The organism is Jeotgalibacillus terrae, assembly GCF_016908195.1.
Classification (GTDB): Bacteria; Bacillota; Bacilli; order Bacillales; family Jeotgalibacillaceae; genus Jeotgalibacillus; species Jeotgalibacillus terrae.
This window is the reverse complement of the sequence record NZ_JAFBDK010000013.1, coordinates 1-96,764: the sequence shown is the minus strand read 5'-3', so window position 1 is coordinate 96,764 and position 96,764 is coordinate 1. Positions and strand designations below refer to the sequence as shown.

At 42.8% G+C, this 96,764-nt stretch carries 128 protein-coding genes, 1 tRNA gene, 1 other RNA gene and 1 pseudogene; 114 read left to right on the top strand and 17 right to left on the bottom strand.

Translation table 11 applies throughout. From position 1 onward, the window contains the following. Positions 1 to 127: 127 nt before the first annotated feature. Complete coding sequence (locus tag JOD21_RS13585) at positions 128 to 781, bottom strand: N-acetylmuramoyl-L-alanine amidase (protein ID WP_204730133.1); 654 nt, start codon at positions 779 to 781, stop codon at positions 128 to 130. A 348-nt stretch (positions 782 to 1,129) separates the two neighbouring features. Between JOD21_RS13585 and hprK the strand changes: the two genes are divergently transcribed. Genes hprK through JOD21_RS13560 form a run of 5 tightly spaced genes read left to right on the top strand, consistent with a single transcriptional unit; the run spans position 1,130 to position 5,008 of the window. Next, positions 1,130 to 2,065 carry an HPr(Ser) kinase/phosphatase gene (hprK, locus tag JOD21_RS13580; protein ID WP_204730132.1) on the top strand — a complete coding sequence of 312 codons (936 nt, stop codon included), beginning with the start codon at positions 1,130 to 1,132 and terminating at the stop codon, positions 2,063 to 2,065. A gap of 18 nt (positions 2,066 to 2,083) precedes the next feature. Then, entirely contained in the window at positions 2,084 to 2,914 is an 831-nt protein-coding gene (lgt, locus tag JOD21_RS13575; protein WP_239581595.1) for a prolipoprotein diacylglyceryl transferase, read from the top strand. Between the two features lie 9 nt (positions 2,915 to 2,923). Next, positions 2,924 to 3,868, top strand: a complete 945-nt coding sequence (locus tag JOD21_RS13570; protein WP_204730130.1) for a nucleoside recognition domain-containing protein — start codon at positions 2,924 to 2,926, stop codon at positions 3,866 to 3,868. After that, positions 3,852 to 4,505, top strand: a complete 654-nt coding sequence (gene ppaX, locus JOD21_RS13565; RefSeq protein ID WP_204730129.1) for a pyrophosphatase PpaX — start codon at positions 3,852 to 3,854, stop codon at positions 4,503 to 4,505. Before JOD21_RS13570 ends, ppaX begins: the two co-directional genes overlap by 17 nt. Next, positions 4,502 to 5,008 (top strand): acyltransferase, encoded by a 507-nt coding sequence (locus tag JOD21_RS13560; RefSeq protein ID WP_204730128.1) that lies wholly within the window; start codon positions 4,502 to 4,504, stop codon positions 5,006 to 5,008. Before ppaX ends, JOD21_RS13560 begins: the two co-directional genes overlap by 4 nt. Before the next feature lie 20 nt (positions 5,009 to 5,028). On the opposite strand, the gene JOD21_RS13555 is transcribed toward JOD21_RS13560, so the two are convergent. Then, positions 5,029 to 5,619, bottom strand: a complete 591-nt coding sequence (locus JOD21_RS13555) for a biotin transporter BioY (RefSeq protein WP_239581590.1) — start codon at positions 5,617 to 5,619, stop codon at positions 5,029 to 5,031. A gap of 256 nt (positions 5,620 to 5,875) precedes the next feature. Here JOD21_RS13555 and JOD21_RS13550 point away from each other — a divergent pair, with 256 nt between their 5' ends. The 16 genes from JOD21_RS13550 to JOD21_RS13475 all read left to right on the top strand — a co-directional run bounded on the left by JOD21_RS13550 (position 5,876) and on the right by JOD21_RS13475 (position 21,480). Beyond that, positions 5,876 to 6,655 carry a SurA N-terminal domain-containing protein gene (locus JOD21_RS13550; RefSeq protein ID WP_204730126.1) on the top strand — a complete coding sequence of 260 codons (780 nt, stop codon included), beginning with the start codon at positions 5,876 to 5,878 and terminating at the stop codon, positions 6,653 to 6,655. 699 nt (positions 6,656 to 7,354) lie between these two features. Next, a complete protein-coding gene (locus JOD21_RS13545) occupies positions 7,355 to 8,533 on the top strand; it encodes an ATP phosphoribosyltransferase regulatory subunit (RefSeq protein WP_204730125.1) in 1,179 nt (392 codons plus the stop codon). After that, complete coding sequence (hisG, locus tag JOD21_RS13540; protein WP_204730124.1) at positions 8,530 to 9,156, top strand: ATP phosphoribosyltransferase; 627 nt, start codon at positions 8,530 to 8,532, stop codon at positions 9,154 to 9,156. Before JOD21_RS13545 ends, hisG begins: the two co-directional genes overlap by 4 nt. A gap of 215 nt (positions 9,157 to 9,371) precedes the next feature. Continuing rightward, the gene (gene hisD / locus JOD21_RS13535) at positions 9,372 to 10,640 is read left to right on the top strand and encodes a histidinol dehydrogenase (RefSeq protein ID WP_204730135.1); all 1,269 of its coding nucleotides are present in this window, start codon (positions 9,372 to 9,374) and stop codon (positions 10,638 to 10,640) included. Positions 10,641 to 11,123: 483 nt separating this feature from the next. Further along, entirely contained in the window at positions 11,124 to 11,714 is a 591-nt protein-coding gene (hisB, locus tag JOD21_RS13530) for an imidazoleglycerol-phosphate dehydratase HisB (RefSeq protein WP_041123182.1), read from the top strand. Next, positions 11,715 to 12,350, top strand: a complete 636-nt coding sequence (gene hisH / locus JOD21_RS13525; protein ID WP_204730123.1) for an imidazole glycerol phosphate synthase subunit HisH — start codon at positions 11,715 to 11,717, stop codon at positions 12,348 to 12,350. Further along, positions 12,347 to 13,075: a 1-(5-phosphoribosyl)-5-[(5-phosphoribosylamino)methylideneamino]imidazole-4-carboxamide isomerase gene (hisA, locus tag JOD21_RS13520; protein ID WP_204730122.1), complete on the top strand. Its 729-nt coding sequence runs from the start codon at positions 12,347 to 12,349 to the stop codon at positions 13,073 to 13,075. The genes hisH and hisA overlap by 4 nt, the downstream gene beginning before the upstream one ends. After that, entirely contained in the window at positions 13,075 to 13,833 is a 759-nt protein-coding gene (gene hisF, locus JOD21_RS13515) for an imidazole glycerol phosphate synthase subunit HisF (RefSeq protein ID WP_041123179.1), read from the top strand. Before hisA ends, hisF begins: the two co-directional genes overlap by 1 nt. Then, on the top strand, positions 13,830 to 14,456 hold the full coding sequence (hisIE, locus tag JOD21_RS13510; RefSeq protein ID WP_204730121.1) for a bifunctional phosphoribosyl-AMP cyclohydrolase/phosphoribosyl-ATP diphosphatase HisIE: 627 nt from the start codon (positions 13,830 to 13,832) through the stop codon (positions 14,454 to 14,456). The genes hisF and hisIE overlap by 4 nt, the downstream gene beginning before the upstream one ends. A gap of 421 nt (positions 14,457 to 14,877) precedes the next feature. Then, positions 14,878 to 16,326 carry a tetratricopeptide repeat protein gene (locus JOD21_RS13505; RefSeq protein ID WP_204730120.1) on the top strand — a complete coding sequence of 483 codons (1,449 nt, stop codon included), beginning with the start codon at positions 14,878 to 14,880 and terminating at the stop codon, positions 16,324 to 16,326. 85 nt (positions 16,327 to 16,411) lie between these two features. Next, on the top strand, positions 16,412 to 17,362 hold the full coding sequence (gene trxB, locus JOD21_RS13500) for a thioredoxin-disulfide reductase (RefSeq protein WP_204730119.1): 951 nt from the start codon (positions 16,412 to 16,414) through the stop codon (positions 17,360 to 17,362). 536 nt (positions 17,363 to 17,898) lie between these two features. After that, positions 17,899 to 18,357, top strand: a complete 459-nt coding sequence (locus JOD21_RS13495) for an NUDIX hydrolase (RefSeq protein WP_204730118.1) — start codon at positions 17,899 to 17,901, stop codon at positions 18,355 to 18,357. Positions 18,358 to 18,371: 14 nt separating this feature from the next. Next, on the top strand, positions 18,372 to 19,256 hold the full coding sequence (gene rapZ / locus JOD21_RS13490; RefSeq protein WP_204730117.1) for an RNase adapter RapZ: 885 nt from the start codon (positions 18,372 to 18,374) through the stop codon (positions 19,254 to 19,256). Continuing rightward, positions 19,253 to 20,224: a gluconeogenesis factor YvcK family protein gene (locus tag JOD21_RS13485; protein WP_204730116.1), complete on the top strand. Its 972-nt coding sequence runs from the start codon at positions 19,253 to 19,255 to the stop codon at positions 20,222 to 20,224. The genes rapZ and JOD21_RS13485 overlap by 4 nt, the downstream gene beginning before the upstream one ends. 29 nt (positions 20,225 to 20,253) lie before the next feature. Next, positions 20,254 to 21,201 (top strand): DNA-binding protein WhiA, encoded by a 948-nt coding sequence (whiA, locus tag JOD21_RS13480; protein ID WP_204730115.1) that lies wholly within the window; start codon positions 20,254 to 20,256, stop codon positions 21,199 to 21,201. Positions 21,202 to 21,222: 21 nt separating this feature from the next. Continuing rightward, positions 21,223 to 21,480 carry an HPr family phosphocarrier protein gene (locus JOD21_RS13475; RefSeq protein WP_204730114.1) on the top strand — a complete coding sequence of 86 codons (258 nt, stop codon included), beginning with the start codon at positions 21,223 to 21,225 and terminating at the stop codon, positions 21,478 to 21,480. 390 nt (positions 21,481 to 21,870) lie between these two features. On the opposite strand, the gene JOD21_RS13470 is transcribed toward JOD21_RS13475, so the two are convergent. The 3 genes from JOD21_RS13470 to JOD21_RS13460 are packed head-to-tail and all read right to left on the bottom strand — an operon-like array spanning position 21,871 to position 23,912. Beyond that, positions 21,871 to 22,983, bottom strand: coding sequence for a site-specific integrase (locus tag JOD21_RS13470; protein WP_204730113.1), 1,113 nt, complete (start codon positions 22,981 to 22,983; stop codon positions 21,871 to 21,873). Between the two features lie 46 nt (positions 22,984 to 23,029). After that, positions 23,030 to 23,458: an ImmA/IrrE family metallo-endopeptidase gene (locus JOD21_RS13465; RefSeq protein ID WP_204730112.1), complete on the bottom strand. Its 429-nt coding sequence runs from the start codon at positions 23,456 to 23,458 to the stop codon at positions 23,030 to 23,032. A gap of 4 nt (positions 23,459 to 23,462) precedes the next feature. Further along, positions 23,463 to 23,912 carry a helix-turn-helix domain-containing protein gene (locus JOD21_RS13460; RefSeq protein WP_204730111.1) on the bottom strand — a complete coding sequence of 150 codons (450 nt, stop codon included), beginning with the start codon at positions 23,910 to 23,912 and terminating at the stop codon, positions 23,463 to 23,465. Positions 23,913 to 24,095: 183 nt separating this feature from the next. Between JOD21_RS13460 and JOD21_RS13455 the strand changes: the two genes are divergently transcribed. The 4 genes from JOD21_RS13455 (at position 24,096) to JOD21_RS13440 (ending at position 25,362) form a co-directional block, all read left to right on the top strand. After that, positions 24,096 to 24,323, top strand: a complete 228-nt coding sequence (locus tag JOD21_RS13455) for a helix-turn-helix transcriptional regulator (protein ID WP_204730110.1) — start codon at positions 24,096 to 24,098, stop codon at positions 24,321 to 24,323. Between the two features lie 32 nt (positions 24,324 to 24,355). After that, on the top strand, positions 24,356 to 24,679 hold the full coding sequence (locus tag JOD21_RS13450; protein WP_204730109.1) for a DUF771 domain-containing protein: 324 nt from the start codon (positions 24,356 to 24,358) through the stop codon (positions 24,677 to 24,679). Positions 24,680 to 24,781: 102 nt separating this feature from the next. Further along, the gene (locus tag JOD21_RS13445) at positions 24,782 to 25,120 is read left to right on the top strand and encodes a DUF771 domain-containing protein (RefSeq protein WP_204730108.1); all 339 of its coding nucleotides are present in this window, start codon (positions 24,782 to 24,784) and stop codon (positions 25,118 to 25,120) included. Positions 25,121 to 25,137: 17 nt separating this feature from the next. Next, the gene (locus JOD21_RS13440) at positions 25,138 to 25,362 is read left to right on the top strand and encodes a hypothetical protein (protein ID WP_204730107.1); all 225 of its coding nucleotides are present in this window, start codon (positions 25,138 to 25,140) and stop codon (positions 25,360 to 25,362) included. Positions 25,363 to 25,397: 35 nt separating this feature from the next. On the opposite strand, the gene JOD21_RS13435 is transcribed toward JOD21_RS13440, so the two are convergent. After that, positions 25,398 to 25,598 (bottom strand): hypothetical protein, encoded by a 201-nt coding sequence (locus JOD21_RS13435; protein ID WP_204730106.1) that lies wholly within the window; start codon positions 25,596 to 25,598, stop codon positions 25,398 to 25,400. Between the two features lie 77 nt (positions 25,599 to 25,675). On the opposite strand from JOD21_RS13435, the gene JOD21_RS19500 reads away from it, so the two are divergent. From JOD21_RS19500 to JOD21_RS13135, 61 genes and pseudogenes are all read left to right on the top strand, one after another. Then, complete coding sequence (locus tag JOD21_RS19500) at positions 25,676 to 25,798, top strand: hypothetical protein (protein WP_275579600.1); 123 nt, start codon at positions 25,676 to 25,678, stop codon at positions 25,796 to 25,798. Continuing rightward, entirely contained in the window at positions 25,798 to 25,992 is a 195-nt protein-coding gene (locus tag JOD21_RS13430; protein ID WP_204730105.1) for a DUF3797 domain-containing protein, read from the top strand. The genes JOD21_RS19500 and JOD21_RS13430 overlap by 1 nt, the downstream gene beginning before the upstream one ends. Continuing rightward, entirely contained in the window at positions 25,973 to 26,176 is a 204-nt protein-coding gene (locus JOD21_RS13425; protein ID WP_204730104.1) for a hypothetical protein, read from the top strand. Before JOD21_RS13430 ends, JOD21_RS13425 begins: the two co-directional genes overlap by 20 nt. Positions 26,177 to 26,309: 133 nt before the next feature. Continuing rightward, positions 26,310 to 26,459: a hypothetical protein gene (locus JOD21_RS13420; protein ID WP_204730103.1), complete on the top strand. Its 150-nt coding sequence runs from the start codon at positions 26,310 to 26,312 to the stop codon at positions 26,457 to 26,459. Positions 26,460 to 26,574: 115 nt separating this feature from the next. Beyond that, positions 26,575 to 27,252 carry a Rha family transcriptional regulator gene (locus JOD21_RS13415; RefSeq protein ID WP_204730102.1) on the top strand — a complete coding sequence of 226 codons (678 nt, stop codon included), beginning with the start codon at positions 26,575 to 26,577 and terminating at the stop codon, positions 27,250 to 27,252. A gap of 18 nt (positions 27,253 to 27,270) precedes the next feature. Next, a pseudogene (locus JOD21_RS13410) lies at positions 27,271 to 28,084 on the top strand (phage replisome organizer N-terminal domain-containing protein). Further along, positions 27,993 to 28,886, top strand: coding sequence for an ATP-binding protein (locus JOD21_RS13405; RefSeq protein WP_204730101.1), 894 nt, complete (start codon positions 27,993 to 27,995; stop codon positions 28,884 to 28,886). The pseudogene JOD21_RS13410 and the gene JOD21_RS13405 overlap by 92 nt, the downstream one beginning before the upstream one ends. Positions 28,887 to 28,908: 22 nt before the next feature. After that, on the top strand, positions 28,909 to 29,178 hold the full coding sequence (locus tag JOD21_RS13400; protein WP_204730100.1) for a hypothetical protein: 270 nt from the start codon (positions 28,909 to 28,911) through the stop codon (positions 29,176 to 29,178). Beyond that, positions 29,156 to 29,443 carry a hypothetical protein gene (locus tag JOD21_RS13395; protein WP_204730099.1) on the top strand — a complete coding sequence of 96 codons (288 nt, stop codon included), beginning with the start codon at positions 29,156 to 29,158 and terminating at the stop codon, positions 29,441 to 29,443. The genes JOD21_RS13400 and JOD21_RS13395 overlap by 23 nt, the downstream gene beginning before the upstream one ends. Then, complete coding sequence (locus JOD21_RS13390) at positions 29,403 to 29,924, top strand: Holliday junction resolvase RecU (protein WP_204730098.1); 522 nt, start codon at positions 29,403 to 29,405, stop codon at positions 29,922 to 29,924. The genes JOD21_RS13395 and JOD21_RS13390 overlap by 41 nt, the downstream gene beginning before the upstream one ends. Next, positions 29,921 to 30,316 carry a YopX family protein gene (locus JOD21_RS13385; protein WP_204730097.1) on the top strand — a complete coding sequence of 132 codons (396 nt, stop codon included), beginning with the start codon at positions 29,921 to 29,923 and terminating at the stop codon, positions 30,314 to 30,316. The genes JOD21_RS13390 and JOD21_RS13385 overlap by 4 nt, the downstream gene beginning before the upstream one ends. After that, the gene (locus tag JOD21_RS13380) at positions 30,316 to 30,729 is read left to right on the top strand and encodes a replication terminator protein (RefSeq protein ID WP_204730096.1); all 414 of its coding nucleotides are present in this window, start codon (positions 30,316 to 30,318) and stop codon (positions 30,727 to 30,729) included. The genes JOD21_RS13385 and JOD21_RS13380 overlap by 1 nt, the downstream gene beginning before the upstream one ends. A gap of 27 nt (positions 30,730 to 30,756) precedes the next feature. Next, complete coding sequence (locus tag JOD21_RS13375) at positions 30,757 to 31,464, top strand: hypothetical protein (RefSeq protein ID WP_204730095.1); 708 nt, start codon at positions 30,757 to 30,759, stop codon at positions 31,462 to 31,464. A gap of 91 nt (positions 31,465 to 31,555) precedes the next feature. After that, positions 31,556 to 31,927: a hypothetical protein gene (locus tag JOD21_RS13370; protein ID WP_204730094.1), complete on the top strand. Its 372-nt coding sequence runs from the start codon at positions 31,556 to 31,558 to the stop codon at positions 31,925 to 31,927. An 11-nt stretch (positions 31,928 to 31,938) separates the two neighbouring features. Next, positions 31,939 to 32,112 (top strand): hypothetical protein, encoded by a 174-nt coding sequence (locus tag JOD21_RS13365; RefSeq protein ID WP_204730093.1) that lies wholly within the window; start codon positions 31,939 to 31,941, stop codon positions 32,110 to 32,112. A gap of 226 nt (positions 32,113 to 32,338) precedes the next feature. Next, entirely contained in the window at positions 32,339 to 32,635 is a 297-nt protein-coding gene (locus tag JOD21_RS13360; protein ID WP_204730092.1) for a hypothetical protein, read from the top strand. A 12-nt stretch (positions 32,636 to 32,647) separates the two neighbouring features. Then, positions 32,648 to 32,935 carry a hypothetical protein gene (locus JOD21_RS13355; RefSeq protein WP_204730091.1) on the top strand — a complete coding sequence of 96 codons (288 nt, stop codon included), beginning with the start codon at positions 32,648 to 32,650 and terminating at the stop codon, positions 32,933 to 32,935. Positions 32,936 to 33,210: 275 nt separating this feature from the next. Further along, complete coding sequence (locus JOD21_RS13350) at positions 33,211 to 33,402, top strand: hypothetical protein (RefSeq protein ID WP_204730090.1); 192 nt, start codon at positions 33,211 to 33,213, stop codon at positions 33,400 to 33,402. Between the two features lies 1 nt (position 33,403). After that, the gene (locus JOD21_RS13345) at positions 33,404 to 33,649 is read left to right on the top strand and encodes an IDEAL domain-containing protein (RefSeq protein WP_204730089.1); all 246 of its coding nucleotides are present in this window, start codon (positions 33,404 to 33,406) and stop codon (positions 33,647 to 33,649) included. Between the two features lie 9 nt (positions 33,650 to 33,658). Continuing rightward, a complete protein-coding gene (locus tag JOD21_RS13340) occupies positions 33,659 to 33,874 on the top strand; it encodes a hypothetical protein (protein WP_204730088.1) in 216 nt (71 codons plus the stop codon). Positions 33,875 to 33,919: 45 nt separating this feature from the next. Next, on the top strand, positions 33,920 to 34,126 hold the full coding sequence (locus JOD21_RS13335) for a hypothetical protein (RefSeq protein ID WP_204730087.1): 207 nt from the start codon (positions 33,920 to 33,922) through the stop codon (positions 34,124 to 34,126). Beyond that, entirely contained in the window at positions 34,098 to 34,481 is a 384-nt protein-coding gene (locus JOD21_RS13330; RefSeq protein WP_204730086.1) for a hypothetical protein, read from the top strand. The genes JOD21_RS13335 and JOD21_RS13330 overlap by 29 nt, the downstream gene beginning before the upstream one ends. 43 nt (positions 34,482 to 34,524) lie before the next feature. Beyond that, a complete protein-coding gene (locus JOD21_RS13325; RefSeq protein ID WP_204730085.1) occupies positions 34,525 to 34,848 on the top strand; it encodes a hypothetical protein in 324 nt (107 codons plus the stop codon). Positions 34,849 to 34,853: 5 nt separating this feature from the next. Further along, positions 34,854 to 35,255 carry a beta-sandwich lipoprotein gene (locus JOD21_RS13320; RefSeq protein WP_204730084.1) on the top strand — a complete coding sequence of 134 codons (402 nt, stop codon included), beginning with the start codon at positions 34,854 to 34,856 and terminating at the stop codon, positions 35,253 to 35,255. Between the two features lie 189 nt (positions 35,256 to 35,444). Further along, positions 35,445 to 36,164: a hypothetical protein gene (locus JOD21_RS13315; protein WP_204730083.1), complete on the top strand. Its 720-nt coding sequence runs from the start codon at positions 35,445 to 35,447 to the stop codon at positions 36,162 to 36,164. Between the two features lie 18 nt (positions 36,165 to 36,182). Next, the gene (locus tag JOD21_RS13310) at positions 36,183 to 36,431 is read left to right on the top strand and encodes a hypothetical protein (protein WP_204730082.1); all 249 of its coding nucleotides are present in this window, start codon (positions 36,183 to 36,185) and stop codon (positions 36,429 to 36,431) included. A 2-nt stretch (positions 36,432 to 36,433) separates the two neighbouring features. Beyond that, positions 36,434 to 36,724, top strand: a complete 291-nt coding sequence (locus tag JOD21_RS13305; protein ID WP_204730081.1) for a hypothetical protein — start codon at positions 36,434 to 36,436, stop codon at positions 36,722 to 36,724. A 3-nt stretch (positions 36,725 to 36,727) separates the two neighbouring features. Further along, the gene (locus JOD21_RS13300; RefSeq protein WP_204730080.1) at positions 36,728 to 37,153 is read left to right on the top strand and encodes a type IV toxin-antitoxin system AbiEi family antitoxin domain-containing protein; all 426 of its coding nucleotides are present in this window, start codon (positions 36,728 to 36,730) and stop codon (positions 37,151 to 37,153) included. A 192-nt stretch (positions 37,154 to 37,345) separates the two neighbouring features. Further along, on the top strand, positions 37,346 to 37,651 hold the full coding sequence (locus JOD21_RS13295; RefSeq protein WP_204730079.1) for a hypothetical protein: 306 nt from the start codon (positions 37,346 to 37,348) through the stop codon (positions 37,649 to 37,651). Beyond that, positions 37,645 to 37,827, top strand: coding sequence for a hypothetical protein (locus JOD21_RS13290; protein ID WP_204730078.1), 183 nt, complete (start codon positions 37,645 to 37,647; stop codon positions 37,825 to 37,827). The genes JOD21_RS13295 and JOD21_RS13290 overlap by 7 nt, the downstream gene beginning before the upstream one ends. Then, positions 37,808 to 37,993 (top strand): DUF3954 domain-containing protein, encoded by a 186-nt coding sequence (locus JOD21_RS13285; protein ID WP_204730077.1) that lies wholly within the window; start codon positions 37,808 to 37,810, stop codon positions 37,991 to 37,993. The genes JOD21_RS13290 and JOD21_RS13285 overlap by 20 nt, the downstream gene beginning before the upstream one ends. Before the next feature lie 100 nt (positions 37,994 to 38,093). Beyond that, entirely contained in the window at positions 38,094 to 38,282 is a 189-nt protein-coding gene (locus JOD21_RS13280; RefSeq protein ID WP_204730076.1) for a hypothetical protein, read from the top strand. A gap of 13 nt (positions 38,283 to 38,295) precedes the next feature. Beyond that, positions 38,296 to 38,811: a sigma factor-like helix-turn-helix DNA-binding protein gene (locus tag JOD21_RS13275; RefSeq protein ID WP_204730075.1), complete on the top strand. Its 516-nt coding sequence runs from the start codon at positions 38,296 to 38,298 to the stop codon at positions 38,809 to 38,811. 240 nt (positions 38,812 to 39,051) lie between these two features. Continuing rightward, complete coding sequence (locus tag JOD21_RS13270; protein WP_204730074.1) at positions 39,052 to 39,663, top strand: type IV toxin-antitoxin system AbiEi family antitoxin domain-containing protein; 612 nt, start codon at positions 39,052 to 39,054, stop codon at positions 39,661 to 39,663. Then, positions 39,635 to 41,461 (top strand): phage terminase large subunit family protein, encoded by a 1,827-nt coding sequence (locus JOD21_RS13265; protein WP_204730073.1) that lies wholly within the window; start codon positions 39,635 to 39,637, stop codon positions 41,459 to 41,461. The genes JOD21_RS13270 and JOD21_RS13265 overlap by 29 nt, the downstream gene beginning before the upstream one ends. A 50-nt stretch (positions 41,462 to 41,511) precedes the next feature. Beyond that, positions 41,512 to 41,739, top strand: coding sequence for a DUF6148 family protein (locus JOD21_RS13260; protein WP_204730072.1), 228 nt, complete (start codon positions 41,512 to 41,514; stop codon positions 41,737 to 41,739). A 15-nt stretch (positions 41,740 to 41,754) separates the two neighbouring features. Continuing rightward, entirely contained in the window at positions 41,755 to 43,338 is a 1,584-nt protein-coding gene (locus JOD21_RS13255) for a phage portal protein (RefSeq protein WP_239581588.1), read from the top strand. Next, positions 43,286 to 44,431, top strand: a complete 1,146-nt coding sequence (locus JOD21_RS13250) for a head maturation protease, ClpP-related (protein ID WP_204730071.1) — start codon at positions 43,286 to 43,288, stop codon at positions 44,429 to 44,431. Before JOD21_RS13255 ends, JOD21_RS13250 begins: the two co-directional genes overlap by 53 nt. A 2-nt stretch (positions 44,432 to 44,433) precedes the next feature. After that, on the top strand, positions 44,434 to 44,808 hold the full coding sequence (locus tag JOD21_RS13245) for a head decoration protein (RefSeq protein ID WP_204730070.1): 375 nt from the start codon (positions 44,434 to 44,436) through the stop codon (positions 44,806 to 44,808). Positions 44,809 to 44,822: 14 nt separating this feature from the next. Then, the gene (locus tag JOD21_RS13240; protein WP_204730069.1) at positions 44,823 to 45,860 is read left to right on the top strand and encodes a major capsid protein; all 1,038 of its coding nucleotides are present in this window, start codon (positions 44,823 to 44,825) and stop codon (positions 45,858 to 45,860) included. A 20-nt stretch (positions 45,861 to 45,880) separates the two neighbouring features. Next, entirely contained in the window at positions 45,881 to 46,237 is a 357-nt protein-coding gene (locus JOD21_RS13235; RefSeq protein WP_204730068.1) for a DUF7210 family protein, read from the top strand. Continuing rightward, positions 46,230 to 46,553, top strand: coding sequence for a hypothetical protein (locus JOD21_RS13230; RefSeq protein ID WP_204730067.1), 324 nt, complete (start codon positions 46,230 to 46,232; stop codon positions 46,551 to 46,553). The genes JOD21_RS13235 and JOD21_RS13230 overlap by 8 nt, the downstream gene beginning before the upstream one ends. Further along, complete coding sequence (locus JOD21_RS13225) at positions 46,550 to 47,116, top strand: phage tail protein (RefSeq protein WP_204730066.1); 567 nt, start codon at positions 46,550 to 46,552, stop codon at positions 47,114 to 47,116. The genes JOD21_RS13230 and JOD21_RS13225 overlap by 4 nt, the downstream gene beginning before the upstream one ends. Beyond that, complete coding sequence (locus JOD21_RS13220) at positions 47,113 to 47,580, top strand: hypothetical protein (RefSeq protein WP_204730065.1); 468 nt, start codon at positions 47,113 to 47,115, stop codon at positions 47,578 to 47,580. Before JOD21_RS13225 ends, JOD21_RS13220 begins: the two co-directional genes overlap by 4 nt. Further along, on the top strand, positions 47,577 to 47,948 hold the full coding sequence (locus JOD21_RS13215; RefSeq protein WP_204730064.1) for a hypothetical protein: 372 nt from the start codon (positions 47,577 to 47,579) through the stop codon (positions 47,946 to 47,948). Before JOD21_RS13220 ends, JOD21_RS13215 begins: the two co-directional genes overlap by 4 nt. Then, positions 47,945 to 49,402 (top strand): phage tail sheath family protein, encoded by a 1,458-nt coding sequence (locus JOD21_RS13210; RefSeq protein ID WP_204730063.1) that lies wholly within the window; start codon positions 47,945 to 47,947, stop codon positions 49,400 to 49,402. The genes JOD21_RS13215 and JOD21_RS13210 overlap by 4 nt, the downstream gene beginning before the upstream one ends. Before the next feature lies 1 nt (position 49,403). Further along, positions 49,404 to 49,919 (top strand): phage major tail tube protein, encoded by a 516-nt coding sequence (locus tag JOD21_RS13205; RefSeq protein WP_204730062.1) that lies wholly within the window; start codon positions 49,404 to 49,406, stop codon positions 49,917 to 49,919. 21 nt (positions 49,920 to 49,940) lie between these two features. After that, positions 49,941 to 50,258 (top strand): phage tail assembly protein, encoded by a 318-nt coding sequence (locus JOD21_RS13200; RefSeq protein WP_204730061.1) that lies wholly within the window; start codon positions 49,941 to 49,943, stop codon positions 50,256 to 50,258. Positions 50,259 to 50,281: 23 nt separating this feature from the next. After that, entirely contained in the window at positions 50,282 to 50,440 is a 159-nt protein-coding gene (locus tag JOD21_RS13195; RefSeq protein ID WP_204730060.1) for a hypothetical protein, read from the top strand. Beyond that, entirely contained in the window at positions 50,437 to 53,952 is a 3,516-nt protein-coding gene (locus JOD21_RS13190) for a phage tail tape measure protein (protein ID WP_204730059.1), read from the top strand. Before JOD21_RS13195 ends, JOD21_RS13190 begins: the two co-directional genes overlap by 4 nt. A 15-nt stretch (positions 53,953 to 53,967) precedes the next feature. Continuing rightward, positions 53,968 to 54,228: a LysM peptidoglycan-binding domain-containing protein gene (locus tag JOD21_RS13185; RefSeq protein ID WP_204730058.1), complete on the top strand. Its 261-nt coding sequence runs from the start codon at positions 53,968 to 53,970 to the stop codon at positions 54,226 to 54,228. Further along, on the top strand, positions 54,228 to 55,250 hold the full coding sequence (locus tag JOD21_RS13180) for a phage late control D family protein (protein WP_204730057.1): 1,023 nt from the start codon (positions 54,228 to 54,230) through the stop codon (positions 55,248 to 55,250). The genes JOD21_RS13185 and JOD21_RS13180 overlap by 1 nt, the downstream gene beginning before the upstream one ends. Further along, positions 55,251 to 55,715, top strand: a complete 465-nt coding sequence (locus JOD21_RS13175; RefSeq protein ID WP_204730056.1) for a phage baseplate assembly protein V — start codon at positions 55,251 to 55,253, stop codon at positions 55,713 to 55,715. Between the two features lie 13 nt (positions 55,716 to 55,728). Then, positions 55,729 to 56,403, top strand: a complete 675-nt coding sequence (locus JOD21_RS13170; RefSeq protein WP_204730055.1) for a phage tail protein — start codon at positions 55,729 to 55,731, stop codon at positions 56,401 to 56,403. A gap of 11 nt (positions 56,404 to 56,414) precedes the next feature. Beyond that, positions 56,415 to 56,729 (top strand): hypothetical protein, encoded by a 315-nt coding sequence (locus JOD21_RS13165; RefSeq protein ID WP_204730054.1) that lies wholly within the window; start codon positions 56,415 to 56,417, stop codon positions 56,727 to 56,729. Continuing rightward, positions 56,722 to 57,828, top strand: a complete 1,107-nt coding sequence (locus JOD21_RS13160) for a baseplate assembly protein (RefSeq protein ID WP_204730053.1) — start codon at positions 56,722 to 56,724, stop codon at positions 57,826 to 57,828. Before JOD21_RS13165 ends, JOD21_RS13160 begins: the two co-directional genes overlap by 8 nt. After that, positions 57,821 to 58,372 carry a phage tail protein I gene (locus JOD21_RS13155; protein ID WP_204730052.1) on the top strand — a complete coding sequence of 184 codons (552 nt, stop codon included), beginning with the start codon at positions 57,821 to 57,823 and terminating at the stop codon, positions 58,370 to 58,372. The genes JOD21_RS13160 and JOD21_RS13155 overlap by 8 nt, the downstream gene beginning before the upstream one ends. After that, positions 58,373 to 59,140, top strand: a complete 768-nt coding sequence (locus JOD21_RS13150) for a phage tail-collar fiber domain-containing protein (protein WP_204730051.1) — start codon at positions 58,373 to 58,375, stop codon at positions 59,138 to 59,140. It begins immediately after the preceding gene. Positions 59,141 to 59,148: 8 nt separating this feature from the next. After that, positions 59,149 to 59,733 carry a hypothetical protein gene (locus JOD21_RS13145; RefSeq protein WP_204730050.1) on the top strand — a complete coding sequence of 195 codons (585 nt, stop codon included), beginning with the start codon at positions 59,149 to 59,151 and terminating at the stop codon, positions 59,731 to 59,733. A gap of 11 nt (positions 59,734 to 59,744) precedes the next feature. Beyond that, entirely contained in the window at positions 59,745 to 60,062 is a 318-nt protein-coding gene (locus JOD21_RS13140; RefSeq protein ID WP_204730049.1) for a hypothetical protein, read from the top strand. Then, positions 60,062 to 60,214 carry a hypothetical protein gene (locus JOD21_RS13135; RefSeq protein WP_204730136.1) on the top strand — a complete coding sequence of 51 codons (153 nt, stop codon included), beginning with the start codon at positions 60,062 to 60,064 and terminating at the stop codon, positions 60,212 to 60,214. The genes JOD21_RS13140 and JOD21_RS13135 overlap by 1 nt, the downstream gene beginning before the upstream one ends. Positions 60,215 to 60,311: 97 nt before the next feature. Here JOD21_RS13135 and JOD21_RS13130 read toward each other — a convergent pair whose 3' ends face one another. Beyond that, on the bottom strand, positions 60,312 to 61,106 hold the full coding sequence (locus tag JOD21_RS13130) for a DUF4393 domain-containing protein (protein WP_204730048.1): 795 nt from the start codon (positions 61,104 to 61,106) through the stop codon (positions 60,312 to 60,314). A 230-nt stretch (positions 61,107 to 61,336) separates the two neighbouring features. Next, on the bottom strand, positions 61,337 to 61,552 hold the full coding sequence (locus JOD21_RS13125; RefSeq protein ID WP_204730047.1) for a helix-turn-helix domain-containing protein: 216 nt from the start codon (positions 61,550 to 61,552) through the stop codon (positions 61,337 to 61,339). A gap of 106 nt (positions 61,553 to 61,658) precedes the next feature. Here JOD21_RS13125 and xerA point away from each other — a divergent pair, with 106 nt between their 5' ends. The 6 genes from xerA (at position 61,659) to JOD21_RS13095 (ending at position 65,147) form a co-directional block, all read left to right on the top strand. Next, entirely contained in the window at positions 61,659 to 62,648 is a 990-nt protein-coding gene (xerA, locus tag JOD21_RS13120; protein WP_204730046.1) for a site-specific tyrosine recombinase/integron integrase, read from the top strand. A 72-nt stretch (positions 62,649 to 62,720) separates the two neighbouring features. Next, the gene (locus tag JOD21_RS13115; RefSeq protein WP_204730045.1) at positions 62,721 to 63,098 is read left to right on the top strand and encodes a hypothetical protein; all 378 of its coding nucleotides are present in this window, start codon (positions 62,721 to 62,723) and stop codon (positions 63,096 to 63,098) included. A 10-nt stretch (positions 63,099 to 63,108) separates the two neighbouring features. Beyond that, positions 63,109 to 63,393: a phage holin gene (locus JOD21_RS13110; protein WP_052474159.1), complete on the top strand. Its 285-nt coding sequence runs from the start codon at positions 63,109 to 63,111 to the stop codon at positions 63,391 to 63,393. Next, a complete protein-coding gene (locus JOD21_RS13105; RefSeq protein ID WP_204730044.1) occupies positions 63,390 to 64,490 on the top strand; it encodes a M15 family metallopeptidase in 1,101 nt (366 codons plus the stop codon). Before JOD21_RS13110 ends, JOD21_RS13105 begins: the two co-directional genes overlap by 4 nt. A 96-nt stretch (positions 64,491 to 64,586) precedes the next feature. Then, positions 64,587 to 64,808: a transcriptional regulator gene (locus tag JOD21_RS13100; protein ID WP_239581587.1), complete on the top strand. Its 222-nt coding sequence runs from the start codon at positions 64,587 to 64,589 to the stop codon at positions 64,806 to 64,808. Further along, on the top strand, positions 64,809 to 65,147 hold the full coding sequence (locus JOD21_RS13095) for a YolD-like family protein (RefSeq protein WP_204730042.1): 339 nt from the start codon (positions 64,809 to 64,811) through the stop codon (positions 65,145 to 65,147). A gap of 119 nt (positions 65,148 to 65,266) precedes the next feature. Here JOD21_RS13095 and JOD21_RS13090 read toward each other — a convergent pair whose 3' ends face one another. Both JOD21_RS13090 and JOD21_RS13085 read right to left on the bottom strand, forming a co-directional pair. After that, positions 65,267 to 65,884 (bottom strand): hypothetical protein, encoded by a 618-nt coding sequence (locus tag JOD21_RS13090; protein ID WP_204730041.1) that lies wholly within the window; start codon positions 65,882 to 65,884, stop codon positions 65,267 to 65,269. A 348-nt stretch (positions 65,885 to 66,232) separates the two neighbouring features. Beyond that, positions 66,233 to 66,304: transfer RNA gene (locus JOD21_RS13085), tRNA-Arg, on the bottom strand. Between the two features lie 223 nt (positions 66,305 to 66,527). Between JOD21_RS13085 and clpP the strand changes: the two genes are divergently transcribed. The 10 genes from clpP (at position 66,528) to JOD21_RS13035 (ending at position 76,107) form a co-directional block, all read left to right on the top strand. Then, positions 66,528 to 67,130 carry an ATP-dependent Clp endopeptidase proteolytic subunit ClpP gene (gene clpP / locus JOD21_RS13080; protein ID WP_041123170.1) on the top strand — a complete coding sequence of 201 codons (603 nt, stop codon included), beginning with the start codon at positions 66,528 to 66,530 and terminating at the stop codon, positions 67,128 to 67,130. 89 nt (positions 67,131 to 67,219) lie between these two features. After that, positions 67,220 to 67,459 carry a glutaredoxin family protein gene (locus JOD21_RS13075; RefSeq protein ID WP_204730040.1) on the top strand — a complete coding sequence of 80 codons (240 nt, stop codon included), beginning with the start codon at positions 67,220 to 67,222 and terminating at the stop codon, positions 67,457 to 67,459. A 177-nt stretch (positions 67,460 to 67,636) separates the two neighbouring features. Then, positions 67,637 to 68,662: a sugar-binding transcriptional regulator gene (locus JOD21_RS13070; protein ID WP_204730039.1), complete on the top strand. Its 1,026-nt coding sequence runs from the start codon at positions 67,637 to 67,639 to the stop codon at positions 68,660 to 68,662. 133 nt (positions 68,663 to 68,795) lie between these two features. Continuing rightward, positions 68,796 to 69,806, top strand: a complete 1,011-nt coding sequence (gap, locus tag JOD21_RS13065) for a type I glyceraldehyde-3-phosphate dehydrogenase (protein ID WP_041123167.1) — start codon at positions 68,796 to 68,798, stop codon at positions 69,804 to 69,806. Positions 69,807 to 69,945: 139 nt separating this feature from the next. Further along, positions 69,946 to 71,130, top strand: a complete 1,185-nt coding sequence (locus JOD21_RS13060; protein ID WP_204730038.1) for a phosphoglycerate kinase — start codon at positions 69,946 to 69,948, stop codon at positions 71,128 to 71,130. A gap of 21 nt (positions 71,131 to 71,151) precedes the next feature. Next, positions 71,152 to 71,913 carry a triose-phosphate isomerase gene (gene tpiA / locus JOD21_RS13055; protein ID WP_204730037.1) on the top strand — a complete coding sequence of 254 codons (762 nt, stop codon included), beginning with the start codon at positions 71,152 to 71,154 and terminating at the stop codon, positions 71,911 to 71,913. Next, a complete protein-coding gene (gene gpmI / locus JOD21_RS13050; RefSeq protein ID WP_204730036.1) occupies positions 71,906 to 73,438 on the top strand; it encodes a 2,3-bisphosphoglycerate-independent phosphoglycerate mutase in 1,533 nt (510 codons plus the stop codon). Before tpiA ends, gpmI begins: the two co-directional genes overlap by 8 nt. Before the next feature lie 468 nt (positions 73,439 to 73,906). Then, positions 73,907 to 75,199, top strand: coding sequence for a phosphopyruvate hydratase (gene eno / locus JOD21_RS13045; RefSeq protein ID WP_204730035.1), 1,293 nt, complete (start codon positions 73,907 to 73,909; stop codon positions 75,197 to 75,199). Positions 75,200 to 75,304: 105 nt separating this feature from the next. Beyond that, positions 75,305 to 75,742: a cell wall hydrolase gene (locus JOD21_RS13040; protein ID WP_204730034.1), complete on the top strand. Its 438-nt coding sequence runs from the start codon at positions 75,305 to 75,307 to the stop codon at positions 75,740 to 75,742. Positions 75,743 to 75,957: 215 nt separating this feature from the next. Continuing rightward, positions 75,958 to 76,107, top strand: coding sequence for a DUF1540 domain-containing protein (locus JOD21_RS13035; protein WP_204730033.1), 150 nt, complete (start codon positions 75,958 to 75,960; stop codon positions 76,105 to 76,107). A 41-nt stretch (positions 76,108 to 76,148) separates the two neighbouring features. Here the strand turns inward: JOD21_RS13035 and JOD21_RS13030 are convergent, their stop codons facing one another. Both JOD21_RS13030 and JOD21_RS13025 read right to left on the bottom strand, forming a co-directional pair. Continuing rightward, complete coding sequence (locus JOD21_RS13030) at positions 76,149 to 76,940, bottom strand: ABC transporter permease (protein WP_204730032.1); 792 nt, start codon at positions 76,938 to 76,940, stop codon at positions 76,149 to 76,151. Next, positions 76,933 to 77,886 (bottom strand): ATP-binding cassette domain-containing protein, encoded by a 954-nt coding sequence (locus tag JOD21_RS13025; RefSeq protein ID WP_204730031.1) that lies wholly within the window; start codon positions 77,884 to 77,886, stop codon positions 76,933 to 76,935. The genes JOD21_RS13030 and JOD21_RS13025 overlap by 8 nt, the downstream gene beginning before the upstream one ends. A 167-nt stretch (positions 77,887 to 78,053) precedes the next feature. Between JOD21_RS13025 and secG the strand changes: the two genes are divergently transcribed. The 8 genes from secG to JOD21_RS12985 all read left to right on the top strand — a co-directional run bounded on the left by secG (position 78,054) and on the right by JOD21_RS12985 (position 86,009). Then, on the top strand, positions 78,054 to 78,287 hold the full coding sequence (gene secG, locus JOD21_RS13020; protein WP_041123159.1) for a preprotein translocase subunit SecG: 234 nt from the start codon (positions 78,054 to 78,056) through the stop codon (positions 78,285 to 78,287). Between the two features lie 615 nt (positions 78,288 to 78,902). Next, a complete protein-coding gene (locus JOD21_RS13015; protein WP_204730030.1) occupies positions 78,903 to 79,655 on the top strand; it encodes an alpha/beta hydrolase in 753 nt (250 codons plus the stop codon). Between the two features lie 24 nt (positions 79,656 to 79,679). Beyond that, on the top strand, positions 79,680 to 81,998 hold the full coding sequence (rnr, locus tag JOD21_RS13010; protein ID WP_204730029.1) for a ribonuclease R: 2,319 nt from the start codon (positions 79,680 to 79,682) through the stop codon (positions 81,996 to 81,998). Between the two features lie 52 nt (positions 81,999 to 82,050). Further along, complete coding sequence (gene smpB, locus JOD21_RS13005; protein ID WP_041123156.1) at positions 82,051 to 82,515, top strand: SsrA-binding protein SmpB; 465 nt, start codon at positions 82,051 to 82,053, stop codon at positions 82,513 to 82,515. Between the two features lie 129 nt (positions 82,516 to 82,644). After that, positions 82,645 to 83,002: a transfer-messenger RNA gene (gene ssrA, locus JOD21_RS13000) on the top strand. Between the two features lie 472 nt (positions 83,003 to 83,474). Then, complete coding sequence (locus JOD21_RS12995) at positions 83,475 to 83,612, top strand: hypothetical protein (protein WP_204730028.1); 138 nt, start codon at positions 83,475 to 83,477, stop codon at positions 83,610 to 83,612. Further along, a complete protein-coding gene (locus tag JOD21_RS12990; protein ID WP_204730027.1) occupies positions 83,606 to 85,000 on the top strand; it encodes a hemolysin family protein in 1,395 nt (464 codons plus the stop codon). The genes JOD21_RS12995 and JOD21_RS12990 overlap by 7 nt, the downstream gene beginning before the upstream one ends. Next, positions 84,993 to 86,009, top strand: a complete 1,017-nt coding sequence (locus JOD21_RS12985; protein WP_204730026.1) for a CNNM domain-containing protein — start codon at positions 84,993 to 84,995, stop codon at positions 86,007 to 86,009. Before JOD21_RS12990 ends, JOD21_RS12985 begins: the two co-directional genes overlap by 8 nt. Positions 86,010 to 86,197: 188 nt before the next feature. Here JOD21_RS12985 and JOD21_RS12980 read toward each other — a convergent pair whose 3' ends face one another. From JOD21_RS12980 to JOD21_RS12970, 3 genes are read right to left on the bottom strand one after another with little or no spacing between them, the layout of a single operon-like run. After that, positions 86,198 to 87,013, bottom strand: a complete 816-nt coding sequence (locus tag JOD21_RS12980; protein ID WP_204730025.1) for an undecaprenyl-diphosphate phosphatase — start codon at positions 87,011 to 87,013, stop codon at positions 86,198 to 86,200. Between the two features lie 55 nt (positions 87,014 to 87,068). Then, complete coding sequence (locus JOD21_RS12975) at positions 87,069 to 87,560, bottom strand: DUF2975 domain-containing protein (protein ID WP_204730024.1); 492 nt, start codon at positions 87,558 to 87,560, stop codon at positions 87,069 to 87,071. Positions 87,561 to 87,579: 19 nt separating this feature from the next. Further along, positions 87,580 to 88,290: a DUF817 domain-containing protein gene (locus JOD21_RS12970; RefSeq protein WP_204730023.1), complete on the bottom strand. Its 711-nt coding sequence runs from the start codon at positions 88,288 to 88,290 to the stop codon at positions 87,580 to 87,582. A gap of 590 nt (positions 88,291 to 88,880) precedes the next feature. Here JOD21_RS12970 and JOD21_RS12965 point away from each other — a divergent pair. The 3 genes from JOD21_RS12965 (at position 88,881) to JOD21_RS12955 (ending at position 93,278) form a co-directional block, all read left to right on the top strand. Beyond that, entirely contained in the window at positions 88,881 to 90,176 is a 1,296-nt protein-coding gene (locus tag JOD21_RS12965; RefSeq protein ID WP_204730022.1) for a diguanylate cyclase domain-containing protein, read from the top strand. A gap of 57 nt (positions 90,177 to 90,233) precedes the next feature. After that, positions 90,234 to 92,666, top strand: coding sequence for a sensor domain-containing protein (locus JOD21_RS12960; protein ID WP_204730021.1), 2,433 nt, complete (start codon positions 90,234 to 90,236; stop codon positions 92,664 to 92,666). A 249-nt stretch (positions 92,667 to 92,915) separates the two neighbouring features. Continuing rightward, a complete protein-coding gene (locus JOD21_RS12955) occupies positions 92,916 to 93,278 on the top strand; it encodes a PilZ domain-containing protein (RefSeq protein ID WP_204730020.1) in 363 nt (120 codons plus the stop codon). Positions 93,279 to 93,303: 25 nt separating this feature from the next. Here JOD21_RS12955 and JOD21_RS12950 read toward each other — a convergent pair whose 3' ends face one another. Together JOD21_RS12950 and JOD21_RS12945 are read right to left on the bottom strand one after the other, a co-directional pair. Then, complete coding sequence (locus tag JOD21_RS12950; RefSeq protein WP_204730019.1) at positions 93,304 to 94,197, bottom strand: DMT family transporter; 894 nt, start codon at positions 94,195 to 94,197, stop codon at positions 93,304 to 93,306. A 9-nt stretch (positions 94,198 to 94,206) separates the two neighbouring features. After that, positions 94,207 to 94,608 carry a secondary thiamine-phosphate synthase enzyme YjbQ gene (locus tag JOD21_RS12945; protein WP_204730018.1) on the bottom strand — a complete coding sequence of 134 codons (402 nt, stop codon included), beginning with the start codon at positions 94,606 to 94,608 and terminating at the stop codon, positions 94,207 to 94,209. Between the two features lie 231 nt (positions 94,609 to 94,839). On the opposite strand from JOD21_RS12945, the gene ilvD reads away from it, so the two are divergent. Next, entirely contained in the window at positions 94,840 to 96,537 is a 1,698-nt protein-coding gene (gene ilvD, locus JOD21_RS12940) for a dihydroxy-acid dehydratase (protein ID WP_204730017.1), read from the top strand. Positions 96,538 to 96,764 lie beyond the last annotated feature (227 nt).

Here is a 96,764-nt window from a genome sequence, read left to right as displayed (position 1 = left end):
AACGATTAAACGGCCTCAGCCCTATAGAATATAGAGCGAAAGCCGCTTAAATCACTTTTATTATTTCCACTGTCTACTTGACGGGGGGCAGTTCACATTGTGAACTGCATACCCGGCTTCTTTTTGTTTATTTAATAATCGCCTCAAAACCTGCTTTTTCTAAAGCCGCCACCTGTTTCTGAGCGAGTTCTTTTTGAGAGAAAGCTCCTGTTTGTACAAAATAAATTTTTCTCGATCTCCCCAGATAATCAAGAATGCCCTCAGCTATCGCTTCACCGCATTTGATTCGGTAATCCTCACTTGCAAGCAGCTGCTTGTCTTCCCGGTTCGTCATAAACCCGCATTCAATAAGCAATGCTGGCATTTTGCTTTCACGTAACACGTGAAAGTCAGCTGTTTTAATTCCTCTGTCCGGTCTGTTAACTGCTTTAATCAGCTTGCTATGTACAGTTTGAGCAAGCTTCTTTTCTTCATGCGAGTGAAGAGGATGAATATAAGTCTCGATCCCTTTTACACCTTTCCACACGTTACCGCCAAATGCATTCGCATGAATAGATACAAACAGATCAGCCCTACTGTCATTTGCCAGGTTTGTTCTTGCTGATAAAGGTACATCGTGATCATCCCGGTGCGGTGTCAGTACAGTAATCCCTTCCTTCAGCAGCATTTTCTTAGCAGCTAAAGCAGCTGCTCTGTTAAATGCATACTCATTCATCCCATCCGGACTTCTTTTACCCGGTGTGTCATAGCTGTGCCCTGCATCAATACACACAATTGTCATATGATCCCTCCTGAATTTGTAGTGGAGTGTTAACTTCGTCCCCAGAGCTCTCCGTCTCGGCGCAAGTCTGTCCCCTGTGAGTGGAGTGTTAACTCCGTCCCCAAAGCCTTCCGCTTCGGGCGAAGTCTGTCCCCGGGAATGGAGTGCGAACTCCGTCCCCAAAGCCCACTGCCCTCGCGCAAAGTCTGTCCCCAGAAATGGAGTGCCAACTCCGTCCCCCATAAAACAGATCGTTCCCCACCAGCCATTCAGACACCTTTTGTCAAAACATTTCGGCTTTCTAATGTAGTCCTTCATTTTTCAAAGTGCTACAATAGACTGTATGTGAGATGAGCAGGGAGGATCGATATGGCTAAGGTAACGACGAATGAGATTATTGAGAAGTTTAAGATGGAGCTTGTGAGCGGTGAGGAAGGGATTCACCGTCCGATTACGACGAGTGATATTTCAAGACCAGGTCTTGAGATGGCTGGTTACTTCAGCTATTATCCTGCTGAGCGGATTCAGCTGCTCGGCCGGACAGAGATGTCATTTTATGAGCTGCTGTCAACGGATGAGAAGAAGGACCGGATGAGGCAGTTATGCACGGATAATACGCCTGGCATTATTTTGTCACGCGATATTGAAGTGCCAAAGGAATTAATTGAAGCTTCTGAGCTGAGCCAGGTACCGGTGATGAGGACGCCTGTGAAAACAACGCGTTTTTCAAGCCGGCTGACAAATTTTCTGGAAAGTAAGCTTGCACCGACAACAGCGCTTCACGGAGTGCTTGTGGACATTTACGGTGTTGGTGTGCTGATTACAGGTAAAAGCGGTGTTGGTAAAAGTGAAACGGCGCTTGAATTAGTAAAGCGTGGACACCGTCTGGTTGCTGATGACAGCGTGGAGATTCGCCAGGAGGATACGGATACACTGATTGGATCATCTCCTGAACTGATTGAGCATCTGCTGGAGATCAGGGGACTTGGCATTATTAATGTCATGACGCTGTTCGGGGCTGGGGCAGTGCGCAGTCATAAGCGCGTAACACTGGTGATTGACCTTGAGATTTGGGATAAGACGAAGCAGTATGACCGTCTTGGTCTGGATGAAGAAACAATGCGGATTATTGATACAGATATTACGAAGATCACGCTGCCTGTCAGACCCGGACGAAACCTTGCAGTTATTATTGAAGTAGCCGCAATGAACTTCCGTCTGAAAAGAATGGGGATGAATGCAGCGGAGCAATTTTCAAACCGTCTGAACGATATTATTGTTGACGGCGACCATGACGATATTTAATCAGGAGGAACAGAGATGATGTTATTAACAGCCCAGCCGATCGATCCGGTTGCATTCAGCGTCGGGCCGCTCAGTGTGGCATGGTATGGACTGATTATCGGAACTGGCATTGTACTCGGTTATTTACTTGCAAACCGTGAAGCTGACAGACTTGGCATGCCAAAGGATATGTTTGCTGACCTTTTGATCTGGGCAGTGCCGATCGCGATCATCAGTGCGAGAATTTATTATGTGATTTTTCAATGGGACTATTATTCTCAGAATCCGGGTGAGATCGTGGCTATCTGGAATGGCGGGATTGCCATTCACGGGGCACTGATCGGTTCAGTAGCCACGGGTGTTGTATTTGCAAAAATAAAGAATCTTTCATTCTGGAAGATTGTCGATATCGCAGCGCCAAGTATTATTTTAGGACAGATGCTTGGGCGCTGGGGGAACTTTATTAATCAGGAAGCGCACGGCGGTGAAGTGTCACGCAGTTTCCTTGAAGGACTTTTTATTCCAGACTGGATTATCAATCAGATGTATATTGAGGTAAATGGCAGCTTCGCTTATTATCACCCGACATTTTTATATGAATCTGTCTGGAACTTTGCAGGACTGATCCTGCTTCTGCTTCTTCGAAAAGTGAATCCAATCCGCGGGGAGATTTTCCTCAGCTATGTGATCTGGTATTCAGTTGGACGGGCATTTGTAGAAGGACTGCGGACTGACAGCCTGATGCTCACTGAGACAATCCGTGTGGCACAGGCGATTTCCATTCTGCTTGTGATCGTTGCAGTCGCGCTTATTCTGTACCGCAGATTTGGCAAGGGCATCACAACACGCTACGCTGATAAACGAAATTAGGTGAAGGACATGAATCAACAGACGATAAAAGACGGCTTGAAAGCAGGACTGAATACGACGTGGACATTGGGGAAGATTATTTTTCCAATCACATTTCTGATCACGATTCTTCAATTCACACCTGTGCTCGGCTTCATCACTGACCTGATTGCCCCTTTTATGGGACTGTTCGGTCTGAGCGGTGAAGCAGCCGTACCGCTCGTTTTAGGAAATCTGTTAAATTTATATGCCGGAATTGCCGGTATTCTATCGCTTGAAATGACGGTAAAAGAAGTATTTATCATTGCAGTCATGCTATCTTTTTCACATAACCTGTTAATAGAAACAGGCGTTGCGTTAAAGGTAGGCGTCAAACTTTGGGTGATCCTGCTTGTGAGACTCGGACTTGCATTTGGGTCAGCGATTGTCATTAACCTTGTCTGGAGCGGCGGCGGTGAGATCGCCCAGTACGGCATGGTACCTGTAAGTGAGCCGGATATAAGCGGCTGGGGATCGATTCTGTTGCTGGGACTTGAGAAGGCAGCGTTTGGCGTTCTGCAGCTTGCGATGATCGTCATTCCGTTAATGGTTGTCATTCAGATCATGCGTGACCTGAAATGGCTGGATGTATTTTCACGCTGGATGGCCCCTGTTACAAGAGGGCTTGGCATGAAAGAAAATACGTCTATGACCCTGGTAGCAGGGCTGACAATCGGCCTTGCGTACGGCGCAGGTGTCATGATTAAAGCGGTTCAGGAAGACGGTGTCAGCAAAAAGGATGCAACACTTGCGTTTATTTTCCTCGTTGCCTGTCACGCAGTCGTTGAGGATACACTGATCTTTATTCCACTGGGCATCCCGATCCTGCCGCTTTTACTGATCCGTCTGACAACAGCAGTCATACTGACCATTACTGTCGCTGCAATCTGGAACAGGGCTGAGAGGAGAGAACCAAGCTATGAGCAACCGCATTGATACTGTGCTGTTTGACCTTGACGGCACATTAATTAATACAAACGAATTAATCATTTCTTCATTTTTACACGTGATGGATCATTATTATCCAGGTGAGTACGGACGCGATGATGTACTTCAATTCATGGGGCCGCCGCTCGTTGATTCATTTCAGTCACTGAACCCTGAAAAAACGCAGGAAATGGTGGACTACTACAGAGCCTTTAATATGAAGATGCACGACGAGCTCGTCACCCCTTTTGAAGGAGTGGACGAGACCGTTAAAGCACTACATGAACGTGGTATCAAGCTCGCCATCGTATCCACAAAGCGTCATGACATGGTGCGAAAAGGGTTGAAGCTGATGAACCTGGATCAGTATTTCGACGTGGTGATTGGACTCGATGACGTCGAGCGCGCAAAACCGGACCCGGAACCGCTCAACAAGGCTCTTGATGCACTTGGATCGACAGCGGACTCCGCCATCATGGTTGGTGATAACCACCACGACATAGAAGGCGGCAAAAACGCGGGGACGTTAACAGCAGGAGTTGCCTGGACCTCAAAGGGAAGGGGCTACCTCGAAACGTATCATCCTGATTATATGCTTGAGCATATGAGTGAATTATTGAAGGTGATTGAGGAAAGCGGCTCATGAGAAGAACGAAGCGTTATCCTGTAGAAGGATCAAACTCGCTTTGGCAGCTCTATAAAACCGTTTCGTTTTTTAAAGTGGCACGCAACTTTGTTGTATTGCAAACGGCTAGGTATACACCGTTTTTCAGTGTGAAAAACTGGCTGTATCGGAACCTGCTTGGCATGAAAGTCGGCGAAAAGACAGCTTTTGCGCTCATGGTGATGCCGGATACACTTTATCCTGAAATGATTAAAGTAGGCCGGAATACGATTATTGGCTATAACTCTACAATTCTGGCGCATGAATATCTCGTTGAGGAATACAGGCTTGGTGAAGTGATCATAGGCGATAATGTCATGATTGGCGCCAACTCAACTGTCCTGCCCGGCGTTGTAATCGGAGACGGCGCAGTGATTTCAGCTGCCACACTCGTTCATCGTGACGTGCCGGCTGGTGCATTTGCAGGGGGCAACCCGATGCAGATTATTAAAATGCCTGAACAGAAAAAAGAGCAGCAGGATTAACTCCTCTGCTCTTTTTGTATTTAAGCTGGAATACTTGATTTTGCCACGCGCGTTTGCGGGAATACCTGAAGCATCTTTGCCCCGACAACCGCTGCCACGAACGAAAGAATAATATCCTTGGGAATCGTCGGCAGCATCCATACCCATGCCATCGTATACGTGAACCCTTCCGGAGCGTTAAACCAGAGTTTATATGCCATATACATCCAGTTGGTTCCAAGCACGTAATTGATCACAGAACCGATCAGCGCTGCTGCCACCAGTACTGCAAACGACTTATGCTTTTCAGTCATCCAACCGACAAACCAGGCAACGACAATATAAGAAAGAATAAATCCGAATGTAGGACTGATCAGCGTACCAAGACCGCCTCCCCAACCTGCAAATACAGGCATACCAGCAAGACCAATCATTAAGTAAACAGTCATTGCAATCGGACCCCACTTCTTACCAAGCAGGATACCTGCAATCAGACAGACAACAGTCTGCAGCGTGACCGGCACATTGCCAATCACAAGGATCGGCACAATTGAAGTAATATTAGCGCCAATTGCCATCAGTGCAGCAAAAAGTGATGCCAGCACCATTCCGTGAACGGGTGATTTAACCATGTTCATTCCTCTTTTCATTTAATATGTATTGTATGATGTACAAACCAAATTATATTGGACAGTGATTTTTAAGTCAACCTAATTTTTATAAAGGTTAACTTAAAGTGAGGCTGGGACAGACCCCAACTTCGTTACACCGATGTTTCAATTTAGTGAAAATAAGTGTTAAAGGTTTGCTTTTTCTCTAATATTCGTTACAATGCAATCTAGGCTTAGAAATTAGAGATTTTGGAAATTCGAAAGGGGTTTTACCGAAATGAACTTTAAAAAAATCTTTCTTCCTTTCGCTGCAGGTGCACTGGCACTAGGGCTAGCGGCATGCAGTGATGATGAAGAAGCGGCAAATACAGAAGCTGAAGGAACAGAAGAACCAACTGCTGAAGAGCAGCAGGCGACTGAAGAACAACAGCAGGCTATGGAAGACATGCAGGCTGCACTTGAAGAACAGCAGGTTGCTGAAGATGAAGTCGTTATGACAATTAACGGTGAAGAAATTCTGGGTGCAGAATACAATCAAGCACTTGGATCTGCACAAAACAACTTCCAGCGTATGGGTCAGGATCCTACGACTGAAGAAGCAGCAGAACAGATTAAAACACAGACAATTGAACTGCTGACGAATCAGACACTGATTCTTCAAAAAGCAGAAGAAGCTGGACTTGAAGCAAGTGAAGAAGAGATCAACGAGGAATACGCAACATTTGCTGAGCAAAACGGCGGTGAAGAAGCCCTGAACGAAATTATGACAGCACAGGGTATGGAAGAAGCTGAACTCCGTGAGCGTATGGCTGATTCAATTAAATTCGATAAGTATATCGAACAGGTAGCTCCAGTGGAAGAGCCGACTGACGAAGAAATCCAGACATACTATGACGAGGCAGCTGCCCAGGGTGAAGAAGCTGGACAGGAAGTACCTCCGCTTGAAGAAACACGTGACCAAATCGTAACAATCCTGACTGATCAGCAACAGCAGGAACTACTGATGGCTCACCTTGAAGAGCTGAAAGCAGAAGCAGAAATTGAAACTATGATCTAAATGATCGAGAGACATCTCCTTAGGGAGGTGTCTTTTTTTAGTATGGCTGAGCTTTTGCAGCGAGGATCGTGGCGGTGGCTCACTGCAGCTGCGGGCTGTCTCATTACAACTATGGCACGTCTCACTACAGCAAACCCTGGTGTATCCTACAGCTGGAGGCAAAAACGTGACAGCTACAAGCCAAAACACTACAACTGAAGCCTGTGAAAAGCGAAGCCGCTCTTCACGCACTTAGGAAACAAACCTTAGTTTCTTAAAGCATTACGTGTGTCCCGCGCTAAACGACCATTTCATATTCAAATACGCTGATGCATCACCGCATACACGTCGAAACACACCCCTTGACTAACCACCCCATCCCTAGTAAACTACACAATATCTTTATTTTGTTATCGTATTAGCGAACTAAAGGATTCAGTCAATTATTCGAGTATTACGAGCTTGATAGGGTATAATGATTAGATACGCTTAATGACAATATTTAATGCAACAAACTTTGTTTTTTACGATCAATTTACTATTACTTATACTGAGCTGACCCTTGGAGTGGAGGGCGGAGACTCCCGCCCCAGAAAGGGACAGGTGAGACCCCGCAGAGCGCAGCTCGAGGAGGCTCACCGCCCGGGGGCAGGAAAGCGCAGCCCTCACCGGAAAGGGTCAGCGTTTCAGATAACCAATTCATGAAAGGTTGTGGAGACGGTGTCAAAGCTGTTTATGTTTGAAAAACCGATCGGAATGAGAGATACGTTTCCTCATTTATATAGCTTGAAAAAAGAAATCCGCATGAACATTGAAAACGAAATGATGAACTGGGGCTATGAATTCATGGAAACACCGGCCCTTGAATACGACGAAACAGTCGGCGAAGCATCAGCCATTTTAGATCAGCAGCTATTCAAACTGCTTGATCAGCAGGGCAGAACATTAGTGTTACGCCCTGATATGACAACACCGATTGCACGTGTTGCAGCATCAAAGCTGTTAAAAGACCGCAATCCACTGAGACTTGCGTATGCAGCAAATCTGTTCCGTGCACAACAGCGTGAAGGTGGGAGACCTGCTGAATTTGAACAGATTGGCGTAGAGCTGATCGGTGATTCAACTGTCAGTGCGGACGCTGAAACAATTGCACTTATGGCTTCAGTTCTGAAAGCCTCTGGTCTGAAAGACTTCACAATTGCAGTCGGTCATGTCGGCTTTCTACAGGAGCTGTTTCTGCAGATTGTCGGTACAGAAGAACGTGCTGAAAAGTTAAGGAAACACCTTTATGAAAAGAATTATGTAGGCTACAGAAAGCATGTTGACTCATTGCCGCTTTCTTCTATTGATAAAAAGAGACTGATTGATGTTCTTCATATTCAGGGTAATGGCGGATCGATTGAGAAAGCGGAAGCCCTTTTAGAAGGAGAAGGCGGGCGCGGTGCACTGCGGGAGCTTGAGGAATTATTGTCAGTGTTAAAGGATTATGGCGTTGAGGATTATGTGAAAATGGATGTGTCACTCGTTAGTCATATGTCGTATTATACGGGCGTTCTGTTTGAAGTATACGCAGATAACGTAGGATTCGTACTCGGTAACGGTGGGCGTTATGATAACCTGCTGAAGAAATTTGGTGCGGAAGTGGGCGCAACAGGGTTTGGCATCAGAATGGATTACCTGATGGAAGCGCTCGGCAAAAGTGTGGTACAGGCTCAGCCGGCACTCATCTTATTTTCAGCTGAACGGAGAAAAGAAGCTGCGGCAAAAGCGGCCGAATTCAGAGAGAATCAACAGCCTGTGATCGTACAGGATGTAAAAGGTGTCACAGACCTGGACAGTTTTACTGCAGGATTTAAAGAAGTGTATTCGTTTATTGGAAAGGCAGGGGATCAGGCATGAAGGAATTAACGATTGCCATGCCTAAAGGGCGTATATTTGAAGAAGCGGTCGTCATGCTGAAGGAGGCTGGCTACAACCTGCCGCCTGAATTTGATGATTCGAGAAAGCTGATCATTGAAGTGCCGGAAGAGAATCTGCGCTTTATTTTAGCAAAACCGATGGACGTTCCGACTTATGTGGAGCATGGAGTAGCGGATATCGGCATTGCCGGTAAAGACGTGATGCTTGAAGAAGAGCGGCACGTATATGAACTGCTGGACTTGAAAATCAGCCACTGCTATTTAGCGGTAGCAGGGCTTCCTGATACGGAAATGAATGAAGTGGCCCCACGGATCGCAACAAAGTATCCGAATGTCGCATCGTCTTATTTCAGAGAACAGGGCGAGCAGGTTGAGATCATTAAGCTGAACGGTTCGATTGAGATTGCACCGATTATCGGACTGACGGACCGGATTGTGGATATCGTGTCGACTGGCCGTACGTTAAAGGAAAACGGCCTGGTAGAGTACGAGCATATTGTGGATATTACGTCACGGCTGATTGCCAATCCGGTGAGTTACCGCCTGATGCATGACCGGATCAGTGAAATGACGGACAGGCTTGAGAAGGTTGTGAACGGATAATCAGTATGATTTTAACAAGCTGGCGCCTGATCTACGTTCCAGGCGGACGCTTTCCGGACGGTGGACCGTTACGTGGTCCAATCTTGATCCCTCGCCTTCGGCTGTGGGGTCTCAGCTTCCCTCTAATCGTCCCGGAGTCGCCGCCTTCCACTGCGATCAGCGCTGCGGATCATACCTATTCATCCCATTTTGTAATGAGAAAGGAAATGCTTGATATGAAGATTCGTTTTCTAAATGAAGACAAGATTCCGCGCCAGTCGCTTGATCAGGGGACTGAGGCGCAGCGGAAGAGTGTGCAGGAGATTATTGATCAGGTGAAGAAGAAAGGTGACGAAGCCGTCCGCTTTTACACGGAGCAGTTTGACGGTGTAAAGCTTGAGTCATTAAGAGTGACGGATGATGAAGTGGATGCAGCATTACTGGAGCTCGATGAAGAACTGCTTGCGATTTTGCAGGAAGCTTCAAATAATATCCGTTCTTTTCATGAAAAGCAGGTCCAGCAGTCATGGATGACGACTGAGGAAAACGGTACACTGCTTGGACAAAAAGTAACGGCACTTGATGCGGCCGGTATCTATGTACCCGGTGGAACAGCTGCCTATCCTTCATCCGTTCTGATGAATGCCATTCCGGCCCAGGTTGCAGGTGTGAAGCGGATCGTAATGGTCACACCTCCAGGGAGAGATGGTAAAGTACCGGCAGGCGTTCTTGCAGCAGCCCGGCTTGCCGGTGTAAGAGAAATCTATAAAATCGGCGGCGCCCAGGCAGTCGCGGCGCTTGCTTACGGCACAGAAACGATTGACCCTGTAGATAAAATTACGGGTCCCGGAAATATCTTTGTTGCCTTAGCAAAAAGGGAAGTATTCGGGATTGTTGATATTGATATGATCGCAGGTCCGAGTGACGTGACGGTACTTGCAGACGACACAGCTGTTGCACATGAGGTCGCAGCGGATCTATTATCCCAGGCAGAACATGGTGAATTGTCCCAGGCCAATCTTGTGACGACTTCACGATCGCTTGCTGAGGCTGTTCAGAAAGAAGTTAAATTACAGTTAAACGAACTGCCAAGGCATGAAATGGCGCGCGTGGCAATCGAAGAACACAGTGCAATCTATGTAGCGGAATCGATTGATGAGGCAGTAGAAGCAGTCAATCAGATCGCGCCTGAGCACCTTGAAGTGCAGACGGAAAATGCGATGGAGCTCATCGGTAAAATCCGCCATGCAGGCGCGATCTTCGTCGGGCGCTACAGCTCTGAGCCGATCGGAGACTACTTTGCGGGACCTAACCATACCCTGCCTACAAGCGGCACTGCCCGATTCTCGAGCCCGCTGTCAGTTGATGACTTCGTCAAAAAGTCGAGCATCATCTCCTACAGCAAAGCAGCCTTTGACGAGCACGGCAGCAAAGTAGCAAAATTCGCCCGTCTTGAAGGCCTCGAGGCACATGCGAGAGCGATTGAGGCGAGATATAGAAGCTGATCTACGTATAAGAACCGCTGAGCCTTCGGAGGACTGCGCTTTCCTGCCCCCGGGCGGTGAGCCTCCTCGAGCTTCGCTCTGCGGGGTCTCACCTGTCCCTTCCTGGGGCGGGAGTCTCCGTCCTCCGAATGCTCAGCTGAATAAGGTATATTTGAAGTATTTTTGTATACTAAAGAATTGGTATAAGTAACAAACTTAAATACTTAGAGTGGTTGGTATTAAAGGATGGGTAGACTCCTTATAAGATTTTAGATTCTAGTTAATAGGTGTTTTCTTATCGAGTACCATTAGTATATCTGCACAGCTGATGATTGGAGCGGAAGGGGGCGACTCCGGGACGATTAGTGGGAAGCTGAGACCCCGCAGGCGCAGCCAAGGAGGCTCAGCAACCACCGTCCGGAAAGCGTCCCCCTGGAGCTCCAATCTTCAGCCAGGTTATTAAAGCATAAATATAACTGCCATACATACAAAGGAGTGGCCAACATGACCGAACGAAAAGCATCATTAAAAAGAAAAACCAACGAAACAAACATCGCCCTCGCGCTTAACATCGACGGGGAAGGGAAAAGTGATATCAAGACAGACGTCCCATTCATGACCCATATGCTAGACCTCTTCACAAAGCACGGCCACTTCGACCTCACAGTTGAAGGCCGCGGCGACGTGGATATTGACGGACACCATACCACAGAAGATATCGGCATTGTACTCGGACAGGCATTGCTTGAAGCCCTCGGAGATAAAAAAGGGATCAAGCGTTACGGTAACGCATTTGTTCCAATGGATGAGGCGCTTGCGCAGGTAACAGTCGACTTGAGTAACCGTCCGCATTTAGTGATGAATGCTGAATTTCCGGCTGAACGGGTCGGCAATTTTGATGTGGAATTAGTCCATGAGTTTCTCTGGAAGCTTGCGATTGAAGCCCGCATGAATCTTCATGTCAATGTACATTACGGGTTCAATACGCATCATATGATTGAGGCTGTTTTTAAAGCGCTTGGACGTGCGCTTGATGAGGCGACTCAGATTGATCCGCGTGTTAAAGGTGTGCCATCAACGAAAGGGATGTTGTAAATGATCGGAATTGTCGATTATGGAATGGGAAATCTGTTCAGCGTGAGTAAAGCGCTGGAGCGGATTGGCGTTCCGTATATCATCAGTGATAAAAAAGAGCAGCTTGAAAAAACAGACGGACTGATTTTACCGGGTGTTGGTGCGTTTCGTGACGCAATGAAGCTGCTGGATGAAACAAATCTGTCTGGTTTTATCAAAGAACAGGCGCATGCTGGCAAGCCGATTCTGGGCATCTGCCTTGGGATGCAGCTGTTATTTGATGAAAGTGAAGAAAATGGCGTATTCAGCGGCCTCGGTCTTTTAAAAGGAAAGGCAGTGAAGTTTTCCGGCGAGTCAAATGGTGAGCGCTATAAGGTTCCACATATGGGCTGGAATAAGTTGATGTTTCATCAGGACTCGCCACTGACGGCTGATGTGGAAGCGGATCATGTCTATTTCGTGCACTCGTACTATGTGACTAATGAAGACCGCGACGCACTGATCGCATCCTGTGATTATTTCGGGGAAGTTCCTGCAGTTGTTGGTAAGGGAAATGTATTCGGCATGCAGTTTCACCCGGAAAAAAGCGGTGATCTTGGCATGGCATTATTGAAAAACTATACGCAGTATGTACAAAATACGGAGGTGGAAGTATGAGTTTCACAGTTTATCCGGCGATTGATATGAGAGGCGGAAAGTGTGTGCGCCTGACACAGGGCGATTATGCGCAGGAAACCATTTACGGTGATTCACCGTTTGATATGGCAAAGCAGTTTGTTGATGAAGGTGCAGAATGGATTCATATGGTTGACCTTGACGGTGCGAAAGACGGCAAGCGCGTGAATGATGTATTTGTTGAGCGCGTGGTAAAAGAACTGCCGGCACGCGTACAGGTTGGCGGTGGTATTCGTACAGAAGAAGACGTTGTGCACTATCTTGATCAGGGTGTGGACCGCGTGATTATTGGAAGTCTTGCAGTAACGAATCCTGCTTTAGTCAAAGAGTGGCTGAAGAAATACGGCGACCGCATTGCGATCGGTCTTGATGCGAAAAACGGCTACGTGGCAACACACGGCTGGATTGAGACATCTGAACTGAAAGCAGTGGACCTCGGAAAAGAGCTGGCTGAAGCTGGGGCTGAAACGTTTATCTTCACAGATATCGCAACGGATGGCATGTTAAGCGGACCGAATGTGGATGCTGTTGTTGAGCTTGCCGAGTGCACGGGTGCTGAAGTGATTGCTTCAGGTGGCGTCAGCTCACTTGAAGATCTGCGCACGCTGCAGGCTGTATCAGGAATCGGTGTTGCCGGTGCGATTGTCGGTAAAGCAATCTATACAAATAAATTCACTGTCAAACAGGCCATTGAGGAGACGTCTTGATGCTGACAAAAAGGATTATCCCATGTCTTGATGTAAAAGAAGGTCGTGTGGTGAAAGGGATTCAGTTTGTTGAACTGAGAGATGCAGGAGATCCTGTTGAGCTTGCCCGCGCCTATGATCAGCAGGGGGCGGATGAGCTTGTGTTTCTTGATATTTCAGCGTCACATGAAGGTCGCAAAACAATGGTCGATGTCGTGCAGGGTGTCGCAGCAGAGCTTGCGATTCCATTTACAGTGGGCGGCGGTATCAACGCGCTTGAAGATATGAAACGAATCCTCCGTGCAGGAGCTGATAAAGTGTCACTTAACACGGCTGCAGTGCTGCGCCCGGAATTGATCCGTGAAGGTGCAGAATACTTCGGCACCCAGTGCATCGTTGTTGCGATTGATGCGAAATGGGACGAAGAAGCCGGCACGTGGCGCGTCTATACGCACGGCGGGAGAAAGCCGACAGAGAGACTGGTACTCGACTGGGTGAAAGAAGCTGAGTCACTCGGAGCGGGAGAAATCCTGCTTACATCAATGGACCGTGATGGCGAGAAATCAGGTTTTAATGTAGAGCTGACAAAAGCAGTCAGCGAAGCAGTGAATATTCCGGTCATTGCTTCAGGCGGTGCAGGCGGCAGTGAAGACTTCACAGAAATTTTTACAGATGGAAAAGCAGATGCTGCCCTTGCCGCATCCATTTTTCACTATGAAGAAACAAGTGTAAAAGAAGTAAAAGCACATTTAAGAAATGAAGGAGTGAATGTCAGATGAGTATTGAAACAGGGAACATTCGCTTTGATGAAAAGGGATTAATTCCTGCAGTCGTGCAGGATGCGTCAACCGGTGAAGTGCTGACGGTTGCGTATATGAACGAAGCGTCTTATCAAAAATCAGTTGAAACAGGTGAAACATGGTTTTACAGCCGCTCACGCCAGGAGCTCTGGCATAAAGGGGCAACGAGCGGTAATACGCAGAAGATTGTGGAAATGAAGCTTGACTGTGACGGCGATTCACTCGTTGTGCGCGTTCAGCCTGCGGGTCCAGCCTGCCATACAGGTGAGCGGTCATGCTTTAATGAGACAGTCTATGAAGCGGATGAAAAAACTGCAGGCACACAGATTTTATCAGTGCTTGAAAAGCTGATTGCCGAGCGTCACGAGGAACGTCCGGAAGGGGCTTATACAACGTATCTGTTTGAGGAAGGCGTTGATAAGATCCTGAAAAAGGTCGGAGAAGAGTCCGCTGAAGTGATTATCGCTGCGAAAAACCGTGATAAGGAAGAACTGAAGTGGGAAACAGCTGATCTGCTGTATCATACACTTGTGCTGCTTCGCGAGCAGGGACTGCCGCTTGCAGATGTGATGAATGTTTTAGAAGAGCGTCATAATAAATAATGTATGGACACCCGTTTTCCTTTTGGAGCGGGTGTTTTTTGTGTGATGGTGCTGTTCGAGCGAGCGGACAGGGAAGGGGATTGAAGGTCACATAATCGCTGGTGAAGGTCGTATATCGCGCCGCGAAGGTCGGATACACCCGGGGTGAAGGTCGTATCTGGCCCCGCGAACGTTGTATCAGCCCAACCGAACGTCGTGCGCACGGTAATTGGTTGCAGCGGTCCACCTTCTTGATGACCTTAAGAAACTAAAGGCCTGTGTCCCAAGTGCATGAAGGGCGGCTTCGCTGTGTGCGGGCTTTGTCGTAGTAGCGGGTCTGACCCGCCTCTACCCTCTGCACCACCCGACAAAACCACCCCCTTTCCACACTCCGCAATCCGTGCTAAAATTGATTAGTTAATACACAGTACGGAGGCTATACATGAAAAAAGGATCGGATCATCAAAAAGGAAAGCTTGTGCCATTTACCCAGACAGGTGAGAGTATGTATAAAAGGGGAATGGCCATTTATCAGAAGGGTCAGCTCGAGAAAGCTGTGAAATACCTTGGGAAAGCCGCTGAACTTGAGCCGGAAGAGCCGATGATTGCGCTGCAGATTGCGATGATTGAAACGGAACTGGGACATTTCCAGGAGTCGAATGAGCGTTTGAAACGCATATTTGAATCAACCGATCCGTCAATGACAGAGGTTCACTATTTTATGGCGAATAACTATGCGCATCTTGGTTTATTCCAGGAGGCTTACCGCCATGTTAATAAATATTTAGACGATCAGCCTGAAGGTGAATTTTCAGAGGATGCTGAGGATTTGCTTGATTTACTGGAGTTTGAGGATGAAGATGGTTTTGACGAAGAGTTTGAGCAGGATGAGCTGATTGTTCATCAGGAGAAAGCGGGAAAACTGCTTGCTGATGGAAAGTTCAATGAAGCGATTGAAGTACTTGAGGGCGTTGTTGAACGTTTTCCGGATTACTGGTCCGCTTATAATAATTTGGCGCTTGCCTACTTTTATCAGGGTGATACAGAACAGGCTTCAGCGATCTTGACTGAAGTGCTGAACCGGAATCCGGGGAACCTGCATGCGCTATGCAACCTGGCCGTGTACTACCATTATGAAGGACGCGATCAGGAGTTGAAAGCTCTGACGAAAGCACTTGAAACAGTGCGGCCGTTTCTGATTGAACACCGCTTTAAGCTCGGTGCGACATTTGCTTTGCTGGGTCAGTATGAGCAGGCGTATGCGTGGCTGAGAAGCCTTTTGAAAAGAGGGTTTGAAGGAGACGGCGGTTTTTACTACTGGCTGTCGCATTCTGCATGGCAGACTGGTCATAAGAAAGCGGCAGAAGATGCGTGGAAGCGTGTCATTGAAGAGCAGCCTGACAAAGCCGGCCAGGAGCCCTGGAACCGTGCGACCACCCGAAATGATGAAAAACTGAAGACATTTTATCCGGAAGAGCGGATGTTTATCCTGTTTAAGGATATTCAGGAGTCGGACCGGTTTTTAAAAGAACCGCCGCCTGACTATTTTACGCAGATTGAAACGGATTATTATATGATGCTGCAGACTGATGAGCACCACGATACACCAATCAGCAGGGCTCACAGCGTAGCGGGTGAACTGCTGAAGCATTTTGAATTGAATGAGGCATCTCATCAGGGGCTGTTTTATATGTGGTTCCATATTGTTTATCACGGCTCTGTAAATGGGTATCCTTTTACTAATATAGAAGGACTCGCAGCTGCTGTGGAGTACTTGTGGAGAAAAGTGAGAGGGTCAAAGCTGACGCAGAAAGAGATCGCTGCTAAATATGGCGTAGCACCCGGAACGCTTGCGAGATATAAGCGTGAAATCGAGTGTTACCTTCCGTAAGCAGATGATTGGACGATTATTCACACTTGGATTACGATAAATGATGATATAAACCTATGAACTCATCTAAAAGGAGTGTCATTTCATGACTGAAGAAAAAATTTATGATGTAATTATTATTGGCGCAGGTCCTGCAGGGATGACAGCTGCTGTATATACTTCAAGAGCAAACCTATCTACACTGATGCTTGAGCGCGGTGTACCGGGCGGACAGATGGCAAATACAGAGGACGTTGAAAACTACCCTGGATTTGACCACATTCTCGGACCGGATCTTTCTAATAAAATGTTTGATCACGCGAAGAAATTCGGTGCTGAATATGCGTATGGCGATGTGAAAAGTATTGAAGACGGCAAAGATTATAAAACGATCAAAGCCGGATCAAAAGAATATAAAGCACGTGCTGTACTCATTACAACTGGTGCAGAATACAAAAAGCTTGGCGTGCCTGGTGAAAAAGAACTTGGCGGACGCGGTGTATCTTACTGTGCAGTTTGTGACGGCGCGTTCTTCAAGAATAAAGAACTTGTCGTTGTAGGCGGCGGTGACTCTGCTGTTGAAGAAGGTGTCTATCTGACACGATTCGCAAACAAAGTAACGATCGTTCACCGCAGAGACGAACTGCGCGCGCAGAAGATTCTCCAGCAGCGTGCATTCGATAATGATAAAATTGATTTTATCTGGAACTCAACAGTGAAGGAAATCAATGAAAAAGACGGTAAAGTCGGTTCTGTGACGCTTGTATCGACTGAAGACGGATCGGAAACAGACTTCACTGCAGACGGCGCATTCATCTATATCGGAATGGTGCCGCTGACGAAGCCGTTTGAAGGTCTCGGTATTTTAAATGATGAAGGGTATATTGAGACGGATGAGCTGATGCGTACGAATGTGCCTGGTATTTTTGCAGCAGGCGATGTGCGTGATAAGACGCTTCGCCAGATTGTAACGGCAACGGGCGACGGCAGTGTGGCTTCTCAGGCAATCCAGCACTATGTGGAAGAGCTTGCTGAGTCGTTGAAGGTGCAGTCTTAATTATCAATAAGAACCGCTGGTCATTTCCGTGGAGGGCTGCGCTTTCCTGCCCCCGGGCGGTGAGCCTCCTCGAGCTTCGCTCTGCGGGGTCTCACCTGTCCCTTCCTGGGGCGGGAGTCTCCGCCCTCCACTCCAATGACCAGCTTTTTCATCTTTAAACTAATCTTTTTTAAAGTATCTGAATGCCAACATACCTGGTGATCCTCGCTACAGAGGACGACTCGGGAAAGCGTTCTCCTTAAGTGGATGTTACCAGCCAACTTTAATAACGCGTATTAGATTAATAATTCTTTATCTAATCGTTACCAAACTGTAACCATAACGCAACAATAAGCGGGTATAGTAAAACCATAAGTAATTGACCCCCTTAAATATATATTTTGGCACGGACTTGAAACAGTCCGTGCCCTTTTTTTGTCTTCATATTGAAGAGGAGATTTGCATAAGGATAGAGAAGGAAACAATACGGCTTAATTGTGAGTGACTTTGAAAGCATGTATAATAAAATGAATGAGCAAAAATGAGCAGGTGATGATATGCAGAGAATAACGAATTGTGTCTATATAAAAGATAATCAGGCGCTTCTTCTACAGAAGCCGAGAAGAGACTGGTGGGTTGCGCCGGGCGGAAAGATGGAGCCGGGTGAATCAGTCCGGGATGCTGTGATTAGAGAGTACCGAGAAGAAACAGGTATTTATGTAAAAAACCCTGATATTAAGGGGATTTTCACGTTTATTATAAAAGATGGTAACGAGGTCGTTTCTGAGTGGATGATGTTCACATTCCTTGCAACAGAAGGTGATGGTCTGATGCTTGAAGAGTCTCCTGAGGGAATTCTTGAGTGGCAGCCGGTCGAAGCGATTCAGTCCCTTGATATGGCTGAGGGTGACCGCCACATTCTTGAATACGTGGTTCACGGTCAGGGTGTGATCTATGGAACATTCACTTATACAAAAGATTTTGAGCTTTTATCTTATCGTCTGGATCCTAGCTGAGAGGGAGTGTCGTGATGTCAACAGATATGGAATTAGTGATTATTACCGGAATGTCCGGAGCTGGTAAAACGGTAGCGATCCAAAGTTTTGAAGATCTCGGTTTCTTCTGTGTGGATAATCTGCCTCCGACGCTGCTGCCGAAATTTCTTGAACTCATGAAAGAATCCGGGGATAAGATGAACCGGGTGGCAGTTGTCATGGATTTAAGAGGGCGTGAATTTTTTGATTCACTTTTTCAGGCACTCGATCAGTTTGATAAAGAAGAAATACTGAAGCCGCGCATTCTGTTTTTAGATGCAGAGGATCAGGCGCTTGTCAGACGCTACAAAGAGACGCGCCGCTCTCATCCGTTGGCACCTGCGGGTCTACCAATGGAGGGGATTAAGCAGGAGCGGGTGCTGCTTGCCGATCTGAAAGGGCGCGCACAGACCATTTATAATACGTCTAATTTGAAACCGAGAGAACTGCGTGAGAAAATTCTTCAGGAGTTTTCAGTGAATAAGCAGTCATTGTTTACCGTCAATGTAATGTCGTTTGGATTCAAACATGGTTTACCGATTGATGCTGACCTTGTTTTTGATGTGAGGTTCCTGCCGAATCCCCACTATATTGACCACATGAGACCCCAGACAGGCCTGGATGAAGAAGTTTCTGAGTATGTGATGAAATGGACAGAGACGAAAAAGTTTCTGGAGAAAACAATTGATCTTCTGCAGTTTATGCTTCCGCATTATAAGCGTGAAGGCAAAAGTCAGCTTGTGATTGCCATTGGCTGTACAGGCGGTCAGCACCGTTCTGTTGCGCTGGCTGAAGAAATTGCGCGTGCATTTGCGAAGGATTATCACACTCAGATCACACACCGTGATATTCATAAAAAGCAGGGACTGCCCAAAACATGAACAGGCAGGGAAAAGTAGTCGTGATCGGAGGCGGGACAGGCCTGTCTGTTCTGCTGCGGGGGCTGAAGCAGCATCCGCTCGATCTCACGGCAATTGTAACAGTGGCGGACGACGGGGGCAGTTCGGGAAGAATCAGGGATGACCTGAAAATTCCGCCTCCGGGTGACATCAGAAATGTCATTGCTGCATTATCTGATGTTGAACCGCTCGTTGAAGAAATGTTCCAGTACAGATTCGCAGGTAAAAATGAATTGGACGGTCATTCGCTGGGGAACTTAATTATCGCAGCGATGACATCAATCACCGGAGACTTTGCGCATGGCGTTGAGGAAATGAGTAAAGTACTGAATGTCAGAGGGCGCGTTCTACCGTCTGCCAACCAGAGTATCGTGCTGTCTGCTGAAATGGAAGACGGATCGATTATCAAAGGTGAGTCTAAAATTCCATACAGCGGCAAAAAAATCAATCGTGTCTTTTTATCGCCAAAGCATGTTAAAGCTCTGCCGGCAGCTGTAGAAGCGATTGAGGAAGCTGATATGATCATTATCGGACCAGGTTCACTTTATACAAGTATTCTGCCAAACCTGCTTGTCAAACAAATTGGACAAGCAGTGCTGAAGAGTAACGCACCAAAAGTGTATATATGCAACCTGATGACCCAGGCTGGTGAAACGATGAACTACACTGCCTCGCAGCATGTTGAGGCAATCTATCAGCATATGGGATCTAAGTTTATGGATTATGTACTTGTTAATAATGAAGATGTACCGGCTGAAATCCGCTCACTTTATGATAAAGAAATGGCGGAACCCGTAAAATTTGATGTAGATCGCTTAAAAGGGCTCGGACTTCAGGTGGTTTATGATAAAATAATCATTAATCGCGACGGGCTGATCCGTCATGATACAGACCGGGTCGCAGAAATTGTTGTCCGCTTAATGGCTGAATCAAAAGGCCAGCTCGCGTAGTTAGTGAAAGAGGGAGGCGGAAAAGACATATGTCGTTTGCGTCAGAAACGAAAAAAGAACTCACCCAGATTGAGGCAAATGATTGCTGTTCGAAAGCGGAATTATCCGCGCTGATCAGAATGAACGGAACACTGTCTTTTTCAAACAGAGTCTTAATCGTTAATATTCAAACAGAAAATGCGGCAATTGCCCGCAGAATCTATACACTTATTAAAAAGAATTATACTGTGCAGGTAGAGCTGCTCGTCCGTAAAAAGATGCGGCTGAAGAAAAACAATGTTTATATCGTCAGAATCGCTGAACAGGCGCGCGATATACTTGAAGATCTGAATATCCTCGGTGAAAGTTTCAGCCTGAACCACGACATTTCACCTGCCACAATCGGAAAAAAGTGCTGTCAGCGTGCTTATCTGAGAGGAGCATTCTTAGCAGGCGGTTCAGTGAACAACCCTGAAACTTCTTCTTATCACCTTGAAATTTTCACGCTTTACGAGGAGCATAATGATTCACTGGCTAATCTGATGAACCAGTTTAATCTGAACAGTAAAACGATTGAACGTAAAAAAGGGTTTGTCACTTATCTGAAGGAAGCTGAAAAAATCACTGAATTCTTCAGTCTGATTGGTGCACACCAGGCACTGTTGCGTTTTGAGGATGTACGGATTGTCAGAGATATGAGAAACTCTGTCAACCGTCTTGTGAATTGTGAAACAGCGAATCTGAATAAGACGATTGGTGCAGCACTCAGACAGGTGGAGAATATCCGTTTTATCGAACGTACTGCAGGTCTTGGCATCCTGCCTGACAAGCTCCGTGAAATCGCGGAACTCAGAGTCGCCTATCAGGATGTAACGCTAAAAGAGCTTGGTGAAATGGTCTCCGGCGGCGCTGTCAGCAAGTCCGGAATTAACCATCGTCTCAGAAAGATTGATCAGATAGCAGAAAAGCTTCGTAAAGGTGAAATGGTACAAAGTTAAATTCAGGCAGGGGGAGATCAGATGCAGCAAAAAGAAGTGACAGTTAAGTTGAAAAGTGGATTGCAGGCGAGGCCTGCATCCATCTTCGTTCAGGAGGCAACAAAGTTTCAGGCAGAAGTGTTTATCGAAAAGAATAACAAGAAAGTAAACGCAAAAAGCATCATGGGCCTGATGAGTCTTGCACTCGGCACAGGTGAGACCTTCACGCTAATTACTGAAGGCAATGATGAAGAAGCAGCTATGCAAACGCTTGCTGAGTATGTGGAAAAAGAAAGTTGATGAAGATCCCTCCTCCGGCTGTGCCGGGGGAGGGTTTTTTGCAGGTATGGGGCCGGAGCGGGCTTGAGTTGCTGCAGTGAGTCCAGCGGATGTGACACGCTCACGCCGCGCTAGCTGCCTGGCGGACGTGGAATGCTACAAGTGGTCGGTTGTATCGCTACTTCCTAAGCGCAGATTACTACCTCACAAGCGCAAACCACTACACAGCCACTACACACCCAACAAAAAAAGCCAACCACTCATCAGAGTGATCGGCTGTACTGTACGCCCTCGAAGGGAATCCTTTTAAGGCGTTTTTAACCTATAATATAGCCTTTCATTATTATTTTGTGTAGTGTGATGTGTAGTAAAAGTGTTTTATCTATGTTTTTCAAAGATATTCAGGTGAGTTTACTGAGCAATTTTCGTCATCTGATTTAATACATCTCTTGTCTTGGTTTTTTCTTTATTTTCCATCTCTTTTAGCACATGAGCGTATGTTTGAAGAGTAACAGTTGTATCTTTATGGCCGGCTCGTTCTGAGACGTATTGAACATTTATATCATTGAAAAGTAATATTGATATATGGGTATGTCGCAAACCATGAACAGTGATCTCAGGTTTAATTTCAAGCTTCTTTAATGCTTTTTTTAAAATCTTATTCGGAGCAGCGTTTGAGTAAGTTCCATATTTCGTTCTGGGGTTAAAAAATACCATGCCGTCAAGAGTAGTTACAGAAGATTTAAATAATTCGTCTTGGAATAGTTTCATTGTCCATTCATCCATTTCAAGGTCTCTTTCTTCACTCTTCAGCGGTCCGATCCCTTCGCCATATTTATAGTCTAATGTGCGTCTTACTTCGATGATATTTTCATCAAACTTAAAATCAGATTTCTTTAAACCTAAAAGTTCCCCGTATCTCATACCTGTCTGCAGTCCTAAAATTAATAAATAATACAAGGGGCTCCTAGATCTGTGTATGTGTAAATACTCTAAAAGCATTTGAGCATCAGAGAAACTTAAAAACTTATCATTTGCAGACTTCGCTTTAACCTGGCCATTTATTTCAACCCCACGAGTAAAATCAGTTCTAATAATCCCTTCATCAACCGCTTCTTTTACACAGGCTCTAATATGGGTGTTGATCTTACGTAAAGTTTCATGACTATGTTTTTTACCAAAATTATTAAGGAATCTCTGATACCTTCTTTTATTAATATCTTTAATTTTTATTCTGCCGAATTCTTCTTTGATGATGTTATGAGTAGTCTTATAGCGCTTTTTAGTGGGGGTCGCACGATTTGATTTAAAATCTTCAACCCATTCCTCAAAGTAATCAGCGAATATATCCGAAGAATAAGACTCCTGTACACCTTCAGCAAGATCCAGTTCAACTTTAGCTGCAGCAAGACGAGCTTCCTTTTCTCCTTTAAATCCACCTTTACGAATTGGATCATACTTACCATCAGTATATCTACTTACTGTATATTGCCATGTCTTTCCCCTTTTTGTGATACTGGCCATGAATTCCCTCACCTCCCCAAATTGATTAAATTATGTCAGGCTATCATTAAATTTTTTGGGGCTGCAAACGTTCATGAATGAGGCTCCTTGGAATGCCATATTCATGAACTGCTTCTTTTAGCAGCACCTGATCGTATGTATAGTCACTTGCAAATAATAGGCCTATAGCAAACCTATTCGCTTCAATCTCAATTTTATCTGTGGAATAAAAAGTGTGGCTTTTTAAAAATGGGGTATTAGCATCGGGGTGCAAAAGTGCATGTCCGAGCTCATGTGCACAAATAAATTTTTTCTTATTCTCGGATGCAGATTCATTGATGTGGATGAGTTTAATTCTATAATTTTTATGGTAATATCCCAGAGTTTTGCCTAGGTCTTCAAAAATTACCTGAATACCAATCTCTTCAGCTATTTTAAAAGGACAATTTGTTTTATATTTTTTCATCACGTGATTAAGAGCAGTTTCAACAGACATAAAATCACTCCGGATCTTTGTATTTCTTTGGCGTGAACTTTTGTTTAGCAAGTCTCTTAGCCAATCTTAATGAATTTTCAAGACTGGATTTCAATAGTTCTTTGTCCTCTTCATCCATATCATCAAAAGAATTACCATCAAAAGCTGCATATGCTCCATTTCCTTCAAGATTATCTATCATTTTTTGTAATTCCTTTTGAATATCCCTCTCATCTTTGTCATTTAATTCTGGTAGTTCGTTGTTTTCCTTCTTAACCATCATTTCTAATTCATCTACTGTAAGACCGAGACCATTACAAACTTTAATTACGTTATCAACTGAAGCCTTCCCAATACCTCGTTCAAGCATCGATCTAAGAGTAGTTGGAGGTATTCCAATACTTTCTGCAAAAGCTTTTTTACTAAAACCTTGCTCTGTAATTAATCTGTCTATAATTTTCGCTCTTTTATCCAATTTAATATCTCCTTTATATACGATATTTCGTCTATGAGTTTATATTACATCACGGTATTATTGATGTAAATAAAAATAAAACGAAATATCGTATTTTTTATTGTTTTTTCATTGACAAAGAACGACACTGCGTTTATATTTGATTCACAGATGAACGCAATTGCGTTTGGGGAGGTGAATAGAATGTTAGTTAACTTGAAAGCCGAAATGGCTCGAAAGGGTATTCCTCCCAAAAAGATAGCGAAGTTTCTAGGCGTTAAAACTCAAACTGTCAATGACAAATTGAGCGGGAAATATAAATTCTCTTTTGAACATGCTTTAGCTATCAGAGATGAATTTTTTCCTGACAAGAAACTTGAATATCTTTTTAAAAAAAATAAAGAGGAATTCCGAGCTAGGCAAAATGCATAGTCATCTGTGGTTTTGAGAAAGGGGGTGAGGTAGTGAATCAGCAATTTGCAGTTCAGGTTTCAATTCCAGTTCCTGATCATTTGGTCATTATAGAAAAAGTTGAATTGAAGAGACTTCAAGATCAAGAGTTGAAGGGTCTCTGGTGGTCTATGAAGGATCTTGAAGATAGAACTGGCAAAAAGTCTTACTGGATCAAAGAAAACATTCTTTCAAAAGCAAAGTACAGAAAAACGCTGGATGTTAAGTATGGTGGTTTTGTTTACTATCCAGAGATCAAAGGAGAGACATATGCATTTCATGCTTTGAAAATGGCTGATTTTCTTGATGATCACTTTGCAGAAATTTATATGCGTTAAGTTTCTTAAAACTATGATTTGAACGTCACTTAGTATTTTAAATGTATTTCTCCTTTGATTAATCGGGAAGTTATATACAAACCGATTAAGGAGGAATTCAAAATGAGTAATCAAAAATTCAAAGTCGAACTGTCGATTGAAGTGCCAGATCACTTAGTCGTGATTGAAAAGGTAGAGCTTAAGAGACTGCAAGAGCAAGAGCTTAAAGGAATGTGGTGGTCCTTGAAAGATTTAGAGGAACGCACGAAGAAAAAACGCAACTGGCTTGAAGATAACATTCTCTTTTCAACAAGGTTCAGAGAGAAGATCGATGCCAGGAACGGCGGATTCGTTTACTACCCTCAAAAGAAGGGTGAAAAGTGGACATTCCTTGCAAGTGGTGCGGCTGAGTTTCTTGATAAGTATTTTAGCGATATTTGTTCTGGTAAATCAGATGAGTGAGGGGTGATGAAAGAGTGATGAGTGAAAATGAAAATGCACAAGACCGACACGATCGGTTGATGAAACTATCAAAAAAGTTTTCAAAGTTAATTTTGTCTGAGTGTAAAACAATCAATGAAGCTGAGTTTGTGGCAAGAGAGACTGAGAGGCAGTTGAAGTATCTGCCGATTAAACTAAATGACTCAGAAAAAAACACTGTTAAAAGATTTAAAGAAGGACAGGTCTATTTAGATCAAATTTAAAACAACCCCTGGTACCAACAGGAGTTGTTAACGGATTAAAATTTATTAACCGATCGGGGTCTCCCAAAGGAGTAATGAAAATCATTGTAAGTACCTTGATTAGGGTCATCAAAGTTTGTGGTGGGGCCAAAACTTGCCGATACAATTATCCACCCTTTATTCAAGTAAGTGTTGGCTGATTCCTCGCCAACTACATTGTTAATTTCAACAATTGGATCATCATAATTCCAGTTCAAAATATCCACCTCCTTCTAAATCATTTTAACAGACTCTAAGAAGGGGATGATTATTAAATATTTTAGGAGGTTAACACGTGGCAACTGAACCATTTTTTATAAAAGTAAGGCTTGAAGCCGAGCGTTTGCTTCAGGAATCAGATAAATATCCTGCTCTTAAGAAATTAGTGAAGAGTGGCCAGAAAGGTGGCAATCATTAATGAGACTTGAACGATTAATGGAACTAGGAAAACAACATTCTAAATGTCCGCAATGCGGCAGTTCAAAAATCGGCGGTGGATCAGGAATGATCTATGTTGATGACACGACTTTTCGAAGAACTTGCAAATGTGGTTGGAAAGTTGAAGTGAAAGAAGAAGGAGGTTCTAAAACACATGCCAACATTTCCAGTTAACGAAAAAGATCAAGCTGAAGCATTGGCAAAGAGATCTTACTTAAGTAGAGAAGAAGCTGCAGCTGCTTTTGCGCTTGGAGAAAGAATCGAATATATGCATAAGGGCGAATGGGATGAAATTAATCCATTTTTCCATACTACCGCAGTTTTTCAATTCGCTCCAGCATTCCGCAGAAAACAGTAAAAATGATCAAAGAGTACATCCAGTACTTGAAATGGCGACACATCAGCGGCCGAGTGAATCATGAGCCTTTGAACTATGAGCAGTTTGTCATTTTATCATTCATGGCAAGGAAAATAGATTGGGGTGAGGAACAATGGGCGGAATTGAAATCATTATCATGGGAGCGGCAGCAGGCGTCATTACTTTCGGACTCTGCGGGATGTACTATACAGCTTGTAAGGAGGTCAAAGGTGTGGAGAGATACGCTTATGCACCTGCAGAGCTTTTTGAAACAAAAAAATAACCGACCAGGTATGAACTGGACGGTTGGGGGGTTTCGAAAGCATGAATAAATTCGTTGATTTCATTTTATCGGAACCCTCGCATTTTGACAACTACTTTTAGCAGGAGGGCTATAAATGAGTACTACAAAAGACCTTGTATTTAATAAAGATGGTATTGCTGTAACAGATAGTAGAGACGTAGCGGACATGATCGACAAACGACATAACGACCTGCTCCGTACAATCAAAGGTTATGTGGATATTTTAGAGAACGCAAAATTGCGTTCTGTTGATTTCTTCATACCTAGCTCATATAAAACATCAGGAAACCTACGATCTTATGAATGCTTTCTCTTAACGAGAAAAGGCTGTGACATGGTTGCCAACAAAATGACCGGTGAAAAAGGTGTGTTGTTTACTGCTGCTTATACAACTCAGTTTGAAGAAATGGAACAGCAATTAAAATCACCTAAACCTCTTACTGATCAAGAACAGAGAATTGCTGTACTGCAGGCTACTCTTGAGCATGAAAAGAAGTTTGAACAGTTTGATGAGCGGATGGAGAAGCTCGAAAACAATACACGCATCGATGCTTTTCAGCAGACGGTCATCCAAAAGCAGATTGGTAAGCGTGTTGCAAGAGTGCATGATGATGAAAATCTTAATCCTGATCAGTTGGATAAAAAGAAAATTTATCCCCAGCTCCACCGCAATCTAAGAGACTCATTCCGAGTACCTTCATACCGGGATATCAGACGGATTGATTTTGATGATGCAGTGTCATGGATTCGTAACTGGAGACCAATGATTTAAATCAAAGGAGTGTTTTAATTGTCTGAAGTTAAATGGATTAAGTTAAGCACTCAGATGTTTGAAGATGAAAAAATTCGTCTTATTGAGAGCATGCCTGAGGCTGACACAATCTTAATCATATGGGTGAAGTTACTGGCTCAGGCCGGTAAAACGAATGCCAGTGGATACATTTATCTGAATGAAAATATCCCTTACACAGAAGAAATGCTGGCTACTATTTTCAATCGTCCGCTCAACACAGTTCGGTTAGCGTTACAGACGTTTAGAGACTTCGGAATGATTGAGTTAGAACAGGATAATTTTGTAAGAATCGCAAATTGGGGCAAACATCAAAGTGAATCAGCTTTGGAAAAGATTAGAAAAGACACGCGTGAGCGAGTAGCCAAACACCGTGAAAACAAAAGGATTGAGCAAGAAAACAGTAACGTTACAGGTAACGGACATAGAACTAGAAGAAGAATTAGAAGAAGAGAAAGAAAAAGAATATATCCCTTTCTTTGAAATTATCGAATATCTGAATGAAAAAGCAGGTACGAACTTCAGGTCAAGTTCTAAAAAAACCAAAGACCTGATTAAAGCACGGTGGAATGAAAAATTCACACTGGATGAATTCAAGTCAGTGATTAACAAAAAGGCTGCAGAGTGGAAAGGTAATCCTGATATGGAGCAGTACCTCAGACCAATCACACTCTTTTCTACGAAATTTGAATCATACCTAAATCAGCCGGAGGTGAAGAAACGTGAACCAACTAAAGCACAAGGATCCGGAGAGTTTAGCCAAGATTGGCAGGAAGCTATTCAACAACGGAAAGATTCCGCCGGCAAGTTCTAACCGCTGCCAGAATAAATATGCAGGAGAAAAGAGCCCATGTAACCGGGTCCTGATGATCGACGACTCAGGCAAAGAGTACTGCATGTACTGTGATCACATCATGCAGGAAGATCAGCAACTGGCTGCCGCGGCCAAAGAAAATGCCCGTAAAGAGCGGATGTTTCGGCTTCAGGATCACTTTAACCTTTATAGCATCATTCCAAAGCGACTACAGAAAGCAGGGTTTGATAATTACAATCCGGCAAATGAAAGCCAGTCCAGGGCATTAAATGACTGCAGGAGGTACGCAGAAAACTTCCCGAAGAACCTGAACGAAGAGAATGATATCGGATTACTGCTTCATGGCATGTATGGGCTTGGCAAGAGTCATCTTGCAGTAGCGATTGCTAAAAGAGTCATAGAGTTGGGATCTACCCACACGAAGCCGGACGGAACAGAAGGAATCACGGTGATCTTTATTAACCTTCCGGAACTGGTCACTAAAATTAAGGCTACATGGCGGAAGGATAGCAACATCAGTGAATCTCAGATCTTAGACATGCTAAAAACATGTGATCTGCTAATCATTGACGAGCTGGGCGGTGCTATGAACAAACAGGATGAGCAGGGGCAGAGTTGGTTAAACGATATGTTGTTCCAGATCACAGATGCCAGACAGGGAAGAAACACCATCTACACATCTAACCCGGATCCGGAAGAACTGCAGCAACATGTCAGTAAAAAGATATATGAGCGCATCTTTGCAAACATTCATATCCTTGAATTCACAGGTAAGAGTTATCGCATGAATGGATCATTTTAAATGACGAAAGGAGCGGGATCATATGTGTGATCATTGTAACGGTCATGGAGCCACCTATAAGTTTCATTCGTTTGGCAAAGAAACTATTCCTTGCCCTATGCCTGAATGCCAGGAACGCAACTTGAAACAGGCTGAAGAAAGCAGCAAACGCACAAGAGAAAAAATCGATGCAGCATGCATGAAGTTTGGCATTGATCCGGATGAAATGAGAGCGGAATGCCGGAAAAAGATTGAAGATTCATATAAAGCGATTGGAAAGCGTTTGAGAGATGTACATCCATCTGCTGTTTGACCAGGCAATTGCAAAAAAAGATAAAAGCATGGCACTGACCATTGATTATCTTGTAAACGAAAAGAAGGTCGCGGTTAAATATCACGATCACGAAACACTTTACCGATACGTGAAGCCGCAAAATATAAAAAGGCTTAACGAACTGCTAAATGAATACCTAAAAGAGAAAAGAACAGATACAGACTGGGTCCTGTACGAACTGTTCAATGAAGAGGGTGAAGGAAATGAAATCAAGGAGCCATGCGAACCGAGGGAAGACGCTTGAAATATACATTGATCAGGCTAATGCAACATATCAGCAGCGTGGTCAGGCGGTGGTAGTCAGGCAACACCCTGAAGTAAAGGTTACTGGATTCAAGGATAAAAAGGTGACTGACGGGTTCTATAAATCAAAAGGGGCACCGGATTACATCGGGCTCGCTAGTAATCTTCCAGTTTGTTTTGACGCTAAAGAAACAAAGTCAGAAACGAGTTTTCCGATCGACAATGTACATCAACATCAGATTAAGGACTTGAAGCATTGGGAAGACCAGGGAGGTTTTAGCTTCCTGATCATACGGTTCGTCACACATAAAAAAACATACTTGCTGCCATTCAAAGCATTTAATCAATGCCTAAAAGAGTGCCGTGTACGGGACGTGAAGAGCATTCCGTATCAAGTCATTCAGCAACGGGGCAAATTAATCACTGCAGGGAGCAATATCACACTGGATTGGCTGACTGCTGCATGGGAGGTGAGAGAGTGAGAGAGATTAAATTCAAAGCAGTAATTAAGGCAACCAATGAAGTATTTCCTGTTACAACTATTTGGAGCAATTCTGTTTGTTTGGATTTAACAGACAGTGAATATGAATATGACTCCAAAGTATTTAATAACGATGAAGTCTTTTTACTTCAATACACAGGAGTGAATGATAAAAACAGCCAGGAGATTTATGAAGGGTATATAGTGTCTCAGAAAATACATGGACCGGACCCGTTAGAATATGGAGCGTTTGATGGCGTTGTCACTATGTTAGAGGGGCAATGGGTTATCGACAATGAAATTGATTATTGCATACCTTTGTGGTCAGAAATTAATGAAAATGAAGTGGTAGGCAATATTTATAAAAACCCTAAGTTGAAGGAGGAAAAATAATGACTACAAAAATTGATTTTAATAACTTCGCAAATGGAGCTCTCGCAGAAAAGCTAAACAGAGAGATTCAAAGGGTCATGGAAAATATAGAGGATCCGAACACCGAATTTAAGACTAAACGATCAGTGACTTTAACCCTTTCATTCTCTGCTGAGGAAGATCGTGAACTGATCTCCACGGATGTTCAGGTTAAAAGTAAGCTGGCACCTACTAAATCAGTTAGTGCAAGAATGCTTCTGGGTCGTGATGAAAAAGGTGTGGTCGGAGCGGAGCTCAAATCAGGGGTTAAAGGTCAAATGTATATGACTGAAAACGGTGACCTTGCTGATGACAAAGGGAACGTTGTGAAAGATGAAGATCAGCGTGAGGAGAACATAGTTGATTTCCGCGCCACGAAAAAGCAATCCAAATAAACTATAAAACTACTGGAGGAATTAAACATGATTAAAGAAGCTATGGAGTATCTACTAAGCAAAGCAGGAAACGAAGTCTATGAGCAGCATGGCCAAACATATTCAACTGAGCGTATGCACCTTGTGAAGCGTCCAGTTGCTGACCCGCTCGTACTTAACACATTAAAAGGAATTGTTGATTACATTGATGAAAATGTAGATCGTGAGACAGACTTGATCATTCACATCAAGAGTCCTGAGCAGGTTGAAGTACTAAAGCAGCTCAATGATGACAGAGAGCGGGAAGTATTGATCAGATCTATCGCCTGGCTACCTGAGTTCAGTTTTGACCGATTCTATGATTCTGAAGCATTCAACATTAAGCTACAGTCATGCTTTGTAGAAAATGAAGATCGTAAAATCGCTCTGAAGGTAGTCGGGAATATTCGAGAGGACGCTGTTAAAACTGTAGGGGATGACGGCACCAGTCAAAGTGTCGTTGCTAGAACCGGAGTGTCTTCAGTAGATAACGTGAAGGTACCTAACCCTATTACATTAGCACCTCGAAGAACGTTTGTTGAAGTAGCTCAGCCAGAGAGTGATTTCATCTTCCGCATGAAAGATGGTCCGGCTTGTGCATTGTTCGAAGCTGACGGAGGCTATTGGAAACATGAAGCCATGAGAAACATCCGTAAATACTTAGAAGATGAACTGAGCGGCACAATGGACAGTGGTTCAGTCATGATCATCTCGTAAACCAGTTAAATGAGGGGCGTTTGAGAAAGCGTCCCTTCTCTATAATCACAAACAGTTAATATTTTCACAAAATAGAAAAAGGTGTGAGGTTATGAACGTTGTAATCGGGCAATCTGGCACAATCTATAATGCTAAGACATTAGAAGAGTTATCACACATCGATTATGTATACATGCAGATTGAGAGGGTGGTTGCCTATATACATGAGCGGATTGATGCAATAAGAAAAACGGCAGAAGGTTTTATTCAATTTGTAATTGGGATCGCTCATGCATGGGTGGAACGTGTAAAAGCGATATTTGGAAGTGTAGAAAAATTCAAAGAAGAGATCTATAAAACAATTGACCATATCGAGCAGCAGAAACAGGTACGCCGCTCCTGGTCTATGGATGTTGATACGCGAGTGAAAAGCCAGGTGCTTGATAACCGCCCTCAGCATTATGTACGAAAGATTCTTAAATAGGAGCGGGTGTCATGCCGAGATACGTTACAGAGCACCGATCAGTTAATAGAGAGCGTGATTACTTAACGGTCATAACAATCTTTGAAGAGGCTGCCGGCAGAAAAGTAGTCAGAGACACAGTTCCATTTACACGAAGTCAATTACTACTGGTAAGCCGCAGCGGGAAGTATGAGGTGGTTTCATGAATGCATTAAATCATCTTGCCATGCCGTTCATGGTTGGGTACCTGACAATCTCAATTTGTATGATCATTATCGGGGTTGTCGGATTCGTATACGTTGCTATCCAAGTACACAAAACAAATCGTCAGTTTAATAGAGCAAGGGCTGAAACGGAAGCCAGATATCGGAGGATCATGAGCAAGGTTCATAAATAAACAGTACTGAGCAGATAACAAAGCGGGTGATCAGTATGAGTTGTATAAGACTAACAGTCATAAATGGTGAGGGGCATGTAGGAATTCTCTTAAAGCCTGTAAGAGAAAATGGACGCTTTAAAGGTTACATAGCGAATTTCTATGACCCTCGGACAAAAAAGTACTACCAGCAATATGAACATTACTATTCTTTACGGCCATATCACTGGGATCGGGATGAAGTCATGCAAATAAATGCTGATGAACAATTTAAAAGGGAGCTGCAGGAGATATCCCGCTCCCTAGCTTTTCAAACGAATGATCGTGAGTGGTATGACGGACAATTTACATGAGGAGTGAATGATATGTTACCAAACCCACAGTATTCACCACTGGCAAGACAAACAACGAAGTATGACCGGAAAGTCGCTGAAGAGATTATCGAGCGTGAGGGGACACGTGAGGCTATTCTGTACTTCGAAAAGAAAGCTTCTAAGCTATCAGATTACGCATACTGGTTTTACTTATCTACTTGCTGGGTGAGCTATACCGGATGGTCGGACCTTCAGAAGTGGAAGAAGCTGTTTAATAGCAAGCGGCCGGACAGAATGAAAGCCATCATGAAACCATTCGAGGTTGATTTCCTGTTTTGACTGCCTGAGACAGTAACCATATATCGGGCAAAGAGACCAAATGAAAAGGACTGGATCGCTTACACTCTTTCTCCAAAAATCGCTGCAAGATTTGCTATGGAGCGGGGCGTCAATACAGTCCATGAATATAAAGTAAAACGTTCTGATATTTTAGCACTTTTCCTGCGCCGCGGCGAGGATGAAGTAATTGTCCTGGATAAGAGCAAAGTGACTCATGTGAGAGAGGTCGGAATCTTTGTTCAGCCTAAAAAAACATATTGAATGGAGGAATGGTTATGAATATCAAACAAATCACTTTTCTTGAGGCAATGAAGCTGGTCGACGAGGGCAATATTTCAAATTTATTTATTGAAAAAAACGGTGTGATAGAGATGTGCGATTTAATCGAGCTTACTAAAGCAGAGTTTTTGAAAATACCATTCACTGAAATGGCAGGTCGTAGTTATTTCATTTTGGAAGGTGAGTAATATGTACAACGAAAGCCATGAGCTATACAAAATTCTTATTGCAAAGTTCATACACGGATCAGATATTTTCACTGAAGCTTCTGAGGCTGTTGAAAACGAAAAGCCAGCCGAAGAACTTCCGGAGATTAACCAGCTTGAAGCAGAGAATCTTAAGCGGCTGATCGATAAGGCGCTTCAAGAAGGTGACAAGGAACGATTCATCCAGTATTCGAATCAACTTAGAGAAAACAGTGATATGAAGAAATGAGGTGCTGATATGAAAAAGTTTGAAGGTGGCAAAGTTACCAATCTTGATACTCGGAGTGAGTTTGAAAAAGGGCATGACACTCTCATGGAAGCTTTACCTTGGATCATGAAACAATTTCCAGCTCAGGCTCAGGCGCTTAAAAAGAAATATGATCTTTTGGTAGAGCAAGGGTTCACTGAAGCCCAGGCTATGGAAATTGTGAAAAGCAGACCTATTTGGGAGTGATTTAGATCTGACACAAGATACGTCGCAAGGAGGTCTTAATCTTGTATGAAGGTTGAAGTGTTAAATCTCAAAAAAGAAACAAACAGTGATCTCTTAATTAAATACGGTGAATGGTATGCGAAGTATCAAAATACTTCATCAGAAAAGAAGCAACAAGAATATCTGTCAATTCTTTTTCAGTATACGAGAGAAATTTTAAACAGAATGGATGGTGAAAATTCAGTTGCAGAGAAACATACAGACGGAGTTTGAAAACCTGTGTAAAATCGCTGAACAATATGGCTTTAATGTGAAGGTTTCTGGCTTTATTAAATTCAACGGAATTGTATTTCAGTCAAAAGAAATATGGGTTTCATCAAATCTTGATTTGAAAACTATTCATGCTTTCACACATGAAATAGGTCACGCCAAAGATTTTGATAAAGGCAGTTTTAATCTTGAAAAATACAAGTCAAATTATAATTACAGACTAATTAAAGAAGCTATTGCGTGGTGGTATGGATTTTTCTTCTGTAAACATCAAGGGATTTCTACTAAAGGATATTTCCAACACGCATATAAGATGTGGAAAAACTATTTAAAAAAGAATGTTTTACTGCCTAAGTAAATCGCATCCCGAACATTCCACGTCGTAGAGAGGAGAATGAATGATGGATTCATTGACTATCAAATATCAATTAAAAAAAGAAGTGTGCACTTGCTGTTATCAAGCTTTACCTGAGCCGCAAACAAGCAGTACTTCAGAATTCACCTTTAATAAGGAACAAAGTTTATCCTATGCACCATGGGAAGATATTTTGGAAGATCAAGATGAGTTTGAAGAATTTGTTGAAGAATATGCAAGTGATACTATCCAATTCTTTGCCGGAACGTCTACAGCTGTAGTTATGATCGAAAAAAGCGAAATAGATAAAGTGAAAGAGTTTTTAAAAACGAATGTAAAAAACGCAGCGCATCACAAATTGAAAGGTTGATGAATATGAAGAAGAAAATATTAGTAGCGTTCATAAGTTTGCTAGCAGTTGTATTAGTTGCATGTACTGAGGCCGATACAGTTTCAGAGAATCTATCCAAAGAAGCTGACTCTTTCAAGGTAGAAAGACGAGTAGTGTTCTTTAATGGGATTACAGATAAATACCTTCTCACTGTGGAGGGTAGGTGTTCTCTTGGTAATACAGACAGTGATTTGAGAATGACAGTAACTTGTAAGATCGGTGAAGACGAGTATGTAAAGCATACGCTTGGATTAAGCGACAATGTTAGCTTCTTTTCAGAACAGCTTGAATCAAAAAGTGTAGATCCTTTTCATTACAAAGTAATCTTCAGACCGGAAACGATAATACCGGATATTGACCTTCAAACTAGCGGTGATGAAGAATGATGACCCAATCCAATTTAAAAAATGTTTTGTTCATCCTGCTGTTTGTATCCTTATCCTCCATCTTTGGATTTCACGAGATGTTGATAACGATACTGGCAATCATGCTATTGATGTTAATTGATATAGCTAGTTACCTGAAATTTATAGCTGTAGATGATTTCAAAAAGAAATATAAAGAGGTGATTGGAAATGTCAAAAATCACAGTTGAAGAGTATCTCGATTTGAAAGACAAAAAGTACCTGGATAAAGATATCGCTAAAAAATTCGGCATGCAGCAATCAAAACTAAGCTCTTGGAAAAACAGTATTGCTATTCAAGGTCAGATCACTGAAGAAAAACGCAGAAGACTTGCTAACAGAGAAAAGCAGGAGCCTGTAAAACCTACCACTCCTATCTACAGAGAGGGAGAACGTGTTCAGCCGCTCCGCTCAAAGACACTTGATAAGCCATTAGAGCAGGAGACCCCTCAAAGAAAATCACAGGTACCCAAGAATAACAAAATTGATAACAGTGAGCGGGATTGGGAGGAAATCGAAGTAACGGTCGATATTGAAGAGCACAGTGAAACGAATGATAACAATCCGTCTGTAGAAAGTGTGGCTTCAGTAAAGTGCGATCCATCAAATGAGGAATACGAGAATCTGCTCAAACAACTATCCAGTGCACTAGAAGGTACGCCGATTGAGCTGTCTACTCCTGCAAATGATGAGCTTATTGAATACAGAATGAAGACTCATCATCAGGCTGAAGAAATCGATGGTCTGAAGAAAGAAGTCTATGAATTGGACTATCAGCTGCAGAATCACATTAAAAAGTCAGATGCTCTATATAAAGAAAATATGAAACTAAAAGCAGAAACAATTGCATTGAGAAAGCTTGTTGAATTATACATTCCAGCAATTTCATAAATGAGAGGAGAATAATCTTTGCCGAAACTTATAACGGAAATCTCACACTTATGGTGGAAGGTCACTTTTAACATCCGTATGAAAAGAGCAGCTAAAAAATACCCGAACGCAGGTTATTATGAGCGGATATTGCTCATTAATGGATTTGATGAAAAGCAAGTGCAAGAAATGGTTGATGAATGTGTTAAGTCCGGGTGGATTGATTCAGACACTCCTGAAAATCGGGAAGACGTATTTTATGAAGAGTTATCTTGCTGGAGTAATTGAACATGCCAGACACGTTAAGAGGTCATGAAATCTATTACGACGGTGAGCAATGGAGGTACAAGGATAACGATCAGCCAACTATGAAGCACTGGAAGTATAGAGCATGTGGTTACTGTAATAAGCCTAATCGTCCGGATGAGCATGATGCTTGTCTGGGCGAACTGCCCGGCGTGATCAACGCGTGTTGCGGTCATGGGCAGTCTGATGAAGCGTATGTGATGTTTGAGAACGGTGAAGCTGCAAGAGGGAAAACAGCGCAAGGTATATTCAGTCTAATTAGAAGAGGAGTGTAGAAAATGGAATATGTTAAAGATTTAATTGAAAGCAAGCTTAAATTTGTTTCTGAAAGAGAAGAGGAGCTCATAGGAGACATTGAATTTATGCGGAATGATCTCAATGCCACAGAAGAGAAATTAATTAATATTCAAAAAGAAAGAACAGAGTTAACAATATATTTAAAATTTTTCTCCCAAGATATTGATGAGAGTGAGTCTTCTGTAATCGCTCTTGCTGAAGGAGATACAGTAGAAACTTACGTATCAAAGAAGGTTATTGTTTCAACGAGTCAACTAGCTGAAGCACTTGGTCTGTCGGATGCTAGAATTCGTATGTTAGCTGCAGAGGGAGCTGTTATCAAAGTTGGGCAAGGGGCTTACGACTTACCTGCATCTGTTGCAGCTTACATCGAATACAAAAGCAGCAAGAAAACAGAAGGTGATTGAAATGCGCGGCCAATATAAATGTTCCGTCTGCAATGTCAGAGTAGCCCCTGAAGAAAGTAAACAGACAGACTGGAATGAATTTAACTCATGCAAAACATGTTGGATGAATAAGCGTGATCATGTCATGATGAAGCGATTCTCTTTAATTGGAGAAGTAGCCAAAGCATTTAATGAATAACAAGGAGCGGGCGTATGAATATTAAAATAGGTGATTACCAGGTAACCAGTGACCCGCTCAATTTTAAATTGGTAAAGCAAGTTCCTAAGACTGACGATGAGGGAAATGTAATAGAAGATGAGCATATTAATCGATTCGTCGGTTATTATCCAAACTTCGAGCGGGTGTGTCTCGCCCTTATGGATCATGAGCTGCGTGTCAGTGATGCTGAGAACCTTGCAGAGATCATGGAAGTGTTAATCAATGTAAAAAGAGAAATCACTTCAGTTGTAAGTGAAATGAAATTAATAGACCACAAGGATGTTGAAACGGATTGTTAACTGCAGAAGAAATAAAGCAAATGATAGAAACAGAAATAGCACGGTATGAAGCACTAACTGAAACACTGCAGGGAGCGGGTGTCGGTACACAGTTCCAGTCCGGCGCCATAGCCGCTCTCAATAAAATATTGCAGGACATAGAAGAGGAGGATCTTCATGAAGGGGAAAGCCTTTGAAGAAAAAGAGAATGGTCTCTACATAATCAAAGATGGAGAGATTACAGAACTGAAACCTCCTGGTGGGGATGGATATGGCAGTGATGAGATCGTATGGCAAGAAGGTCGAGTGGTGGATGTAGTAAGAACTAATCGCATTAGACTGAACGGAAAAAAGAAAATTTAATACATTGTCTGACCGAAAAACGGAGGACGCTGAGTAAGCTGCATGAGCGCATGCACTTTACTGGCGTTCTCTTTTTTATTTGAGAAGGGAGAGAACAACAGTGAATGAGAACTTCAGAGATCAATTAATGAGTTGGGCATCCAGTAATCAAATTGCTGTTAAGCGGCAGCCGCTCCAACCTGAGAAGAAACCTAAAGAGAAACTGAGCGAACGTGACCTGCAGGAGCTGATGGGCACTAAAGGACGGACCTATGTAAGAAAACGTGGGGGAGCATTCATACAACGATAAGGGGGCATCATGCATGCAGACATGGGTGGAACAAATGATTGAAGAGTATGCGAAAGGTAAGTATCAGCTAATTAAATATAGGGAGTCGTTAGATATGAAGAATCCAGCTAATGCAGATGAACACCGCATTGTCTCAACCATGATCTCTGATATGGAGTATTCTTTGCAATGGATGAGAAAGGGCAGACGGCCACACAGCAGACGAGGCATTGACCGCAGGGCTAATTACCAGCGCACTGCTCTGTTGGATATGGAACTGTTCCCGTCATTGAACTTAGAAGTAGAAGAGGCAGTCATCCCTAAGAGGGAGCGGGATATTATTATTGATCTGCTAATGGACATGTCCTTTAGAGAAAGAGAGTGCTACTTGTTACACATGGCGCAGGGGTGCAGCATGTCAGAGATCGCAGATGAATTGAATATAACAAAGCCAACTGTTCAGACGCACATCATACGAGCTAAGAGGAAGGTCAAACGGCTTCAGAGAAGGCTTTCTGAGGAATTGGAAAATGTTGATGTCATACGGTAGTCATACGCGTGCCACCTAAGGGTGAAGAGTAAAAAATAATTTTAATAGCATATCTCAGGACAAAAAAGAATTTTTCTTTGAATCGACTCGTCATTTTCAAGCGCTCGGGTCCTTTCAGAGAAAAATTTTTTGTGCGGGTGCGTACGAGCCCGAAAACGCGCTAGTTTTTTGCGCCAAAAGGTCATTAACGTTTGCGTTTGCATTTGCTTGGGAAATAATTTCGGAAGGTGGGTGGAACCCTTGCCAGCAAAGAATTCTAACCAAATAGAAATGATCGTTAGTGCAGCTGATATTTCGATAATTCTAGGATTATCACAATCGCGAATTCGTCAACTCGTTAAAGAGGATGCGCTGGTGAGGGTAGAGCACGGAAAGTATGATGTCCCTGCTTCGATTGCTGCCTATATTGATTACAAAATAAATAACGTTCTGAATGAAGATGAGCTCGACAAAGGGAAAGAAGAAGCTCTTTGGACCCGGGCCCGTCGAAAGAAAACGGAACTTGAATACAAGATCATGGAGGGTGAGTTGCACCGGGGAGCAGATGTTAAACGCTTAATGGGTGATCAGTTAGCTGCATTTAAAGCGAGGTTGCTGAGTATTCCTTCAAAAACTGCACCAATGATTGTAGGTAAAACTGAAATCCTACCTATCCAAGACACATTAAAGAAAGCTGTATATGAAGCTTTGGATGAACTCTCGGAGTATGATCCATATGCTTTTTTTGATACTTCAAAAGATAAGATTTATTTAGGTGATGACGAAGACGAAGATGAAGAGCTGGATATTTACGCTGATGATGAGGAAGAAAGGATAGAGCCTCATGGCAGAAAGGCGAAAACAGACGAATAGTGAAAAACTATTTATCAATCTTCGCAAAGATATCCTTGCACCTCCGCCGGACTTAACGGTATCAGAATGGGCGGACGCATTCAGAAAGCTTTCCAGCGAGTCATCAGCTGAACCAGGTCAATGGAGAACAGAACGAGCACCATATCAAAAAGAAATCATGGACGCCTTTACGGATCCGGAACTGAAAAAAGTGGTGGTGATGGCCAGTGCTCAGGTTGGAAAAACGGAGATCATTTTAAACACGCTTGGTTATCATATCGATCTTGACCCGGCACCGATCATGCTTCTGCAGCCTACACTAGATCTTGCTAAAAACTTTTCAAAAGAGCGTATTGCTCCAATGTTAAGAGACACGCCTGTACTTAGAAACAAAGTGTCTGATGTGAAATCGCGTGATTCAGGGAACACCACTTTAAATAAATCATATCCAGGCGGATACATTGCATTAGTAGGTGCGAATGCAGCAAGCGGCCTGGCTTCTCGTCCAATCAGAGTATTATTAGCGGATGAGATTGACCGGTTTCCGGTAAGTGCCGGGACTGAGGGTGATCCACTTTCATTAGCTGAAAAACGGACCACTACTTTCTATAATGCAAAGAAAATATTCGTAAGTACGCCTACTGTAAAAGGTGTTTCAAGAATTGAAAAAGAATTCGAGCTCAGCACAAAAGAATACTATCATCTGTCCTGCCCTTCATGTGGTGAGTACCAACCTCTTAAGTGGGAACAGATTGATTTTGAGACTGTTAACCACAGATGCAAACACTGCGGGTTTCTTCACAATGAATTTGAATGGAAAGATCAGCCTGGTAAGTGGATAGCGGAAGAGGGGGAAGCACCAGTGAGAGGATTTCACCTTAATGAGTTGTTAAGTCCATGGAAAAAGTGGAAAGACATTATTCAGGATTTTAAAGATGCTAAAAAGAATGGACCTGAGACATTGAAGGTTTGGACGAATACTTCATTAGGTGAGACATGGGAAGAAACCGGTGACCAACTTGAAGAGGACGAACTGATGGCTAGAGCGGAAGGGTATGCAGCACCGGTACCTGACGGCGTTAAATATTTAACTGCAGCTGTCGATGTGCAGGACGATCGTTTTGAAATTGAAGTAATGGGTTGGGGATTTGGTAAAGAATCTTGGGGGATTGAATATCACCGTATCTATGGTGATTTGAAATTACCTGAAGTATGGAACGAACTTGACGAGTATCTTGCTCGAAAATGGTTAGACGGAGATGGCAATGAACGAGGAATAGCATGCACCTGTATTGATTCCGGCGGTCACTTCACATCAGAAGTTTACCGGTTCACTGCACCGAGAGAGTCCAGAAGGATATTTGCTATCAAGGGGCAGGGTGAACGAAATGGTCAATATACTTCTCTCATCAGTAATTACACTCGTACAAAACGTGAACGAGCATTGCTAATACACGTGGGTGTAGATGAAGGGAAAAATAAAGCCATGTCCCGTCTGAAAATTGAGGAACATGGGCCCGGTTACTGTCATTTTCCTAAAAATACAGCAAATCAAGGCTATAACGAGGCCTATTACAGAGGATTGACTGCTGAGAGGCTTGTTACACGCTTTAAAGCCGGTAATGCTTATCAAGTATGGAAAAAAGTCAGGGACCGTAACGAACCAATCGATTTAAGGGTGTATAACACGGCTGCAATTGAAATATTGAACCCTAACCTTAATAAATCTGAAAAAGCCTCTGAACAGGCTAAAAATGAGCCGAAAAAGAAGAAAAAAGTGAAAAAACGGCGCAGAACCCTTTCAAAAGGGGTGAATTAGCCTAAAAACCCTCATTTGTAGGGTTATTTTTTATGGAATGAGGACTGAAAATGACCGGAGAAATGAGTATTGAAAGAGCAAAAACACATCTTGAAGCTTGGTATGATGCAGAATTAAAGGTTTCAACAGGACAATCATACACGATCGCAGGGCGCACACTGACCCGTGTGAACCTTCCGGAGATTAGAAAACAGATTGAATACTGGGAAAATCGCATTGCGCGGATGAAATCACGTGGAAGAAGTCGTGTCAGAAGAATCATTCCGCGTGATATTTAAGGGAGGTGAGAATGATTGCGAGGAAATTCACAGCGAAACCGAGTGAGGAAGTCAATTAGATCACGAAGGTCTGCCAGAGTATTAAATCAAGGATATGGATTTCATGGTGCATCCCAAAAAAATAGCATGGCCGGCTGGGCGAGCAGGATCGGTTCGGTTATTGATGATGTTGAACACAATATTCCGAAGTTAAGAGAGCGTTCAAGGGATTTATATATGGGGGCACCTTTAGCGACTGGCGCATTGAAGTCTATTCGAACGAGTGTAGTTGGAACAGGGCTGAAATTGAACTCCAGAGTGGATTATGAATTTTTAGGGTGGAAACTTGAAGATGCTGATAAATGGGAAACCCAAGTGGAGCGGGAGTTTTCTTTGTGGGCGGATGGTGTACACTGCGATGCTCAACGGATGAATAATTTCTATCAATTACAGCAGCTTGCTTTTATGGCCTGGCTTCAATCGGGAGACGCCTTCTCTCTACTTCCAGTTATTCCGCGTGAAGGTATGACGGTTGATTTAAGAGTGCAGGTCATTGAAGCGGACCGGGTATGTTCTCCAAGAAGCGACTTGTTAAACAAAAACGACAAAATTATTAACGGCGTTGAGATTGGCGAATACGGAGAAGTCGTTGCTTATCATGTCGCTGATAAACACCCGGCAAGCGGAGCGCTTATTAATAAATGGACACGAATAGAAAAGTTCGGTTCTAAAACAGGTCGTCCTAATATTTTGCATTTGATGGAGACGGAGAGACCTGAACAGCGAAGAGGAGTGCCGATTCTTGCGCCGGTTATTGAATCACTAAAACAATTGGCAAGGTATACAGAAGCTGAACTGATGGCTGCAGTAGTTTCAGGTATGTACACGGTATTTATTAAAACAACTACACCTGACAATGTCTCTCCTTTTGGAATAAATGACGATGATGAATATGATGAAGACGGTATATCAGAAGGTAACTATGAATTAGGTAATGGAGCAGTGGTTGCCCTGGGGGAAAACGAATCAATTGATACGAGCAATCCTACTCGACCGAACACAGCATTTGATGGTTTTGTCACATCAATTTGTCGTCAAATCGGAGCGGCATTAGAAATACCATATGAAGTATTACTTAAACATTTCACAGCTTCATATAGTGCCAGTCGTGGTGCTTTGCTTGAAGCTTGGAAAATGTATCGCATGAGACGCTCATGGCTAGCTTCTGATTTCTGTCAGCCGATCTATGAAGAATTTCTTTCAGAGTTAGTTGCTAAAGGACGTATTAGCGCTCCTGGATTTTTCAGTGACCCACTGATAAAAAAAGCATATTGCGGTGCTGAGTGGAATGGTCCATCACAAGGTCAGCTTGACCCGTTGAAGGAGGTGGACGCAGCTCAGAAACGTGTTGAAAATGGCTTCAGCACACGTGCAAGGGAAACAGTAGAGCTTACTGGTGGAGATTTCTTCACTAATTACCCATTGCGGGTGGTTGAAGAACAATTAATGGAGAAAGGGGGCTTAAAGCAAAATGTCAAAGCTACAGGAGATACTGAGCAGTCTCAGAATGTCGGGCAAACCGACGAAGACGACTCAGAAGACGACAGAGACACCGAATAACATTAAGTCATGGGAAGTTCGTAATATCACGAACGCCAAAGGTGAAATTTTAATCTATGGAGATATCGAAGAATACAGATATCTCGAAAATGACGTAACTGCATTTACTTTTGCTCAAGATTTACGTGATTTAGGGAATGTCTCTGATATCGATATTCGTATCAACAGCGCAGGGGGCAGTGTATATGCAGGTCAAGCCATTTATGCTCAGTTGAAAGCACATCCTGCGACAATAAATGTTTATATTGATGGCATTGCTGCTTCAATTTCATCTTTCATAGCGATGGCTGGAGATCATATTTACGCCTCAAGGAGTTCACAGGTGATGATTCATAACCCTGCAGTCCTTGCTTTTGGGGAAGTGTCTGATCTTGAGAAGTCTATCGATATGCTAAACAAGGTGAAAGACAGTATTATTGCTGCCTATATGGACAAGACAGGACACTCTTATGAAGTTCTGTCAGCAATGATGGATGAAGAGACCTGGATGACCGGGCAGGAGGCTGTTGAAACTGGATTTGCAGATTCATTGAATGATGAAATTCAAATCGTTGCATCAGCAAGTGGTAAAAACCTTGTTGTTAACGGTATTGAACATAATCTTTCTAAATACAGCACAAAGCCTGATATTACAGAAGTAAATAATGCACAATTTCAAAAACAACTACAAGACAATCTGGCGGTCGAAAACAAAAATTCGGAGAAGGAGGAACCATCTTTGAAATCATTAGACGAACTGAAAAACCAGTACCCAGATCTTTATAAAGAAGCCTTTAATGCGGGGGCTGCATCAGAAAACTCCCGTATGAAGGCGATTGATGAGCTGCCATTTAAGGGTCATGAAGATCTTGTAAACAAAACAAAGTATGAAACGAAAAACTCTGCCGGCGATCTTTCTATTGAGATTCTGAAGGTTCAAAACGCTGCAGGTGCGACATACCTGCAAAATAGAGAAGAGGATGCAACACAGGCAAACGAAGTACCAGGCGATTCAACACCTCAAAACAATGGAAGTCTCTCTGAAGACGAAGAAAGAAAAACCAAAGCAACTAATCTTGCTGAAATCATGAACAAAAAAAGAGGAGGTAAATAATCATGCCAGAACAATTTGTGCAAAATGTTGATTCATTCGAATATGACAATTTACTTGGAGGCGGAGTATCGCCTATCGTTACTGATTCTGTGGAGTTAGAAGCAGGAGCTGTTTATTTGCGCGGAACAGTATTAGGGGTTGATGATACAGGCTTAGCAAAGGCTGTTGATTCTGTTGCCACAGACGGCTCACAAGTACCATACGCTATCCTTGCCAAAGATGTTGATGCCACAGACGAATCTCTGCCGGCCCCAGTTTACCTGACAGGTGAATTTAATCAGACCGTACTAATCTTTGGAGGCACTGATACATTCGAAACTCACAAACCTAAACTACGCGAAATCGGCATCTTCTTAAAAGATGTTGTTAAAGCCTAAGGAGGAACTTAATCATGGCAATTAATGTACACTCGACACGCTTCATGTTAGAAGCAGTATCTAATCTAAAACCTGCGCACACTTTTCTGAGAGATATGTTCTTCGGTACTCCGAAAACATTTGTAACGGAACACGTGGATGTCGAATATCGTAAAGGTCGCAGAAAAATGGCTCCTTTCGTATCGCCACTTATTGCAGGTAAGGTAATGGAGCGGAGCGGGACAACAATGAAAACATTTACTCCTGCAACGATCAAACCAATGCGTCCAATCACAGCGCATGACATTAACAAACGTGCATTCGGGGAAGGCGTGTACAGTACACGTACACCTGAAGCCAGAGCACTTGAGATGCTTGCAGAAGATCTAATTTTTCTGGATGAAGCTATTACACGTCGTGAAGAGTGGATGGCTGCACAAGTAATCTTTACTGGAAAAGTAGAAATTATTGGTGAAGGTGTAGATGCTGTAATGGACTACGGCTTCACAAATAAGGAGACTTTGTCCGGTACTGATCTTTGGAGCGATGGAACAAATAGTGACCCTTATGGAGACCTTGAACGCTATCGTCTTGCAGTCATTAAAAATTCGGGTGTAACTGCGGATAGAGTGATCATGTCTTCTGATGTTGGAGCGGCATTTGTTTCTCATCCTAAAGTTCAAAAAATGCTTGAAAATCGACGCATTACTATGGGTAACATCGAACCTCAGAAGCTTGCGAATGGGGTGACGTATATCGGGACGATCGCTGCGCTTGGTCTTGAACTTTACACTTATGACGAATGGTATTTTGACGAGGAAACAGAGGAAGAAAAGCCTATGATTCCTGAGGGCACACTTGCTGTTCTTTCATCACGTACTAAATCACAGATGCTTTACGGTGCGGTCACTCTGGCAGATCACAGCACAGAGAATTTCACGACTTATGAAGGTGAGCGTGTACCTGACTCTTGGATTCAAAAGGATCCTGCAGCACGATTCCTTCAGATGCACTCCAAGCCACTGCCGGTACCTACTGAAGTAGATGCATGGTATGTCGCAAAAGTACTATAAAACAGAAAGGGTGAGTGATCATGTCTGTTAAAGTAAATGAAAATGAAACTGTCCGACATAACGGTAAAACGTATGTTCAAGGCGATACAATTACCGATATTGATGAAAAAGATGCTGAGCGTCTGATTCAATTAAAGGTAGCTGCAGCTGATGGCGAATTTAAATTAAATTTAGGTGAGCCTGATCCGCCGAACGATTTTGATCAATCTTCATTCGATGGGATTGAGTACGCAGAACTTAAAGCAGCAGCAAAAGATGCAGGTCTTGAGTTTGCTGGCAACATCTCACATGCAAAGCTGATTGACCTGGTACTTGAATCTGATAAAACAGAGGGCGTACTATCTCAGTTTGATGATGAAGATGAGGACAATGAGTAACTTCAAGGCAGCATTAGAGTCAGATATATTGGAGACGTTCTTCAATGAGGCTGAATTTGCTGAAACGGCCATCATTAATGGAGAGCCGATGCTAATCATTAAAGATGACCATGAGCTGGAAAAATACAATATAAAGGCGTATGAAGAGGAGCTTACTAGAGGTGAGCTTCTTTTTCATGTGCCGGTAGTATCTTTCCATGGTAAAAAGCCGTTTCGAGACATGCAAATCTCTGTTGGCAATAGGCCTTACTATGTCACAGACATCAGTGAGAGTGATGGCGTCTATCGAATTGTATTGGTGGGATATGGATCATGAGACCAACAGTCAGTATTGATCAAAATACACTTGATTACGCGGAGCATATGCTTGGTGATTTGAAAAAGAAAGCACCCAATGCGATATCAGCTGCATTAAATCGTGCCATGAATACAGTAGCAACCAATATTTCAAAGGAAATACGCCAAGAATACAATATCAAAGCGGGTGACATTAAAGAAACGCTGTCAAAAACACGTGCATCAAGAACTAACATGAATGCCATCGTTAGTAGCCGCGGCAACCTGATTCCGTTGGATCGGTTTAAAGTGACGCCTAAGAATCCTTCGCCAAAACGTAAAGCGCCTATCAGAGTAGGCGTTAAAAAGGGTGGGAAAAAGACTCTTCTTGGTGCATTTGTAGCTGATATCAACGGTAACAAAGTGTTCAGGCGACAAGGGAAGAAAAGGTTACCTATTGACCGCATGTTTGGTCCTTCAGTGCCTCAAATGTTGAAAAATGAGGATATCAGGCTGAGAGTCAACCAGGAAGGGCAGTTAATGTTCAATAAGAGGCTTGATCACGAAATCAATCGTATTTTAGAACGGAGTGCCGGACAATGATACAACTTGAACTTCAATCAGAGCTTAAAAGACGTCTTGAAAACACATTTCAGGACGTTTTTTTTAATGATCTGGCAGGTAATAGAGTGCCATTGAATGTCTATGAACAAAATCTTCCGAAAAAGCAATCCGAAGAAGAAGAGTTTTTCCCTTTTGTCATCGTGAAATTGCTGGAAGCTGAAAAGAAAAAAGAGAAAGAGCCATATATCACTTCAGTGGGTTTTGTTATTGGCACTGTGGACTCAGATGTTTACAACCAAGGCTATCGCGATACAGCAAATATTATTAATCGAATCATTGAAAATCTTGAAAAACAACCCATTGTTAAAGGTCAGTTTACTTTAAGTGGACCTCTGAAATGGGTACTCCACGAGGAAGACACTGGTTCTTATTATTTCGGCGCTGTAGAAGCGTCATTTGAAACCCCTGAACTCAACAGGGTAGATCTGGAGGCGATGATATGAGTGAAGAAAAATCAAAGATCGAGGAGCAGAAAGTGAAAGATGAGACACCGGTTAAAAAGATTGAGTCAAAAACTAAAAGTGTTAAGTCACAACCGGTGGCAACTAAAACTGCTGCACCTGAACAGACGGAGCAAACAGTAGTTTACGTTGGTCCATCACTTCCAGGTGAAGCGCTGACTCAGTTTTCCGTTTTTAAAAACGGTTTTCCTGAATCAGTGAAAGTGCATTTTGAAAAATGTACTGCAATTAAATCACTGATGGTGCCTGTGAGCAAACTTGCAGCAGCACGAAAAAATCTTGAACAAGAAGGGTCTGCAGAATATGTATTGACTCAGAAAGTCATTAAATATGGACGAGGTGATGAATGATGTACAAACACGGTATTGATATTGTCGAACAGCGTACCGGTCCCGAACCGATTAGATCGCTATCTGCCGTTCAGGTCGTATTTGGTACAGCTCAGGTAAATCTACTTGATGATCCAGCGGCAGCAGTAAACAAACCAATCGTGATTAATAGTGAGGCAGACGCAAAAACAAAGCTTGGATATAGCCGTGATAACAGAGATTTTGATTTCACAGTCAATCATTCTCTGTTTGCAAGTCTTGAGCTATATAATGTTGCACCTATTGTCGTAATCAACGTACTGGATCCTGCAGTGCATAAAACTGATGTGACTGATGAAGTTGTTTCCATTTCAAAAGGGACGGCCAAAATTGCAAACAAAAAAGTACTGCTTTCCTCAGTAGTAGCTGAGAACGCTGATGGTCTCACTACTTACGAGAGAGATGTTGATTATACATTATCTTTCAATACTGCAGGTGAGCCGGTCATTGGTGTAATCTCTGGCGGTCAATTAGATGGTCAAACTGAAGTGACGGTTTCATACTCTGCATTGGATCCTTCTGCAGTCACTGAAGTGGATGTCATCGGCGGGTATGACGCGGCAACTGGTGTAAGAACCGGTATTGAGTTAATGACATCTGTATACCCTCAATACAACATCCTTGGCGCTCAATTACTTGCACCAGGCTTCAGTCATAAACCTGATGTAGCAGCAGTGTTAGCCGCAAAATCTCAAAAGATCAATGGTAACTTTTCAGCAATGAACGTTCTGGATGTCGATACAACTGCAGTTACAAAGTATGAAGATGTAGCAGCATGGAAAGTAGATAACGGCTATGACAATAAAGAAAGCATTGTTGCTTGGCCAATGGTTAAGAAAAACGGACAAGTCCTTTATTTCAGTGCTGTTTTAGCTGCAAGAATCGCTCAAACTGATGCTGAAAACGATGATGTGCCGAATGTTTCACCATCGAACAAGCCATTCAACATCGATGCAACGGTACTGAAGAGTGGAACAGAAATGTACCTGGATCAGCCGGAAGCAAATGTGCTGAATGGAGCAGGTATTGTCACAGCGATTAACTTCAACGGATGGAGAACATGGGGTAATAACACGGCTGCATTCCCTGAATCGACACTTCCACAAGATCGCTTTATCGCGGTCCGTCGAGTGTTCCAGTGGTGGGGTAACACGTTTATTCTCGCTTACTTCAATAAAGTTGATAACCCGGCTGATACTAAATTGATTGAAAGTGTTGTATCTGCAGAAAACATCCGTGCAAACGGGTTTGCTGCTGAAGGTAAAATTTCAGGAGCAGTGATTGAGTTCCGTGAAAGTATGAACCCGATTGAAAACATCCTGAATGGAAAAATCGTCTTCATTCAGCGAATCGGTGCTTATTCACCGGCTGAGCAAATTACAAATATCTTAGAATTTGATCCAACAATTACAGCAACTGCACTTGGAGGTGCTTAATATGCCGAAAATTCCAGAAAAGGTATGGAACTTTAAAGCTTATGACGATACAGATGAACTAATCGGGATTACCGGAGAGATTACTCTCCCTAACCTTGAAGCGATGAGTGAAACAGTGAGTGGAGCTGGCATCATGGGTGAGTATGAGAGTACAAACCCTGGCCACTTTGGCAGCCTTACAATTGAACTGCCATTTAAATCACTTTCTCAGAAGAACTTCAGCTTAATGAAAAGCACTGGGAGACCTATTGTTTTGAGAGCGGCACAACAAAGCTATGACTCTACTGCAGGAAGGATCATGCATAGACCACTTAAGATCACCCTCAAGGGGCAGCCGAAGTCTCTTACTCTCGGTAAGCTTAGTCCTGGTGCAGCAACAGAGACTACAAACGTAATGGAAGTACTATATATCAAGATTGAGGAAAACAATACAGTGCTTCTGGAGTTGGACAAGCTTAATTACGTATTCATCTTAGATGGTGAAGACATGCTCAAAGATTTAACAAAAATGATCTGATAAACAGGGAGGAAACGATACATGGCTAAAGCGACAGAATCAGTAAAACAAGATAAAAAAGAAGTGGTGGTATTCGCCAAACCTTATCAATATGAGGGAAAAGAATACGTTGAAGTTGATCTCTCGGGTGTTAATAATCTAACAGGGGATGACTTGTTGAATACAGAACAAAAGTTCAATGAACTTGGTTCGATTTCTCCAATGCCTCAGGTCACACTGCCTTACACACTTTTAATTGCTGCTGAAGTAACAGATCTGCCTTTTGAATTTTTTAAGGGGCTGCCGGCGAAAGAAGCATTAAAAATCCGTACTATGGTGATGGTTTTTTTGAACAACTAGGCATCATTCAGGTGACTGAAAGAATGGCTGTAATAGTACTAACCGGGCGGGGCATACGAAAAATATGCATCCGCCTTTCTAATGTCCTGAAAGCGACAAGCTATGAAGACTTTATGAAAAAGAGATTGAGAGATCTTAATGATCTTGCAGAAGATGTGAAAGAGGTGAATAAACAAACATGAGCTCGCCACAGGTTTTTGAAATTGCTTTTAAATTGGGCGGTATGATTGATTCCAGTATGCGTAAAGCATTTGATGCAGCATCTAAAAGCATGAAGGGAATGGACGGTGACGTTTCATCGTTTGGGACCGCCTCTTCTGTGGCCAGTGGATCAGTCAAATTACTTGCAGGTGCAGCAGTTGGAGCTACAGCGGCAATCGGTACAATGGCTGCCGGTTTAGGTGTAGCTGTCGCAAATGCAAATGAATTTGATGAATCTATGAGACAACTGCAGGCATCAACTGGATCAAGCGCAGAAGAAATGAAAGAAATAAAGAAGATCAGTGAAAATCTTTACAATAATAACTATGGTGAAGATTGGAATGATTTGAATAAAGCTATATCTACAACCAAACAAGTTACTGATTTAGCAGGTAGGCAATTAGAAAATGCAACTGCCAACGCTCTTACTTATAGAGATGTATTTGAGGAAGATGTAGCAGAGTCCATCAAAACTGCTGATACACTTATGAAGAATTTTGGTATTACAAATACTCAATCCTATAATCTACTTTCTCAAGGTGCTCAAAACGGTCTTAATAAAACCGGTGAACTTTTGGATATGACAAACGAATTTGCAGTCCATTTTAAAACATTAGATTTTAGTGCTAATGAGATGTTTGATATATTCAATGCCGGACTTTCAGAAGGGGCATTTAATTTAAGTGTAGTTGGAGACGCAATTAAAGAATTTAATATTCGTTCAAAAGATGGATCGACAGCGAGTGCAGAAGCATATGCATTACTGAACATGAATGCTGCTGAAATGACTAAGACGTTTGCAGCGGGAGGTCCTGCCGCGCAACAGGCTTTCAAATCTGTTGTAAATGCTATAGCTGAATTAGATGACCCTGTAGCAAGAAATACAGCTTCAGTAGGCTTATTCGGAACAATGGCTGAAGATTTAGAGTCAGATGTAATTAAAGCAATGGGAACTGTTCGAAGTGAGTTTGATATGACCAAGGACACCATGAAAGATATTGAAAGTATTAAATTCGATACTTCCATGATGAAGCTACAAGGAATAAAGAGAGAAATCGAGACTAAAATCATTATTCCTATTGGAGAACAAGCCTTGCCGGTATTGGATGATTTATTAAGTTTTACTCAAAAAATCATGCCATCAATTAAAGAAAGTATTGAAACAAATATGTCTGCGGGTATTGAGCATTTTAATGCTTTTAGAGAATCAATAAAAACCTGGAAGGCTGGAGCTTCTGATAACATCGGACAATTTAAAAGTATAATGTCTGGAATGAAAGAAAACCTGACACCTGTTTTTAAATCGATTTCTGATACTGTTGTACCATTAGTTAAGAATATCGGTGATACAGCTGTAGAAGCGTTTAGTACCATATATAAGTTTTGGCAGAGTAACGGACCTGAAATAGTAAATGCGGTTACTTCAATTTTTAAGACGATTGGCGCGGTTGCCGGTGGTCTTTTTTCAGTTTTCCAGACTGTTTTTACGATCGTACAGCCGTTTTTAATCAAAATTATCAATTTTGTGATGGATATTGTCGGTCAAATACTTGTTTTTTGGGATAAAGAAGGTGCCCAAATTATTACTGCTGTACAAAACGTATTTTCGATCATAAATAAAGTAATAGGTTTTTTAGCTCCGGTCATAATTTCAATCATTAATATGGTTTGGTCGAATGTGAAGGGTGTCATACAGGGCGCTTTTAAGGTCATTACTGGATTAGTGAAGCTATTTTCCGGTATTTTTACCGGCGATTTCTCAAAAATGTGGCAGGGTATTAAGGACATTTTCTTCGGCGCAATCCAGGCTGTTTGGAATTATTTGAATCTGTTATTCCTGGGCAGAATTTTAGGTGGTATCAAGGCTCTTGCTACAAATGCTCTTGGTCCAATAAAGACAATGTGGACGAATGTGAGCGGGTTCTTTAAGAATGGCTCTGATGATGCGTGGCAGCTCGTTGTAAACATGGGAACAAAAATCCGAAATGCATTTACTTCTGCGAAGGATGGAGCAGTCAATATTGCGCGTTCAATGTGGAAAGCCGTGCGTGGCATATTCGATGACATAGTTGGCGGGGCAAAATCTCTACCGGGTAAAATAGGTCAGGGTATTGCTTCGATGGCAGGTAAAGCCATAGCCGGTGTCATTTCAATGGGACAACGCCTTTTGAATAATGTTGGAAATATGGTAAATAGCTTGATCAGTGGACTTAACTGGGTGCTGAGTAAAATCGGTGTCGATACCCGTATTAGTAAGTGGAGCGTTCCTCAGATCGGAGGTTCAGGAGGTGCTGCTGCAGGTGGTGGAGCAGTCCAGTACTATGCAAATGGCACTGCGGGTCATCCGGGCGGATTAGCAGTCCTTGGTGATGGCCGAGGTTCGAATGCTGGATCTGAGTTATTCCGTACACCTGATGGCAATATCGGTCTTAGTCCAGCTACTGATACACTTATGAATCTTCCTCGCGGCACACAGGTTATCTCAGCAAGTGAAACGGCTAAAATCATGAGCCAAATGAACATTCCGGCATACGCAAATGGTACAATCTCGAATGCGATTTCTACCGGTGTCGGCTGGGTGAAGGATAAAGCATTTGATATTTTCAGTTATATCTCTGAGCCTTCAAAATTGCTCAATAAAATGCTCGAGCAGTTCGGGGTAAGTGTTCCGAATATGTCCGGCATTATGGGTGATATTGCAAAGGGTTCACTTAGTATGCTGAAAGATAAGTCCTTAACATTCCTGAAAAGTAAACTAGAAGGAATTATGGGCTCATCATCTGACTTTTCCGGATCCGGTTCTAATATGGCCAGAAGCGCGATCATGCAAGCGTTAAGTATCACTGGACAGGCTCAGTCATGGTTACCTGCAATGATGAAGATTGCGCATCATGAATCAGGTTTTAATCCAAGAGCAATCAACCTGTGGGACATTAACGCGCAGCGGGGTATTCCTTCAAAAGGGATGTTCCAGACGATTGATCCGACTTTCAATGCTTACAAGCTAAAAGGCATGAATGATATTTATAATCCACTTCATAATGCGGTAGCTGCAATCCGTTATATGCTCTCTCGTTATGGAGGCATTGGCGGTCATCCGGGTATCCGGTCAATGGCAAGCGGTGGAGGATATAAACCGTATTATAAAGGTGGACGCACTGGTTATAGCCAATGGGCGCTTGTAGGTGAGAGAGGTCCTGAACTATTGAAACTGCCAGGTGGCGCAAATATCTTCAACAATACGGATACAAAGAATCGACTGAATAACCTGTTAGAAGATTCTAATGGTCAAGGTGTTCAGAAATCAGTTCAATCATATGCTTCAACTGATGAAAAGGTTGTTTTTGCACCGATTATTCATGTATCTGGCGGAGGTAGTGCGTCAGAAGTTAAGACTGCTGCAGAAGAAGCAATTCAAGTTGCGTTTGAGAGATTCATGGAATGGTACAACAACCTTCAAAAAGATAAGAAACGTTTATCTTTTGAGGATTAAAAAAGGGGGAGCAGCATGCGCACATACACCACTGTTTCAGGTGATACGTTTGATCTGATTGCCAAAAAGGAGCTGGGGAATGAGTATCTGTTCCCTCTTCTTTTAAAAGAAAATTATCGGCATAGAGAGACGCTTATCTTTTCGGCCGGCATTGAATTGAAAATACCTGAATTAAATGCAACAAAAATATATGATACAGGTCCATCATGGCTCACACCTGAAGATGATGAGTCATTAACTGAAGACATCAATGTCTTAAATGGGGTTGATGCTTAATGGTCATGAGAGGACGCAGCCTATCAGTTGAAATGGAATACAACAAACAGGATATTTCCATAGAAGTTGAAGACTTTTTGGAGAATATCAGCTTTCAGGATAACCTATCCGGTCAAGCAGACAGTATTTCCGTATCATTAGTAGATCGGGAACGCAGATGGCTCACGAAACAATGGGCACCAAAAAAAGGTGATACCTTAAGTGTTGCTGTGAAGCTATCGAAAGACTGGCAAAACAATGAAGAAGTTGCAAAAAAACTGGGTGATTTTGAGATTGATGAAACCCCCATGAGCGGACCCCCATTAAAAGTGTCCATCAGAGGTACATCACTGCCTCAGAGCGGATCAATCAAGGCTAGAAAAAACAAAGCGTGGGAGAATACAACGCTTAAAAAAATTGCCAATGAAATCGCAAGGAATAATGGTTTAACACTTTATTTTTCTGCTTCAGATGATACTGAGTATGATCGTATTGACCAGGATGATCAAAGTGATATTGCATTTTTAAATAAACTGACTTCAGATGCAGGGCTCGTATTAAAGGTGTCGGTTAAAAAAATCATCATCATGAGTGAGCAGCAACTGGAGAATGAAAGCACAGTGACCGGATTTCATATAGACGATGCAGACTTAAAGACGTATAGCGGAAATGATTCATTATCATCACTTTATAAATCATGTCGGGTAGATTACACGGAACCACAAACGAATAAAACAATATCATACACATTCACACCAAAAAACCCGCCTAAAACCGGTCGTGTTCTCATCGTGAATGAAGAAGTAAAGTCAGAGTCTGAAGCGATTAAACTTGCAAAAAGTAGTTTGAGGAATGCCAATAAAGACGGCTGCACATTCTCCCTCAAGTTCGCAGGATTCATGTTCTTATATTCAGGTCAATGTGTCGACTTGGATGGGTTTGGCACATTTAATGGCAAATACATTATTACCTCAGTCAGTGGTAGTACTGGAAGCGGATCAGAAACGTCGATTGAATTGAGAAAGGTATTGGAGGGCTATTAAATGAATGCTTTTCAGGTAGGCCGGGTCAGTTCAGTATTTCCTGAAAGGGGAACAGCAAAAGTTTATTTTAAAGATAAAGATGTTGTGTCCAGAGAGTTGCCGATTGTAAATAGGGGCTCAAGGAACACAAAAGACTTCTGGATGCCCTCAGTAGATGAAAATGTGTTGTGTGGGTTTTTAGATAACACCTCAAGAGCCGGTTTCATATTGGGCTCTTATTTTAATGAGTTAAATGAATCTGTATCAAGTACAGTAAATAAAAGAAGAATTGAATTCCCGGACGAGTCAGTCATTGAGTATGATTTCACATCAAACACATTCTTATTAGACATTAAGGGTAATGTCCAGATCAAAGCTACAGGGAATGTAACAGTGCAGGGGGATGTAATATCTGATGGTATCTCGCTCAAAAATCATACTCATAACTTTAGCGGAAGTTCAGGTACAACGACTGGTCCCACTTAAGGAGGTGTCATGAGTGCAAATCGGAAGTTTTGGATCAGTAGTTTTTGAGGTATCGGCAAAGAAAGTACTAACATTTGATGATGTGTCCAGAAGCGGTAGTGCCAGATGGGCGGTTCACGACATTCACCAAAAGAAGCCTATGCCTGAATTTTTAGGGCCAGGACAGGAAGCCTTTTCTCTCAGAGTAGTATTAAAAAGTATTTTAGGAGTAAATCCTGAAGAGATTTTAAAAAAATTGCGGTTGATGAGAGACACCGGCGAAGTATCTTCGTTGATTATTGGCAGTCAGCCAGTGACAACTAACTACTGGTACATTGATGATCTTCAAGAGACGAATGAACATTATGATCAGACAGGTAAAGTTCACAGTATTACGACTACAATTAATCTAAAAGAATACCCTGTACCGACAAAAATCAGATCAAAGCCGACTGTTAAATCTGCCTCTGCTACAAACTCATCATCAAATGCAAAAAGATCACCTGTCACAGGTATTGTAACGATAAAAGCGGGCATGTTGAATTGCAGAATGTCACCTTCGTTATCAGGGAAGATTAAAAAAGTGTTATATAAAAATCAGGCATTTAAGGCATATGGCACCACAACAACTGATATTACCTGGTATGTACTTGGCGGTGGGCTTTACTGTTCAGCAAACTCAAAGTATGTCTCCTTTAAAAAGTCATAGGAGGACTATATATGCCTACTTATACAGTGACATCAAACGAATATAACAGCGTGAATTATGGAGCAAAAGGAATTGAAGCCAAACTGCAGAGTGCGGCTTTTTTATTATCCCTTCATATCGGCACTTCTCCATTAAGCAGGGAAGATGGCTGGGAGGTACCAATAGATGAACCTACACCAGTTGCGGAAGGGGTCAGTAGAGCTCGAATTACTGAAATGTTAGAGCGATCTATTGAAGGATTAAGTGTAAACGAGATCATTTTTACACACGACTCGGAGGTAGGTCAGTTAAGAGCAATCGTGAAGGTCGTGATAGAAGATGAGTAGATTCAATTTACCCGAAATTAATTTCGTGGAATTAGATGCAGCTGAGCTTGAGCGGTTGGGTGTGACTAAATTTGAAGAATTAATGGGTGAAACATTAAGTGAGTCTGATCCGCGCAGAAAGATGCTTCAATCGGTAGCGTTTGTAGGTGCAATGCTTGCGAATAACATTGATTTTACTGCGAAACAAAACAGATTAACCTACGCAGTGGATAACTATTTAGAGCATATTGGAGCGGGTAAGAATGTTGACCGTTTGGCACCTGTAGCAGCTAAGACCATGGTCCGGTATAACGTGAATAATCCGGAAGAGTTCACCATTCCGGCCGGCCATCGATTAAGCATTAATGATCTGTATTTTGAAACGCAAGTGGCAACGATTGTTGAAATCGGCGTGGAGTATGTTGATATTCAGTCCGTTTGCTCTGAGCCCGGAACAGCAGGTAATGATTTTTTGCCCGGTCAGATCACAGAGATCGTCGATCCTTTACCGTGGGTTTCATCAGCAGTGAATGTAACCACTTCAAGCGGTGGAACAGATTGGGAAACAGATGATGCATACGCTGAGCGAATTAGAACAGCAAACGAAAATCTTTCCACTGCCGGACCTGAGTTAGGCTATGAGTATTTAGCCAAATCAGCCAGTCAAAATGTGATTGATGTACATGTCGATTCACCTGCAGCTGTCGAAATTGTCATTACTCCTTTAATGATCAATGGAGAAGCGCCTGATGAAGATGAAAAAACAGCGATTTTAGCAGCATGTAATGCCCGATCAGCCCGACCGATGACAGACTTAGTTTCAGTGGCGGATCCAGTCATCACCAATCACACGATTAATGTGACTTATTATTTACCTCAGTCATTAGTTGCTCAGGAAGCGATCTATCAAACTGCAGTAGGTTATTCAGTTGATGACTATGTGTTATGGCAGAAGTCAAAGCTTGGTCGTGGGATTGACCCAAGTGAACTATATGCCAGAATGACTCAAGAAGGCGCTAAGAGGATTTCAGTTGATCCGAATACTTATGTGTCAGTTGCAGATAATGAGGTTGCTCACGTGGCTGTGAACCTCACCTATGGAGGGTTGATCAATGATTGATTTCAATAACTTCTCATTGACGCAACTTCTCCCTCAGCCGTTGAAATCAAGTAAACAGGACCAAGCGATGGCAGCGGCTATAACTGTGATGATGCAGCGAGTCAATCAGGAGTTAGAAATATTGGATCCTTTTTCTCTCCCTGAAGCTCTATTGGACATTATTGCGATTGAAGAACATGTGGATTTTTACGATCCATCACTCAGCGCCAATCAAAAAGCGGAGCTTATCAATAATGCATTTTACTTTCATCAGCGAAAGGCAACGCCCGCAGCTGTAGAGGACTTAATTACAATCGTGTTTGGTGAAGGTCAGGTGGTTGAATGGTTTGAATATGGGGCACAACCTGGTTATTTTAAGGTGACCACCAACAATCCGGCAGTAACGAATGAACAGGCAGCAGAATTTATACGTGCATTAAACTCTGTTAAGCGGAAAAGTTCTTGGCTTGATGTAGTTGAGTTGAGTCAGGTAGAGAAAATGAATTTGTATTTTGGTGGGGTATCTCACACAGGCGACAATATTACTTTAAGGCAGGTGACGTAAATGGGCTCATTTGGAGGCTTAATATTAACGAACAGAGGCAGGAACCTTCAGGCGAAGGCACAAGCCGGAGCAGAACTGCAATTTACCAGAATGGCCATAGGTGATGGCAACCTTAGCGGATCATCTATTATTGAATTGACAGCATTAAAAAATGAAAGAAAATCAATGGCCATTACAAAGCTAAATGCAAATACACCTGGACAGGCACGGGTAGGTAGTGTTCTGAATAACCAGGACATTACATCCGGCTTCTATTTTAGAGAAATCGGGGTGTTTGCGACTGATCCGGATCTCGGTGAGGTTCTTTATTGTTATGCGAATGCAGGAAATACAGCTGACTATATCCCTTCAGGAGCGGGTGGCGGAACCGATCTGATAGAGAAAACAATTGATGTCGTGACATTGGTGGGGAATGCCTCATCAGTATCCGCAGTCATTAATGAGTCTTTGGTTTTCGCGACAGTTGATTTGGTTAATCAGACAAAATCAGAGCTGCAGGAAGATTTTAATGATCTTGCCGGCGCGGGTCGAACAGTCGAAACCGTGAAGGGAAATGCTGTGATTCTTCAAGATTTAGATGAGAGAGTTACGACGCATTCGGCGGAAGAGACGACTGGTGCACACGTGATCGGAAATATCACTGGATTACAAAGTGCGCTTAACGGAAAAGAATCTACACTGAACCCAGATCAGAAACGTAAGATCACGTTCGGAACGGCAGAGCCTACGGGTGGAAGCGATGGAGACATCTACTTCCAGTATGAGTAGGTGTTTGCATGGCTAAAAAAACGTGGATTAATATATCCGGTACATGGACTGAAGTGAAAAACGTGTGGCAGAATGTCGGCGGTGTGTGGAAAGAAAAGGTGTTGCCGAAGGGTAATATCTCAGGTGTTTGGAAAGAGTTTATGCAATACCTGGTACAAATATATAAAGAGGGAACTGAATTCACTCCTTTAGTCGAAGGTATTAATGTAAGTACAAATAAAGAAGTTGAAAGAAACGCGGGTTATATTAGATTATACTGTGTTAATTCTGACGCTAGTGGTACGGGAATAAACGGTGGAGGGCAATTAGCGCTAGTAACAGACCAACCCCTAGATTTAACTAACTTCTCTACTGTAATTATTGATTGGGGGACTACTCTTACAGCCGGGAAAAGTCATTTGATTGTTTCGTCCGTAAAAAATGGGGATTTCAATACATTTGAGGCTAAGCGAACCCGTGACGGTTCATTTAATAGGGTGGTCGAATCTTTAGATGTAAGTGGTTTGACTGGGGAATTTTATATTAGATTTCATATTCAATCCACTTATAGAACTGGATACATGTCTTATCTTTATGAATTGCGTGTAGAATAGGAGGGTTTAATTTGGTTTATTTAGAGTATGAAATCAATACAAAACAAGTAGTTGAAATCCACGAATCAGAACCTACTCTGTTAACTGGTTACGACTACGCTATCAGTGAGCAGTATGCACTTGGGGATGAATTTGAGAAAACAATCTGGATTAATAGTGTGGATGAAAATAAAAATCTTGTATCAGATTCAGCGATCCGTAACAATCCACAAGCCAAACGGTTGCTTGAAGAAAACGAGCAGTTAAAAGCTAAGGCACAAATGCAAGACGCAACAATGGAAGAACTAATGTTTATCATCATACCTGAACTAAATGGAGGAGGAATTTAATGATGGCAATGTATATCGCAACAAAAATTATGGACGGTAGTCAGCAGTATTCATACGTATTCAGCATCAGTCTTTACAAACGTTACCAAGCGGACGTAGACGCAATTCTAATCGGCGAAGGACGGGAAGATTTAATCGTTACTGTTGAATAATCGGAATTTTATGCGTCGTAGAAAGCACCATTGAATAGGTGTATTTTTTATGCGAAAAAGAGCAGCTTTTAAATAATCCAGCTGCTCTCTTTCATAGTTAATCTATGCATGTTTTATAAAAGTTTTCACCAAATTGAGTCCGACATAAAGTTCCGCGTTTTACTTCGGAACGCATATTATTATTTTCAATAAATTGCATTTCAGCTTTAAATTTTTGATGTTCATAAATTGGCTCATAAGAGTTTGGTAATGTAGCATATGATGTATAATTGATATCAATAAGCCCTAATCTAACCAAGTTGTTTATATAACTTGGCCCAAGCTCAGGGTACTCACAATTAATTGAATATGGTATTACCGTGAATTCTTGCAGTCGATAGGTATAATGATCATCATTTTGATTTAATGCTCTTAGTTTAATTACTGCTCGAGACATGTGATTTGTAAAGGTAGCAAAAATTTTAGCTTCATCTGGAGTAAGCTGTTTTAAGATTTCTACAAACGAAGGGTGGGCTCTTTTTGCTTGTTCTTTATCCATGGCAGAAGCTATTAGACTGGTATACATCTCTCTAATCTCCTCTTTATGAGCATTATATCTTAATGACTCTATAGCAGGAACTGCTACAGATGGATCCGGAGTAATGATATTTTCTACAGGGACATTTTCTAGCTTTTCAGTTAGTTTTTTATCCAGGTGTTCAGAAATTTGATCATATCCCCATACCAACGCTTTTAGTGGAGAGATTGCTACATTTACTACTTGAGCTAATGTATGAAGACCTTTACCTAACTCCTTAGCGGCGGGTTGTAAAGCATCTTCATAAACCGGTACAGCTTCTACTATGCCTTTGATTGCATCTGCAGTATCTTTTATATTACTGTTTCCATCCATTATCTTCACCTCCTTATGTTCATAGTACTAGAAAATTTATGGTACACATAGGAGAATTTGTAAAGGAGGGTTATAATTGAGGGTTTTCAGACTAATTAAAAGTTATATTGCAGTAAATTATCATCTAAAGAAATTTAATAAGTATAGTGACGGCAAAATTACAAAAGCGTATCATTTAGAGGCATTGAGTTATTACAAACAAAAGCATTCCAAATAAAAGAGCAGCCGGATCACTCCGATTGCTCTTTTTCCAATTTTAAAACGTCTGTTATTTCACATTCCAAAGCTTCGCATATCTTGGCTAACCTATCCAGTGGAAATCTTACAGCTTTGTTATTACACATTAAATTGATCGCAGGCTGAGGAATATTAGTTAACTTCGACAGTTGATGTTGAGAAATGCTCCTTGAGTCAAGCACATTTTGTAAAGTCACTACAACACGCATTGAATCACTCCTTATAAGTTGATATGTTTAAAATATCACTTATCACTTGATATGTAAAACCTATTACTGTATGATATGTTTAACATATCAAAAAGGGGTGGTTACGATGCAAAAATCAAATGAACAGTTAATCACAGAGCTTGTCGGATTTGTTTCTGAAATGGTGCCAGTCAATGTTGAGGATATGAGAGGTAAGCTGTCTGGTTTACTATCTACTTATGCAGTTGAAAAGGTAGAGGATGATGAGACTCATCCTGACCTTACTGACAACGTGAAATTGTATCTCGCAAATAAAAAACTTGAAGGTATGGCACTCAATAGTCTCAAATCATATAAATATGAGCTGAACACATTTTCAAGTTTTGTTAAAAAGCGAACAGAGGACATCACGGCAGGAGACATCAGAATATATCTTGCGCAATTCGAACATCTTAAACTATCATCACTGAGTAAGAAACTGACAGTATTAAAATCGTTCTTTGGCTGGATCACCGGTGAAGAGATTATTTTAAGAGATCCTACTAGCCGGCTGAAAGCTCCTAAAAAGGAGCAGAGAGCACCGAAATCACTTTCTATCGAAGAACTCGAGATGCTGAGAGAAGTTTGCAAGCTTCCGCGTGAAAGGGCAATGCTTGAAGTATTTTATGCTACTGGCTGCCGACTATCTGAAATTCAGGCGCTTAACAAAGATGACATCAACCTACAGTCAATGAGCTGCCGAGTAATCGGTAAAGGGAACAAGGAGCGTGAAGTCTTTTTCTCCTTTAAGGCAATGTATCACCTGAGAAAATACTTAATGACACGTACTGATGATCAGGAAGCATTATTCATTACACTGAGAAAGCCGTATCGTAGAGTGGGGCACCGGGCAATTCAACGGGAATTCAAGAGAATCGCGGAACGAATTGGATTGGGCCACAAAGTCCACCCTCATGTTTGCAGGCATACATTTGCCACATTGACGCTGAACAATGGTGCTGACATTGTTGCTGTGCAGCAGCTTCTAGGACATAGCAGTCCAGCAACGACCCAGACGTATGCAATTTTATCAGATGAGAGAAAAAGAGAGCAACATAAAAAATATCTTGTGCAGTAATTGAAAGACTCGGCCCATTCGCCGGGTCTTTTTATGTCGGGTTATTTCAAATCTACTATTAGGGGGTCAACAATGAGTGGAGGCACAGACATGGGAACATCAACTGACGTATATATCAAGTTAATAGAAGGCATGTCAGAGATGCGTGGAGACGTAAAGGCCATGGCAGAAGTACTGAAGTCATTTAACGAAAAGTTTGATGATATGAAACAGGACGTTAAAGAGATCAAAGAGATTGCGACTGAAGCCGGTAACGTTGCAAAGAATGCTCAAAATCAAGCCGATTCTGCACACATTCGATTGGATAAGCTTGAAGAAGCTCAAAAGGAAACACAAAAAGCTCAACAGGAAGCACGCAAAGAACAACGTACTCAAAAACGTTGGATCATAACTAGCGTGATTGCAGTTATTGCGATTGCCGTTCCACAAGTTTTTAATCTTATCTTTTAGGAGGAAAATCATGAAAATTAACTGGAAAGTACGTTTTAAAAGTAAAGAGTTTTGGATTCGCTTAATTATTGCTGTGTTCGGTCCAATCCTAGCGTATTTCGGTCTTTCGATTGATGATCTAACAACATGGCAAAGTGTTGGTGATCTTTTGATTAATGCTGTATCAAATCCAGCAGTCATTATCGCTGTGATTTTAAGCGTGCTGAATATCTTTCCGGATCCCACAACTGCAGGTCTGTCTGATAGTAAGCAAGCACTTACGTATAAAGCACCGCGGAAGGATGGATTTAAATGAGTAGAGTATCATTACAAACGCTCATTGACCGCAGTGTGCGTAATATGGGCGCTGTCATGCCTCAGATCCGGACACTTGCTGTTGAACTAATAACACGTTCATATAATGAGGGTATTCACGTTCAAATCAGTTCAGGTTATCGTTCCAATACTCAACAAGCTTCTATATACGGAATGGGCCGGCCAAACTACTGGTGGAACGGAAAGCACTATGGAAATACAGGCAGCATCGTTTCAAACGCTCAGCCTGGCCAATCCGTGCATAATTACGGATTGGCCATTGATTACTTTTTAGTCTCAAATGATGGTTTAAAAGCAATCTGGGTTGTAAACGCCCAATGGCGTCGGGTTGCTCAAATCGGAAAGTCATTAGGTTTCACATGGGGTGGAGACTGGAAGGGGTTTGTGGATGCGCCGCATTTGGAATATACGAAGGGATTAACCTGGAGAGACCTACAAGCTGGCAAGCGGCCATCATTCGGAAGTGTACAAGCAGCTGCAGAGCGTGACTATCTTGAAAATGGTGATGAAGGTGCAGCAGTAGAAGAAATGCAGAAGCTATTGATTGCGCTTGGCCATAAGATCACAGCTGATGGCATATTCGGACCTGCAAGCGAAGCAGCGTTAAAAGCTTTTCAGTCTAGTAGAAAACTATCTGCAGACGGTGTATATGGTCCGCAGTCTAAGAAAGCACTTCAAGCAGCAGTCAAACCACCTGCAGTACCAGGTGCAAGTGCGCCAACTAAAAATGACCCTAAGGAGGAAACCATTTTGTTCAAACCAAATAGTCCTACATTTAGAAAAGAGACAATCAAATTATTTGAAGATGCTCATACAGTGGGTATTTTCAGTTCAAGAGAACATGCTGAACAGACAGAGAAAGGTGATATCTCTGAGTCAGATGCTATTGGTGCAATTGCTACTATATTGAATCGTGTTGGCATTCTTCAGGATCCAAACGCTGAACCGTATCCAGCTCACAAAGATGCAACTGAATGGGTGAAAGAGAAGGGCATATCAGACGGATCCAGACCGACCCTGCCTGCTACCCGACAGCAAGTTAACCAAATGTTCTATAATTACGATAAACAAAAATAAGTTTAAGCCCTTAGCCATAGAATTGGTTGAGGGCTTTTATTTTGTTTACAAAAAGAACGTTTGTTCGTATAATCAGATCAAAGGGAGGGAATAATGATGAAGGATAAGCTATTGAAGTACCAGCAGCAGGGCTACACCTTGAAAATGATTTATATGGATAAGAGCGGCAGATGCTCAAAACGTAGAATCAAAATACGGAATATTGGTGATACCTCATTCAATGCATTCTGTTTAAAGCGTGGAGCGGTACGCAACTTTCAATATGATAATGTTCTTTCAATTGTTCCTGTAATCAAACGTGAAAGTATGGTGGTTTAAATGGATGATCAAAATAGAGACCGGGGAACAATCAAATGGACCAGTATGATGCTGCCTGAACATGTGGGTCAGCTGCGTGACTTCTTTGAGTATGAGTACAATGCAGAAAAGCAACCGATCATGGATGAACAGATGATGGAGATGATCTTCTTGACGATCCAAGAGTCAATGGAGTTTGACCAGGAAGTAGAAATCAAAATATTTAAAGGTCATAAAAAGGAGTCACTGACTGGTAAAGTGAAAATGATTGAATATCAGCAGCGTTACATACTAATCCAAGCTAATTCAGGTGAAGCGAAAATCAAATTTGATTACGTAGTCGGAATTAATCATGCATGATAGACGATCCGCCAACCATTCGTTAGATTGAACATGCTTTTTTGTCTCAGATATTAAAGATTAAAGTTATTCATTACATAAAACAAAAATACAAGCCCTCTTGAGAGCTTGTATTGGATTTAATATTTTATTTCCAACAGAGTTTTATCCATCTGGCTTTCATTCGCTAAAACGCTCTCGCTGTCTACTGCATCTACACCGCGATATGTGTATTTAGTATTTTGAATAAAATCAAACGCGAATTTATCCTCCGGGAGCTGTTCTGAATCGTCGTAAAAACTTTCTACTACTTGAGCCTTAAATAAGTTCTTAAGCATATATTCATGATCAGTAACATCATCAAGGTATAACCCTTGGTAATACTCATCGATTATATCTTCAAGAAAAATATTTACTTCTTCTTGAGTAGTTTCATGAGATGCAGCTTGAATCATTATTTGGTCTGCCTTTTCGGTTTCAGAAGCATCTGAAGTAGCGATTTCACTAATAGTTGTTTCCCAAGTTGATACTTCTTCTTTGCTATCTTCTTGAATGTCTTGCCCTTCTTCACTTAAGTCCTCTTCAATCTCTGTAGGTTCCTCAGTGTTTTCTGTTGTAGATTCACTTTCAGTTTCTTCATTATCTAGATCCTCAGTAACATCTTGAGGCTCAGTTGGCGCTGAATTTTGAGATTCAGCTTCTGAGCTACAGCCGAAAAGAAAAACAAAAGCTGATGAAAGTAATAACAACCTTTTCAATTCAATCTCCTCCTATTATGTATTTACCAACAGTATACATGAATAGGATGTATTTGGTTTAAAAAAATAGTATGTGATAAAAGAATCCTCATCATAATAAATTCTAATACGGACAGACTCCAAATGTCTTAATGAACTCCATTATCAACTAACTTTCATTACCGGTTATCTTCTATATATAAGGGACTGCATTGATATTGGAAATGTGTAGTGTAATGTGTAGCAAAACTTTTGATTCTAAGCATTCAAATAAAAAAGCTCCTTTGACCAAAAGTCAAAAGAGCCTTGCTATGATAACGTTTTGATGAAATCAGACTTCATCAAAAGTATATCAAAATCATGATCTAACGCCCTCGAAGGGAATCGAACCCCTATCTCAAGAACCGGAATCTTGCGTCATATCCATTAAACTACGAGGGCATGTTTTAACAATGCTTTTCTATTATAATAAAGGAGTTTTCGGATTGCAAGCGAAGTTTTATATGAAAGAAGATGGTTTAGACTTGTTAATCAGCTACTCAGATGGGTATGATGAAAGGAAGAAAGAATAAGTCATTTTGTTTGACCTTATTTGACCTTCATTGTAAGATGACAGTACATATCGTTGCAACACCATCAAAGATTGTTAAAGGAGGATTTATCAATGAATTTAATTCCTACAGTTATTGAACAGACTAACCGCGGTGAGCGTGCTTATGACATTTATTCACGCCTGCTGAAAGACCGTATTGTGATGCTTGGAAGCGGAATTGACGATAACGTTGCGAACTCAATCGTTTCTCAGCTCCTATTCCTTGAAGCAGACAATCCGGATAAAGATATCTACCTATACATCAACAGCCCGGGCGGAAGCATTACAGCGGGTATGGCCATCTACGATACAATGCAGTTCATTAAGCCGAAAGTACACACGATCTGTATCGGTATGGCAGCATCAATGGGTGCATTCCTATTAGCTGCCGGTGAAAAGGGCCACCGTTATGCACTTCCAAATGCTGAAGTGATGATTCACCAGCCACTTGGTGGCGCACAAGGTCAGGCAACTGAAATTGATATCGCAGCAAAACGTATTCTGTTCCTACGCGAAAAGCTGAATAAGATTCTTGCTGAGCGCACTGGTCAGGATTTCGATACAATTGCGAAAGATACTGACCGCGATAACTTCATGACTGCTGAGCGTGCACTTGAATATGGTCTTGTTGATCAGATCATGGACCGCAATAAGTTAGCTGAAGACAAAAAATAATTCTTACGGGCCGGTCTCTTTTATGGGGACCGGCTTTTCAATTGAGCGAAGTCCGGGTCTGTCCCAGGCTTCCGTTGGGAGGCAACCACATGATCGTACATTTCTACACCCGCAAAAACTGCGGTTTATGTGAAGAGGGTAAGTTGATGCTTGAGCTGGCGCAGGAGGATCACGGTTTTGAGATTGTAGAACGTGATATTGATACGTCTGATGAGTGGACCGAGAAGTATGGGCTGATGATTCCAGTTGTTGAAGTAAACGGTGAGATCATCCAGGCTAGCAACATTGATTTTGTGACAATAAGTAAACGTTTTCAAAAAATGTCTTGACTTTATTTCTTGAAACGTTCTAAGAACCTTGCTATTATTAAATGTGTAGCAGGGATCTTTTTTTGGACTGAATGGGACATAATATGTCTATGTGGGACAAAAAATGACCAGGAACACTTCGATGTCAGGAATATGCCCGGGCCTTGAAGTGATGTTTCACTGAAAAGGAGCTTTGATATGGCAAACATAATTGACATCCAAAAGCGTCTGGTGCCTGACCTGCTAGATGAGATTCAACTAAAGTACCAGGTTTTGAGGTCAGTCAGGTTTTTACAGCCTGTCGGCAGAAGAAGTCTTGCACAGTCTCTTGGCATGACGGAACGCGTATTAAGAAAAGAAGTTGAGCAGTTAAAAGCTCAGGATCTGATCCATATTCATTCTTCAGGTATGAGCCTGACGAGAGATGGAATGGAAATTCTTATTCCGCTTGAACGCATGATCAATGAGATATCGGGTATAACCTTAATGGAGCAATCGCTAAAAGAAATGCTTCATGTGAAAGAGGTTATGATTGTACCCGGTGACAGTGATGATTCGCCGTGGGTGAAAGAAGAGCTTGGCAGAGCAGCAATTCAGAGTATGAAGCCTTTTGTCGGCACTGACACAGTGGTTGCAGTGACCGGGGGGACGACGATGTCTGCAGTAGCAGGCATGCTGACACCTGATTTTGCGACTCCGGAGACGTTGTTTGTTCCGGCGCGTGGCGGAATTGGTGAAGATGTTCAGAACCAGGCGAATACGATCTGCTCGACTATGGCACTCAAATCAGGTGCGAGGCACAGGGTATTATATGTGCCGGATCAGGTCAGCCGGGAAGTCTATGAAACGATAACTAAAGAGCCTGCCATTAAAGAAGTGATGTCACTCATTACATCAGCAGATCTTGTGCTCCATGGGATTGGCGACGCGCATACAATGGCAAAGCGCCGCAACACTACTGAAGAGCACTTTCGTACAATTTCAGATGGACAGGCTGTTGGCGAAGCATTCGGTTATTATTTTGATGTGGAAGGGAACATTGTCCATAAAGTAAAAACCATCGGGCTTCAGCTGAAAGACCTGAGCAATGTACCTAACGTATTTGCCGTTGCCGGAGGTCACTCTAAGGCACAGGCAATCCGCGCTTATTTTAAAGGCGCACCACAGACTTCTTCGACACTGATAACAGACGAAGGAGCAGCGAGAGAGCTTTTGAAAGGTTAAGTCCTTTTAAAATATAGGCTTTGTTAAAGACCAACATTGTTCTGGCACAGCTGGTGATTGCAGCGGAAATCAACAGCCCTCTTTAACAGAGCCAAACAGCACCATCCCCAAACATTCTAAGGAGGAATTATTCATGACAGTGAAAATTGGAATTAACGGATTTGGACGTATCGGACGTAACGTATACCGTGCAGCACTTAACAACCCGGACGTAGAGGTTGTAGCAGTAAACGACCTTACTGATGCAAATATGCTTGCACACCTTCTACAGTATGACTCAGTTCACGGCAAACTAGATCAGAAAGTAGAAGTTGATGGCGACGACAACCTTCTTGTTGACGGACACAAAGTAAAAGTACTTGCTGAACGCGACCCTGCAAACCTTCCGTGGGGAGACCTTGGCGTTGAGATCGTAATCGAATCAACTGGTATCTTCACTAAAGGTGAAGCTGCTGCCAAGCACCTTGAAGGCGGAGCGAAGAAAGTAATCATCTCTGCACCAGCTAACGGTGAAGATCTTACAGTGGTTATGGGTGTTAACGAAGACAAGTATGACCCAGCAAGCCACAATGTTATCTCTAACGCTTCTTGTACAACGAACTGCCTTGCACCATATGCGAAGGTTCTTAACGACAAGTTCGGTATCAAGCGCGGTATGATGACAACAGTTCACTCATACACAAATGACCAGCAGATTCTTGACCTGCCACACAAAGACTACCGTCGTGCGCGTGCTGCTGCTGAAAACATCATCCCAACTTCAACTGGAGCTGCAAAAGCAGTATCTCTTGTACTTCCAGAACTTGAAGGCAAGCTGAACGGTATGGCTATGCGTGTACCTACGCCTAACGTATCACTAGTTGACCTTGTAGTTGAGCTGGATAAGAACGTAACAGCTGATGAAATTAATGGTGCACTTAAAGAAGCTGCTGAAGGCAACCTTAAAGGAATCCTTGCATACAGCGACGAGCCACTTGTATCAACTGACTACAATGGCAACACAAACTCTTCAATCGTAGATGGTCTTTCTACTATGGTACTTGAAGATAACATGGTAAAAGTACTTTCTTGGTACGATAACGAAACTGGTTACTCAAACCGTTGTGTAGACCTTGCTGCTTACATGGCTGCTAAAGGACTGTAAGAAATACGGTTGAAAATAGAGTATGATTGGTCTTTCGACTGGTCATCCCTTATAATAAGAGGGTGAAACGGGGAGCGGGGAATGATCCCCACTCCCTTTTTTCATCCGCTTGCCAATATTTGAAGGAGGCCTGGATTCAATGAATAAGAAAAGCATGAAAGATGTTGATCTTAAAGGAAAACGGGTATTTTGCCGCGTCGACTTTAACGTACCGATGAAGGACGGAGAAGTAACTGACGACACACGCGTTCGCGCAGCCCTTCCTACGATCAAGTATTTAACAGAAGCAGGAGCTAAGGTCATTTTAGCGAGTCACCTGGGACGTCCTAAGGGTGAGGTTGTTGAAGAACTTCGTCTTGCACCAGTCGCTGCACATCTGTCTTCACTGATTGGAAAAGATGTGAAAACAGTTGAAGAAGCATACGGTGAAAAGGCGGAAGAAGCTGTTTCTTCACTAGAAGAAGGCGACATTCTTGTTCTTGAAAATGTGCGTTTCTATCCTGGTGAGGAGAAAAACGACGCTGAGCTTGCGAAGCATTTTGCTAACCTTGCAGATGTGTATGTTAATGATGCATTCGGTGCAGCACACCGCGCGCACGCTTCAACTGCAGGTATCGCAGCACATCTTCCGGCTGTATCAGGTCTGCTGATGGAAAAAGAGCTTGACGTGCTAGGTAAAGCTTTATCTAATCCGGAGCGTCCGTTCACAGCGATTATTGGCGGAGCAAAAGTAAAGGATAAGATCGGTGTCATTGATCATCTTCTTGATAAAGTGGATAACCTGATTATCGGCGGCGGACTTGCTTATACGTTTGTAAAAGCACAAGGCCACGAAGTTGGTAAATCTCTTTTAGAAGAAGATAAAATCGATCTTGCCAAAGAATTTATGAAAAAAGCAGAAGACAAAGGCGTGAAGTTCTATATGCCGGTCGATATCGTGGTAGCGGATGATTTCTCAAACGATGCCAATATTAAAGAAGTTTCAGTAGATGAAATTCCATCTGACTGGGAAGGTCTTGATATCGGACCGAAAACACGCGAATTGTACCGTGATGTGATCCTTCAGTCCAAGCTTGTGATCTGGAATGGACCAATGGGTGTATTTGAACTTGATTCATTTGCAAATGGTACAAAGGCGGTAGGACAGGCCCTTGCTGATGCACAGGATACATATTCTGTCATCGGTGGAGGAGACTCAGCTGCAGCAGTCGAAAAGTTCGGCATGGCTGATAAGATGAGTCATATCTCAACAGGTGGCGGTGCCTCTCTTGAGTTTATGGAAGGTAAAGATCTTCCAGGCGTTGTCGCACTAAACGATAAGTAAACCGGGAAAGGATGATTTTCAATGCGTAAACCGATTATTGCAGGAAACTGGAAAATGAATAAAACAGCATCTGAGGCAAAAGCTTTTACTGAAGAAGTTGCTTCAAAAGTACCTTCAAATGAGAAGGTGGATGCTGTAATCTGTTCACCGGCACTGTTTTTAGCAAACCTTGTGGATCTGACTAAGGATTCAGAAGCTGCTGTTGGTGCTCAGAACATGCACTTTGAGGAAAATGGAGCATTCACAGGGGAAACAAGCCCTGTGGCACTTCAGGACCTTGGTGTACAATATGTGATTCTTGGACACTCTGAACGCCGTGACATGTTCAGTGAAACGGATGAGTCAGTAAACAAGAAGACACATGCTGCATTCAAGCACGGACTTACACCAATCGTGTGTGTAGGTGAATCTCTTGATCAGCGTGAAAACAACGAAACAAAAGACTTTGTCGGCGGACAGGTGAAGGCTGCACTTGAAGGGCTATCTGAAGAACAGGTAAAACAGACAGTGATTGCATATGAGCCTATCTGGGCGATCGGCACTGGTAAATCTTCAACTGCAGAAGATGCAAATGAAGTATGTGCACACATCCGTTCAGTTGTTGCTTCAACTGTGTCAGAAGCTGCTGCAGAAGCAGTACGTATTCAGTATGGCGGCAGCGTAAAGCCTGCTAACATTGAAGAATACATGGCACAAAGCGATATTGACGGAGCACTTGTCGGCGGTGCAAGCCTTGAAGCAGATTCATTCCTTGCACTGGTGGAGGCTGGCGCAAATGCGTAAATCGCCAGTTGCTTTAATTATTCTTGACGGTTTTGCACTGCGCGATGAAACAAAAGGTAATGCAGTTGCAAAAGCAAACAAGCCGAATTTTGACCGTTACTGGGAAAACTATCCCCACAATACACTGACAGCATGCGGTGAAGCTGTCGGACTTCCGGATGGGCAGATGGGTAACTCAGAAGTTGGTCACTTAAATATCGGCGCAGGACGCACAGTCTATCAGAACCTGACGCGTATCAATATTTCAATTCGTGATAAGGAGTTTCATTCTATCCCGGAATTTCTCCGAGCGGTTGATAATGCTAAGCGTCATAACAAAGCACTTCATATTATGGGGCTGCTTTCTGATGGCGGCGTACACAGTCATTATGAACATCTCTTTGCACTGCTTGAGCTTGCAAAAGAGAATGGTCTGACAAAAGTTTACGTACACGGATTTTTAGATGGACGCGACGTGGCTCCTTCATCAGGTCTTCAGTATATTGCGGATGCTGAAGAGAGAATGAAAGAGATCGGCGTTGGTGAGTTCGCCTCAATTTCCGGCCGTTATTACGCAATGGACCGTGACAACCGCTGGGAGCGCGTTGAAAAGGCGTACCGTGTGATGGTTGACGGTACAGGTCCAACGTTTGATTCAGCGGCTGAAGGAATTCAGGCATCTTATGATGAAGAAGTCTATGATGAGTTTGTCATTCCTTTCGTTGTTGAAAAGAATGGTGAGCCAGTTGGCAGAATTGAAAGTCAGGATTCAGTGATCTTCTTCAACTTCCGTCCTGACCGTGCGATTCAAATGTCAACTGCACTCACAAACCCGGATTTCAAAGGTTTTGACCTTGGTCAGAACAAGCCTGAGAATCTGCAGTTTGTCAGCTTCACGCACTATAGTGATAAAGTGCGCGCTGATGTAGCATTTAAAGCAAAAGATCTGAAAAACACAATTGGTGAAGTCTTGTCAGCTGAAGGCCTTACGCAGCTGCGTATTGCTGAAACGGAAAAGTATCCTCACGTAACGTTCTTTATGAGCGGCGGACGTGAAGAAGAGTTCCCTGGCGAAGAACGGATCCTGATTGATTCACCTAAAGTGGCAACGTATGATCTGAAGCCTGAAATGAGTGCATATGAAGTGACGGACGCGTTACTTGATGCAATCAATGAAGACCGATTTGATGCGATCCTGCTGAACTTTGCGAATCCGGATATGGTTGGCCACAGCGGTATGCTTGAGCCGACTGTAAAAGCAATTGAAGCTGTAGACGAATGTCTTGGTAAGATTGTTGATTTGATTCATGAAAAAGGCGGACATGCCATTATCACAGCAGACCATGGTAACTCTGATGAAGTGATCACTTCTGAGGATAAGCCGATGACTGCGCATACGACAAATCCTGTACCGGTGATTGTAACGAAGGAAGGCGTGGAACTTCGCGAAGGCGGAATTCTCGGCGACCTTGCACCGACGATGCTTGAGTTGCTGAAGGTTGAAAAGCCTGAAGAAATGACTGGTGAGTCGCTTATTAAGAAGTAGGGTTTATAATAACCGCAGATCTACGCTCCAGGCAGATGCTTTCCGAGCGGTGGTCGCTGAGCCTCCTCGGCTTCGCCTGTGGGGTCTCAGCTGTCCCACTTATCGCTCCGGAGTCACTGCCTTCCGCTTCGATCTGCTGGATACTTCTATAATAAGGGAAGCAAAGGATCTTCCGGACTTTGTTTCATACACATGAAAGAATCAGTTATAAAGTTATTGATGCAGTGTAACTTCCGGCCTGCTGAGTAACAATGACATGAATGTTTTACGCACAAAGTTGTTTGGAGCGGAAGGGGGGACGACTCCAGCAGGAGAAGCGTGACAGGTGAGACCCCGCAGACGCACAGCGTCGAGGAGGCTCACCGCACGCCCTGCGGAAAGCGTTCCCCCCTGGAGCGGAAATCAACGGACAAATTATAAGAAGTAAAATATCCCGAAAAATCATTTAAAAAGAGGAGAGATTTTAACATGCCATTTATCGTAGATGTATACGCACGTGAAGTAATTGATTCACGCGGTAATCCAACAGTAGAAGTTGAAGTTTACACTGAAAGCGGCGCTTTTGGCCGTGCACTTGTTCCATCAGGTGCTTCAACAGGTGAATATGAAGCAGTAGAACTTCGTGACGGTGACAAGGACCGTTTCCTTGGTAAAGGTGTTCTTCAGGCAGTAGAAAACGTAAATAACGTAATCGCACCTGAACTGATCGACAGCTATTCAGTACTTGATCAGGTATCAATCGACCATGCAATGATCGAGCTTGACGGTACTGAAAACAAAGGTAAATTAGGTGCTAACGCAATTCTTGGTGTATCTATGGCAGTTGCACACGCAGCAGCAGATTACCTTGATGTACCACTTTATCAGTATCTTGGCGGATTCAACGCGAAGCAGCTTCCGGTTCCAATGATGAATATCCTGAACGGTGGAGAGCACGCTGATAACAACGTGGACATCCAGGAATTCATGGTTATGCCAGTTGGCGCTGAAACGTTCCGTGAAGGACTTCGTATGGGTGCAGAGATCTTCCATTCACTAAAATCAGTTCTTAAGGACAAAGGTCTTAACACTGCTGTAGGTGATGAAGGTGGATTTGCTCCAAACCTTGGTTCAAATGAAGAAGCACTTTCAACAATTATTGAAGCAATCGAAAAAGCAGGTTACAAGCCGGGAGAACAGGTTCTTCTTGCAATGGACGTTGCTGCTTCTGAGATCTTCAATAAAGAAGACGGCAAGTACCACCTTTCTGGAGAAGGCGTTGTGAAGTCTTCTGAAGAAATGGTGAACTGGTATGCTGAAATGGCTGACAAGTATCCAATCGTATCAATCGAGGATGGCCTTGATGAAAATGACTGGGACGGCTTCAAGCTGTTAACTGAAAAAATCGGTGACAGAGTTCAGCTTGTAGGTGACGATCTATTCGTTACAAACACTGAAAAGCTTTCACGTGGTATCGAGCAGGGAATTGGTAACTCAATCCTGATCAAAGTGAACCAGATCGGTACACTGACTGAAACATTTGATGCAATCGAAATGGCGAAGCGCGCAGGTTACACTGCAGTTATCTCTCACCGTTCTGGTGAAACTGAAGATGCAACAATCGCTGATATCGCTGTTGCAACAAATGCAGGACAAATCAAGACTGGTGCTCCTTCACGTACTGACCGCGTTGCGAAGTACAATCAGCTTCTTCGTATTGAAGACCAGCTGGGTGCAACAGCACAGTATCTTGGTGCTAAAACATTCTATAACTTAGGTTAATGTGAAAATCCCTTCTGTCAGTAATGACAGAGGGGATTTTTTGCGTTACCTGCTAAAAGACATCTTTCAAAGCGTTTTTCATACAATGATTGAGAGGTGAAAAACGTGACGAGAGTGAAACATACCAGCAAGGATATTGATCTGATCGCAAGGATGATGAGGGCTGAAGCTGAGGGTGAAGGAAAACTGGGTATGTTGATGGTTGGAAACGTCATCGTCAACCGGGCAGTTGCTGATTGTCTGGATTTCAGGGATGTCAGAACGATCAATGATGTCATCTTTCAGGTTCAGGGTGGAAATTATTCTTTTGAAGCCGTACAAAAAGGAAATTTATTTTACAGTCCGGCAAGAGATTTGGAGAGAGCCCTGGCAAGGCAGGTTGTGCAGTCCTGGAGGCAGCATCCTTCTAAGTATGCGCTGTGGTACTTCAATCCGTATGCTCCATGCCCACCGACATGGTATGATCAGCCATTTTCAGGACAGTTTAAGCAGCATTGTTATTACGAACCGCAGGCTAATACGTGTGAGAGTGTTTATAGATAAATACACGTTAAATGCATTTAAGAGATCCTCCTGTAAGTAAAAAATGGGAGGATTTTTTGTATGTTTAGAAAAAAGGACTGTGGACATAATATACATAACCTTAAGTAAACTGAATAAAAAGAATATTCAGTTTACTTAAGGTTTTTTGTCGGATATAATAAGAGTATGAAATCTCAGTACATTATTTGATTCTGCAAAAGAAGGAGGGGCTTTTGATGGAACAAATCATTATGTGCGAAGTGAACAGCTGCAAGTTTAACAAAGAAGGTACACGGTGCGGTGCACCCAAAATTCATGTTGCGCCACACAAAGGACGCGCCGAATCAAGTGATGAGACAGATTGTAAGACATACGAACATGTATAAGAATAAGCGGCTGCCGTGCGAAGCAGCCGCTTTTCTCTGTCTTAATCCGTGCTGACAGCTTTTTTAGCGGATACAGCTGAGAATGTGATTGTGATGCCGCATAGCCCTGCAATCACAAGGAAGCCGAGCACGATCGGCCACGTATCAGTGAAACCATCGATCAGCACAGTTCGCATTGCCTCAAATAAATAAGTAACAGGATTGATTGAAGCAGCGACCTTTAACCAGGCAGCATCAATCAGTTCATAAGGAACAAACGTCGTACTGAGAAAAATCAGCGGAAAGAAGATAAACGTTCCTGCCTGCGCTGACTGTGCGTTTTTGGCACGGAGCGCAACACCGACGGAATAGCCTGCAAACGCTAGTCCCCAGCCGAGTGTCAGTAATAAAACAACGACAACGCCCAGTGCTCCTCCAGCAACCTCAAGTCCCAGGAAGAATCCTACGCAAATGATCAGACCTGCCTGAATCACAAGCTGAAGCATGCCGGCAATAATCGGACCAAGCACAATCGCAAGCCGTGAGCTTGGTGTTAACAGCAGCCTTGAGAAAAATCCATTATCCAGATCCTTCACAAGCGCCTGACCAGCACCACCCGCTCCACCGATTGCTGCTGATACAATAGAAACAGGTAAGATGAAGGCAAGATAATTGGCCCCTTCAAATGCAGGCAGGTTGGCGATTCCGCTCAGTCCCGCTTCATAGACGAAAAGGAAAAACATGCTGATCGCAAGGTTCGGAATGAAAATGAGCGGATTTCTGAGAATCGTGACAATGCTCCGCTTTGTCATTACTAATGTGTCTGAAAAGAAATTACCCTGCTGTTTATTCATTGAGTCCACCTTCTTTCTGCTCATTGGTCACCTGAATAAATACATCATCCAGTGATGGTGGCTTCACATTCAGCTGGGCAGGGTGAAGGTTCCGTTCATCCAGTTTCCTGATCACATCAGCTAAAATAGACGTACCATTCTCAGCAAGGATCGTCACATCATTTTTCACGCGCTCAGTCTGATACTCATCAGATGCAACTGCCTCGTAAGCGCTGATTGCTTCATCTTCTTCATCAAACTGCAGCACAATGGCATCAAATCCCAGGGTGCGCTTCAGTTCAGCCGGCGTTCCTGTGGCGACAATCTGACCTTTATTAATAATTGAGATTCTGTCAGCCAGCTGATCGGCTTCTTCGAGGTATTGAGTTGTTAAAAAGATCGTGGTACCTTCTTCTTTATTCAGTCGCTTAATCTCCCGCCAGATCGCTTTACGATTTGCAGGATCGAGTCCTGTCGTCGGCTCATCAAGAAACAGAATCTTAGGCTGATGGACAAGTGTCATCGCAAGGTCCAGTCTTCGTCTCATCCCGCCGGAGTACTTCCCGCTCAGACGGTCAGCGTCTTCTGTAAGACCAACGAGTTCGAGCAGTTCCTCAGCACGCTTTTTTGCTTCTTTTTTTGAAAAGCCGAATAGTCTTGCTTGAAACTCAAGCAGTTCCCTGCCTTTTAAATCAGGGTCAATGCCGGTTTCCTGAAGCGCAACGCCAATAGAGAGTCTCACTTTTTCAGGATCCTTATTTACGTCATATCCTGCCACTTCGAGCTTGCCTGAAGTAGGCTTCAGCAGTGTCGTCAGCAGCTGGACAGTTGTAGATTTCCCTGCTCCATTGGGTCCGAGGAATGCAAAAAATTCACCGTCTGCTACGTTAAAGGACACCCCTCTGACCGCTTTCACATCACCTTTAAACGTTTTTTCTATATTTTCAACATGGATCGTCCCGTTCAATATTCTGACCTCCCGACATATGTGTCAATTTTAGTTTAATCATATGCTTATTAAAGAATTCTGACAAATGTGAGTGTTTTTTGTGAATGACAAAAACAAAGATTGTATGCCTTATGGGCGTATGATAAAATGGAACGAGTGTAAGGTCGGTTCAGGAGGTGGAACATATGGAAACATTATTAACTGTCCTATTAGTCATTGTATGTATCTCGTTGATCGTCGTGGTTCTTCTGCAGTCAGGTAAAAGTTCTGGTCTTTCAGGCGCCATTTCAGGTGGTGCTGAGCAGCTTTTCGGCAAGCAGAAAGCGCGTGGGATTGACCTTGTTTTAAACCGTATTACAATTGTTCTTTCGGTACTGTTTTTCGTTCTGACGATTTCAGTTGCCTTTGTTGTAAAATAAATGCTTGAAACCCGATCGGATGGTCGGGTTTTTATTTTTTTGTTTGATAAAAATTGAGTTGCGGATGTAACCGTTGAGCTGCGCTTCAGGGGGACGCTTTCCGGACGGTGGTTGCTGAGCCTCCTCGGCTACGCCTGTGGGGTCTCAGCTTCCCACTTATCGTCCCGGAGTCGCCCCCTTCCGCTACGCTCAACTTTGTGTGGTTTATAAATAGTTAGTAAGTACTTAACCCCCATTTTTAAGTTTGAGGGTGTGTTCGAAAACTTTCATAGTTATTAATACTACAACTGTCGTTTACCAAAATAATCCCATCAATTTAAAGAATGTAACCATTAGAAGTTAAGGTGCTTCTAAGGGTGTGATTTGTACATCATCTGATTATTGAAATGCGATTAGAGTGAATGGAGCGAAAGGGGGCGACTCCAGCAGGATAAGTCGGACAGGTGAGACCCCGCAGAGCGAAGCTCGAGGAGGCTCACCGCCGGCCCTGCGGAAAGCGTCCCCCTGAAGCGCAGTGAACGGCTTTTATGAAAATCAACAATGCGCACAAATAGCTTTCCGGCGCGTTTTCTACTAAAATAGAACAAGATGAAATTGCAATTGGAGTGACGGATGATGAAATTGAATTTACCAAAACCATTTACATTTGAAGGCGGGAAGCGTGCGGTGCTTTTACTGCACGGTTTTACAGGTAATTCTTCTGACGTAAGAATGCTTGGCCGCTTTTTAGAAAAAAACGGCTATACGTCACATGCACCTCACTATAAAGGGCATGGCGTCCCACCTGAGGAGCTTGTTGAGACAGGTCCCAAAGACTGGTGGAAGGATGTTGAAGAAGGCTACGAACACCTGAAGAGTCAGGGCTATGAGGAAATTGCCGTTGCAGGACTTTCACTTGGCGGTGTATTTTCACTGAAGTTAGGTTACACTGCTCCTGTAAAGGGTATCGTGACAATGTGTGCGCCGATGTACATTAAGAGTGAAGAAGTGATGTACAAAGGAGTTTTAGAGTACGCCCGCGAATTTAAGAAATATGAGAAAAAAGATGAGGATCAGATTGAAGCTGAAATGAAGGATTTTGAAAAGACGCCGATGAATACGCTGAAGGCACTTCAGGAACTGATCGGTGATGTGAGAAATTCTGTTGATATGATCTATACGCCAACTTTTGTTGTGCAGGGCAGACATGATCACATGATTAACACAGATTCAGCCAATATTATCTATGAAGGCATCGAAACTGATCAGAAGAAGCTGAAATGGTATGAGGAGTCAGGCCACGTGATTACGCTTGATAAAGAGAAGGAACAGCTGCATGAAGATGTGCTGGAGTTTCTTGATTCCCTTGACTGGTCAGTTGAAAAATAACAGCTGAAAATGGAGGGGTCGTCGATGGAAGAATCGGTGATGATAATGAAAGACAAGCTGCTGACATTTATGCGGGAGGAAGCATATAAACCGCTGACAGTGCAGGAGCTCGAGGAATCGTTCGGTATTCATGATTCTGCTGATTTCAAAGCCCTTGTAAAGTCACTTGTGATTTTAGAGGAAAAAGGTGAGATCGTCAGAACAAGAAGCAACCGTTACGGACTTCCTGAAAAAATGAATCTTGTACGCGGAACGCTTTCAGGACATGCGAAAGGGTTCGCTTTCCTGATTCCTGATGAGCCTGGCCGGAAAGATATCTTTATTCCGCCAAATGAATCCGCACACGCCATGCACGGAGATAAAGTGATGGTACGTGTGTCCCGTGAATCAAGAGGGGACCGCGAAGAAGGAACGGTTGTCCGTATACTAGAGCGCGGCACCAAGCAGGTCGTCGGAACGTATACAGAAAGTAAGAATTTCGGCTTTGTGATGCCGGATGATAAAAAGATGACAAGTGATATCTTTATTCCGAAAGAGGGAAGTAAGGGTGCAGTTGAAGGACATAAGGTAATTGTTGAAATTACTGCGTATCCTGATGGCCGTAACAGTGCTGAAGGTGAAGTCATTCAGATTCTCGGTCATAAAAATGATCCGGGTGTGGATATTTTATCGATCATTCATAAGCACGGCATTACGATTGAGTTTCCGGATGAAGTGATCCAGCAGGCGAATGATGTTCCTGATGAGATTGATCCGGCAGATCTGAAAGACCGTCGTGATCTCCGCGACGTAACAACCGTTACAATTGACGGGGCAGATGCGAAAGATCTGGATGACGCGATTTCACTCAGCAAACTGGATAACGGTAACTATAAGCTGGGCGTTCATATTGCGGATGTCAGCCATTACGTAACAGAACATTCCCCGATTGATGAAGAAGCATACGAGCGTGGGACAAGTGTCTACCTTGTGGACCGTGTGATTCCAATGATCCCACACCGACTGTCAAACGGAATTTGTTCACTGAACCCAAAAGTGGACCGTCTGACACTGTCATGTGAAATGGAAATCGATCAGAATGGCGGCGTCATTAATCATGAGATTTTCCAGAGTGTAATCCGTACAAATGAGCGGATGACGTATTCTGACGTGAATAAAATTCTTGTTGATGAAGATGAAGAGCTGATTGAAAAATATGAGCCGCTTGTGCCGATGTTCCGTGAGATGGAAAAGCTTGCAGCGATTCTGCGCGGTAAGCGTTTTGGCCGCGGGGCAATCGACTTTGATTTTAAGGAAGCGAAAGTCCTGGTGGATGAGGAAGGAAATCCGACTGATATCGGAATCCGCGAACGTTCTGTCGGTGAAAAGCTGATTGAGGAATTCATGCTTGCAGCGAATGAAACGGTTGCTGAGCACTTCCACTGGATGAACCTGCCGTTCATTTACCGGATTCACGAGGATCCAAAGGCTGAGAAGCTGGAGCGTTTCTTTGAGTTCATCACGAACTTCGGTATTACGGTAAAAGGTACAGGTAATGAAATACATCCGCGTGCGCTTCAGGAAATCATTGATGATATTCAGGGAACACCTGAAGAAATGGTCATTTCAACGATGATGCTGCGCTCAATGCAGCAGGCGAAGTATGATGAGAACAGCCTGGGGCACTTTGGTCTGGCGACTGATTTCTATACGCATTTCACTTCACCAATCAGACGTTACCCTGACTTAATCGTTCACCGCCTGATCAGAACGTATCTGATTAACAAAAAGGTGGACGAAAAGACGCAGCGCAGATGGTCTGAACAGCTGCCTGAAATTGCTGCACATACGTCAGGACGCGAGCGGCGCGCAGTTGATGCTGAACGTGAAACAGACGAGCTGAAAAAAGCTGAGTATATGATGGATAAGATCGGCGAAGAGTTTGACGGCGTCATTTCATCTGTCACAAACTTTGGTATCTTTGTAGAGCTGTCTAATACAATTGAAGGTCTTGTACACGTCAGCTATATGACTGACGACTATTATCGCTTTGATGAGCGTCATATGGCGATGATCGGTGAGCGGACAGGCAATGTCTTCAGAATCGGTGATGAGATTTCTATCCGCGTTGTCAACGTCAATAAAGACGAACGTGCGATTGATTTTGAAATTGTCGGTATGAAAGGAACGCCAAGAGTCCGCCGTGAAACAGCACGTGTTGTCGACAGCCGTGGCCGTGGCAAAACCAGTGACCGTGACAAAAAGAAAAAACGCAAGCGCGATGACGGCGGCAAGGGCGACAAGAAGAAGTTTTACAAAGGTGCGCCTAAGAATAAGAAGAATAAAAAGAAGAAGAGAAAGTAAGGTGCGGGGTCTGTTTCGACCCTGCTACCTTTAGATAGGGGGATTGTTACTCATGCCTAAAGGAGAAGGTAAATTACTCGCGCAGAATAAAAAGGCGCGTCATGACTATTTTATAGAAGAAACATTTGAAGCGGGGATCGTGCTTCAGGGAACAGAAATCAAATCAATCCGCAGAGGCCGTGTGAACCTGAAGGATTCGTTTGCGCGAATCAGTAATGGCGAAGTGTTTTTAAATAATGCGCATATCAGTCCTTATGAGGAAGGTAACCGTTACAATCACGATCCGCTTCGTGAAAGAAAGCTGCTTTTACACAAACAGCAGATTAATAAGTTAATAGGTCTGACAAAACAGCAGGGTTATTCAATCGTTCCGTTAAAGCTGTATATCAAAGACGGTTATGCGAAAGTGCTGATTGGTCTAGGTAAAGGTAAGAAGAAATACGATAAGCGCGAGACGCTGAAGAAGAAGGATGCAAAGCGTGAAGTGGCACGTGCACTGAAAGAGCGCCAGCGGTAAGGCTTTCCAGTTGAAAAAAGACGGTACTATGTTATAATTGATTATGCCGTTAACAGCGGCAGGACAACCGGATTAATTTTCCGGATCCCGTACTGAAACCAGGCGTATGCCTGATTTCATCCTTATCATGGGGACGTTACGGATTCGACAGGAATGGTTCGAGCTTGAGTTGCGAGTCGGAGGGATCGTCTCCGTCATCAACGTCAACACAAATAGTTAACAACGAACAAGATTACGCTCTAGCTGCCTAATAAGCACTTGAGGCCTCACTTGTCTATCACCCATGTAGACCTGCCTGAGGTTCACTTATAGTGGGATACGCAGTCTGCTACCACCTGAAGCAGCCTGAAGAGACTAATCAGGTTAGCCGTTCGGACGCCTGTCAGTTGGCATAAGTTACGGTGAATTGCGAATAGGCTGACTACGCTCGTAGAAGCTTAAGTATTGAAGTTTCTGGACGTGGGTTCGACTCCCACCGTCTCCACCAAATATATATTTGGTGGTTTTTTATTTGTCTTTTTTAAAGAGATCAATAAAATATAGGGATCACAAATAATCCTACTAAAATTCCAGCAATGAATATTAAAGGATAATACAATCTTTTACGCAATTTAGTTCATTCTTTCAAATAATAAACATGGTTAGTCGGTACTTGGCTTTTGTTCATTCTTAAATTAACTAAGTAAGAATGAAAAGTGATATAATTTGTTGCTGGTTTTTTATTCTTTAAAGTATCCCATTATATTTTTGTAATAATTAGTTAGTTGAACGTTCTCCTATCTCCACCAAATACATATTTGGTGGTTTTTTTATCTGAAAATCTGCTATTGCTGGATAGATTAGCGCCGTTAAATTTAGGGTAAAGTGTCACAGTACATTGAATGAGCTGGCTTATAGCTTCTAAAATAAGTGTCTTATATTCTGAAAAATAATGACGAACACAATGGAGGAAGAAAAAGATGAATATATATATTCTATCTTCAATTAAGAACGAAACTGATGATGCTGATTCGAATAGTGACAGGCTATTTGCTCAGTATCCGGATGATGGTTTGCAATCAATCGATCTGAGTAAGGCGGTGAATCGTATATGCTAACCGCAACTCTGACTCTACTGCTCGGTATCATTGTCATTCTGGCTATTATTGCAGCAAACGGTTATTTTGTAACCCAGGAGTTTGCATATATGTCCGTGGACCGTTCCCGTTTGCGCGCAATGGCAGAACAGGGCGATGCAGCAGCTGAGCGTGCATTGAGTGTAACGGAGCGAACCTCATTTATGCTTTCAGGTGCACAGCTTGGTATAACCGTGACAGGACTTCTGATTGGTTATGTAGCTGAACCGCTTGTTGGTGAAAGCTTGAGCGTTTTGCTTGATGGGGCAGGGGTTCCTGCAGCAGTCAGTATCTCTGTAGGGACAGTGCTTGCTTTAGCTGTTTCTACGATTGTACAGATGATTTTTGGCGAGCTGTATCCTAAAAACCTTGCAATTGCAAAAGCTGAACCTTTGGCAAGAAACCTTGCCCGTTCTACCAATATTTATCTGATGATTTTTGGATGGCTGATTAAATTCTTCGATCAATCGGCTAATAAATTTTTAAAACTTCTCAGAATCGAGCCAGTGCATGATCTTGACAGCAGTGCCAATGCCCGTGACCTGGAATATATCGTAGCTGATTCCCGTGACAGCGGTGATTTGCCGAAAGATCTGTCTATCTTACTTGACCGGATTCTGGACTTTCCACAACGTAATGTTGAACATGCTATGACACCGCGGGCACGTGCAAATATAGTTGAACCGGATATCACGATTGGAGAGGTACGGTCATTAATGGCGAAGGAACATACGCGATATCCGGTTGTTAATTCAGATGATGAGCCTATTGGTGTTGTGCACCTGGTTGATATTCTGTCATCATCAGTTAATGAAAATGATCCGGTTACAACCATTATGAGACCTCCATTAGTTGTTCCAACGCTGATGTCTTTGACAGAAGCACAGTTGCAAATGAGTGAGTCAAAAGACGATCTTGCCTGTGTCATCGATGAATACGGCGGCTTTACAGGTATTCTGACAATTGAGGATCTCGCTGAAGAAGTTGTGGGTGAGATCTCAGATGAACATGATAGCGAAGAGGGTGAAGTAGTAGAACCTGAAGGAGAAGATTCCTGGCAGATGAGTGGGGATGTTCATCTTGATGAGGCTGAACGGGAAATCGGTTATCAGCTGCCCCGTGGTGATTTCGAGACAATTGCCGGTCTACTCATTGCCAATAGCGGAAAACTCCCTGATGTCAATGAAGAGGTAACAGTTGAACTTCCGGAGGACCCGGCTGACCTTGTGGAGGATGAGCCTGTTAAACGGTACCTGATCGCACAGATCATTGAAGTGGACAAATGGGTGCCAACGATGGTCTCTCTGACAATCGAACAGCGGGAGAATGACGATGAATCTGAACAGATAAGGAGGGATCGTGATGAGTAATCCCTTCGTTGTGATAGTCGTAACAATTGCCATTATTGCACTGAGTGCATTTTTCGTTATGATTGAATTTTCGCTACTTGGAGCGAGACGCCATCGACTTGAAGAATCAGCGCGTTCAAGCCGGGGGGCAAGGGCTGCTTTAAAATCGGTGAATGAACTTACAGTTATGCTCGCAGGTGCACAGCTGGGTATTACAGTCTGTACGTTTGCACTCGGGGCGATCACTAAACCCGCTGTAGATGACTGGTTTTCACCATTATTTACTGCGACTGGATTACCTTACTGGCTGGCTGATGGAACTGCCTTCTTCTTATCACTGATGATCGTCACATTCCTGCATCTGGTCATTGGTGAAATGGCTCCAAAATCATGGGCCATTGCACACCCTGAAGCTTCTGCAATTATGATTGGTATACCAGCTCGTATCTTTATCGGGATTTTCCGACCTCTGCTGATGTGGGTGAATAACATAGCAAATCGACTTGTAAAGGCTTCCGGCGTTGAGCCGGTTGATACTGCAGCAGTGGGTGGACAGGATGCGGATACGATCAGACAACTGGTGGAATATTCAGCGAATGTTGGCGCCCTTGACGCTTCGATCCGCAGGCCGATTTCAGGTGCACTGGATCTGGAAACGTTAAAAGTTGGAGAAGTGCTGTCGAATGAAGCACCTCTGACAACGGTTGACTTCAATTCAACAGCGTACGATGTTCAACAGGCGACACAGCGGACAGGACACAAACGGATTCTGGTCATGGCTGAGGATGGAAAACCCCCAAGAATCCTGCATGTTCGTGATACACTGCTTGAGCCGGAAGACCGCTCTGCATGGGAGCTGGCACGTCCATCATTTGTATTGCAGCCGGACACACTTTTGCATGAAGCGCTCACCAATATGCGACAATCGAGTGAGCAGTTAGCAGTCGTCATGCATGGTTCTGAATTTCTCGGCATCATAACGATGAATGATATTTTTCATCATGTGCTGCCGCGCATGACTGAACAATAAGATAAAAGAATATAAACGATGGGGGCTGTATCAAAAAGTTAAAACAAATAACTTTTTGAACAGCTCCTTTTTTGTGGCATTGTTGTAGTTGACCGGTATGATATCTATTTAAATAGATTGAACTTCCCCAGGTACCACCTGATGTTTATTTGGCTATTTTATTCATTTCAACTTGTTGATGAAGATACTCAAAAAAATACGGAAAGTAATATTCCGACTATAAAACAATAATATGAAAAGTAGTAAAGATTTCCATTTTTCATTACGCCAATAAACCATTTCATCGCAATATAAGTCATAATAAGTGTTGAAACAAATGCCAGCAGATAAGGAATGATCAGATCTGATTTATCCGGCTCATTAATAAATTCAGATATTCCAAGTACAACACCACCCAGACTGACAGGTATATAGAGCAAGAATGAAAATTTTAGTGCTGTCTCCTGTTTCATACCTGCAGCGATCGAAGTGATGATAGTAGCACCTGAACGGCTTATTCCCGGAATTAAAGCAAGTGACTGGCCAAAACCTACGATCAATGAATCCTGAATAGAGATGTCACCTTCACCTTTTGTTCCACTCATACTTTTAATTAACCATAATGCAATTCCAGTTATAAATAACATAATCGCAACAGTCGTCATACTCGATTTATCAGCAATCATATCATTTAGCAGCAATCCGAGTATCCCTGCCGGAAGTGTTGCAATGACTAAAAAACTGACGAACTTAAAGTCATTTTTATAACCGGATTCTTTGGTTTTTACATAAGTGATCGAATTTGAGGTCAGTCTGATCATATCTCTTCTATATATAGTGAGAACAGCCAGAAGGGAAGCCGTATTGGTCAAAATGACAAACGCGAACCCCTGATCGCCCAGTCCTAATAATTCACTGGCAATCATGACATGGCCGCTTGAAGATACAGGTATTGGTTCAGTAAAGCCCTGTATTAAGCCAATCATGATTATTTTAATCATGTATATAAAATCTATTTCGTTCATCATTTCCTCCATCATATGGTTATCTCGTTTCATCAGTTAAATCAAAAATTTCATTTCAAATTGTTAATTCATTTTCACGTTTGAATTGGATAGCTTCCCACAGGAGCTTTTCAAGAATAGCTGCAAAAACACCGATCACCAGTGAGGCTCCAGCTATAACCATTCCAATTAGTATAAATCCCGGCGTATCATCCGACCGTGCCACTACAATAATGAATGGCAGTGCGATTGAAAAAAGAAAACTAATGATCACTGCATAGTTCTTAATCAGCCTCAACGAATTGACTGATTGAGATGAAAAAGCCTGATTTTTATCGATATTTAAAAGTAATTTAAATGTTTGATACAAGGCAAGAAAATAAGGAACAGCTGTTGCGTACATAATCAGAATAAATCCGATTAATACAAGCGCTAACGCCTCTCCGTTATATGCTTCATCAATCACATCAAAAAACAAGACCGGGAATGCGTATATGCACAATATTAAAATAGGTAATGCAAGTACAAGAAGCGTTAATTTAAGTAAAAGAGTTGATCCTTTTTTCATCGTACACCTCTTTTGAACATTATTTGATTTTAGATTTAACAACCTTCAGATTCGCCACTATTAAAAAACTCACAATCATCAGCAGCAGCCAGGAGCTTATCTTTCCTAAGTGCACTAATTCCCATGATCCATGTTGATTGGGGTACTGCCAGGCACCCAGAAAAGTAGCGATGTTTTCTCCTATCCATATTAAGAATCCAATCAAAAGAAAGAACATGAGAATCGGAATTTTAAAGTGTCGGCGATTCACACTAAAGGTCAGCTGCGCCTGATAAAAAGTCAGTGCTACAAGCACAAATAAAATCCAGCGTAAATCTAAGATGTAATGGTGAGTAAAAAAATTCAGATAGATTGCAGCCGCCAGTGGAATCGTGAGAAAAAGTGAAGGCCACTTCATGAGTTCAACATCAAACCTCCGCCAGAACTGACAAAGGTAACTTGCTACACTTGCATACATAAAACCGCTGAATAATGGCACGCCATACACCTTAAAAAACGCTTCCTCCGGATAAGTCCATGACCCCATATTTACTTTAAAAATCTCCATCACCAGACCAATTAAGTGAAAAACGGTGATCACTTTTAACTCATCCATACTCTCAATTCCAAGGCGGACCATCAGTACCTGCATAAGCATACAAAAGAAAAGCAGCCAGTCATACCGGTCAAAAACAGGTAAGACAATGAACTGTGTCAGCCCTAAGCAAATAAAGATATAGATCGGAAACATGGCAGATTTGAATTGATTTACTGTAAAGGTCCGTATATCAACTGAAACAGTTTTGTTTTTACTTTCTGTATACGTGTTAATGGGTTTCCCTCCTTAAAATTTTTAGTAACTAGATAATATCATCATATTTATTGCAAAACAATAAATAATTATTAATTTTAAATAAAAATATATTAAATAACAGTTTACTTAAGGATTCTTACTGAATGTGATTTTCATATATGTACGGACTTATATATAGATGGGAGTACCAGCTATCAACACTATGGATTTGCCGGTGAAGCACCAGACTACGGTGCGATTTCAGAAAACGATGTTGACTTCAACACGACTGTGTATAAAAAAGTGTAATAAATTCCTTCTAATTGTATCTGGTTGAGTCAGTGCAAACGCATAACCAGATAATAAAAAATGTTGCACGGAATAAAGAATTTTCAGTTATAATACTTTATAACTAGTAATGACTGAATTTATTTATAAAAATGCAAATTATATTAGTCTTTCTACTCACGAAATAAGTGATTTTTATCCTGCGTTACTGAAGTAAGGGTTTGAATTTTATCCACGAATGATGCAAGGGAGAGGACGTTATGTTTGAATATTCTCACCGTAATGCTGAAAGTTTGTTCGATTTTGTAAGGTTATTTGATTACGTTGAAGATCTTGTTTTTTTAATGGGAGTGTATGGAGATCAGGTAATCTATGAATATATTAATCAGTCAGCGAAAAATTTGACAGCGCTTTCTGATGACGTAATAGGCAGGTCTGTCAGTGAAGTGGTTAAAGATAAAGCAGAGGCGGCAGCTTTAAACGGTCAATACTTAGATGTCGCGCTTACGAAAAAAAGTATACATTTCACCCATACAATTAATAACGGTACTGATCTGTATACAGGCGATACAACGTTATACCCGCTGTTGGACACAGATGGCGAATGCCGCTTTATCCTTGGTATTGTAAAAGATGTGACTGAAAAATATATGCTTGAACAGAAGCTGCGGGAAACCGAAGAGGTGTTTCGCATTATCACTGAAAATACAATGGATGTGATACGCATTATTGATACAAATGGAATCATTCAGTACTCATCACCCTCCAGTGAAACGATTTCCGGATACGATGCAGAATACTATAAGGGAAAGCATTTTACTGAAGTCATACATGATGGTGATTGTGAAAGGGTCAAAGAACAATTTGAGCTGCTCATTACTGAGAAAAAAGCTGCAGTTGTTGAGATCAGACATTTACACAGGGACGGTCATTGTATATGGAAGGAAGTAGTCGCAACTCCTATACTTGAAAACGGTCAGGTGAAAAGTGTGGTCACATCTTCGAGGGATATTACTGAAAGAATCGAATATAAAGAGAAACTTTCGAAAATGGCGTTTTATGATTATTTATCCGGGCTTCCAAACAGAAGGTTATTAGATGACCGGCTGGAAATGGCGATTCACCTTGCAGAGAGAACAGAAAAGAAGGTCGGCTTGTTATTTCTCGATGGGCGTGATTTTAAATCGATCAATGATCAATTTGGTCATGAGATGGGTGATGAAGTAATCAAAACTGTTGCAGGGATTCTCGAAGGGTGTGTAAGGAAGGTTGATACGGTGGGCAGACTTGGTGGCGATGAATTTGTCGTGATCTTACCTGATATTACACATGAGGAGAACGTTTTTGAAATATCTACACGAATTGCAAGCGCGTTTAATGATCCAATTACTGTGAAAGGAAATGAGTTGTCATTTACGCTTGATATCGGAGTAGCGATCTATCCGACTCATGCAGATCAGAAAAAGCTGTTAATTAACTGTGCAGACCAGGCATTGTATGAAGCAAAAAAATATAAAGATGCTGTATTTAAAGTCTATGATTTAGAACTGAGTTAGCACTTTGGATAAAGTGCATCATGGACTGAACCATCATTACGTTGGGCGGTGAGAACATTGAATCATAAACATGCATTTTCAGACTTCGGGTTAAATGATTTTAAGTTATTGTTATCTCAGATTCCCGAACCGCTGTGTATCATTTCCGGCGATCATCAGATGCAGCCAGATGAAGTAATCTGTATCAACAACCAATTTGAAGCATTATTTAGTGTTTCATCTGAAGACGTGTCAGGAACTAAATGGAGAACTTTATTTGAGGATTCACTTCATTTACCGGTTAATGAGGAACTTTTTACTGACGAATACTCATCGAATCAAAGAAATACTAATGTGACTGGAGAAACAAGCGGTCAAACGTACCAAATAAAAGTGAACAGATTTCATTCGGGTGCAGGAAAGTTATATTTTCTATTAATGATCAGTGATGAAACAGAGCACCTTTATATAAAGAAAAATCTGAGGGAAACATCATCAGAGTTTGAATCCCTTTTTAAATACAATCCGCATATTGTATATACAATCGACGAGCAGGGCTTATTTAAGAATTTTAACAGTGCCGGTCTGGAAAAACTCCGTTACAGTCTGTCCGAGATTACCGGGCTGAATTTCCTTCGTATTGTGGCTGAAGGTGACAGGGAAAGAACGAAAGGGCATTTCTTAAAGGTATTACATGGAGAGGTGCAGCACTTTCAGATTCAGATTAATGATAAATTTGGACAGCCTTTAACGGTTGAAGTGACAGCTGTACCTATTATTGTAGACGGTCAAGTGAAAGGTGTGACCGGGACTGCGCAGGATATTTCAGAACGTCTTGAAATGGAGTCTGCACTGAAAAGAAGTGAAGAGAGTCACCGGGCCTTCTTTGATCACAATATCGATCCGGTTATTACCTTTGACCTTGAAGGGAACTTTTTGACGTTTAATCAAGCGACCAGTACGATTCTTAATGTGACACAGGATGAAATTGCCGGCGAGTCTTTCCTTCCTTTTATTGAAGAAGATTTAAGAGAAAAGACATGGGAAAACTTTCAGCAGGTATTAAATGGAGAGCCTTATCAATATGAAACTGCAACACGTAATGAGGAAGGAGAAATCATCTGGCTTCATATTACGTTAATCCCTGCATTTGTAGATCATGAAGTACATCATATTCATTGTATAGGAAAGGATATTACACTGGAGAAGAATCATCATGAGCTGATGCACCAGATGGCGTATCACGACAACCTGACAGGCCTTGGGAACCAACAGTTATTCAATAAAGATATTCAGGAAAAGATTAACCACAGAAGTGGCGAGTCTTTTTCATTATGTATTATTGGCTTAGACAGGTTCAAATTTGTCAACGACCACTTTGGCCATGAAGCGGGAGACCATATTCTTTCGATTGTGTCCAGACGGATTAAAGAGGCAGTGGGTGATCAGGGGAAACTATACCGTTATGGTGGAGATGAGTTTGCAATTATATCTCCTTTTTGCACAGAGTTTGAAGTAAACCACTTTATCAATCATATCTTACTTCAATTAGGAAAGCCTTTTGACGGGGAAGGTTATGATACAGTGGTGACTGCGAGTGCAGGCATCAGCTTTTATCCGCTGCATGGAAGCAATAAGCAGGAAATCGTAAGAGCAGCGGACCGTGCGATGTATTACGCAAAAAAGCAGGGACGCAACACAATCAGACTTTATTCATCTACGATTGAAGCACTCACACAAAATCATTTGAAAATGGAAGTGCTGATGCGAAAAGCGTTACATGAAAATGAATTTACTCTGCATTATCAGCCCCAATTCAGAGCTGACACTGAAGAGGTTTGCGGCATAGAAGCATTGATCCGGTGGAACAGTAAGGAGCTGGGCATGATTGCTCCGGACAGACTTATCCCAATCGCTGAAGAGACTGGCTTAATTGTGCCGATTGGAAGATGGGTGTTAGAAGAAGCGTGCAAGCAGCTTAAAGTGTGGGAGCGGAATGGTTTTCCGGTTGTACCGATATCGGTCAACCTGTCATTAAGACAGTTTTTTCAATCAGATTTATGCGAGATGATCGAAAAAGTTATTGAGGACACAGGGATTCAGCCTAAATATCTTACACTGGAGATTACGGAGACCATTGCGATGCAGGAAGAAATGGCGATCGGCGTATTGGACCGATTGAAGCGGTTAGGTATCAAAATTGCGATGGATGATTTTGGAACAGGATACAGCTCGCTGAAATATCTGCAAAGCTTTTCAATAGATCACGTCAAGATTGATAAAGCCTTTACAAACCGTCTGAATTCAAAAGAAGGCCGCGCGATTATTTCCACAATTATTGCACTCGGACATAATCTTGATATGAAAGTAGTCGCTGAGGGAGTGGAAACACCTGATCAGGTAAGCGCGCTGCGTGAACTGGGATGTGATATCTTCCAGGGCTATTATTTCAGCAGACCAGTGCCGGCAAAAGAATTGGAATCTAAAGTGTTTTATCAATATAGGCAATAAGATTTATTTGTCAAAACAGGCTGCTGTGAGTGCTGCCTGTTTTTATTTGGGCTAAGTTCATGTCTGATGGTGTTCTAGCTCAGCGGATGGTTACAGCGGATAGCCGTTAGCCCTTGAGCGGAAATCAACAGCCAACTTTAACAAAGCTTTTATTCAAAAAAACACATTTATACATATATAAATTTTTAAACAATCCGATATATATAGTACGAAAGTTTTAAACATGACTCTCTGCATGAGGTGAGGACTTTGCGGTACAATCGGAAAGAAGGTTTCAGGTTTTCGTTCAAGAAGCCGATCGAAGCGGTATTTAAGATTTATGAGTTAAACGGGCGTGAGGTGGAATCCCATCCGGGGAAAGCACTGATGCACGACTTGAGCCCGAGCGGTACAAAAATCAGTTCAATGCTGAATCTGCCGGTAAGTGACACAGACCCGGTCAAAATTCATCTGCAGTTTATGCTGAATGAAGTGGTATATGAAATGAAAGCAGAATTGATCTGGAAGCGGGCCAGCGGTGAAGAGTTTCACTATGGCGTTCATTTTTACGCTTCTGAGGATGTAAAAGAAGATATTGTGAGACAATTGAAGCAGTATGTGAGACGAGTGTAAAAGCGGCTGATTTCAGCCGCTTTTCCTATGCCGTAGCACGCCTCTCATCTTTGACAGCCCGTGCTTTCCGGTTCGCATAATAGATCCCTGCAAAAATAATGACCATCCCTGCAATCAGCGAAGGCGTAATCGGTTCATCGAGCAGCACACTGCCCCACACCATGGCTGAAACCGGTGCAAGGTACGTAACTGTCGTCGCAAATTCAGGCGATTTCTGCCTGATCATATAATAAAACAGCAGATAAGCAATGCCCGAACCAAAGCAACCAAGACCGATAGCAGACAGCCAGAAGGACGTATTATATGTAAAGCTCATAACGCTGTATCCGTTCACAGTCATCATAACCAGTCCGACGGCAGCACCAGTCATCAGAGAAGTAGCTGACAGCAAAACGACCCCTGTTGCCGGTGTGAAGCGTCTGACATAATGGGACCCGAAGCCATAACACATCGCCCCAAGCATCATCGTGCCAACCCCGATAAACTCAGAACCGAAAATCCCGCCAATTTTAAATTCGATTAATACAAGTACACCAATAAATCCAATCAGAATACCGATCCACTGCTGCAGCTTTAACCGCTGCCTGAACAGAAAGAATCCGATCAGTCCGGCAAATACAGGGGTTGTTGCATTCAGTACAGAAGCTGTATTAGAAGCAATTCTCGTTTCACTAAGTGCGATGAGTGCCCATGGAAGAGCCGCATTCATCACACCGATGATAATCAGATGCATCCATGGAATCGGCCGCTCAATTTTCCGCCACTGTGCAATGAGAATCGGCAAAAGGATCAATGCGCCAGCTGAGCATCTGATAAAAACAGTGCCCCAGACGCCGGCTGAATCTGCAAGAATTTTGATAAAAACGAATGACAGACCCCAGATCAGGCTGAGGCCAATCAGTGCTGAATATGCTCTCATATTGTTCTCCTAACAGGAAATAAGCGTCACGGTATACTGGCGCGAGCGTGGTCCGTCGAATTCGCAGAAATATATACCCTGCCATGTACCAAGTACTAGATCACCGTTTTGAACGGGAATGGTCTGCGCGTGACCGACTGTACTGGTTTTCATATGTGAAGCAGTATTGCCTTCCATATGACGGTCTTTCGGGTGATCCCACGGATAGACTTCATCCAGCCTTCGTAGAAAATCTGTTTTTACATCCGGATCTGCATTTTCATTTACTGTAATTCCGGCAGTCGTATGCTTCGAAGATACGATGGCAATCCCATTCTTGAATGACTGACTGCTGATCCAGTGCTGAACTTCATTCGTCACTTCAATCATCTCATCACGACGGTTTGTCTTAACTGAAAATGTTTCAAACATCACGATCACTCCTTCTTTCACAGTGTAACGCACGAAAGATCAGTTTTCCAGATACTCACACATGATTTGACAAAATGCTGACTTTTTCAAAATGAAAGCGTTTTAATTGATAGAAATATTGATAAATTCAGAATACTTATTGCGGAACCTCACATCTGTATGTATGATGGTCTTTATATAAAAGTTTCGCTGCAACGGTGTAAAGCGGAAAAACATCAGGAGGGTTATGCGATGGATAAAACAAAAAAAGACCTTAGAATCAGAAGTAAAGTGATCAGTGAAGGAGTGAACAGAGTTCCGAACCGGTCAATGCTCCGCGCAGTCGGTTTTACAGATGAAGACTTTAAAAAACCGATGATTGGTGTAGCCAGTACATGGAGTGAAGTCACACCTTGTAACGTACATATTGATAAGCTGGCCCAGCGTGCGAAAAGCGGTGCGAAAGCAGGCGGCGGTGCACCGATGATCTTCAATACAATTACTGTATCTGACGGGATCGCAATGGGACACGAGGGCATGTTCTACTCACTGCCAAGCCGTGAAGTCATTGCAGACTCCATCGAAACGGTAACGAACGCAGAACGTCTGGACGGCGTTGTTGCAATCGGCGGCTGTGATAAAACAACGCCTGCATGTGTGATGGCGATCGCCAGAATGAATATTCCTTCTGTCTATATCTACGGTGGTACAATCCAGCCTGGTAAACTTGATGGTAAAGATATCGACATCGTCTCATCATTTGAAGCGGTCGGTCAGTATCAGGAAGGGCTGATTGATGATGAGCAGCTTTATAAAGTGGAATGCAGTGCCTGTCCGGGCGCAGGTGCATGCGGCGGAATGTACACAGCGAACACGATGGCTTCAGCAGTTGAAGCACTCGGTATGAGTATTCCAGGCTCTTCTTCAACACCTGCAATCAATGATTATAAAGAGCAGGAATGTGAACAGGCAGGGGAGCTCGTTGTTAAGCTGCTTGAACAGGATATCTACCCGCGTGACATTATGACAAAAGAAGCATTTGAAAATGCAATCACAGTGGTGATGGCACTTGGCGGCTCAACAAACGCATTCCTTCACCTCCTTGCCATGGCACATGCTGCAGAAGTTGATCTGACAATGGATGATTTCGAGCGTGTCCGTCAGAACGTCCCGCACATTGCAGACCTGAAGCCGAGTGGTAAATACGTGATGCAGGATCTCTATGAAGCAGGCGGCGTACCGGCAGTCATGAAGCTTCTTTTAGAAGAAGGACTGCTGCACGGCGACTGTATCACAGTCACTGGTAAAACAATTGCTGAAAACCTTGCAGAAGTACCTTCGTTAAAAGAAGGCCAGCAGGTCATCACACCAATCAATGAGCCGCTTAAGAAGACAGGTCCGCTGGTAGTCCTAAAAGGAAACCTGGCTCCTGAAGGCGCAGTTGCGAAAATGAGCGGACAGAAAATCAGCCGCTTTGAAGGGCCTGCAAAAGTGTATGACAGTGAAGCTGAATGTACAAAAGCGATCGAAGGCAACCAGATCAAAGAAGGCGATGTGGTGGTCATCCGTAACGTTGGACCAAAAGGCGGACCGGGCATGCCTGAAATGCTCTCAATTACCGCGATGATCGTCGGACGCGGACTAAACGGAAAAGTAGCCCTGCTTACTGACGGACGCTTCTCAGGCGGCTCACACGGCTTCGTCATCGGCCATATCGCACCTGAAGCAGCAGTCGGCGGACCGATCGGCCTTCTGCAAAACGGAGACATCGTAGCAATCGACAGTGATACACAGGAAATTAACCTGCAGATCTCAGAAGAAGAATTCGAAAAACGCGCCAGTGAATGGAAAAAGCCTGAACCTAAGTTCAAGCGCGGCATCCTTGCGAAGTACGCAAATTCAGTATCTTCTTCGTCTAAAGGTGCTGTAACAGATTTATTTGAAGAATAGAATGAAGCCGTCCGGGCATTGTTCCGGGCGGTTTTTTAAGGTGTAGGCATAGGTCTTTTGATACTATTCTACAAATGTCGGCGTTTTTTCTGAGAACCGTGATGGTTTTTCTAAGAACAGTAGCCTCTTTTCGTAAGCGTCAAACGAACCACACCTTCTGTTGTCTAGCCTTCCGTGACAAAATGAAGGAAATCAAATATGTAACCAACGTGTTCAATCAAGCTACG

Coding starts and splice junctions, on each gene's coding strand:
- JOD21_RS13190 (WP_204730059.1), top strand. CDS start 50,437: ATGAGCTCGCCACAGGTTTTTGAAATTGCTTTTAAATTGGGCGGTATG.
- JOD21_RS13570 (WP_204730130.1), top strand. CDS start 2,924: ATGAATCAACAGACGATAAAAGACGGCTTGAAAGCAGGACTGAATACG.
- JOD21_RS13325 (WP_204730085.1), top strand. CDS start 34,525: ATGGATTCATTGACTATCAAATATCAATTAAAAAAAGAAGTGTGCACT.
- JOD21_RS13295 (WP_204730079.1), top strand. CDS start 37,346: ATGAATATTAAAATAGGTGATTACCAGGTAACCAGTGACCCGCTCAAT.
- JOD21_RS12995 (WP_204730028.1), top strand. CDS start 83,475: ATGAATATATATATTCTATCTTCAATTAAGAACGAAACTGATGATGCT.
- JOD21_RS13505 (WP_204730120.1), top strand. CDS start 14,878: ATGAAAAAAGGATCGGATCATCAAAAAGGAAAGCTTGTGCCATTTACC.
- JOD21_RS13250 (WP_204730071.1), top strand. CDS start 43,286: ATGTCGGGCAAACCGACGAAGACGACTCAGAAGACGACAGAGACACCG.
- ppaX (WP_204730129.1), top strand. CDS start 3,852: ATGAGCAACCGCATTGATACTGTGCTGTTTGACCTTGACGGCACATTA.
- trxB (WP_204730119.1), top strand. CDS start 16,412: ATGACTGAAGAAAAAATTTATGATGTAATTATTATTGGCGCAGGTCCT.
- JOD21_RS13205 (WP_204730062.1), top strand. CDS start 49,404: ATGCCGAAAATTCCAGAAAAGGTATGGAACTTTAAAGCTTATGACGAT.
- JOD21_RS13465 (WP_204730112.1), bottom strand. CDS start 23,458: ATGTCTGTTGAAACTGCTCTTAATCACGTGATGAAAAAATATAAAACA.
- JOD21_RS13235 (WP_204730068.1), top strand. CDS start 45,881: ATGTCTGTTAAAGTAAATGAAAATGAAACTGTCCGACATAACGGTAAA.
- tpiA (WP_204730037.1), top strand. CDS start 71,152: ATGCGTAAACCGATTATTGCAGGAAACTGGAAAATGAATAAAACAGCA.
- gap (WP_041123167.1), top strand. CDS start 68,796: ATGACAGTGAAAATTGGAATTAACGGATTTGGACGTATCGGACGTAAC.
- hisB (WP_041123182.1), top strand. CDS start 11,124: ATGACCGAACGAAAAGCATCATTAAAAAGAAAAACCAACGAAACAAAC.
- JOD21_RS13220 (WP_204730065.1), top strand. CDS start 47,113: ATGATACAACTTGAACTTCAATCAGAGCTTAAAAGACGTCTTGAAAAC.
- hisG (WP_204730124.1), top strand. CDS start 8,530: ATGAAGGAATTAACGATTGCCATGCCTAAAGGGCGTATATTTGAAGAA.
- JOD21_RS13430 (WP_204730105.1), top strand. CDS start 25,798: ATGAGACTTGAACGATTAATGGAACTAGGAAAACAACATTCTAAATGT.
- JOD21_RS13110 (WP_052474159.1), top strand. CDS start 63,109: ATGAAAATTAACTGGAAAGTACGTTTTAAAAGTAAAGAGTTTTGGATT.
- JOD21_RS12970 (WP_204730023.1), bottom strand. CDS start 88,290: ATGTTTCCGATCTATATCTTTATTTGCTTAGGGCTGACACAGTTCATT.
- JOD21_RS13150 (WP_204730051.1), top strand. CDS start 58,373: ATGGGCTCATTTGGAGGCTTAATATTAACGAACAGAGGCAGGAACCTT.
- JOD21_RS13390 (WP_204730098.1), top strand. CDS start 29,403: ATGAAATCAAGGAGCCATGCGAACCGAGGGAAGACGCTTGAAATATAC.
- JOD21_RS13320 (WP_204730084.1), top strand. CDS start 34,854: ATGAAGAAGAAAATATTAGTAGCGTTCATAAGTTTGCTAGCAGTTGTA.
- clpP (WP_041123170.1), top strand. CDS start 66,528: ATGAATTTAATTCCTACAGTTATTGAACAGACTAACCGCGGTGAGCGT.
- ilvD (WP_204730017.1), top strand. CDS start 94,840: ATGGATAAAACAAAAAAAGACCTTAGAATCAGAAGTAAAGTGATCAGT.
- JOD21_RS13035 (WP_204730033.1), top strand. CDS start 75,958: ATGGAACAAATCATTATGTGCGAAGTGAACAGCTGCAAGTTTAACAAA.
- JOD21_RS13060 (WP_204730038.1), top strand. CDS start 69,946: ATGAATAAGAAAAGCATGAAAGATGTTGATCTTAAAGGAAAACGGGTA.
- hisIE (WP_204730121.1), top strand. CDS start 13,830: ATGAGTATTGAAACAGGGAACATTCGCTTTGATGAAAAGGGATTAATT.
- hisD (WP_204730135.1), top strand. CDS start 9,372: ATGAAGATTCGTTTTCTAAATGAAGACAAGATTCCGCGCCAGTCGCTT.
- JOD21_RS13185 (WP_204730058.1), top strand. CDS start 53,968: ATGCGCACATACACCACTGTTTCAGGTGATACGTTTGATCTGATTGCC.
- JOD21_RS13335 (WP_204730087.1), top strand. CDS start 33,920: ATGAAGGTTGAAGTGTTAAATCTCAAAAAAGAAACAAACAGTGATCTC.
- JOD21_RS13440 (WP_204730107.1), top strand. CDS start 25,138: ATGAGTGAAAATGAAAATGCACAAGACCGACACGATCGGTTGATGAAA.
- JOD21_RS13275 (WP_204730075.1), top strand. CDS start 38,296: ATGCAGACATGGGTGGAACAAATGATTGAAGAGTATGCGAAAGGTAAG.
- JOD21_RS13130 (WP_204730048.1), bottom strand. CDS start 61,106: ATGGATGGAAACAGTAATATAAAAGATACTGCAGATGCAATCAAAGGC.
- JOD21_RS13445 (WP_204730108.1), top strand. CDS start 24,782: ATGAGTAATCAAAAATTCAAAGTCGAACTGTCGATTGAAGTGCCAGAT.
- lgt (WP_239581595.1), top strand. CDS start 2,084: ATGTTATTAACAGCCCAGCCGATCGATCCGGTTGCATTCAGCGTCGGG.
- JOD21_RS13165 (WP_204730054.1), top strand. CDS start 56,415: ATGCCTACTTATACAGTGACATCAAACGAATATAACAGCGTGAATTAT.
- JOD21_RS13420 (WP_204730103.1), top strand. CDS start 26,310: ATGGGCGGAATTGAAATCATTATCATGGGAGCGGCAGCAGGCGTCATT.
- JOD21_RS13135 (WP_204730136.1), top strand. CDS start 60,062: ATGATGGCAATGTATATCGCAACAAAAATTATGGACGGTAGTCAGCAG.
- hisA (WP_204730122.1), top strand. CDS start 12,347: ATGAGTTTCACAGTTTATCCGGCGATTGATATGAGAGGCGGAAAGTGT.
- JOD21_RS13555 (WP_239581590.1), bottom strand. CDS start 5,619: ATGGTTAAATCACCCGTTCACGGAATGGTGCTGGCATCACTTTTTGCT.
- JOD21_RS13340 (WP_204730088.1), top strand. CDS start 33,659: ATGAAAAAGTTTGAAGGTGGCAAAGTTACCAATCTTGATACTCGGAGT.
- JOD21_RS13225 (WP_204730066.1), top strand. CDS start 46,550: ATGAGACCAACAGTCAGTATTGATCAAAATACACTTGATTACGCGGAG.
- JOD21_RS13485 (WP_204730116.1), top strand. CDS start 19,253: ATGAACAGGCAGGGAAAAGTAGTCGTGATCGGAGGCGGGACAGGCCTG.
- JOD21_RS12950 (WP_204730019.1), bottom strand. CDS start 94,197: ATGAGAGCATATTCAGCACTGATTGGCCTCAGCCTGATCTGGGGTCTG.
- JOD21_RS13560 (WP_204730128.1), top strand. CDS start 4,502: ATGAGAAGAACGAAGCGTTATCCTGTAGAAGGATCAAACTCGCTTTGG.
- JOD21_RS13475 (WP_204730114.1), top strand. CDS start 21,223: ATGCAGCAAAAAGAAGTGACAGTTAAGTTGAAAAGTGGATTGCAGGCG.
- JOD21_RS13195 (WP_204730060.1), top strand. CDS start 50,282: ATGGCTGTAATAGTACTAACCGGGCGGGGCATACGAAAAATATGCATC.
- JOD21_RS13375 (WP_204730095.1), top strand. CDS start 30,757: ATGATTAAAGAAGCTATGGAGTATCTACTAAGCAAAGCAGGAAACGAA.
- JOD21_RS12945 (WP_204730018.1), bottom strand. CDS start 94,608: ATGTTTGAAACATTTTCAGTTAAGACAAACCGTCGTGATGAGATGATT.
- JOD21_RS13495 (WP_204730118.1), top strand. CDS start 17,899: ATGCAGAGAATAACGAATTGTGTCTATATAAAAGATAATCAGGCGCTT.
- JOD21_RS13145 (WP_204730050.1), top strand. CDS start 59,149: ATGGCTAAAAAAACGTGGATTAATATATCCGGTACATGGACTGAAGTG.
- smpB (WP_041123156.1), top strand. CDS start 82,051: ATGCCTAAAGGAGAAGGTAAATTACTCGCGCAGAATAAAAAGGCGCGT.
- JOD21_RS13180 (WP_204730057.1), top strand. CDS start 54,228: ATGGTCATGAGAGGACGCAGCCTATCAGTTGAAATGGAATACAACAAA.
- hisH (WP_204730123.1), top strand. CDS start 11,715: ATGATCGGAATTGTCGATTATGGAATGGGAAATCTGTTCAGCGTGAGT.
- JOD21_RS13355 (WP_204730091.1), top strand. CDS start 32,648: ATGTTACCAAACCCACAGTATTCACCACTGGCAAGACAAACAACGAAG.
- JOD21_RS13215 (WP_204730064.1), top strand. CDS start 47,577: ATGAGTGAAGAAAAATCAAAGATCGAGGAGCAGAAAGTGAAAGATGAG.
- hprK (WP_204730132.1), top strand. CDS start 1,130: ATGGCTAAGGTAACGACGAATGAGATTATTGAGAAGTTTAAGATGGAG.
- JOD21_RS13455 (WP_204730110.1), top strand. CDS start 24,096: ATGTTAGTTAACTTGAAAGCCGAAATGGCTCGAAAGGGTATTCCTCCC.
- gpmI (WP_204730036.1), top strand. CDS start 71,906: ATGCGTAAATCGCCAGTTGCTTTAATTATTCTTGACGGTTTTGCACTG.
- JOD21_RS13360 (WP_204730092.1), top strand. CDS start 32,339: ATGAGTTGTATAAGACTAACAGTCATAAATGGTGAGGGGCATGTAGGA.
- JOD21_RS13265 (WP_204730073.1), top strand. CDS start 39,635: ATGGCAGAAAGGCGAAAACAGACGAATAGTGAAAAACTATTTATCAAT.
- JOD21_RS13210 (WP_204730063.1), top strand. CDS start 47,945: ATGATGTACAAACACGGTATTGATATTGTCGAACAGCGTACCGGTCCC.
- JOD21_RS13230 (WP_204730067.1), top strand. CDS start 46,230: ATGAGTAACTTCAAGGCAGCATTAGAGTCAGATATATTGGAGACGTTC.
- JOD21_RS13380 (WP_204730096.1), top strand. CDS start 30,316: ATGACTACAAAAATTGATTTTAATAACTTCGCAAATGGAGCTCTCGCA.
- JOD21_RS13075 (WP_204730040.1), top strand. CDS start 67,220: ATGATCGTACATTTCTACACCCGCAAAAACTGCGGTTTATGTGAAGAG.
- rnr (WP_204730029.1), top strand. CDS start 79,680: ATGGAAGAATCGGTGATGATAATGAAAGACAAGCTGCTGACATTTATG.
- JOD21_RS13285 (WP_204730077.1), top strand. CDS start 37,808: ATGAAGGGGAAAGCCTTTGAAGAAAAAGAGAATGGTCTCTACATAATC.
- JOD21_RS13550 (WP_204730126.1), top strand. CDS start 5,876: ATGAACTTTAAAAAAATCTTTCTTCCTTTCGCTGCAGGTGCACTGGCA.
- JOD21_RS13395 (WP_204730099.1), top strand. CDS start 29,156: ATGTACATCCATCTGCTGTTTGACCAGGCAATTGCAAAAAAAGATAAA.
- JOD21_RS13200 (WP_204730061.1), top strand. CDS start 49,941: ATGGCTAAAGCGACAGAATCAGTAAAACAAGATAAAAAAGAAGTGGTG.
- JOD21_RS12990 (WP_204730027.1), top strand. CDS start 83,606: ATGCTAACCGCAACTCTGACTCTACTGCTCGGTATCATTGTCATTCTG.
- JOD21_RS13105 (WP_204730044.1), top strand. CDS start 63,390: ATGAGTAGAGTATCATTACAAACGCTCATTGACCGCAGTGTGCGTAAT.
- JOD21_RS13350 (WP_204730090.1), top strand. CDS start 33,211: ATGAATATCAAACAAATCACTTTTCTTGAGGCAATGAAGCTGGTCGAC.
- JOD21_RS13415 (WP_204730102.1), top strand. CDS start 26,575: ATGAGTACTACAAAAGACCTTGTATTTAATAAAGATGGTATTGCTGTA.
- JOD21_RS13030 (WP_204730032.1), bottom strand. CDS start 76,940: ATGAATAAACAGCAGGGTAATTTCTTTTCAGACACATTAGTAATGACA.
- rapZ (WP_204730117.1), top strand. CDS start 18,372: ATGTCAACAGATATGGAATTAGTGATTATTACCGGAATGTCCGGAGCT.
- JOD21_RS12985 (WP_204730026.1), top strand. CDS start 84,993: ATGAGTAATCCCTTCGTTGTGATAGTCGTAACAATTGCCATTATTGCA.
- JOD21_RS13245 (WP_204730070.1), top strand. CDS start 44,434: ATGCCAGAACAATTTGTGCAAAATGTTGATTCATTCGAATATGACAAT.
- JOD21_RS13260 (WP_204730072.1), top strand. CDS start 41,512: ATGACCGGAGAAATGAGTATTGAAAGAGCAAAAACACATCTTGAAGCT.
- JOD21_RS13300 (WP_204730080.1), top strand. CDS start 36,728: ATGGAATATGTTAAAGATTTAATTGAAAGCAAGCTTAAATTTGTTTCT.
- JOD21_RS12975 (WP_204730024.1), bottom strand. CDS start 87,560: ATGAAAAAAGGATCAACTCTTTTACTTAAATTAACGCTTCTTGTACTT.
- JOD21_RS13125 (WP_204730047.1), bottom strand. CDS start 61,552: ATGCGTGTTGTAGTGACTTTACAAAATGTGCTTGACTCAAGGAGCATT.
- secG (WP_041123159.1), top strand. CDS start 78,054: ATGGAAACATTATTAACTGTCCTATTAGTCATTGTATGTATCTCGTTG.
- JOD21_RS13240 (WP_204730069.1), top strand. CDS start 44,823: ATGGCAATTAATGTACACTCGACACGCTTCATGTTAGAAGCAGTATCT.
- JOD21_RS13365 (WP_204730093.1), top strand. CDS start 31,939: ATGCCGAGATACGTTACAGAGCACCGATCAGTTAATAGAGAGCGTGAT.
- xerA (WP_204730046.1), top strand. CDS start 61,659: ATGCAAAAATCAAATGAACAGTTAATCACAGAGCTTGTCGGATTTGTT.
- JOD21_RS13095 (WP_204730042.1), top strand. CDS start 64,809: ATGGATGATCAAAATAGAGACCGGGGAACAATCAAATGGACCAGTATG.
- JOD21_RS13070 (WP_204730039.1), top strand. CDS start 67,637: ATGGCAAACATAATTGACATCCAAAAGCGTCTGGTGCCTGACCTGCTA.
- eno (WP_204730035.1), top strand. CDS start 73,907: ATGCCATTTATCGTAGATGTATACGCACGTGAAGTAATTGATTCACGC.
- JOD21_RS13470 (WP_204730113.1), bottom strand. CDS start 22,983: ATGGCCAGTATCACAAAAAGGGGAAAGACATGGCAATATACAGTAAGT.
- JOD21_RS13425 (WP_204730104.1), top strand. CDS start 25,973: ATGCCAACATTTCCAGTTAACGAAAAAGATCAAGCTGAAGCATTGGCA.
- JOD21_RS13015 (WP_204730030.1), top strand. CDS start 78,903: ATGAAATTGAATTTACCAAAACCATTTACATTTGAAGGCGGGAAGCGT.
- JOD21_RS13400 (WP_204730100.1), top strand. CDS start 28,909: ATGTGTGATCATTGTAACGGTCATGGAGCCACCTATAAGTTTCATTCG.
- whiA (WP_204730115.1), top strand. CDS start 20,254: ATGTCGTTTGCGTCAGAAACGAAAAAAGAACTCACCCAGATTGAGGCA.
- JOD21_RS13315 (WP_204730083.1), top strand. CDS start 35,445: ATGTCAAAAATCACAGTTGAAGAGTATCTCGATTTGAAAGACAAAAAG.
- JOD21_RS13100 (WP_239581587.1), top strand. CDS start 64,587: ATGAAGGATAAGCTATTGAAGTACCAGCAGCAGGGCTACACCTTGAAA.
- JOD21_RS12980 (WP_204730025.1), bottom strand. CDS start 87,013: ATGAACGAAATAGATTTTATATACATGATTAAAATAATCATGATTGGC.
- JOD21_RS13175 (WP_204730056.1), top strand. CDS start 55,251: ATGAATGCTTTTCAGGTAGGCCGGGTCAGTTCAGTATTTCCTGAAAGG.
- JOD21_RS13345 (WP_204730089.1), top strand. CDS start 33,404: ATGTACAACGAAAGCCATGAGCTATACAAAATTCTTATTGCAAAGTTC.
- JOD21_RS13370 (WP_204730094.1), top strand. CDS start 31,556: ATGAACGTTGTAATCGGGCAATCTGGCACAATCTATAATGCTAAGACA.
- hisF (WP_041123179.1), top strand. CDS start 13,075: ATGCTGACAAAAAGGATTATCCCATGTCTTGATGTAAAAGAAGGTCGT.
- JOD21_RS13305 (WP_204730081.1), top strand. CDS start 36,434: ATGCCAGACACGTTAAGAGGTCATGAAATCTATTACGACGGTGAGCAA.
- JOD21_RS13115 (WP_204730045.1), top strand. CDS start 62,721: ATGAGTGGAGGCACAGACATGGGAACATCAACTGACGTATATATCAAG.
- JOD21_RS13585 (WP_204730133.1), bottom strand. CDS start 781: ATGACAATTGTGTGTATTGATGCAGGGCACAGCTATGACACACCGGGT.
- JOD21_RS12965 (WP_204730022.1), top strand. CDS start 88,881: ATGTTTGAATATTCTCACCGTAATGCTGAAAGTTTGTTCGATTTTGTA.
- JOD21_RS13160 (WP_204730053.1), top strand. CDS start 56,722: ATGAGTAGATTCAATTTACCCGAAATTAATTTCGTGGAATTAGATGCA.
- JOD21_RS13155 (WP_204730052.1), top strand. CDS start 57,821: ATGATTGATTTCAATAACTTCTCATTGACGCAACTTCTCCCTCAGCCG.